The following is a 115343-nucleotide window of genomic DNA, read 5'->3' as shown; positions in this document are numbered from 1 at the left end:
ATGGTTCATTTATTCTTGGTGGAGGCTCTCAGTCATCAAATTCATTTGATATTACTGAAACAAATCACGGGCAAGGCGATATATGGGTAGTGAAATTAAACCCTGAAAATTTGGCTACAACCGGTTTTGAAGTGTTGCAAAATGCTAATTTATATCCTAATCCTACCTATGGAATTATAACGATTGATTTTGAATCATTAGTGGATAATTTTACTGTTACTGTGAGTAACCTTTTAGGACAGAACATCAGTAAAGATGATTTTTCTAATCTAAGCACTCTTCAGATACCTATCGTTGGTCAATCGGGGGTTTATTTTGTTACTATACAAACAAAATTAGGTGCAAGAAAAGTATTTAAAGTTATCAAAGATTAATTTTTTTAGACAAGACTATTTATCCCTAACTTGAGAAAGTTGGGGTTTTTGTTTCTATTTAGTTTCCAAAAGTTAAAACGGCTTTTCCTCTAGCCCCGATTTTAGCTAGCTACCGTGTAGCGCGGAAAGCGGGAATATGGATGGCAAAAATGCCCGAACCATTGCTTCGCCAATTCGCTATCGCTCGGGTCGCTCCTGATTAAAAACAGTAAATTATATTCACAAAAAAAGCCACCCGAAATAGGATGGCTCTCTTTAGAATTAATAGTCTTATAACCTAGTTGATCAAGATATCGTCAATTTGCATTGTCGTTGTGATACCAGTTCCGCTTCCTGAGTATTCGAATACAAAGAATCCGTTTCCGGTTAATGAACCCGGAATGGCGTAGTTACCACTATTGGTAAAGTTCGTTGGATAACCTGAAGACAATCCCGGAGAAATGGTGAAACTTGAAGTAATGTCAACATAAGTGGCATTAGTCGCATTGGTTCCCGGAGCATAATCGGTGGTGTAATATACTTTCAAACAGTTCCCGTTAGCGAAACCTGCTTTTGATTTGAAAGAGAAATTGCTAGCTGCTGCAAAATCAACCGGTACAAAGAACAAGGTTCTGTTGGTTTCCGGTGTTCCTCCGAATGACGTCATTTGGATGTAACGGTTACCACCAAACGTTTTGATTTGCCAATATCTTCCTCCAACTACAGCATCATTGATGTAAGCCGGGAATATTTGCTGATTGGTAGTAGTGTAAGTTGTAAAAGGCTCGTTTAATGAGGCTGTATAATTGATAGCTGTACCTCCGATTGGTGGGTAGAAGTCAATAGACAAACGATCATTAGTTAAGTTGATATCGCTTTCTGTTCTTACCATAAATTGGTAATCAGAGTTGTATTTTGTTAAAACACCTCTAACTTTTCCGCTTTTTGACGGTACGGCTTTAGACGCGAAAGTGGAATAAGAACTAACTCTAACGATAATTGTATTTCCGAATTCATTAGTGATTAAGTGATTGGTAGCACCGCCTAAATCATTTAAAGTAGCGTCAAAATAAGTTTTTCCTATTGAAGCATCTGTGAATTGTACGTTGTCAAACTCAATCAGTTTATTTAAATACGAATCGTTTAAAGCTTGGTTAATGGTGATATTATTGATGATAGCACTTTCTTCTACTTTAGTACATGAACGTGTTATAACGCTTTGGTATTCTACCGGAGAAATTCTACCTACTTCGTCATCAGTTGTGATGTCTGGTGTTCCGTTATTGTATAGGTTACCAATAACCGGTGAACCAAACTCTCTAACGATATATCTGTTTTTCATATCGACAAATACTTTTCTTCCCGGTTCGTATTTGGTATACAAGTTATAATCGTCAACAGGAATACTGAATCCTTGTTGGCCATCAACCGAAACCAAAGAAATTGATTTATAGAAGTTTCCACCTTCATCACTTGAGGTTACATAAGCTTCAATAATATCTTCACCTTCATATTTTACATAAGAAGCTGTTGCCAAAGCTGCGATTTCCTGAACGGTTTTGGTGGTTGTTAAGTCGGTACAATTACCGCTTAAATCCGGGTCTTTGAAATCATCATTTACACAACCTACAAAGGTGGCTGCTGTAAATGCTAATGCTAAAAATTTTAAGTTTTTCATAGTCTTTTTTTAGTTATTAGAATAAACTTTTACTTTATCCACTTGAAATAATCCGTCTAAAGTAGTTCCGTTACCGGTTACTTTGAAGGCGATATGTACTGTGCCTGAATAAGAAGACAAGTCAATTTCACCTGATGGTATATAAGTGTAGTTATTGGTAGTGTTATTGGCCACAACGGCTTCTAGTTCGGTCCAAGTTGCTGCTAAAACATTAGTTCCGTCATAATCAGTAGCAATAAATACTTCTAATTTATTTTCGGGATTGTCAACAAAGTTAGAGGCTGACGAAAAAGATAAAACAGCGTTCGCTCCTTCAGAAATATTGATGGCTGGAGTAATTGCCCAACCGATATTAGAAGCCTGGCTGCTTCCGAATGGACTAAACTGAATGTAACCGTCGTTGTTAAAATCTCTTTCAATCCAAAGTTTGGTTCCGGTTTCGGCGAAATTGGTCCAACCTTCAAAATCGAAAGTGGCATTGTAATCAATTTCAGGTTCCGGAAAATCTTCAGAGAAAATTAGGGGTTTGAATGGCGCAATCTCGGTGTCATCCGAACAACTTACGGCAATACTAACAGTTACTATTGCCAAAAATGATTTAAGTATATTTTTCATAGTTCTAATAGTATTAGAAGTTAATGTATAAGTTTAAGAAATAGGTTCTTCCGTAACCATAGAAATATTTCGGTCCGAATGATGGTGTTCCGTTAGCATTATCTGCTTGTAAATCAGGGAATGTTGCTTTTCTTGATTGTTCAAAACCTCCGGTTTTATATTCAAAATCTAAAACGTTATTGATAGAAGCAAAGAAACCGAAAGTGTCATTACCTACTTTCCAAGATTTACCACCAACTAAATTTAGTAATGTAATTGGGTCAAATTTTTCTTGTTTCAATAATTCTCTTACTGCTTCTTGTGTAGCACCTTCAAAACCTAAACCGTTTGCATCAGCCACGAAATTTTCGGTTCTTAAGATGTTTGAAATACTGATGTAACTGTCTGCTAAGTAATTGATATTGGCACCAATCCACCAGAATTTTGGATCTCTGTATTCTAATCCAAAAGAGTAAGCTTGTTGTGGCATTCCAGGTAATCTGTATCCTTTTAAATACGATTTACCAAAGTCAAATATTGGCGTTGAATTGGTTGAAGTTGCCAAAGCATCATCATTTACTTTTAGGTTAGGATTGTTATCATAAGTGTATTGACCGTATGATGCAGAACCTGTAGCTTTAATGGTAGAGGTAACTTGGTATTCAAAACCAAACTCAGCACCTACGTGTTTCTTATTGATTCCGGTTACAATTTCACTGATAAAAGAATCGGTGTCTGTATCTCCATCTTCACCTGCATCAAAAATGCCTTCTCCATAGAAGAATGAAATTTGAGTCGCATCAGAAATTTTGTTATAGAATCCTGTTAATCTTGCTTTGAATTTTGGTGCTTTAATGATGTAACTTATATCAGAACCCATCACTGACTCGCTTGTCAAATCAGGAGTAATGTTATTGTTTAAACGCGCATTTGAGAATGTGTTTCTAAGGTTTGGCGCTTTGGTCATATAAACACCATTCATATCTATGAAATGTTTACCGCTAATTTTATACGTCATTCCTCCTTTGAAACCGAAGTTTTCAAAAATAGCTTTAGCGCTTTTCCCATAGGAGTTGTTGGCGTAAATCCCGTTTCTGTAATTTCCTTCTCTTTGGTATTCTGATCTGGAGAATGTTTGTCCTAAATAGAAATCTACTTTCTTATAATTGAACTTGAATTGTGTAAATCCGTCAAAAGTAATAGCATTCAAATCATAGTTATAGCCGTAAGCATCGCCTTCTACTACTTGTCTGTCCGGATTATTCAAATCCGTTTGTGTTGCCTCACCGGTAAAAAACGGATCAACATCGTTGAAAAAAGTACCACCTAAAAGGTCAACCAATTTTTGGTAGTTTCTTGATTTTAACTTTTTGAAGTTAATCCCGGCATTCATAACGATGTTGTCGGCAATAGAGGAATTCAAATAAGAATTAGCACTCCATTGTTTATCGTCAACACGATCTTCATATAAAACATAAGAACTTCTTTGTCCTCCGTTAACAATAACATTGGCGTTATAAATCTCTCTCCAATTAATCTGTCCGTCATTTAAGAAATTGGCTTCGGCTTGAACCGCACTTGGATTGGTGTAACCAATAATGGTTACGTTATCCGGAGCATATGTCGGCACGTAGTAAGACTGGTCATTCAAATAATAACTTGGTAAGTTTTTGTAATACGTTGGATCAGGGTTATTGGCCAATTGGAAATCCAAACGACTGTTGCCTACAAATCCTACTTGGTACGCAACATTTGTGTTCAAGTTGGTTTTATTGCTGATTTTCCAAAAATGGCTCAACATATTAATTGGCTCTTCAATTTCTTTGTATCTTGAATTTCTTTTTTCTCCTTCTTGCCAACCCCAATAAGAGTTGTATTCAACGCCTTTTAAACGAGTTACCTCATCGGTATTCGGAGAACTTTTGCCTCTCTTGTTTTGTGCAAAAATAGAAGTGAAATTAATCGAGTGATTGTCATTGATTTTCTTTTCTACACTGGCAAATACTGAATTAGCAGCGTAGTTAGTTCCTTCAAAATAGCCTTCATCTGCCCATCTTCTGGAAGCAGAAACTACAAAGGCCCAACCGTCTTTACTCATCCCTGAAGCATGAGTTCCCATCATTCTCCAGCTGTAGTTGGTGTTGGTTCCTGAAAAAGAGATTCTCGAACCTTTACGGTAAACAGATGCTCTGGTGTTAATCTCTTGAGTTCCTAAAACACCCCCGAAAGTATAATCAGACGGCGCAGAACCCATGGTAAACTCTTGGTTTCTTGTGGCATCATTTAATCCACCCCAATTGCTCCATTGTGGTCTTCCGTCATAAATTTTATTCATTGAAATACCATTAATCATGGTAGTACTATACTCATTGTCTAAACCTCTGATTCTGAATCGTGCTTGTCCCCAGTTAAAGGCTGCCGCTTGTTGATAAACATCTCTGGAAGCTTGTAATAATCCCGAAGTACTTTCGGAACCACTATTGTCATCACCTAAGTCATTTTCAGTAATGGTAACTAAACTTAATTGTTGCTCTGAAGTTATATCTTCTTCAAAAACAATAACTCCTAAATCTGCCATTTTCCCGGTTTCGACTTCAACTACTAATAATTGATCTTTATAACCGGTGCTTTTGATTTGCAGTAATTGACTGCCTGTGGGTACTTCCTTGAAAATAAAAACACCACTTCCGTCAGACAAAGTTGTCAAAATAGTGTTTTGAATAGAAGCTACGACATTTTGTAATGGTTTTTGTGTTTTAGAATCTACTACTTTCCCTGTAATTCCGGTGGTAGTTTGTCCAAAAACAAAAAACACTTGCATTACAAATAAAGTACTAATAACAAGTTTTTTCATAAATAAAATTAAATTAATTTTTCCTTTGGTTAAGCCTTAATGAAAACTTAACAGCCGACAAATGTACATCATTTAATAATATTATCTACTTTTGGCCCAAAGTTTGTAAAAAACTTGACATTAAATTAATACACCCTTTATGAGAATTAAAACCTTTATATCGCTTTTCTTTGTTTTATTCGCAATTTCGACTGCCAATGCCCAAGGAAAAAAGTATAATATTCATACGGTAGCCTTCTACAATTTTGAAAATTTATTTGACACTATTAATGGTTCCAATAACGATGAAGAATGGTTGCCCAACGGAGCCCAAAATTGGACTTCCAGAAAATACAAACAAAAATTGCACAACTTGGCCAGAGTTCTTTCTGAAATTGGAACCGGTGAAAACCCTAATAACTCACCGACATTAATTGGCGGATGTGAAATTGAAAACAGAGGTGTTTTAGAAGATTTGGTCAAAGAACCACTCCTTATTAATAAGGACTATGGTGTGGTTCATTTCGATTCTCCTGACAAAAGAGGAATTGATGTAGCGCTTTTGTACCAAAAGAAGCATTTCAAACCAACCAGTTTTAAAAATATTCCTTTGCTGATTTACAGAAACCAAGAAGCAAAAGACGATAAAAAAGACAAAGAAGAAACTACAGACGACAAAAACGAAGTGACTACTGACAACAGGGTTTACACTCGTGACCAACTTTTGGTTACCGGTTTTCTCGATGGGGAAGAAGTAAACATAATTGTGAATCACTGGCCATCGCGTTCAGGTGGTGAAAAGAAAAGCTCTCCTTTCCGCGAAGCCGCAGGAAGATTGAACAGACAAATCATCGATTCTATCTACAAAATCAACCCTAATGCTAAAATCATTACCATGGGCGATTTAAACGATGGTTCTTATAATAAAAGTGTAAAAGAAGGCATTGGCGCCAAACGCAAAAAGGAAGAGGTAAAACAATTTGGCATCTACAATCCGTTTGAAGAAATGTTTTACAAAGGAAATGCCACTTTATTCTACAGAGATGCCGGTGATATTTTTGACCAAATTATGGTTTCAGAAGCCTTTATAAAATCCGATTATTCTTCTTTCCGCTACTGGAAAGCAGGGATTTATAACAAACCTTATATGATTACCACAACCGGACAATATAAAGGTTATCCGCTAAGACACGGTGCAAATGAAATAGGTTATAGCGACCACTTTCCAGTTTACATCTATCTGATAAAAGAAATGAAATAATTTTAAAAGTCTCGAGCACATCGGGACTTTTTTATTTTATAACTTTACAAAAAAAGCACTCATGGCTGTAGCAAAACCTTTCAACCTCAACCAATGGATAAACGACAACCGTCATTTGTTAAAACCACCCGTTGGGAACAAAAACTTATACGTTGATTCAGGCGATTATATCGTAATGATTGTTGCCGGACCCAACGCCCGAAAAGATTACCACTACAACGAGACCGAAGAGCTGTTCTACCAACTCGAAGGCGAAATCACCGTTTACATCCAAGAAGACGGTGAAAAAAAAGCCATGAAGCTTTCCGCCGGCGATATGTTTTTATTGCCCGCCAAAGTGCCACATTCTCCATCACGTTCAGAAAATTCCATAGGATTAGTCGTTGAACGAAAAAGAAACGGAAAAGACATACCCGACGGCTTACTGTGGTTTTGCGACCATTGTAACCACAAACTTTACGAGGTTTATTTCGAGTTAAACGACATCGAAAAAGACTTTTTACAACATTTCAATCATTTTTACAATTCAGAAAAACTCAGAACCTGTGACAAATGTGGTACAGTAATGGAAGCCGATTCAAGATTTACTTCAAAATAATTTTCAGGAGCTAATCCAGCTATCCACTATATCTTTTTATGATTAAAAAAATCATAAAAAGGATGTCGTTCCTATCCGGGCTAAAATTCAAAATAAACGATTACTTTTGCAATCACTAAAACAAATAAACTTATAATGTCAACAATTGCACAACAATTCGGCATGACCGAAGCCTTAGAAATATTAGGCATAAAAGCCATCAACGAAGGAACTTCTACCGGGAATAACCATTTTTCAAACGGTGAAATCTTAGCAAGTTATTCTCCCGTAGACGGACAATTAATCGGAAAAGTAAAAACCACTACGCCTGCAGATTACGAAAAAGTAATGCAAACCGCCAGCGAAGCATTCAAAACATTTCGTTTAATGCCGGCTCCAAAACGCGGTGAAATCGTGCGTCAGTTTGGGGAAAAATTAAGACTATACAAAGAACCACTTGGGAAATTAGTGTCCTATGAAATGGGGAAATCACTACAAGAAGGTTACGGAGAAGTTCAGGAAATGATTGACATCTGTGATTTTGCTGTTGGTTTATCTCGCCAACTTCACGGATTAACGATGCACTCAGAACGTCCGGGTCACAGAATGTACGAACAATACCATCCGCTAGGAATCGTTGGAATTATTTCGGCTTTTAATTTCCCTGTAGCCGTTTGGGCTTGGAACACTGCTTTGGCATGGATTTGCGGTGACGTTTGCGTTTGGAAACCTTCTGAAAAAACACCTTTGTGCGGAATCGCTTGTCAAAATATCATCGCCGAAGTATTGAAAGAAAACAACCTTCCGGAAGGAATCTCTTGTTTAATCAACGGTGATTATAAAGTCGGGGAATTAATGACACATGACAAACGCGTGCCTTTAGTTTCAGCTACCGGTTCAACTCGTATGGGTAAAATCGTGGCGCAAGCTTGTGCGGCTCGTTTAGGCAATTCCCTTTTAGAATTAGGTGGAAACAACGCCATCATCGTAACTCCGGATGCTGACATCAAAATGACGGTAATCGGCGCAGTTTTCGGTGCAGTTGGAACCGCAGGACAACGTTGTACTTCTACTCGAAGATTAATCATCCACGAAAGTATTTATGATAAAGTAAGAGATGCGATTGTTGGTGCTTATGGCCAGTTGAGAATTGGAAATCCCTTGGACCAAAACAACCACGTTGGACCACTAATCGATACGCATGCGGTTGAAATGTACAGCAAAGCTTTAGAAAAAGTAGTGGCTGAAGGTGGGAAAATATTAGTAGAAGGCGGCGTTCTTTCGGGCGAAGGTTACGAAAGCGGCTGTTATGTAAAACCAGCCATTGCTGAAGCAGACAATTCATTTGAAATTGTGCAACACGAAACTTTTGCTCCGGTTTTATACTTATTAAAATATTCGGGTGATGTTCATGATGCTATTGCGATTCAAAACGGTGTGGCACAAGGTTTATCTTCTGCGATTATGACCAACAACTTGCGTGAAGCAGAAGCTTTCTTGTCGGTTGCCGGTTCAGATTGCGGTATTGCCAACGTTAACATCGGAACTTCGGGTGCTGAAATCGGAGGTGCTTTTGGTGGTGAAAAAGAAACCGGTGGCGGCCGCGAATCGGGTTCAGACGCTTGGAAAGTGTATATGAGAAGACAAACGAATACGATTAATTACACGACTAGTTTGCCATTGGCACAAGGCATTAAATTTGATTTGTAGTCTTTTTTAAGTAATTGGTAATTAGTGATTGGTGATTAGAAAAATATTTTTCAAACGACTAATCACTAATTACTAGTCACTAATTACTATTTTGTTTTCTTCACATACTGCGTCAAAATCACTATATGTTGTCCTTCGACTCTTCCTTCTATTTGTTCGGCGTTGTCCCAAACTACTTTAATATTGTGAACGGCTGCGCCGCGTTTTGCAGTGAAATTCGCGCCTTTCACATCCAAATCTTTAATCAACACCACAGAATCGCCATCAAATAATAGATTGCCATTAGAATCTTTGTGAACGATTTTGCCTTCTTCGTCTTCACCTTCTCCCGTGGCTTTCGCCCATTCTAATGCCTCTTCATCCAAGTACATCATGTCGAGTAAATCGTGGTTTTTTAATCTTGCTAACATGCGCCAAGAAACAATCTGCACCGGAAGATTTTCATTCCACATACTATCGCTTAAACCACGCCAATCATTGGCATTAGTCGTGTCCGGATTTTCAATTTGGTCTTTTAAAGTTTTGTTGATTAAAATACAATTTTCAGGAATGTCTTCGGTTTTTGGTTCAACTAAATACACCACTAAATTTTCTTCGCTTCCACTGATTTCACATTTAGAATCGCTTCTGTCTTTTAATCTTTTCTCGGTAACAATACTCATTAGGTTTGGCTTAAATTATTATTATAGGTTGAACGAAGCACCAATAGTAAACACGAATTGGTTGTTGTAGTTCTCAAATCCGTTTACTTCGGTATCATATCTGGCTAATGGCACATTGGCTTCGGCAAACATTCCGAATCCATTGGTAAAAAAGTACCTTGCACCAAGATGCCCGCCAAAATTTCTCAACCCTAAATTCAATCCCGGATAAACATCCATCTTTGGATCTAGTTTTAAAACGTTGCCTATATTGGCATTGAAACGCACTTTCAAATCAGCTCTGTCTTCAAAACGAGGCTTAAATCCGGCTATTTCATTGGCGTTTAGCATATAACCTGCCACAATTCCAAAAGACATGTTTTCTCCCATTCCAAAATCTGCTGAAACCCCAATTCCGGTTCCGCCATCTTGAATGGTCATGCCTACTTGGCCTTTAATATCTCCTTTACCTTTAAACGCTTGTGCATTGGCTAAACTTACCATCACAATGGCTATTACTGTGATTATTTTTCTCATAATAAATTAAATTAAAGTACAAATATACGCTATTAGAAAATTCTTATTTGTAGAATTAATTTGAAATCAATTCCTGCCTTTTTCGTTAAAATACAATTCGTTCAAAGGTTCACTTTGCCAAAATTCTTTAGTGTTGACATCCATAATCGTCAATGGTCCTTTAAAAGCGGCGCCGGTATCCACATTCCAAACACAAGCTTTCCGCACCGGAATGGTTTCTCCGATTCGCGTGACCGGTGTGTGACCAATGTATACCTCGTCATACAATGTCAGCCTTCTTGGATACAACCAACTGTCTTTAGCAATAGTGGGATCTAATGCTAATGCCGATTCCCATAGCGTTCTGTCCCAATAAAACAATTTGGGGAAATGCTCATAATTAACGCCATTCATATTGGTAAATCCGGCGTGAATAAACAACCGGTTATCCTCATTAAGAAAATAATTATCCAATCCTATCAGAAAATCAATATGCAGTTTCTTTGTGGCTTCAGAGATTTTTTCATAAGCCAGAACCGTAGCTTCACCGCCGTGTTTGTACCACATTTTTTCGTCGAAATTCTTTGTATTGCCTTCTAACCAATCTAACAATAACTCATCATGATTGCCCCGCAGAAAAATGCAATGCTGTTTTTTACCCAAATCGATTAAATGATTAATGACTTGTGGCGATTCGCTCCAACCATCAACATAATCACCAAGGAAAATAAGTGTGTCATTCGTGGTTACCTTAGCCCTTTCCATGACTTGGTGAAGTGCTCTTAATCCGCCATGAATATCGCCGATTACTAATATTCTATCCATTAATTTCGTTGTATTTCATTTTTCTTAAAATGCGCATCGCCTCTTTAAAACTCAAATAAACATTGGCTTTCTTTTGGGCTTTCAAGAATGGCTTGGCTTCAATTAATTTTTGCTTTGCTTCTTCAAAACCGTTCAAATAACAAATCATCAAAGTGGAAGACAAATTCTCTAAGTCTTTTTCTTCGCGTTCGGAAATCGTGATTCCTTTTTGCAATTTATTAATTAAAGCAAAATTAGAATTATAAATGTGATGCAGCATTTTTTTATTGTAAGCCGGTGGTTCAAACAGCATTTTGGTTTCCATTTTGTAATAGCCATTGTCAAAAAAATGTATCGTCAATTGTTCCAATGGATAAAAACTGGTTTTGTCATTCAACCCAAGCGGAACATGTTCTACAATCGTAAAACTATGGTCGTCATACTGAATAGAAACCACATCGAGTGCCGAATAAAAAAGCTTTACTTGTTCGTTAATCAATTCAATATCGACACGGGATAGATAAGTCATGTCGCGAATTTTTTTGGGAATTCCGGCCCAACAAATCACAAACAACTCTTTGAAAACCTTGTATTTCGAAGGCATATCACCGTGTCGTACATTCATGAAATCCATCACTCCATCAAGCGTGTAAGCGATGCTGTTTCGCGAATTGTTTTCAATGCTAATCACCGTTTCGATATTCTGTTTCGAATACGGAATTTTATCTTCTGTTGGCATCGAATTACTGCCCACTCTAACAAAAACGGTATTCGCTAAAATCGTGTGAATGTTTTTCTTGAAAAAAGACGTTTTGTGTTTCGGTTTAATCGTTACCAAACCTACAACTCTGTCTTTCGGCAAATTGGGAAACGGCACATTTTCGTATTGTATCTTGGGCGGATTTTCCAAGTAAGCGTTGACTAAATTTTGTATTCGACTGTCGTCAAAAAAATCGTCGCCCATGATTTCGTTGTCCTGATCTTCGACACCAACCACGATATAAGAATTGTTCGAAGGGTTTGAGTTAGACAACGCGCAAATGTGCTTTAAAAACTTGGCTTTTCCTTCTTTGGTGTGCAAATTCAACTGACGTTTCTTGTCATAAAAACTGCACTCATCGTTGTGAGCTAATAGGTTTTTTATAAGAAGACGTTTATTTATCATAGTTTAAGTACGATTTACAAAGTACGATTTACAAAGTACAAAGTAGAATCACTTCAAACTTTGTACTTCAAACTTCGTATTTTTAAGGCACTTCATTCCCCATACTTTCCGTCCAAATGGCGAACCAATCTTCTTGCTCCAATTGCAATTCTGTCGCTTTCATTAAGGCTTGAATTCGGGCGACATTTACCGTTCCGGCTACCGGAAGCACTCTGGCCGGATGTTTTAAAATCCAAGCCAACAAAATCGTATCCGAACCAAAATGGTATTTTTTCACCAATTCTGCCAATAACTTTTTCAATCGACGCGTTTGCTCAATGTCTTCTCTAAATACGGTTCCCAACGGATTCCAACTCATCGGACGAATGTTGTGCATTTGCATATAATCAAAACTGCCGTCTAACATCGCTTCGTGATGTGTTGCTGAAAATTGGATTTGGTTATAACTGATTTCGGTTTTTTGACGAATCAATTCGGTTTGCCACGCGGTAAAATTGGACAAACCAAAATCAATAATCTTACCTTCTTTTTTGAGTTTTTCAACCGCTTCTGCAATTTCATCAGCCTCCATTAACGGACTTGGGCGATGCAAAAGGAACACATCCAAATAATCGGTTTGAAGATTTTTTAGGGATTGCTCTGCCGACCAAATAATATAGTCTTTGGAATAATTATAATGTTTGATTTTATTGTCTCTTCCATGGGTAAGTTGTATTCCGCATTTTGAAATCAATTGGATATCTTTTCGGTCAATTTTACTTTGGGCGAAAGCCTTTCCGAAATCGGCTTCGGTAGTGTAACCTCCATAAATATCGGCATGGTCAAAAGTGGTGATTTGGTTTTCAATACAAAGCTGTATGAGATGCGCCATTTCGGAAGTATTAAGCTTTTTATCCCAAATGCCCCAATTCATGGTTCCGGCAATTATGGGTGATAGTTTTGTTTGCATTTTTATGTTTTTTAAGTAATGTGTTGTAATTGTTTTTGTTTTTTGCGCTTTGGAAAAATTTCTTATTTTGCCGACGGAAAATCGGAAAACAGTTTAGGTCTTAAAATTATAAAAAGAAAATCATAAATCGTCCTTAAAATTGGGATGTTTTGCAAAGTTTTAACGCATTATTAACATCGCGTAACCTAATAAATTTTCACTTTTGAAATGTTAAAATTATAATGTACATACAGTAGAACAAATAGAACACTATGGAAGAAAATGGTACTGCTTTAGATATCAGAGCAATTAATGCAAAAATAGAACATGAAAGTGCTTTTATCGACTTGTTGACTATGGAAATGAACAAAGTCATCGTAGGTCAAAAGCACATGGTAGAACGATTGTTAATTGGGCTTTTAGGACAAGGGCATATTCTTTTGGAAGGTGTTCCCGGTTTGGCAAAAACCTTAGCCATCAATACTTTGTCCCAAGCTATTGACGGAAGTTTCAGCCGTATTCAGTTCACACCCGATTTATTACCTGCAGACGTTATCGGAACGATGATTTACAATATTAAAGCCAATGAGTTTTCGATTAAAAAAGGACCTATTTTCGCCAATTTCGTTTTAGCGGATGAGATCAACCGTGCACCGGCCAAAGTGCAATCGGCTTTGTTAGAAGCGATGCAGGAAAAACAAGTAACCATTGGTGATACGACTTTCAAATTAGACAAGCCGTTTTTAGTATTGGCTACGCAAAATCCAATTGAGCAAGAAGGAACTTATCCTTTACCGGAAGCGCAAGTTGACCGTTTTATGCTAAAAACTGTGATTGATTATCCAAAAATGGAAGAAGAAAGAATGGTTGTCCGTCAGAACTTAAAAGGCGCTTATGAAAAAGTAAACGCAGTGGTTTCGGTTGACCAAATTCTTCGCGCTCAAGAAGCCGTTCGTGAAGTTTATATGGACGAGAAGATTGAAAAATACATCTTAGACATCATTTTTGCTACTCGAACTCCTGAAAAATACAAATTAGAAAGTTTAAAACCATTAATCAGTTTCGGAGCTTCTCCTCGTGGAAGCATCAACTTGGCAACGGCTGCCAAATGTTACGCTTTTATCAAACGCCGTGGTTACGTAATTCCGGAAGACGTTCGCGCCGTAGTCCACGATGTATTGCGTCACAGAATCGGAGTAACTTACGAAGCCGAAGCTGAAAACATCACTTCCGTTGACATCATCAACAAAATCGTAAACGAAATTGAAGTTCCTTAATAGTCATAAAGTCAAAAGCCCAAAGTCGTAAAGTACCGACATTAAGACATTTTACATTAAGACATGCGACTAAATTATGGAAACCAAAGACCTTCTCAAAAAAGTTCGTAAAATCGAAATCAAAACCCGAAGATTGAGTGATCATATCTTTTCGGGAGAATACCACACGTCATTCAAAGGCCGCGGTATGACCTTTTCGGAAGTGCGTCAGTACCAGTTTGGCGATGATATTCGTGCCATCGATTGGAATGTGACCGCGCGTTACAACGAACCGTATGTAAAGGTTTTTGAAGAAGAACGCGAATTGACTATGATGCTGATGGTAGACATTTCGGGTTCGGAAAGTTTTGGAACCAAAAACCAACTGAAAAGTGAAATAGTAACCGAAATTGCCGCAACCATGGCGTTTTCGGCGACACAAAACAACGATAAAATAGGTTTGATTTTATTCTCAGACCAAATCGAATTGTACATTCCGCCAAAAAAAGGAAAGTCGCATGTACTAAGAATCATTCGTGAACTAATCGAATTCCAACCAAAAAGTAAACGAACCGATTTATCACAAGCTTTGAAGTTTTTATCAAGCACACAGAAGAAAAAAGCAATTGTGTTTGTCATTTCGGATTTTATGGTCGAAGATGATTACGAAAAAACACTTAAAATTGCCGGAAAGAAACACGATATCACGGGTGTCAGAGTGTACGACATTCGCGAAGAAAAAATGCCGAATATCGGTATGGTAGAAATGGAAGATGCAGAAACCGGAGAAGTTTTAGTAGTCAATACCGGTTCAAAAAAAACACGTCTGAGCTATGAAAAACAATACCAAGACAAAGTAAATTATTTCAAAGATATTTTCTCCAAATGTGGTTCAGGAACCGTGAATACGAGAGTGGATGAAAGTTATGTTACCAAATTATTGGGTTATTTTAAATCGAGGTAAGAAAAAAATGAAAAGGAAATTTGCACTGTTTTTAAGCTTATTATCGATGGCGCTTTGGTCACAACCCAAAGTGACGACTGCTGTTAATACCACTAAAAACAAAATCGGCGCCGAATTCAAACTCACTTTAAAAACCGATGTAGATACTTTATCCAAAGTAAAATTCCCGGAGAGTAAATTTTTCGGAGCTTTGGAGGTGATTCAATCCTATAAAATTGATACTGTTAGAAAAGGCGCACGCTATGAATTAATCAAAAAATATGGGTTAACCCAATTTGACAGCGGAAAGTACATCATTCCAAAAGTACCGGTTATCATCAATGGTAAAACCGTTTTCTCAGACAGTATTAAAGTCGAAGTGAATGATGTCAAAGTCGATACGCTAAAACAAAAAATGTACGACATCAAAGACATCGTTAAGGTAGAAAGTCCGATGGGCACTTGGTGGATTTATGTGTTGATTGCTTTAATCATTGCTCTTGCCGGATTTTTTATTTACAAATTCATTAAAAAAATTCAAACCAAAGATAAAGCCGAAGTTATTGTTTTCAAAACACCAATCGAAAAAGCAACGACTTTACTCCAACAATTGGAAAGCAAAGAGCTTTGGCAAAAAGGTGAAATCAAAAGTTATTATTCGGAACTGACTGATATTGCCCGTAATTACATTGAAGAAGAAATTCACATTCCTGCCATGGAAAGCACGACTTCGGAGCTCATTGAAGGATTGCGAAGAACGGCGAAACAACAAAAATTAAAGCTTTCAAACGAAACCGTTGAAAACCTGGAAAAAGTATTAAAACAAGCCGATTTAGTGAAATTTGCCAAAGTAAAACCGCTTGATTTTGAAATTGAAGAAGACAAAAAACGCATCTCCAATACCATAGTAACCATTCACAAATCGATTCCGGAAATTGTGGAAGAAGACGATGAATTGGCACTTTGGAATGAACAACAAAAAGAATTGGCGCGTTTGCAAAAGCTCAAAAAACAAAAACGCGTCAGAATCATTACAACTATCGGAATTGTATTGGGAATGATAGTGATTGCCCTTGGCAGCTTGATTTATTTCAAAGGATTTGATTATGTCAAAGACAATCTCATTGGTCACCCAACTAAAGATTTAGTGGAAGGCGAATGGGTTCTTAGTCAATATGGCAATCCCGGTGTAAAAATAGAAACGCCAAAAGTTTTGAAAAGAGTTGAGGTCGCAAAAGTGCTTCCAAAAGAAACTATGGCATTATTAAAAGAGATGCAAATCTTTATTTATGGCAGTATGATTGATAATTTCTACATTGGAGTATCAACAACGACCTTCAAACAGGAAACTAAAATCGATTTAGAACAAGCCGCCGAAGGAAGTCTAAAAGTATTTGAAAGCCAAGGTGCCAGAAATATTATTGTCAAAACCGAAGACTTCGATACCCAAAAAGGAATCAGCGGTAAAAAGGCATACGGAACATTGGTAATGATTGATAAAAACAATGGCAAATCGACCAAATTGTATTATGAAATTTTGGTTTTTGCTCAAAGCAACGGCTTACAACAAATTACCATTATGCATGAAGAAGGTGATAAATATGGCAAACAAATTACCGAAAGGGTTTTGAATTCGGTGGAATTAAAAATAGCAGAATGATGATGAAAGAAGTGAGTTTTTTAAATCCTGAATTTTTCTGGTTGTTTTTATTGCTTCCGGCTGCTGTTGCATGGCATTTCTGGAAAAGAAAACAATCGGCAACTTTGAAAATAAGTTCAGTCAGAGGTTTTAAAGCCGAAAAATCATTGTTGGCCAAACTAAAACCGTATTTGTTTGTATTGCGATTATTGGCATTGAGTGCTTTGATTGTTGCGATGGCACGACCACGAAAAGTAGATATCAGCAGCCAAACCAAATCGACCAAAGGTGTTGATATTGTAATGGCCATTGACGTTTCCGGGAGTATGTTGGCCAAAGATTTAAAGCCCAATCGCATGGAAGCTTTGAAAAAAGTAGCCGCCAACTTTGTAGATGGCAGACCCAATGACCGCATCGGAATAGTAGTTTATGCCGCCGAAGCTTACACCAAAACACCGGTCACCAGCGACAAAGGAATCGTTCAAGATGCTATCAGAGGCATCAGATACGACAACGTATTGCAAGACGGAACCGGAATAGGTATGGGATTGACCACCGCTGTGAATCGTTTGAAAGACAGTAAAGCCAAAAGCAAAGTGATTATTCTCTTGACGGATGGCGTTAACAATTCCGGATTTATTGAACCCGAAACCGCTTCCCAAATTGCCAAAGAATATGGAATCAAAGTATACACGGTCGGAATCGGAACGAATGGTGACGCGATGTCGCCTTATGCTTATGCCCCAAATGGCGGATTTTTATTCCGAATGATGCCGGTGGAAATTGATGTAAATCTGTTGCAAACCATCGCTAAAAACACTGGCGGAAAATATTTCAGAGCCAATAACAACAGTAAACTAGAATCCATTTATAACGAAATTAACAAACTGGAAACCACCGAAATTCAAGAGCTGAAATTTTACGATTACGATGAAAAGTTCAGACCTTTTGTTTGGATTGCCGGAATCTTGCTCTTGTTAGAATTCGGATTACGCAATACGGTTTATAGAAGTTTTATATAATTGTTTATGTACGAGTTAGAAGAAAAAAGCTATTTGTATTTCTTGATTGCCATTCCGGTATTGGCGATGCTGTTCTTGTATGTACAATACTGGAAACGAAAAAAGCAACGTGAGTTTGGCGATTTGGATTTGCTCAAAAAATTGAGTCCTGAGAAATCCATTTTTAAACCGGTTTTGAAATTTGTAGTATTTCTTTTGGCCTTAACTTGTTTAATCATTGGTTTGGTCAACCCAAAAATGGGTACCAAATTAGAAACCGTAAAACGAGAAGGCATCGACATTGTTTTTGCCATTGATGTTTCCAAAAGTATGTTAGCCGAAGACGTCGCACCAAGTCGGTTAGAAAAAAGCAAACAATTGGTTTCCCAAATCATCAACAATTTGGGCAATGACCGAATCGGAATTGTGGCATATTCCGGAAGTGCTTTCCCGGTTTTGCCGATTACAACCGATTATAGCGTGGCTAAAATGTTCTTGCAGGGCATGAATCCCGGAATTATTTCGGCCCAAGGAACTTCTATTGACCAAGCGATTAATTTGGCAACAACATTCATTGACAAGAAAGACAAAACCAACAAGCTTTTGATCATCATTAGCGACGGAGAAGATCATTCTCAAGACTCAACGGATGCTGCGGAAGAAGCTAAAAAATTAGGGTTAAAAATCATTACCATTGGTGTCGGAAGTGAAAAAGGCGGGCCCATTCCGTTGAAACGAAACGGTGTCGTGCAAAGTTTCCAAAGAGACCAAAATGATGAAGTAGTGATTACCAAAAGAAATCCTGAAGTGTTGAAAGAAATCGCTAAAGTAACCGGCGGCGGATATGTGGACGGAAATTCCACCAAAGCAGTTTTGGATTATGTAAAAAATGCCTTAGACAATATTCAAAGAACAGAGTTTGAAAGTACCCAAATGTCGGATTTCAAATCGCAGTTCCAATGGTTTTTAGGTTTTGGTTTTTTCCTTTTGTTTTTGGATGTTTTCTTATTAGAGAAAAAGACCAAATGGGTTGAGAAAATGAATCTATTTAATGAAAAAGAATAAATGAAAAAGATAGTTCTATACAGTTTTATCCTGATTTCCTTTTTGGCGAAAGCCCAAAACAAGGAAAAAGACAAAAACTTGCCCAAAGGTAATGAAGCTTTTCTCGAAAAAAAATACGCTGATGCCGAAGCGGAATACCGTATTTCAGAATCCAGAAGTCCTAAAAAAGCGATTGCACCTTATAACTTAGGCAATGCCGTTTACCGTCAAAACCAAAATAATGAAGCCAAGTATCATTATACCAAAGCCTTAAAAAATGCCAAAACACGAACAGAAAAACATTTGGCATTTCACAATATCGGCAACACTTTGATGAAAAACAAAGATTATTCCGGTGCGGTGCAAGCCTATGAAAATGCTTTGAGAAACAATCCGGCTGATGAGCAAACCCGTTACAATTATGCTTTGGCCAAAAAATTCCTAAAGGACAATCCGCCTAAAAAAGAAGACGACAAAAGCAAAGACAAGAAAAACCAGAAGGAAGACGAAAAGAAGAATAAGGACAACAAAGACGATAAAAATAAAGACAAAAACCAAGACCAAAAAGGTCAGAACGATAAAGATAAAAAAGACGGCAAAGACAAAAACCAAGGAAAACCACAACCACAACCGGGCGAAATGGGAAAACAACGATTACAAAATTTGTTGGATGCCGTGAACAACGAAGAGAAAAAAGTACAAGATAAAGTCAACAAACAAAAAGTCCACGCCAATCCTAAAAAAACAGAGAAAGACTGGTAATCAATTTGAAAATGATTTAATTTGAATATGAAAAGGATTCTAATAATATTGCTATTAATTACCAATGCGCTAATTGCTCAAGTCCAATTTGAAGCCAAAGTGAGTAAGAATACTTTGGGCATCAACGAAAGATTGCGCATAGAATTTACCATGAATGCTGATGGGGATAATTTTGTGCCGCCTGCTTTTGAATCTTCAGGATTCAGAGTCGTTGGCGGACCAAGTCAATCCGTAAGTCAGTCTTGGGTTAACGGAAAAAGTTCGTTCAACAAATCGTATATCTACATTTTATTGCCCACTCAAAAAGGCAATTTGACCATCAAACAAGCTTCTATTGAAATTAACGGGCAGATTTATAAAACTTCACCTGTAAAAATCAATGTAACCAATGCGGTACAGTTACCCAAAGATCCCAACGAAGCGCCGGCCATTACAGCCGATGAAAACATATACTTAGTCGCCGATATCTCTAAAGCCAATCCATACCTAAATGAACCGATCACTGTGGTTTACAAATTGTATTTCAGCTACAACATCGGGATTTCGAATTGGCGCGAATTAAACAAACCCAAATACAATGATTTTTGGTCACAAAATATCGACATCAAACAACTCAAAGCCGAAGACGGTATGTTCAAAGGCGAACGCTATCGCTATGTGGTTTTGAGAAAAACGGTGCTGTATCCTCAAAAATCAGGCAAATTGGAAATCGAACCGCTTTCCTTGGATATTGATTGCCAAGTGCCAACCAACAGAAGAAATTACTGGGGACAACCTTTGATGGTAGAAGACAGCAAACGCGTTTCGGCCGGAAGCAAAATTATTAATGTAAAACCGTTACCTGAATCCGGAAAACCTGAAGATTTTTCGGGTGCTGTGGGTCAGTTTGATTTCAAAGTAAAACCCTCCAAAACAACGCTTAAAAACGGAGAATCACTTGAATTAACGGTAAGCGTAGTTGGAAAAGGAAACTTAAAACTATTCTCGTTACCAAAACCCGTTTTGCCTTCAGCCTTAGAAATGTATGATCCGGTACACGATGAAAATGTATCTACACCACTAACCGGAATGACAGGAAGAATAACCGACAAATACACTATTATTCCGCAATTCAAAGGCAATTACCAAATCAAGCCGATTAAGTTTACTTATTTTGATTTGGCCTCAGGAAGATACAAAACCCTTTCGTCCCAACCTATAACCATTAATGTGATGGATGGACCAAGTGTGGCTTCGGGTGAAAAAACCAATGCCAATGAAGTCGCCAAAAATAAAGTAGAAGTCGCCAAAGCATTTGCCTTCAACAAGCAAAAAACGACTTTGAAATCAATGGAAAAAGAAGATTTCTTGGGTTCAGGATTGTTCTATTCTTTGGTGTTTTTACCTTTTTTAGCCATCCCATTATTGATTGTCGGCAAACGAAGAAAAGAAGCATCAGACAATGATGTAGTTGGCAACAAAATCAAGAAATCGAATGCATTGGCGAAGAAATATTTGGGCGATGCCAAAAAACATTTAGGCAATAAAGAACCGTTTTACATCGCTTTGGAAAAAGCCCTGCATAATTTCCTGAAAGCCAAATTGAACATAGAAACTTCGGATATGAGCAAAGAGAAAATCTCTGATATTTTACAATCAAGAAGTGCACAACCGGAAACCATTACCGACTTTATAGCCTTAACCGAAAACTGTGAATTTGCCAGATATGCGCCGTCTTCGGAAACTGCGATTCAATTGGATTATGACAAAGCTGTGAGTATTATTTCATCCTTAGAAAAGCAAATAAAATAATATGAAAAAATTACTCTTTATATTGCTATTCGTAACCCAAATCATTTGGGCACAATCGCCTTTTGAGCATGGCAATCAATACTACCAAAAAGAAAATTACCAAGCCGCAATTACCAGTTTTGAAAGCATTCTCAATTCGGGAAAAGAGTCGGCGGAAGTGTATTTTAATTTGGGCAATGCATACTACAAATTGCACCAAGTGGCACCGGCGATTTACAATTACGAAAAAGCGTTGTTACTAAGTCCGAATGACGAAGAAATCAAAACCAACTTAGACTTCGCACGAAAAATGACCATCGATGACATCAAAGTCATTCCGAAAGTTGGGTTCCAAAAACTACTTTCCGATTTTACTTCAAAATACTATTACGATACTTGGGCTTGGATTGCCGTGGCTTTCGCGTTCTTATTTTTAGCTTTTTTTGCCGGATATTATTTTTCGCAAAAAACCGTTTTGAAACGCATTTTCTTTTTTGGAATGTTTGTTTGGTTACTCGGAATTGGCCTGGCTGCCGCTTCCGGATTTTATGAAAGAAGCCGAATGGAGCATGAAAAACCCGCCATCATTTTTGCCGAATCTACGGCTTTAAAAAACGAACCAAAAGTGAGTAGTCCGGATGCGACCGTATTACACGAAGGAACGAAAGTCTATATCTTAGAAAGCATAGCCAACTGGAAAAAAGTGGAACTCACCGACGAAACTTCGGGTTGGATTGAGGATAGTGCGGTTAAGGAAATTAAATAGTGGTCAGTGGTCAGTAATTAGTGGTCAGTATGATTATCTTTGCCAACTTAATTATGATTTAAGTATTTATATCTGATATTTAAAATCTAAAATCTAATATTTCCGTGTCAAGAGACGAACAATTAAAAAACCGCTGGGACAAAGTCGTTTCCATTCTTTCCAATCAGTTTGCGGAAGGAGATATACTCGACTTAGATGCCATCATATACTTAATCGGAGTACAAGAACTCGGGAAAGTACACCAAACCTTCAAAAAAGACGAAAAACTCAACCTCATGCATATCGCCATTTGTCGTTTGCTGGAGCCTTATGGTTACTACGAATTTGACTATATCGACAAAGAAGGTTGGCCGCATTACAATGTCAAAGAAGAATTGCCTCCATTAAAAGCCGGAGAACAATCGGTTTTGATGAAAGAAGCGATTGTCAATTATTTTTTAGAACGAGAAGTAATAGAATAGCATTTGGTCTAGGTTTTTCATTAAAAACTTCCAACTTCCAACTCCTAACTTCCAACTTTTCCCTAAATTTGCACCTTCAAAGAACGACCGATGATAGACAAGATTAAAGAACATATAGAAGAAGCTAAAGCCTTCAATACCAAAAACAAGGAAGCTTTAGAAAATTTCCGCATCAAATATTTAGGCAGTAAAGGGCTTTTGAAAGAGCTTTTTACCGAGTTCAAAAATATCCCGAACGACCAGAAAAAAGACTTCGGACAAGTCATCAATACCCTGAAAACCGTTGCGGAAGAAAAAGTAAAAACCATTCAGGAAGAATTGGAAAGCAAAGAAGAAGTCAAAGGTTTCTATGGCGATTTAACGCGTCCGGCGGAACCGGCGATTATTGGTTCGCGTCATCCTATTTCCTTGGTAAAAAACCAAATCATCGATATTTTCTCTACCATAGGATTCAATGTTTCTGAAGGTCCGGAAATCGAAGACGATTGGCACAATTTTACCGCATTAAACCTTCCGGAATATCATCCGGCACGCGATATGCAAGACACATTTTTCATCCAAACCAATCCTGATGTATTGTTGAGAACGCATACCTCATCGGTTCAGGTGCGATACATGGAAAACAACAAACCGCCAATTCGTACCATTTCACCGGGAAGAGTTTTCCGTAATGAAGCGGTTTCATCGCGTTCGCACTGTATTTTCCACCAAGTCGAAGGTTTGTATATTGACAAAGATGTTTCGTTTGCCGACTTAAAGCAAACGCTTTTATATTTCACCAAAGAAATGTTTGGCAAGTCCAAAATCCGTTTAAGACCAAGTTATTTCCCGTTCACCGAGCCAAGCGCTGAGGTAGATATTTATTGGGGATTAAAAACAGAAACCGATTACCGCATCACCAAAGGAACCGGTTGGTTAGAAATCATGGGTTGCGGAATGGTAGATCCAAACGTTTTGAAAAACTGCGGCATCAACCCTGAAGAATACAATGGTTTTGCTTTTGGAATGGGTATTGAGCGCATCGCCATGTTGTTATACCAAATCGGCGACATTAGAATGTTTTATGAAAACGATGTTCGTTTCTTGGAGCAGTTTAAGTCGAGTATATAAAAAGAAAATAGATAATAGACGGATAGATGAGAGACTCTAGCCATCTATTATCTCTTAGTCTATCATCTCTTATCTAAAATGAAATCCGACATCACTATCCCAACAGTAGAAAACGTATTCCTAGCTGCCGTTCAGGAATGGAGCGATGATTTTATGGATAAGGTTTGGCACGTTTATTTGGTTAACGATTCTGACTACGATTTAGACAGCGTAATGGTCGTTTCCAAAGCTTTTGGCACCATTGATGGCGAAATGAAAAAAACGGCGCTCTTACGCCATGCTTTTATGCAAGTGCCTACGGTTTCTGTGGCCAAAATAGAAATGATTGAAAACAACGTGTTGCGTTTGAATAACGAGTTTATGGTGACTTACTTTATCGGAAGTACATTATATGACAAGAAATTCATCTTCAAGGCGCAATCTATCACACCGGATTACGTAGAAGAAGTGCCGATTTTGTTTGTAGATGGCGTTATTGCGAGGTAATTATTGGTTGCCCTTTTGCTTTACTTTTTGTCTCCAATTGACATAACCCAGAACAAAAATCCCCACCAAAATAAACACCAAAGCTCTGAAGTAAAAAACTGGAGAAGAAAGTTGGACCGCTAAAGGTTTCTCTTGAAGTTCAAACATAACATTAAAAACAGACATAAAAATTCCCCAAAAAGCACCTGTTTTGATTTGGTATTTCCATCTTTCGTTCATCTTAGTCTAATTTATCGGTTAGTTTTTTGAAAACCGCTTTGGCGTCTTTGCCATCGTATAAAATTTCATACACCGCATCAATGATAGGCGTTTTGGCTTTGTATTCTTGGTTTAGTTTGTAAGCACTTTTTACAGCATAATAGCCTTCGGCCACCATACTCATTTCCATTTGAGCCGCTTGAACGGTATAGCCTTTACCAATCATGTTTCCAAACATTCGGTTTCTGGAAAACACTGAATAACCAGTAACCAACAAATCGCCTAAATAAGCCGAGTTATTAATGTTGCGTTTCATCTTATGTACTTTGCGGATAAATTTTTTCATTTCGCGAATCGCATTACTCATAATCACCGATTGGAAGTTATCACCATAACCTAAACCATGGGCTATTCCGGCAGCGATGGCGTAAATGTTTTTTAACATCGCGGCGTATTCCGTACCGATAATATCATCTGATATTTTGGTTTTGATAAAATGGCAACTCAAATTATTGGCCACCACTTTGGCCTTTTTAGCATCCGCACAAGCGATAGTTAAATAAGAAAGTCTCTCTAAAGCTACTTCTTCTGCGTGACACGGACCTGTAATTACCCCAATGTTCTCGTAAGGAATATCAAAATGTTTATGGAAATGTTCCCCAACAATGAGGAAAGTTTCCGGTATGATTCCTTTAATGGCAGAAAAAATCACTTTGCCTTTCAAATCAACCGTTAGTTTCTCGAGTTCTTTACTCAAGAATGCCGACGGAATGGCAAAGATTAAATAATCAGCATAAGCTATGGCTTCGTTTATATCGTTGGTTAGTCTTAATTTTTTGATGTCAAACTCTACTGAGCTTAAGTAATTAGGATTGTGTCTTTCTGTTTTTAAATGGTCAATAGCCGATTGGCTTCTCATGTACCATGCAATTTCGTCAAGGTTTACACAAAGCATTTTGGCTATGGCTGTTGCCCAACTTCCACCACCAATGACCGCAAATTTTGGAGATTCATTCATGAATAGTAACTTTTATGATGCCCAAAAATACTCAATTTTAAATGATAAAAGCGGAACTATTTGTATTAGAAAAACAAACAAATAATTGACCCTATTTGCGATTTCCTTTTTTGCTTATAATATTATTCTTATCAAATAAATTATTTTGTGTTATTCATCGTTTTTATTGCGCACTTTAAAGACATTGTTCTAAATTAGTCTTCCCAAATCTTTTATACATATGAAAACAAAATTACTTTACCTTTTTGTTGGTGCCGTAGCACTGACTTTTGTAGCCTGTGAAAACGAAAATACCACAGAAGACCACCAATCAAAAAATGCAAACAGCAATCCTACAACAGTTAACACGATCGATTTAACTCCTTGTACTGTGGCCAATCTTATGGCGGGTCAAAATTATGACTCAGGTGACTTAAGCGTTTACTTTGATTTAAACAATGTATATGTTGAATACACCACTACCGGTAATTGGTTTATTAGAAAATCCCATTTGTATGTGGGCAGTTACCAATTAATTCCGAGAAACAATAGTGGCAATCCAATCCCGGGACAATTTCCAATAAACAACAATCATGCTAACGGAACACAAACTATAACTTATACCATTCCTAAAACAAGTTTACCGGAATGTTTTGCAGTAGTTGCCCATGCTGAAGTATATCGTGTGCAAAACGGCTTGGTGGTTCAAACTGAAACGGCTTGGGCATCAGGACAACGATTTACCCCAAGAAATTGGGCCACTTACTTCACTGTTTGTCAATCCGATTGCTTTGACATAGAAGATTATTACTTTGGCAACTAGCAGTAAAAACAAAAAAGCGAAGATAAGAACCGTCTGTTAGACGGTTTTTTTTGTGCCTTATTCTATTAAAGTTGGGTTTTTTTTGAAAAAACGATACGAAAATGAAATACATCGAAAGAAAAATCATCTTTTTGGGGCAACATTCTAGTAAATTTTGATTAAATCAGAGCCTATAATCTTGTTAAAAAGCAAGTCTGAAAAACAAGTTATTGTATTTTTTTTCTTATTTTTTATGTTAATTTGTGCATTTCATCGATTATTTTGTGCATTTTGAAGATAGCTTTCTACTTTAGCAGTCCCAAATCTACAAATTATGAAAACAAAAATTTTTTCCCTATTTCTTGGTGTAATCACCATTACTTTGACTTCATGTGAAACTGAAAACAGTTCAGAACAAAGTACAACTTCCAGACAAAATGTTCCGGTTGCAAACAGTGTTAATGTCAGCGAATTATCTCCGTGTACTTACACAGAGCTTATAGCAGACCAACGTTATGATGCCGGAGATATTAAAATCTATTTTGATCCCACAAATGTTTATGTGGAATACCAAGCCAGTACCAGTTGGCTTATCAGAGAAACCCATTTATTTGTGGGTAAACAAAGCATGATTCCTATTACTCGTAACGGGTCGCCTAATACAGCTTTGTTCCCGGTGAGTGAAACATTTCAAGGAGGTACTGAAGCCGCAATTTACTCTTTTCCAAGAGCCGGTTTGCCAAAATGTTTTACTATATCAGCCTATGCGGTTGTAAATCGTATGCAAAATGGTGTAGTTGTACAAACAGAATCTGCTTGGGCAGAAGGTGTTCGATTCAATCAAGCCGGTTGGGGAATGTTCTTCGACCTATGTCAATCAGACTGTAATAACTAATGAGTATTAAAAGATAATTATAAACCTCTAACTTTTTTAAAAGCCTTCCACTTCGGAAGGCTTTTTTATTAGTAACTCATTTCAACTATAGCTTTTACTTTTTCGAGGGTTATATTTTGCTTTTCTCCCAAGGCTTTCCAACCTCTTTCTTCAAAACGATTGACAATAAAATCGGCCGTATTTTCATAATCCGCTGTGTTTTCCGAAAGCTTGGTTTTCATACCCATAGTATGGAAAAAATCAACGGTTCTTTCGATGGCTTTTTCAGCCTTATCTTCCACTGAATTGCCTGTGATATTCCAAACTCTTTCTCCATATTGCGCCAATTTTTCTTTTTTGGTTTCAAATAAAACCCGGTATAAATTGGGCCCGATAATCGCCAAAGTTCTGGCATGATCAATTTCATATAAAGCGGTTAATTCGTGACCAATCATGTGCGTCGCCCAATCCGTTGGAACCCCTTTTTGAATCAAACCATTTAATGCCATCGTGGCACACCACATATAATTGGAAGCCAATTTATAATCAGAAGGATTATCAACAACACTTGGTCCGATTTCAATTAAAGTTTGCAAAATGCTTTCTGCTATTCGGTCTTGTAATAAGGCATCGTGCGGATAAGTTAAGTATTGTTCCATCACGTGGGTAAATGCATCAACTACACCATTTTGAATTTGTCTTTTCGGTAAAGAAGCAATCACTATTGGGTCGCAAATAGAAAACTTGGGAAACAAAGCACTACCGCCTATGGTTAATTTTTCTTGAGTAGCTTCAATCGTCACCACAGCACCCGAATTCATTTCACTTCCCGTAGCAGGTAAAGTCAGCACTGTTCCGAAAGGAATGACTTTAGTCACATCAGTAAACAGCACTTTATTCTTTAAAATCTCTATAGGATTGCCATTATAATTAACCGCGCCCGAGATGAATTTTACACCATCAATTACGCTTCCGCCACCAACGGCTAAAATAAAAGTGATTTTTTCTGCTCGAATAATTTCCACCGCTTTCATTAACGTTTCAAATCTTGGATTGGGTTCTATTCCGCCAAATTCTATAAATTCAAAACCGGTTAAGGCTGCTTTGACTTGGTCGTAAACACCATTTTTAAAGATGCTTCCACCACCGTAAGCCAGTAAAATTTTGGCTTCTTTTGGGACTAAAGTGGTTAATTTTTGAGTTTGGCCTTTCCCAAAAACGTATTGAGTTGGATTGTATAATTCGAAGTTTAACATTGTAATTTGTTTTAGAAGCACAAAGTTACAAAAGGGTCAAACGAACAAGTGGTAAAAGTATGTTAAGTTTACTTTCGGTAAAAATTGTTGTGATCCACATATTCCCATACATTGTGTGGCAATAATGGGCGAATATTTTTTTTGTTTTTGATGCTGTCTCGAATAAATGTAGAGGAAATCTCTACAATCGGTGCATCAATGATATGCACTCTTGGGTTATTTTTAAACTCCAAATTTTCTGGTTCTTCCGAAATTCTAGGGTAAATATAGATGTCGTGATGTTGTAAAATATACTCGTAGTTTTTCCACTTGTGGAATGATTTTAAATTGTCTTCGCCCATGATTAAAGAAAACTCATGCTGCGGATATTTCTCCATCAAATGCGCTAAAGTATTCACGGTATAATTCGGTTGCGGCAATTTAAATTCAATATCAGAAGGCTTGATTTTTGGATACTCTTCTGTAGCCAATCTGACCAAATGCAATCGCTGATAATCATCCAGCAAAGTATTTTTCTGTTTTAGCGGATTGTGTGGCGTTACAACCATCCAGATTTGTTCTAGATCCGAATGTTCAGCCAAATGATTCGCAATAATCAAATGCCCAACATGAATAGGGTTAAAGGTGCCGAAATACAATCCGATTTTCATTTTTAAAGGCATTTTATTCCGCTGCGCTCCATACAATTCGGCTACGCCTCGGGTGGCACTAGGCATTAGGCATTAGCTATTCACATTTGCCTTTTGGCTAATGGCTTATTTAACAAATTCTTTCACCAACTCATACGCTTCTGCTTTCGCCACATCCAAATCATAATTTTTGATGATAGTATCAAATTGTGGTGCGGTAGCCAATTCTACGTGGGCTTTAGCAATGCGCATATTGATTTTTTCATCAGTTTCTGTGGAACGTTCTTTTAAACGGCGTTTTAATTCATCCACACTTGGCGGTTTTACGAAAACGGCTAAAGTTTCTTCGGGAAATTTATGTTTGATACGCAATCCGCCGGCCACATCGATGTCGAAAATCACGTTCTTGCCTTTGGCCCAAATGCGTTCTACTTCGCTTTTCAATGTTCCGTAAAAATTATCGCGGTAGACTTCTTCCCATTCGATAAAATCTTCGGCTTTGATGTGCTTTTTGAACTCTTCAATGGTGATGAAATAGTAATCTTTACCATTTACTTCTTCACCTCGCGGTTCACGAGTCGCTGCCGAAATAGAGAACTCCAAATTCAACTCCGGTTGTGCTAATAAATGTCTGACTATGGTAGTTTTTCCGGAACCTGATGGCGCTGAGAATACTAATAATTTTCTTTTGTTCATTTCTTTCTAGTGATTAGTGAATAGTGATTAGTAATTAGCTATTCACTAATCACTAATTACCAATTACTTATAAAACATTAAGCACTTGTTCCTTAATCTTCTCCAATTCATCTTTCATCATCACGACCAATTTCTGCATTTCGGAATGATTAGATTTAGAACCCATAGTGTTGATTTCTCTTCCCATTTCTTGAGTGATAAAGCCTAGTTTTCTTCCGTTGGCTTCGGTTCCGGCTAAGGTTTCAATGAAATAGTTTAAGTGGTTTTCCAAACGCACTTTCTCTTCGGTGATGTCGTATTTTTCGAGGTAAAAAATCAATTCTTGCTCGAAACGATTTTCATCTACGTTTTCTTTTAATTCATCTAAAGCGGTTCTCAATCTCGTCTTAACCGTTTCAACGCGTTCGGCATCATACGCCACCGCATTGTTCATTAAAGTCATAATATTGGCAATGCGATGCAAAAATTCTTTTTCCAAAGAAACGCCTTCGTCCTTGCGAAACTGAGCAATATTTTCCAAAGCTTCGTCAATCACGATTTGAATTTTCTTCCATTCGTTTTCATCAATTTCATCGCGTTCTGTTTTTAACGCATCCGGCATTCTGACTGCCATTTTCATCAATTCGGTTTCATCCGCATTGGGAATCACGGCTTTCATTTGAGCGATATAACCTTTGACAATCGGCACATTGATTTTAGACGAAGTTTCTTCGCCGGTTACCTCAACATACAACGAAAAATCAATTTTTCCGCGTTCTAATCTTAGCGAAAGTTGGTTGCGCAAACCCAATTCCATTTCTCTGAAAACAGAAGGCATACGCGTGTTTAAATCCAAACCTTTGCTGTTAAGCGATTTGATTTCTACGGTAATTTTTTTGGTTGGTAATTGCAAAGTCGCTTTTCCAAAACCGGTCATTGATTGTATCATTCGTGTGTATTTCTAATATTTACAAATATATTCAAAATTGAGGAGTTGGGATTTAGGATTTAGGATTTCTTCTTGGTAACGAGAAAAACCCCAACAAATATTAAAACCGCCGAGAGCATTTTAACCCAAGTCAGTTGATCTTTGCCTAAACTCATGGCGAAGATTGTGGCGAAAAGTGGTTGCAGGTAAATAAAAACGGCTACAGTTGTCGGTTTCAATTCGCGCATAGAAACCAAGTTGAATAGATAAGTGAAGAATGTAGTAAACACAACCACAAAACCAATTTCCCATAGAATAATCGTCGGAATTGTTTGCCATTGAATTTCCTGATATTCGCTCCAACCAAACGGAATTACCATCAATAAACCAAAAGTATAAATCCATTTGACGAAAGTGAATGCGTTGTATTTGTCCATTAATTTCTTAACCACAATCAGGTAAAACCCATAGGAAACTGCGTTGATGAAAACCAGAAAATTACCCAACATCGCATTGGTGGCATTACCCATTGATTTGCCGTAAAGAATTAAAAATCCGGTACCGAAAAGTCCGAGCAGGATTCCGAAAATCTTTCGGGTTTCCATGCGCTCTTTCATAATGATGGCGGATAAAATCAGTACAATAATCGGCGTCGTTACCATAATCACGGCAGATGAAATGGGAGAAGTATAACTCAATCCTTTAAAGAATGTCAGCATATTCAAAGCTACACCAAAGAAAGCGGCGGCAATAATTCGTGGAAAGTCGTTGCGTTGGATTTTTTCTTTTGGCCCAAAAAAGGAAACCAGCCAAAACAAAATCGTGGCGCCTAAAACCCTAAGCAAAATAAAGCCAAATGGTTTGATGTAAGTCGGCATCACGTCTTTGGCAATCGTAAACGAAACACCATAAATCAATGATACCATTGTCGCTGCCAATAATGCCCATGTTCTTTTTGACATTAGCTCAAGACTTTTATAACTTCAATGATGTTTTTTTGGCCGTTGCCAATGTAAATTTTGTCATCAATGATAAAAACCGGACGGCTTAAAAAAGTATAATGTTCTAATAAATACTTCTTGTAATCGGCCTCAGTTAAGGCTTTGTTTTTCAAATCCATCGACTTGTACAACTGTGCTTTTTTACTGAACAACGCTTCATAACTGCCCGAAAGTTGGTACATTTCTTCCAATTCTTGTTCGGTGATTGGATTTTGACGGATGTCGTGAAACTTCAATCTGTCGGCATTGGGAAGTGATTTTATGATTTTGCGGCAAGTATCGCACGAAGCCAAATAGTATATTGTATCAGTCATAAAAATTCTTTTTGCAAAGGAAATTCATTTCCACTTATAATCTGTAATTTTATCAAAAATTTAAAAGAATCATGGACGCTACCTTCAAAATATGGGAAACCAATAGAAAACACTTTCTGAAACTCATTGAAAACTATTCTTTGGAACAATTGAACAAAATTCCGGAAGGTTTTAGCAACAATTTGGTTTGGAATTTGGGTCATATTATTGTGGCACAACAAGGTTTGGTTTATCGCCTTTCGGGATTGCCTATCAATGTTACTGATGAAATGAACGAAAAATACAGAAATGGTTCCAAACCTACAGGAACAACCACACAAGCTGAATTAGACGAGTTGAAAGTACTCCTTTTTTCGCTTCTGGGACAAACCAAAGAAGATTATGCGGTAGGAAAATTTATTACTTACAATGAATACACAACCGGAACCGGATTTCATTTGGCCAATATAAAAGACGCGATGGAATTCAATAATTATCACGAAGCGTTACACATGGGTTTCATGATGAATATTCGAAAGTTTATTTAGGAGCTAATCCGGCTATCCGCTTTATCTTTTTTAGTTTGGTCAAACTAAAAAAGGATGCCGCTTCTATCCGGGCTATAAAACAAAAAAGTACCTTTGTCAAAATTTAGATTAAATATGAAATTCAACACCAAAGTTATACATGGTAACCAACACCATGAAGAAGTAACCGGAGCGGTTATGCCACCGGTATTTCAAACCTCAACGTATGCACAAACATCACCCGGAAAACCCGTTGGTGATTACGAATATTCTCGTGCTGCCAATCCAACCCGACAAGCTTTAGAAGATGCTTTGGCGAGTATTGAAAACGGTGCTCGTGGTTTGGCTTTTGCCTCAGGATTAGCCGCAACCGATTGTTTGTTGCGTATGTTCAAAGCCGGTGACGAAATCATCGCGATGGACGATTTATATGGCGGAACTTACCGTTTGTTTACCCGTTTGTACAAAGATAGCGGCATCAAATTCCACTTTGTGGATATGAATGATTTCAATACATTCCAATCGTTGATTAATGAAAACACGAAGTTGGTTTGGGTAGAAACGCCTACGAATCCGTTGATGAAATTGGCAGACATTGCCGAGATTGCTAAAATCACTAAAAAGCACAACATCCTATTTGCGGTTGACAATACTTTTGCGACACCTTATTTGCAAAAACCTTTGGATTTAGGCGCTGATATTGTGATGCATTCAGCCACGAAATATTTGGGCGGACACTCTGATGTAATTGCCGGCGCTTTAATTATCAAAGACAAAGATTTAGGTGATGAATTGCATTTCAAACAATTTGCCACCGGCGGAACCTTAGGTCCAATGGACAGTTTCTTGGTTTTACGCGGTATCAAAACTTTGCATTTGCGTGTACAAAGACATTGTGAAAACGGAGAAAAAGTAGCGAACTTTTTAGCCAATCATCCCGAAGTAGCAACAGTGTATTATCCGGGATTGCCTGACCATCCGTTTCATGACATTGCTAAAAAGCAAATGAGTGGTTTTGGCGGTATGGTTTCTTTCACCTTCAAATCAGGGAAAAAAGAAGATGCGATTTCATTTTTGGAAAAACTAAAAGTATTCACTTTGGCCGAATCACTTGGCGGAGTGGAATCTTTGGCGAATCATCCGGCTTTAATGACTCATGCTTCGATTCCGGAAGACAAAAGAAAAGAAATTGGTATCACTGACGACTTGGTTCGACTAAGCGTTGGCGTGGAAGATATAACCGATTTGATTGCCGACATTGAACAAGCATTTAGATAAACCTCTTTATCAACTGTAGAAAACCGGAAGTTTTTCTTCCGGTTTTTTTATAAACACATCTTAAGTAAGATATAAAATATATAAGAAAAATTATGCTTTTATATTTTATTTATGTATTTCATCGATTATTTTTGTTATTTTAGCGATTATTTGATTTTAATTCAATAGATTTATCTTGTATAATTTAATATCTGACCCCATGAAAACACTTAACCTAAAAAATACTTTTAAAGTATTCCTTTTCTTGTCTTTGCTGTGTAGTGTAGAGGCTTTCTCATTCACAAAACTACCAACTGACGCAAGTTCGAGTGGCCGTGAATCAAGATTTGGTTGCGCAAGTAAAGCGTCAAAAAAATCTACTGTGGCTCATTCAACGGCCTCTAGAGGTATTGCGATGCAAGCTAAGAGTAAAAAATGCTTTAAGAAGTAATCACACCCAACAGTAATAATAAGTTTTGCTATTGGTAAATAGTAAATATCATCTTAAGATTATTGTAAAAAAAAGAGCCGATTCAACTCAATGAATCGGCTCTTTTTTTTTATATCAGCTTTTATCAGAATCCATAGTTTACGCCAATTCCAATCACCTGACGTGTTTGAAAACCTCTATAGGCGTTATCGTCATAAATGGTTTGGAAAGCAAAATTGGTTGTTAAGTATTTATTGACTTTCATCACGATATTTAATGTATAATCTATATCTACATTATAAACTTCTTCCAGATAATTAGTATAGGAGTTAAAAATGTTTTCGGCACTAACATTTTCCATAATGTTAAACTTGTAATATGCATTTATAGCAGCTCCAAATTCATATCGTGAAGATTCTCCCTGGCGAACACCAAAAGCCGGTCCGAGATCAGTGAAATGTTTGTGCACCATGATTACTTTGGAGGTTGCCGGTGCAACGTTGATTTTAAGATTGTCATTCTTTTTCCACATCATACCGGGACCAAACTGAGTGAAAGTTGGGGATAAGAAATGGGATATTTTAATAGTGTTATCGGCAGGATCAAAACCGGAATCAAATTGGGTTTTAAAATTAAAAAAGAAAGAGTAATACCATTCGCCCGATGCTTTTTTTCCCAAAAGCGAATTGAATTCGAATCGGTCGTCTGTTTTTCTTAGTTCTTGTCCATTGATTTTGGTCAAACCATAATTGGCGTTGAGTTTGTTGTCCCAAGTCCACGTATCGCTCTTGTAATTTAGGTCATATTTTATTCCTGCATTTCCGGAAATACTGCTTTGACCACCGGCCAACCAATTGTTAAAACTCGCCTGATTTAACAAAACAGTAGCCACTCCTTTTTTTTCCCAACCATTTGGTTTCTCTTCTTGAATTTTGGCTATGGTTTCTTCGGTTTTTTTCAACAATTCTTTTTCGCTAAGCTGTGAAAAGCCTTTGTTTATGGATAAAAGAAATAGTGTTGCTAATAAAACTCTTTTCATTTTTGGGTGTTTTTTAAATTTCGACGCAAAGGTAAGAATACATTCGATTTAAACAAATCCCAGCTAAAAGATAATTAACTGATTATCAGCCCTGAAACTATTTTGTTTTTTTAAATAAAGGAACTGCCGAACAAGCTTCCCCGTACATAATGCTTTTCGCGATGGGTTGTAGTTTTTGAACCGCCATGATATAAGCACTTTCCGGAACGGGTTTTTTAGAACAGCCTTTGATGATGACCGGTTTGTCTTGGTATGGAGAATAATCAAGAGTTGGCAAAATCTCTTGGTACAAAGCGGTTTCCAAGTCGGTTAGATTGCCGCTGACAACTTTTTGAGCGAAGGGCGCAACATAAGTTGTTACCAAAATTGTAGCCCAAGCCGGTACAATGGCATCGGTTGAACAATGAATGGCTACAAAATGATTTTGGTATTGTGCCCAATCATGATTCTTCAAAGCTTCGCGAAAGTCTTTTTCTTTCAATAAAAATCCTTCCAACAGCCATTGTGAAATGTCAATTTGTGTCCGAATGCCATTCGGATAATAGTCTTCCAAATCGAATACTTCAAGCACGGAATTGGCTACTCTGTTGATGATTTCGTCCATTGTTATAGTGTTCAGTGTTCAGTGTTCAGTATTCAGTGACATTGCTGCCTACTCTGCTACTGCTTACTGAATACTAATTTTAAAGCATTCCCAGTTCTAACTTGGCTTCTTCACTCATTAAATCTTTGCTCCAAGGCGGATCAAAAGTAATCTCTACTTCGCACGCTTTAACGGTGTCTATTTTTTTGATTTTTTCTTCTACTTCGCGAGGCAATGTTTCGGCAACCGGGCAGTTTGGTGAAGTCAAGGTCATCAAGACTTTTACCTCGTTGTCTTCGTTAATCATTACGTCGTAGATTAAGCCTAATTCGTAAATATCGACAGGGATTTCGGGGTCATAAATACCTTTTAAGGTTTTCACCACATTTTCGCCTAAATTGATATCGTCTTTAAATTCTTCCATAGTTATTTAATTTTTATTCGTAAGAAACTGATTTGAGTTGGTATGTCACATGAATTGTGCTTACTTTTTCTAATCCAAAATCATTATTGTCAAAAACATACCCAAGGGTAATATATTTAGAAAGGTTTTCATTTAAACTTACTACATTAGTAAGCATTAGTTCCCCACTTTTTTCGTAGAAATAAAACACATTTGCCGAGTTTTGTTTTAATGTTTTTTGTTCTTCATTAAAGGTTTTTTCATACGTTATTGAAGGAAACTCTAATCTTTTGAGCTTTCTTTTATAATCTATGTAAATCGTGTAACTAAATTTTGAATAGCCCTTATCAAAAACATCATTAAAGAGTTTTATTACTTCGGAATCATATCTTACTGCTTTAATTGTTGTAATGTTTTTTTTTAGATCATAAGTCCCGACATAACTTTCACAACTATGATAAATAATCCCCAATAATCTCTTTTGTGATTCTTCGTCTGCCTTTATGGTTGAAAAGGAAATGAAACCACATTGATAGCCTTCTTTAGGATGCTTAATTTTTATAAGTCTGACTTTGGGAAACTCAACTCTAAACAAGGTCGTATCGGCATAAATTCCTTTTTCATCAAAATAAAAGTTAGATTTCTTTTCATAAACAAAATGTATCTTCTTGTATTCTCTCGGTTCTAAAGAATAACTGTTTTGTGAAAAGCAATTCCAAAAGCTAACCAGAAACCATATGTTTATAAAATACTTCATCAATTAATTTTTAGCATTAAATGCCAAAGCATACATTTTAAGTTTTTTAATCATCGAAACCAAACCGTTGGCACGCGTTGGTGACAAGTGTTCTTTTAAGCCTATTTCATCAATAAAATCAGTGTTGGCGTCCAAAATATCAGAGGCTTTTTGATTGGAAAAGACACGAATAAGAATCGCAATAATACCTTTGGTCAAAATCGCATCGCTATCGGCGGTAAAGATTACTTTATCGCCTTGTTGCTCTGCGTGAACCCAAACTTTCGATTGACAACCGGTGATAATATTCTCTTCGGTTTTGTATTGTTCTTCGATTAACGGCAGACCTTTTCCGAGGTCGATGATGTATTCGTATCGTTGCATCCAATCGTCAAACATGGAAAATTCATCAACGATTTCGTCTTGTATTTCTTTTATGGTCATTATTCTTTTTCTTTGGCCAAAGCTACTATTTTATTGACTAATTTTTCTATTTCCTTTGGTGGAAAGCCGTGGTCAAAATCGGTGGTTTCGTAATCTTGATCTTGATAGCGTATTTTTACATTCGCAATCGCTGCGCCATCGTAAAAACGCTTTTGTGTTGGGTCTTTTAACTTTGGGATTTCCTCCAGATTGATTTTGGCAAAAGCCGACACTAACTCCTTCCAATCAGCATCAGAAATCCTGATTTCTTCCGGCAAAGCACCTTCATTTCGGTCTCTTGAAATGGTGGCTTTTTGATTGATGATGACAATCTTTTGGTAAAATCCTCGGGTATTCGCTGTGTATTGAATCGTGGTGTTGGTCAAATCGTTTTGCGCTTCATTGGTACAACTTTTTCCAAGGAAAATCGTTAGTAAAATCATAGTAATTGTTTTCATCTGTCTTTGTTTTTAAGATAACATCATTTGGGCTTTTTTTACCGCTTCCACCATGGCATCAATTTCTTCTTTGGTATTGTAAAAAGCGAAACTTGCTCTTATCGTTCCCGGTATTTTGAAATGATCCATAATCGGCTGGGCGCAATGATGTCCGGTGCGCACCGCTATACCCAGCTTATCGATAATTGTGCCAATGTCGTACGGGTGAATGCCATCGATGTTAAACGAAATTACGGAAGTTTTTTCTTTTGCGGTGCCGAAAATTTTCAACCCTTCGATTTCCAATAATTTTTCGGTGGCATATTCCAATAATTCGTGTTCGTATTTGGCGATGTTGTCAAAACCAATTGCATTCAAATAATCAATCGCGGTTCCGAGTACAATTCCGTCCGCAATATTTGGCGTTCCGGCTTCGAATTTGTGTGGTAAATCGGCATAAGTGGTTTTCTCGAAAGTCACCGTGGCAATCATTTCGCCGCCACCTTGGTATGGTGGTAATTTGCGCAGCCAATCTTCTTTTCCGTATAGAATTCCGATTCCTGTTGGCCCACAAATTTTATGTCCCGAAAACACATAAAAATCACAATCCAAGGCCTGAACGTCTGGTTTTAGATGCGGTGTTGCTTGTGCGCCGTCGATTAAAATCGCTGCCCCAACTTCGTGCGCTTTGTCAATCATATACTGAATCGGGTTTATCGTTCCCAAAGCGTTTGAAATATGATTTACCGTTACGATTTTGGTTTTGTTTGAAAGTAATTTATCGTATTCCGACATCATCAATTCGCCTTTTTCATTCATCGGAATGACTTTCAAAGTTGCACCGGTTCTTTCGCAAAGCATTTGCCAAGGCACAATGTTGCTATGGTGTTCCAAAGCAGAAACCAAAACCTCATCGCCTGCTTTTAAAAAGGCCGCAAAACCGTTGGCAATGGCGTTGATTCCATGCGTTGTTCCCGAAGTAAAAATCACTTCATGAGCGTGTTTGGCGTTGATATGTTTTTGAATTTTACCACGAGAAACTTCATACGCATCAGTCGCTAATTGGCTTAAGGTATGCACGCCACGGTGAATGTTGGCATTAATTTCTTGGTAATATTTAGATATCGCATCGATAACCACTTGTGGTTTTTGCGAAGTAGCGCCGTTATCAAAATAGACGAGTGGTTTGCCATTGACTTTTTGGGAAAGTATCGGAAAATCAGCTCTGATTTTTTGGATGTCTAACATGGTATTATTTAGAAAAATTCTAAATACAAAAGTAGAAAAATTGAAGTGGAAAAAGCCACGAATTCACGAATATTTATGATTTGTTATGGGATTAATTTTGAACCACAAAAGGCACAAGAATTTTCAAAAGACATTAAAGTTTTATGCCTTTGTTTTCTTTGTTTCTTTTGTGGTTAACTCTTCTTCAAACAATGTTTTATTTTTATAAATTGCTTCAAAATTATTTCCATGAAAAAGTTTCTTAAAATCTTTGTTGTTGTTCTACTGATTGTCTTCGTTTATCTGCGCATTGAAATTTATCCGCAACTCGATTTGATTTCGGGTTTTTCGGCTAAGAGCGTGGCTTCGGGTCATTTTATTGACGGCAGAAGTTTGGAAACCATTCAAAAAGGCGACAATGACATTGACAAAGTAGATTGGGCTACCAATGAAATTAATGAAAGTGAAAAATTGGCCGTAACAAAAGTATATGGTTTAAAAACCCGCGAAGCCATTTACCGCGAAGGTTTGGGCGCGACTTTGATCAACGATGATTTTGATAAAACTAAGCCATACAATGTTCCGAAACGAACTTTTTTGAAGAACAATTTGCCTTATCCATTTGGTAACAACAATCCTATAGATACTGTTTTTGGTGATATTGATTACGCCAAATTGCAGAAAGGTGTTGAAAGTGCATTTGATAAAGCAGGAGAAAAGAACAAACGAACCCGTTCGGTAGTTGTATTGTATAAAGACCATTTGATTGCCGAAAAATATGCGCCGGGTTTTACCGCCACTTCTAAAATTTTGGGTTGGTCAATGACCAAAAGTTTGACGGCCACTTATTTCGGAATTCTGCAAAAACAAGGCAAAATCGATATCATGAAATCGGCGCCAATTGCAGAATGGAAAAAGGACGAACGGAAAAACATTACTATAAACGATTTGCTGCACATGAATTCAGGTTTGGAATGGGAAGAAGATTACGGTAAAATTTCAGATGTGACTAAAATGCTTTTTATTGCAGAAGACATGACCAAACCCCAAATCGATAAACCTTTAGTAGGTAAACCGAATAATCGTTGGAATTACTCTTCCGGAACGACCAATTTATTGTCCGGGATTTTGAGAAAACAATTCAAAACACACCAGGAATATTTAGATTTTTGGTACAGTAGTTTGTTTGACAAAATCGGGATGGATTCTGCTTTAGTCGAAATAGATATGGCCGGGAATTTTGTGGGTTCGTCCTACGGTTGGGCTACAACTCGTGATTGGGCAAAGTTTGGATTGCTTTATTTGAATGAAGGCAATTGGAACGGCGAGCAAATTTTTGATGCGAGTTGGGCCAAATATGTAGCCACACCAACCAATGGTTCAAACGGACAATACGGTGCTCATTTTTGGTTAAACGCGAATGGAAAATATCCTGATGTGCCGAGAGATTTATACCATTGCAGTGGTTACCAAGGGCAAATGGTGTTTATCATTCCGTCACTGGATTTGGTTGTGGTTCGAATGGGATTAAGTGAAGACTTTGACAGTAATGCTTTTTTGAGAGATATTATTTTGAGTTTGAAGAAAGACAACAAGAACTCAAAAGGCTAATCCTTTAGCCCCGATTGTAATGAAAATAAAAAGGCTTCCTGATTGGGAAGCCTTTTTATTGTAGTGAAAGCGGGAAAAAGGACACCAAGAATGCCCAAGCCATTCGCTCCTAATTTTATAAATTGAACCCTAAATTCACGCCCAATTTCGTGGCGATAATTTTGGTAATGCGTTTTTTTAATTCCGGGATTTTGATGCTTTCAATCACTTCGTTGGAGAAGGCGTACATCAATAAAGCTTTGGCTTCTTTCTTCGGAATACCGCGGGATTGCATGTAGAACATTGCGGTTTCGTCTAATTGTCCAATCGTACAACCGTGGGAACATTTTACGTCATCAGCAAAAATTTCCAATTGCGGTTTGGCGTTGATGGTTGCTTTATCGCCTAACAAAATATTGTTGTTTTGTTGGAACGCATCGGTTTTTTGCGCTTCTTTTTCCACATAAATTTTACCGTTGAAGACACCGGTTGAACTTCCGGCCAAGATGGTTTTGTAGTTCTGGTGGCTTTCGCAGTTTGGCGTCGCGTGATTGACCAAAGTGTAATGGTCAACATGTTGCTTATCGCCAATGATGGTAATGCCTTTTAAAGTCGAATCGATTCTTTCGCCAAAATGGTAGAAATTCAGGTTGTTTCTCGTGATGTTGCCACCAAAAGAGAACGTGTGCACCGAAACTCGACTTTCCTGTTTTTGGGAAATATAAGTGTTGTCAATCAGGTTGGCTGATTGTAAGTCGTTTTGAATTTTATAATAGTCAACGATAGCGCGTTTTTGGGCGAAAATTTCCGTAACTGAGTTTGTCAGCACCGGATTTTCGTTTAAGCATTGATGTCTTTCGATGATTTGAACGTGTGCATTTTCTCCAATAATGACCAAATTTCTTGGTTGCACCATTAGTGCGTTTTCAACACCTGTAGAGAAATAAATAATTTCGATTGGCTTTTCCACCACTTTGCTTTTCGGGATGTTGATGTATGCGCCTTCATTGGCGAAAGCCGTATTTAAAGTGGTCAAACTCTCGTCTTTGCTGGCAATTTTGTTGAAATACTCATCGATAATCATTTTGTATTTCGGTTTGTTTAAGGCCGAAGACATTAAGCAAACATCCAAACCATCATGGGTCGTTGCCGATAAAAACGAAGAGAATTTTCCATCCACAAAAATTACTTTGTGCGTGTCGATTTCGTGCAAGAAGTATTTTTTTACCTCAGCAAATTCAATCGCATTTTCGTGTTTTGGGAATACTGAATAATCATTTTTTAAGATGGCATTCAGCGAAGTATATTTCCAAGCTTCCTCTTTTTTTGTGGGGAAACCTTTGTTTTCAAAGTTTTTGATGGCTGAAGTGCGCACGTCGTGCAATTCCGAATGAACATCAATATGTTCTTCGAAAGCCATAAAAGACGAGATTAATTTTTCTTTCAATTCCATTATGCTTCTTGCTCTTGTTTAATCCAATCGTATCCTTTTTCCTCAAGTTCAAGCGCTAAGGAAGCGTCGCCTGATTTTACAATTTTTCCGTCCATTAAAACGTGAACGAAATCAGGAATGATATAGTCTAACAAACGTTGGTAGTGCGTGATGACTAACACTGCGTTGTTTTCGTTTTTCAATTTGTTTACACCGTTGGCTACAATTCTCAACGCATCGATGTCTAATCCTGAATCGGTTTCGTCAAGGATGGCTAATTTTGGTTCCAACATCGCCATTTGGAAAATCTCGTTTCTTTTCTTTTCACCACCCGAAAAACCTTCGTTTAACGAACGCGATAAGAACTTACGGTCGATTTCTAATAATTCTGATTTCTCACGGATTAATTTCAACATTTCATTCGCGGGCATTTCTTCTTTTCCGTTGGCTTTACGACTTTCGTTGATGGCGGTTTTCATAAAATTCGTCACCGAAACACCCGGAATTTCTACCGGATATTGGAACGATAGGAAAACACCTTTGTGCGCTCTTTCTTCCGGCGCTAATTCTGAAATATCTTCGCCTTCCAAAAAGATTTCGCCTTCGGTTACTTCGTAATTTTCATTTCCGGCAATGATGGACGAAAGTGTACTTTTTCCGGCACCGTTTGGTCCCATAATCGCGTGTACTTCTCCGGCATTTATCGTTAGGTTGATTCCTTTTAAAATCTCTTTATCTTCAACACTTGCGTGTAAATTTGTTATTTGTAACATTTTGTAAATGTGTTTTATTCTGTTTTATGATTATCCTACTGAACCTTCAAGCGAAATCTCTAATAATTTTTGAGCTTCAACGGCAAATTCCATCGGCAACTTATTCAATACATCTTTACTGAAACCGTTTACGATTAACGCAATCGCTTTTTCGGTTGGGATGCCGCGTTGGTTACAATAGAAAACTTGGTCTTCTCCGATTTTGGAAGTTGTAGCTTCGTGCTCAATTTTGGCCGAAGAATTTTTGCTTTCAATGTAGGGGAAAGTATGCGCGCCACAATTGTTTCCCATCAATAACGAGTCACATTGAGAAAAATTTCGAGCGTTATCAGCTCTGGCGCCAATTTGCACCAAACCTCTATAACTATTTTGTGATTTTCCGGCTGAAATACCTTTGGAAATGATGGTTGATCGCGTGTTTTTACCCAAATGAATCATCTTCGTTCCGGTATCGGCTTGTTGGAAATTATTGGTTACGGCAATCGAATAAAATTCGCCTATAGAATTATCACCTTTCAAAATAACTGAAGGATATTTCCATGTAATCGCTGATCCGGTTTCTACTTGTGTCCACGAAATTTTTGCGTTTTTCTCGCAGAAACCTCTTTTGGTTACAAAGTTGAAAACACCGCCTTTGCCTTCTTTATTTCCGGGATACCAGTTTTGAACGGTCGAATATTTGATTTCGGCACCGTCTAAAGCAATGAGCTCGACAACCGCTGCGTGTAATTGATTTTCGTCCCGACTTGGCGCAGTACAACCTTCTAAGTACGAAACATAACTGTCTTCGTCGGCCACTAATAATGTTCTTTCAAACTGACCGGTTCCGGCTTGGTTGATACGGAAATAGGTTGATAATTCCATTGGACAACGAACGCCTTTTGGAATATAACAGAAACTTCCGTCTGAGAAAACAGCCGAGTTTAACGCCGCATAAAAATTATCTCTTTGGGGTACAACTGTACCTAAATATTTTTGAACCAACTCAGGATACTCGCGAATCGCTTCAGAAATACTCATGAAAATGATGCCTTTTTCGGCTAAAGTCTTTTTGAAAGTTGTGGCTACAGAAACTGAATCGACTACAATATCCATAGCGATATTGTTCATTTTTTTCTGTTCATCCAATGAAATTCCTAACTTTTTGTACATCGCCAAAAGTTCAGGATCTACATCGTCTAAAGTTTTATTTGGATCGGCTTTTTTGGGTGCCGAATAGTAAGATATCGCCTGAAAATCAGGTTTTTCGTAATTCACATTCGCCCAATCCGGTTCTATCATTTCCTGCCAAGCGCGAAACGCTTCGATGCGCCAATCGGTCATCCATTGCGGTTCTTCTTTTTTCAGAGAAATAGCGCGAACGATATCTTCATTGAGCCCAATAGGAAAAGTCTCCGAATCTAATTCAGTATAGAAGCCGTATTCGTATTCTTTATTTTCGAGTTCGACTTTTAAGTCGTCTTCGGTATATTTTGCCATTTTGTTTGTTTAAATTTTAAAGCGAAAAACTTTCGCCACATCCGCAAGTTCTTGATGCATTCGGATTGTTGAATACAAATCCTTTTCCGTTCAATCCGCCTGAAAACTCTAAAACAGTTCCGGCTAAGTATAAAAATGATTTCTTTTCTACGGCAATTTTCACGTGGTTGTCTTCAAAGACTTTGTCGTTTTCACCCAGTTCTTTGTCGAATTTTAATTCATACGATAAACCCGAGCAACCACCACTTTTTACGCCCACTCGCACGTAATCTTTGGCAGCATCGAAACCGTCATCTTTCATCATATCGATGATTTTTTTGCTGGCTGTATCTGAAACTTTAATCATGTCTATTTTGATTTTGTCTAAATAAAGGGCAAAGTTAACACAAATATCTTTTTTTTCGGCATCTCAACGCATTTTTATAACTAATTTAAGAATAGAAAAAAATGATTTTGGGGATTTAAAAGCGGCAGATTTTTAGTAATTTGCAAGCCATTTACAAGATTAATCGAAGAAAATTCAACAAATGAAGCTATATCCCATTGAAGCCGGAAATTTTAAACTTGATGGCGGCGCCATGTTTGGCGTGGTTCCTAAAACCATTTGGAGCAAAACCAATCCGGCGGACGATAATAATTTAATTGATATTGCCGCAAGATGTATGCTAATTGAAGACGGCAATCGGCTGATTTTGATTGATACCGGAATGGGCAACAAGCAATCAGAAAAATTTTTTGGGTATTATTCGCTTTGGGGAAATCATTCGCTTGATGGTTCTTTGGCCAAATACGGTTTTCATCGCGATGATGTGACTGATGTTTTTATGACGCATTTACACTTTGACCATTGTGGCGGCAGTGTGAATTGGAACAAAGACAAAACCGGTTATGAAGTCGCTTTCAAAAATGCTAAATTTTGGACGAATGACAACCATTGGGAATGGGCAACGAAACCTAATGCTCGTGAAAAAGCCTCTTTTCTTTCGGAAAATATTTTGCCGATGCAGGAAAGCGGGCAGTTGAACTTTATCAAAAGACCGGAAGGTGATTTTGGCGTTTCAGAAGAAATGGATTTTGGGATTTTCTACGTTGATGGTCACACTGAAAAAATGATGTTACCACATATTCAATACCAAAATAAAACCATTGTTTTTTGTGCCGATTTGATTCCGACAGCGGGACATTTGCCTTTGCCTTATGTAATGGGTTACGACACTCGACCGCTTTTGACCATGCCGGAAAAATCGAAATTCCTTCATGCTGCGGTAGAAAATAATTATTATTTGTGGTTGGAACACGATGCACATAACCAAATCATCACAGTAGAAAATACGGAAAGAGGCATTAGATTGAAAGAAGTTTTTAAAGTAGAGGACATCATGTAATTTTAAAAGAATCTGTATGGAAAATTTGAATTCGGTAATATTTTACAACATTGAGGAAGCCATCAAAACCTACAGAATGTATGCTCAAAATCAGTTAAAAATCAATCAGCTCAAGATTACTATTGACCAATGGTTGGTTTTAAAATGTTTGAAAGAAAATCCAAAATCAACCCAAATTGAATTAGCGGAAAAGGTATTCAAAGACAATGCTTCTATCACCCGGATTATAGATTTATTAGTTAAAGCCGATTTTTTACATCGGGAAATCAATCCCAAAGACCGCAGGAAAACAGTCTTAAAAATAACGCCATCAGGTCAAAAAACGCTTGATGAAGTTTATAAAATTGTGCTGAAAAACAGGGCAAAAGCATTAGAAAATATTTCTCCCGAGGAAATTGAAACGGTCAATACCATTCTCAAAAAAATCAGTTTTAATTGTAAAAAGTAATTCCTCTTGCCTCACTTTAAAATAGTCCGAAATACCCATAATGGTTTATTTTTTAATAGTCTTTTTGGCAAAAATGACCCCAAACGTCCTAGAAAAGTCTTGCTGATTTGCTTTAAAAACGGCGTTACTTTTCTCTCGTAAACCATTATCCATAATTCAAATGTTAGGATTCCTGAATCCCATAAAAATAGGGCTTCAAATAGTTTTAAGACAGTAGCCCAAATGGATAAATTGGTTGAGAAACAGTTGAGAAATTCACTAAAATCGAAAGTGTTAAATTATTTAGCCTGAGTACTTTTCATATTTTTGAGTAAATAAATGTACAATAACGGTTTTGACCCGTTCTCTAACCGTTACTAAATTATTGTTAACATCTTTATTTATTGTTGTAAAAGAAATTATTTTTACATCCATATAAATATTAAATAATTAAAAATGAGAGCTTTAGCTTATTCTTTTATACTGTTATGCGCTTTGTCAATGACGGCACAGCAAGCAACACAAACAAAAACCTATAAAAAAACTGCATTAACCGAACAACAACAACAGCGATGGAGTCATTTGGATTTAGAAAAAGATTCCATTCCGGGGATGAGTGTAGACAAGGCTTATGCCGAACTTTTGAAAAAGAAAAAAGGCAAAAAAGTGGTGGTTGGCGTTATCGATTCGGGTGTTGATATCAATCATCCCGATTTGAAAGCTGCAATTTGGACCAACAAAAAAGAAATCGCCAATAACGGCAAAGACGATGATAAAAACGGATACACTGATGATGTTCACGGTTGGAACTTTTTAGGCGATTCAAATAATGAAACTTTGGAATTGGTACGTTATTTAAGAAAAGGCGATGACGGTACCGAAATGTACAAAAGAGCCCAAAAAGAATACGAAACCGAATACCAAAAGGTTTTTCCGTACAAAGAAACTGTCGATTTGTTGGTGGATGCCGATAAAACCATTCGCGAGTATTTAAAAAAAGACAACTACACTGTTGAAGACTTAAATAATGTGGCTTCTGTGAAGTACGAATTATTTAAAAGTAAAAAAATAATGTTGGCTTACGCCGGAGATACCGGTGCAAATTTTAGAGAAGAATTGGAAGAATTCAAAGATTATGTTTATGACAAATTGAACTATAATTTGAACAAAGATTTTGACGGAAGAAAACCGGTTGGCGACAATCCCGAAGACATTAAAGATAAAAAGTACGGGAACAATGTGGTTTATTCAAAAGAAAGAAAAGATTCTTCCCACGGAACACACGTAGCCGGAATCATTGCCCAAGGCAGAAACAACGGGATTGGAGGAGATGGCGTTGCTACCGATGTAGAAATTATGCCAATTAGAGCCGTGCCTAATGGTGATGAATATGACAAAGATATTGCGTTAGCCATTCGTTACGCCGTTGACAATGGTGCCAAAATCATTAACGGAAGTTTCGGGAAGGATTATTCTCCTCACAAAGAATGGGTTTGGGATGCTATGAAATATGCCGAAAGCAAAGATGTATTAATTATTTTAGCCGCCGGAAATGATGGCAAAAATGTAGATGTCGAGCCCAATTATCCGGAAGATACCGCCGACAAGAAAAACGAATTGGTGAATAATGTTGTTAAAGTTGGTGCCATAAATTACAATTACGGTGAAAATATTGTGGCCGATTTCTCTAACTTTGGAACTGATAATGTGGATGTATTTGCTCCGGGTGTAAAGGTATATGCTACTGTTCCTGGGAACGATTTTAAGTACCAACAAGGAACTTCAATGGCTTCTCCAAACGTTGCCGGAGTAGCGGCTTTGATTCGTTCTTATTACCCTAATTTGAAAGCCAATCAAGTCAAACAAATTATAATGCAATCGGGAACGCCTATAGATTTTGAGGTGATTGTTGGAGAAAACGGAGAAAAAAGACCTTTCTCAAAAACCGGTGTTTCCGGCAAAATTGTAAATGCCTATAATGCCCTGAAAATGGCAGAAGAACTATCAAAAGAAACGCAAAAAGAACCAAAACTATAATTTTACGAGGAGGATTAAACCTTCTCTTTTTCTTAGAAAACATGATTAACAAACTCTTTTCTATTTCTATTTTACTGTTTACAACAGCAACCATGGCACAGTCTGATGGTTATTGGCAACAAAAGGCCGATTATAAAATGGAAATGTCGATGGATGTCAAAACCTATCAATACACTGGTAAACAAGAATTACTTTACACCAATAATTCCCAAGATACTTTAAGCCGAGTTTACTATCATTTGTACAACAATGCTTTCCAACCGGGAAGCGAAATGGATGCCCGAATTCAGTCAATTGCAGATCCGGATGCCCGAATGGTTGACAAAATCAAAGCTGACAACAATAACGAAATTAATGAAAGTCGGGTAGCCAAATTAAAACCGAATGAGATTGGTTTTCTGAGAATTTCAAATTTTAAACAAGACGGCGTTTCGGTCGAAATCAAAGAAGTCGGCACTATTTTAGAAGTCGATTTAGCCCAGCCGCTTTTCCCCGGAAAATCCACTTTACTCACTTTAGATTTCAATGGGCAAGTCCCTTTGCAAATTCGCCGCTCAGGCAGAAATAACAAAGAAGGTATAGAACTTTCTATGGCGCAATGGTATCCTAAAATGGCAGAATTTGATTTTGAAGGTTGGCATGCTGATCCATATATCTCCCGCGAATTTCATGGCGTTTGGGGCAATTTCGATGTCAAAATTACCATTGATAAAAATTATGTTTTGGGCGGAACAGGTTATTTACAAAACGCCAATGAAATTGGTCACGGTTATCAAGACGACGGAATATTAGTTACAATTCCCAAGAAACAAAAAACACTGACTTGGCATTTTTTAGCTCCCAATGTACATGATTTTACTTGGGCTGCCGATAAAGAATACCTCCATGATAAATTGGTTTCCGATGAAGGTGTAACACTTCATTTTCTATACAAAAACAATCCAAAAATCATTGATACTTGGAAAAAAGCCCAATCGTACACCGCTAAAATCCTAACTTATTACAATAACTTGGTTGGAAAATATCCTTACCAACAATACTCTGTTATTCAAGGGGGCGACGGCGGAATGGAATATGCCATGTGTACTTTGGTCTTAGGCGAAGGAGAATTGAATGGGTTTGTAGGTTTGATTGCCCACGAATTTGGGCACTCTTGGTTCCAACATGTTTTGGCCAACAATGAAAGTAAACACAGTTGGATGGACGAAGGATTCACTTCTTTTATTGAAGATTCGGTTATGAATGAATTGGCCGCTAAAAAATCATCCAATCCTTATTCCGGTGCTTATAAAAGTTATGTTGATTTAGCCAACTCCGGAAAAGAACAACCTTTATCTACTCATGCTGACCGTTTTGATTTCAACAAATGTTACAGCACTTCTTCCTATAGTAAAGGCGAAGTGTTTTTGGCCCAATTGATCTATTTAATCGGCAGAGAAAATTTATCAAAAACCTTAAAGCGTTATTACGCCGATTTTAAATTCAAACACCCAACACCCAACGATATTAAAAGAACTGCAGAAAGGGTTTCCGGAGCCAATTTGGATTGGTATTTAAATGATTGGACACAAACAACCAACACGATTGATTATGCGATTAAAGAGGTTAGTGCCAAAGAAAATTCAACCTCCATTACTTTAGAAAGAATCGGGAGAATTCCCATGCCTATTGATATGATAGTCGAATATACCGATGGTTCCCGAGAAAGTTTTTACATTCCGTTGCGCATGATGAGTTTTGAGAAAGAGAATCCCTATTCCAGTCTCCAAAGAACCGTTATCGCTGACTGGGCTTGGGCATTTCCTACCTACAGTTATTCGTTGCCAACAACAAAAACCATCAAAAAAGTTATCCTTGACCCAAGCGGTTTAATGGCCGATGTTAATAGAACAAATAATGTTTTTGAAGTGAAGTAAAAAAAGGCAACCCATTAGGTTGCCTTTTTTTATAACAGTTTAATACTCGTAATCTCGTTGTAAATTCGGTATTTGCTTTGTTTGGGGTCAAAAAATTCTTGTTGACGGTAATGAACTTCAAGTTTATCGCCTTTCACTATTTTGTTTTTTATAAACAAATTGTCCCCATCAAAAGAAAACAGCCAAATAAACTCTTGCATTACATTCTTATCGTCCAACAAGTGAATAGTGTTGAACTCAACTGTGGCTATACTTTCAAAAGTACCGGTATAAAACAAATCCAATTCGTCTTCTTCTGCCACAAAAGTTTCTTCCGTATCGCTTTCTTTAGCAATTTTAACAAACACTTCAGGGCAAATAACGGCCATTTCCAATCCAACGCTTTCGGCAATCTTTTCAATAGAAGCCATTTTATCATCAATGTCAACGTTAACCGTTTTGCGTTCTTTCTCCGTCAATTTGTTGATGGCCTCAAAAATGCAAATCCCTAAATTGATGTCGGTTACTTCTTTAGGCGTTATGCATTCGCAAGTTGCAGTGGCCAATTTTTTGTATACGATTTCTTTTTTTTGCGCCATTAGACCCAATGGCATCAAGAACAATAACAGTTTTAACTTCATTTCGGATGATTTTTTTTGAATAGAACACGAATGTAAAATAAACCTTTTTATAAAAAAAACATTTTTGTTTTATTTGACCATAGCCAAAAAGTAGTTCTACTGGGGAATTTTATTTTTGTGGAATAGAATTTGTAGATTTACAGCAAATATTTTTCATTATGAAGCACTTTAAAATTCTATTTCTTTTGCTTGCCTTTGGTTTTGGTTTTCAAAAAAGTGAAGCCCAACCCATTCGGTTCAAATCCAGCAGCGTTAGTCTTACAGAAAAAAAGAGTGACGGAAACTGGACTGAATGGTCTGATTTTGTTGATGCTAATGTATTAATCACCCTCGACGCCAAAAAAAATTTGATTGTCATTAATTCTGCCGAAGTGCAGTCGTTTAAAATCAAAGCTTATGGTGAAATTGAAGATAATGATGAAGTAAATATTGTTCCTTTTGAATGTGTTGACAATCGGTATTCCAATTGCAATATATTCATCATCACCAAGAAAAAGGAAAACAACCGCATGCAGATTTACATCAATTACAACGAAGTGAAATTTGTATACAACATCTACAACGACAATTAATTTACCTCCAAACAAAATGGATTTCTCCTATCCAAAGGCTGAAAAACTCAAAAGCAAAAACCTAATCGATTTATTGTTCTCCGAAGGCAAATCGGTGGGCAAATATCCTTTGCGATTGGTTTATGTGCCTTGCGATTTTGAAGAAGATGTTCCTCTGAAAATGGGTGTTTCTGTTTCCAAAAAATATTTTAAAAAAGCCGTTGACCGCAATTATTTCAAACGCGTTTTAAGAGAATGTTACCGCTTAAACAAAACCCAATTAATAGCCGTTTTGGATAAAAAATACTGCTTTATGTTCTTCTATCAAACGACTGAAAAATTACCCTATTCCGAAATAGAACAGAAGACCAAAGAGCTTTTTGAAAAGTTTGGAAAAACCATCCAAGAATAAAAAAATGTTAACAGATGACCTATCCTTTTTTGTTTCAAGTAATTTAGTATATTCGTTATCCCAATAAATCAAAGCGTTATGTTTTCAAGACTCAAAAAAAGATATATAATTCCATTTGTCCTTAGCGGATTCCTATTTGTGGGCGTTAGCTTTAAAGATGATTTTTTCGAGATTTCCAAGCAAATAGAAATCTTCACCACGCTGTTTAAAACCATCAATCAAAATTATGTTGATGAAACCAATCCGGCGGAATTGATGGACAAAGCTATCAAAAGCATGTTAGCCGATTTGGATCCGTATACCAATTATTTCAACGAAGCCGACGTCATTAAATTCAAAATCAACAATACCGGAGAATATACCGGCATTGGCGCGATGATTACCCGAAAAGAAGACAAACTGATTATCAAAGAACCGTACAAAGGATTTCCTGCAGACAAAGCCGGGTTAAAGGCCGGAGATGAAATAATTCAAATTGGCGACGTCTTGTTGGCCGATTTTAAAGACGATGCTTCGCAATTGCTGAAAGGTGCCAAAAACACCAAAATCGACATCAAATATTTACGACAGGGAAAACCTTTGACCGCCCAATTGATTTTGGATGAAGTCGAAGTAAAAGCAGTTCCGTTTTATGGCAAAATAGATGAAAAAACGGGCTACATCGTTTTATCACAATTCAACAAAAAAGCTTCCTCAGAAACCAAAGAAGCACTTGAAAAACTCAAAGCCGACGGTGCAACCCAAATCGTTTTAGATTTGCGTGGTAATCCGGGTGGATTATTGAATGAAGCGGTTAATATTTGCAATTTATTTGTGCCTAAAGGTGAAATCATCGTAACCACCAAATCCAAAAACGAGAAATACAACAACACTTATAAAACGACTCGCGAACCCATAGATACAGAAATTCCTTTGGTCGTAATTGTGGATGGAAAAAGTGCTTCAGCTTCGGAAATTGTTTCGGGTGCATTGCAAGATTTAGACCGTGCGGTGATTGTGGGCAGTAGAAGTTTCGGAAAAGGATTGGTGCAACGTCCGATTGACATGACTTATGGCACACAAGTGAAAGTAACAATTTCAAGATATTATACGCCATCGGGAAGATGTATTCAGGCAATGAATTACAACAAAAAAGACAAAAGCGGCAAAGCCACACGCACCGATGAAAAAAATTACAATGCGTTCAAAACCAAAAAAGGCAGACCTGTTTTTGATGGCGGCGGTGTTTTACCTGATGTAGAAATTGAAGAAACTAAAACAAGTACTATAGCGGAGGCTTTGCAAAAAAATGACGGGATTTTCAATTATGTTACTTACTATTATTATAAAAATCCGACCCTTGGCGAAAAAATTCCAACGATAACTGATTCGGATTTTGCGGATTTTAAAGCTTTTTTGAAACGCGAAAAAATTGAGTTCAATACTGAAACAGAAGTAGCGCTCAAAAACACTTTGGAAAAAGCCAAAAAAGAAAATGTTGATTCGGCCATCAATACTGAATACCAACAACTGTTAACCGCTTTGCAAAAAAGTGAGGAAACCTTAATTGACAAAAACCAAAAGGAAATCAAGAATTTGATTTTGGATGAAATCATCAAGCGTTACCAATACAAAGAAGGATTGTATCAGTATTATGCCAAAAGCAATTTGGAAATCAAAAAAGCCATCGGGCTGTTGAACAACACAACCGAATACAATAAGATTTTAAAAATTTAAGATGAAACTACTAAAATATTTGCCTTTCCTTTTCTTCGGTTTATTACACGCTCAAGAAGAAGTGGTTCATTCGGTTTATTTTGATTTTGACAAATTTGCATTGAATGAAATTCAGATCAAAGACGTAGTAGATTTTATCAAAAAAACAGATTCCACCCGAATTGAATCTATTCAGATTTTTGGGTACACAGACGACGTAGGAAAAGAAGCCTACAACTTTAAATTATCGACCAAAAGAGCTAACGAAATTCAGAATAAATTTATTGAAAACGGTATCAAAAGTAAAATCATTGTAACCATTGAGGGAAAAGGAAGAATTCTTATTGATGATGACATAGTCGAAAATCTGCCTGAAAAGCGCTCCAAAAACAGACGTGTTGACGTAGTACTGAATTTAAAACCTCTACCCAAAATAGAAATTCCGGGTTTCTACAGTACCATTCAAAAAAATCATATTGTTGGCGACCATGTTTATCTTGACAATGTTTTGTTTGAAAGAGGAAGCAGTAAGTTGACCTTCAAATCGAAAACAGAATTAGACAAAATTGCTAAGCTTATAATGAAGTACAAAAACCTGCAATTTGAAATTCAGGGCCATGTTTGTTGTACGCCGCCATACCAAAAAGAAGCAATCGACAAAGACACAAAAAAACGCCAATTATCCACCAATAGAGCGCAAACGGTTTACAAATATTTACTTTGGAAAAAAATCCCAAAAGAAAGGATGTCGTTCAAAGGTTACGGGAATACTGTTCCGTTAGGCAAAGGCGCCGAATATGACCGAAGAGTGGAATTGGTGATTTCCAAAGTGTAATTATTCTTTGCGCATTTCAATATGCGGAATATCATCTTCTAAATACATTTCGCTAGTTTGAATAAAGCCGTGACTTTCGTAGAATTTCTTTAAGTACAATTGGGCAGAAATCGTAATTTTTCTTTGGTCAAAATGCGACTTGATGACCTGAATTGCTTCCCGCATTAAAATGTGTCCCAATTTTTTGGAACGCGAATGTTCTTTAACCACAACCCGACCAATGGACGCTTGCTCAAAATAATCATGTGGTTTAAATAATCGGGCGTAAGCCACAATTTCACCATTGTCTTCTCCAATCAAGTGTAAAGCCTTCTCGTCTTTGCCGTCAATATCCTGATAAACGCAATTTTGCTCAACTATAAAGACTTCTGCGCGCAATTGCAACATAGCGTAAAGTTCGCTGGTAGAAAGTGTCTCAAATCGCTTTATTTTCCATTCTAAGTTCATGCCTTTTATTTTTTGATTTGGATGGATTTGATGATAGATTCCAATTCAAACATCAAATCTCGTTTTTCTTTAGAGGGTGCATAACAAAATCCTTCGAGCACCAATATTCTTTTGTGTTCTTTATCGAAAATAGCGTAATTGATAAATGGTCCCGACATGAAGTCGTTTTTCATTTGCCATGTGCCTTTGGTTTCGTAGGTTTTTCTTCCGGCCAAAGTGGTTTTAGAAAAATAAGGCGAATACGCTTCTTCGGTGACCATTCGGGTGTTGTAGGCCGAACCGTGGATGTATTTTCGGCCGATAGAATCTCTGGTTTTCACAATATTATTGACCGCATTGTCGGAACGAATGCCACTCCAAGGAATTTGGTAAATAATCACAGAGGTATTGCCGCTGGTGATTTCACTTTTGAGCCAAATAAAATTCTTTCTCCGCATCACATATTCATACTTGGATGGAATCAGCAAATCGATGTTGAATTTCTTTTGGATTTTTTTGGTGTCCAATAACGAGTCGGTGAAAATCTTTTGGTTTTGCCCAATTTCAATCGCCCGCATTTTTTGGATAATATCCGGTGCGTTTTCTTCTAAAATTTGGATAATTTCCGCAGTACTTCTTCCGGAAATATGAACAGCATTTTGTGGGGATGCAAATTCATTTTCCTTGATTTCAAACTTGTTTTCATTGTCTTTTTTAACAATGATAATGTTTCTGGAATCGGTTGAAAAACCTTCAAAAAGTTTTACGGGATATTGATTAATGGTAAAGAGCGGTTCTTCCTGTGGCAAACCCAATACCGGCGAGGCAAATTTATTCCGAATACTGTCACCTACTTCGCCATTCCAAAGTTGGTCATCAATAATTACGGCAATAGTGTTGATGGCAGCCGAAGAATCCCCGGGAAACTTGTCCTTTTTAAACGAACAAGAACTCGCAACAAACGCGACAAAAAGCCATAAAAAAAGGGTTTTATTCATAATTGAAATAAAACCCAAATTTATAGAAGATTTTCGGATTAACCGTTGTTAATTTTCAACTTCATCCCCGGTTTTAAGCTTTCGGTTTTAATCCCATTCCATTTTTTGATATCAGAAATGGTTACGCCCGGATATTTTTTGGCAATACTGAATAAAGAATCGCCTTTTTTCACGTAGTATGTTTTTACTTCATTTCTGTCGTTAGCGGCAATGATGTCTTTTTTAGAAGATTTTGCTTCGTTAACCGCAACCTCTTTTTTTGAAACGATTAAAGTTTGACCCAATTTTACATTGTTGTCTTCCATATCGTTCCATTCTTTGATTTCGGCCAAAGTGACATTGTATTTTTTGGCAATTGAACCCAAAAATTCTCCTTTTCTAACTTTGTGCTCAACGATTTTAATTTCTGTTTTTGGCTCTTCTGCTACGGCATTTTCATCTTTATTCGCCAAGGCTAATTTAGACCCTAATTGAACATTCAAATCATTCAAATTGTTCCATTTTTTTAGGTCTTCTAGACTAACATTGAATTTTTTAGCAATACTGAATAAGTTATCGCCTCTTTGCACTTCGTAATAATCACTTGGATTCTCGTTTGTGTCAACATTATTGTCATTAGAAGCTACTGCAGTTTCCGCTTTGTTTTCTAGGATAGCTTTATCGGTTTTCACTTCTTTTCTAACGGTCGTTACAACTCTTTCGTTTTTGATGATTTTTAAATTGGCACCCAAAGCGATATTGTTGCTTCTAAGTTTGTTCCATTTTTTAACTTCCGCAACTGATACGCCGTATTTACCTGAAATTTCTCCAAGATTATCGCCTTTTCTGACTTTGTGGTATTTCACAACGTCTTTATAGGTAACTACTTTTTCTTCTTTGAATACTTTGCTTGTATTTGAAGCTTCTGTATCGGTGTCATTGGTTGCTTTATTTTCATTCGAAGCGATATCAGTATTACTATTATCGCCTACATAAATTTTTAGGTTTCTGCCCATTGGCGCTTTGCTGCTTTTTAAGCGATTCCATTTTTTAAGATCTGAAATGGTAACACCATATCGATCTGAAATCTTACTCAAGCTTTCACCTCTTCTTACTTTGTGATATTTGATGTTACCAAAGTCTGTTGAAGCTACACTAGTTCTTTCAAACGGTTTTTCTCTTTGACTGGCTTCATAATCAGCATAAGCGTAAATTTTATCTTCATTGGAAGTAAACACGGCAATTTTATCAACCGGCAATCTCAAGAAGTGATTTTGGCCTGTGATGAACGGAACAACTTCTCTTTTGTAGGACGGATTTAAAAACTGCAATTCCGCAACAGAAACATCCATTAAATCAGCTATTTGTTTAAAAGTCATTGCTCTTTTAACCATCACTGTATCGGTGGCAAAATGGTGCGCAACTGCTCTGTCCGGTTTGATACCGTGTTCTTTGTGATACTCAAAAATATACATAGTAGCCAAGAAAGCCGGCACATAACCTTGGGTTTCTTTGTGTAAAAATGGTCTGATGTTCCAATAATTTTGTTTTCCGCCCGAACGACGAATCGCTTTCGCTACATTTCCCGGACCGGTATTATATGAGGCTAAAACCAAATCCCAATCGCCAAAAATAGCATACATGTTTTTCATGTATTGTGTTGCTGCGTTACTGGCTTTCAAAGGATCGCTTCTTTCATCTACATAAGTATCCACTTTTAAACCGTATTGTTTTCCGGTTTGGTACATGAACTGCCATAAACCTGTGGCACCAACTCTGGAAACCGCTCTCGGATTCAAAGCTGATTCTACAACCGATAAATACTTAATTTCTAGAGGAATATTTTGGGCTGCCAATGACTCTTCAAACATTGGGAAATAATACTGAGAAATGCCAATCAGTCTTTCGAAAGAACGTTTTCTGTTCTTTAAAAACGATTTGATTACATTCTCTAACCCTTGGTTGTATTCAATGTTGAATGGCGATTTCTCGTCTAATGCTTTTAATCGTTCTTTCAACAATTCTGTTGGCAATTCGTAGTCTACTTTTTGATCCACATCGATGTTTTTGATGTCGAAAGTCAACTCGTTATACAAATCCAAACTCGCCAATTCCTTCATCCACATACTGTCAATACACTTGGCAATGTTGTCGTGAACGAATGAAGCTTTGATTGAATCCAAAACTTCTCTTTTGGTTAATTCTCTTTTGGGCAGTTTGGTCTGAACCGGAATGGCTTTGATGGTATCTTGGGCAAAAATGGCCGAAGAAACCAAAAGGAGCGCCAGCGTTGTTGTTTTTCTAATATTCATATATAATATTATAAGTGGTATTTATTTCAGATTGTTAATTGTAGAATTAACAACGTAATTTATTGTCTTTTATTGTGTTACCTAATGTTAATTTAAAATCGCCGCAATTCCCGGCAAATCTCTTCCTTCTAACATTTCTAACATCGCGCCGCCGCCGGTAGAAACATAACTCATTTTATCTTCCAAGCCGAATTGTTTTACGGCCGCTACCGAATCTCCACCACCAACGAGCGAAAATGCACCGTTAGCTGTTGACTCTGCAATATAATTGCCTAACGTAATCGTTCCTTTGGCAAAATTTTCCATTTCAAAAACGCCCAATGGTCCGTTCCAAAGAATGGTTTTAGACTCCATGATGACTTGTTTGAAATTCTCTAATGATTTTGGTCCGGAATCTAAACCTTGCCATCCATCAGGAATTTCACGAACGTCAACTACTTTGGTGTTGGCATCGTTTGAAAAAGCATCGGCTGCAATTACATCAACAGGAATATGGATCTGAACGTTTTTTTCTTTGGCCAAACGCAAAATTTCCAAAGCCAATTCTTGTTTGTCATCTTCACAAATCGAATCTCCGATTTTTCCGCCCAAGGCTTTTACGAAAGTAAACGTCATTCCGCCACCGATAATCATATGGTCTACTTTGTCTAAAATATTTTCAATCACCGTAATTTTGGAAGAAACTTTTGATCCTCCAAGTACTGCGGTTACGGGTTTTACTGAATTGTTCAATACACGATTCAAACTCTCAATCTCTTTGGCCAAAAGCATGCCGAAACATTTGCTTGTTGGGAAAAACTGTGCAATAATTGTAGTTGAAGCGTGTGCTCTGTGTGCTGTTCCGAAAGCGTCATTCACATAAATATCACCTAATGAAGCTAATTCTTTGGCAAAATTTTCATCTCCTGCTTCTTCTTCAGCATAAAAACGAAGGTTTTCCAAAAGTAAAACTTCGCCCGGTTTTAAATTTTTTGCAGCATTTTGGGCAATTTCACCTCTACAATCTTCCGCAAAAAGAACATTAACTCCTAAAACTTCTGATGTTTTTGCTACAATATGTCTTAACGAATATTGGTCTTGTTTTCCTTTAGGTCTTCCTAAATGTGACATCAAAATTACACTTCCTCCATCGGCTAAAATCTTATCTATAGTTGGCTTTGCGGCTTCAATTCGGTTAGCATCAGTAACTTTAAAATTCTCGTCTAACGGCACATTAAAATCAACTCGGATAATCGCTTTTTTGGCATTGAAATTAAAATCTTGGAGTGTTTTCATCTAAAATTTAAGTGGTTATGATTAAATGCAAATATAATAAAATTTAATTTCATCGGTGAATTTTGTGCGTTTGTCGATGATTTTTAAGAAAAAATTAAGGTGTAAGCTATTTATTTTCAATTGAATAGTGAGTCATTCTCTTTAACCCTACAAGATTAATAGTAGTGTAAAATTTGAATTAGTTCCTTGTCGATTGCTTTTCTTTTAGCCAAAAATTTGCTCTATATTTGCTCATGCAGTTTTCAGAAATACTCGGTCAAGACTACTTAAAAAAACATCTTGTCACCAGCGCTTTGTCGGGAAGGATTCCGCATGCACAGTTGTTTGTTGGTCCGGAAGGCAGCGGCACTTTGGCTATGGCGATTGCTTATGCCCAATTTGTTTTGTGCAATAATATTGGCTCAGAAAACAGTGGCGGAAATGAAAGTTGCAATTTGAAATTCCAAACCCTTTCCCATCCCGATTTGCATTTTGTTTACCCGAATGTGGCAAATGAGGAAGTAAAGTCAAAACCGAAAAGTGCCGATTTTATTACCGATTGGCGAGAATTTGTCTTAAAAAACCCTTATGGCAGTTTGTTTGATTGGTACAAACATTTAGGTGTTGAAAAAAAGCAAGGAATGATTCGCGTAGAAGATGCTCAAGACATTCTGAAATCACTGGCTTTAAAATCCTATGAAGGCGGTTATAAAATTATGATTGTTTGGATGGTAGAAAAGATGAATCTTGAAGCCTCCAATAAGTTGTTGAAACTTTTAGAAGAACCACCGGAGAAAACACTTTTCATCCTGATTTCGGAGAATGAAGAAGACATCATTCAAACAATTCGTTCTCGTTGTCAGGCATTGCATTTTGGCGCTTTATCTGAAGCTTCAATAGTCAAGGCTATGAGAGAACGGTATTTTTTAGATGAATCTTCTGCCCTAAAGGTAGCGCATTTGTCTCAAGGAAATTACAACAAAGCCCTCCATATTTTGAACAATGACAACAAGGATTTTCCTTTTGAAGAATGGTTTGTAAATTGGGTAAGAGCAGCCTTTAGAGCTAAGGGAAATGCTTCAGCCATACACGATTTAATTTCCTGGAGTGAAGAATTGTCGAGCATTGGTAGAGAAGGTCAAAAACAGTTTTTGTCTTACTGTATTGATATGTTCCGTCAGGCACTGTTGTTAAACTATCAGACCGAAAAACTGGTGTATTTAGAGCCAGAGGTTGAGGGTTTCAAATTAGAAAAATTTGCTCCTTTTGTGACCGGAAATAACATTAACGAAATTTTCAAGGAACTCTCGGATGCTTCTTATCACATTGAACGAAATGGCAATGCCAAAATTATATTAACCGATTTATCTATAAAATTAACGCGATTAATCCATAATAAATAAACCTATGAACAATACAGCTTCTATTTTAGTTTTGCTTTTTTTAGCGGTTACTTTTGTACAATCTGCTTATGATAAAGTCTTTGAATGGAAAGGCAATGTCGAATGGCTTAAAGGTCATTTTGCCAAAACTATTCTAAAAAATAATGTACCGCTTGCCTTGTTTACGATTTTAGTTTTAGAATTAATTACCGGAATATTTACGCTGGTTGGTTGTGTTGAATTAATGGTTAATGGCGGAAAAACATTTGGCTTTTACGGTGGCGTTTTTTCTTCTATAACCTTGATTTTATTATTATTAGGACAACGATTAGCCAAAGACTATGACGGCGCGAGAACGATTGCTATTTATTTTGTGCCTTCAGTTTTAGCGGTTTGGTGGTTAAGTTAAACCACTTCTTTTGGCGGCTTGGAACATTTTTAGTTCATCCCAAGTAAATTGATCGCCATATTGTTCTTTCAAACTATTTAAAGATTCTTCTTTATAGCCTTTGAAAGCTTTCGCTAATTCTTGTATTTTATCTTCGGGTAAAACCGCTGAAATAGAGATGGTTTGTGTTTCGATTAATTTAGCCAAATGACCGCCAATGGTTTGAGGTGTTAACTTTCTGATGGCAGCGATTTCTTTAATGGAATTCTTTTGCAGCCACAATTCATAAGTTTCTTGAACGGTTGATTTCTTTGGTTCTTTCGCTGTTTTCTTTTTAGTATATCTTTCAATATCATCTTCATCTTCTACAAGTGTGACATTGACATTCTTGAACTCTTGTTTGATGGTTTCCAACTTATTGACTCTGTAATTCCGAATTTCTTCTGAAGACAGTTTTTCCTTTGAAATGGTTTCGCCTTTTACTACCGTTTCGATCAATAATTTAGCTTTCATCAAACGCAAAACAGCTTTTATTTGGAGTTCTTCCAAAACCAATAATTCTTCATAGTAAGCTTTTGCTTTTTTAACCCGTTGGATTTCTTCTAATTTCCAAAGAATTTCATAAACCAAGTTATCCATTGGTAACAAAAAATAGCTGAAAGCTGCTTGAATTCTTTCGTTTATAAATTGGAAATCAAGGTCTTCCGAAAATAATTTATTCAATTGTGAAATAAATTTTCTGGACGGATCAATTAGTTTTTCTATTTCTTCTGTTTGTTTTTTGGCCCAAATTGCGTATTTAGATTTTGCCGAAACAGTTGAGGCTTCATTATAACTGAATTGGTGATTGCGCCATTCCTGAGCCAAGTCGTTCCAATCAAAACTGTTACTCAAATACTGGTGAATAAAAGCTTTGGTATCTTTTTGTAAAGCACTTTGGAGAATTTCCTCGGTGGCTTTGTTTAACGAATAATCCATGACGTCTTGGTCATTTGAAATGCCATTCATTTGCAACGGAGAAAGCAAAATTAAACCGTTTAACGAGCGCAAACGCGAAAGTGCCACATAGGCTTGTCCGGGAAGAAAAACCTGCGAGACATCGAGTGCTGCTTTGTCAAAAGTTAAGCCTTGACTCTTATGAATTGTGATTGCCCAAGCCAATTTGATCGGATAATGTACAAACGTTCCCAAAACCTCTTCGTCTATTTCTTTGGTGTTCTCGTTTACGGTGTATCTTATATTTTGCCATTCATATTTCTCAATTTCAATGGTTTTATTTTCCTCGGGGAAATGCACAAGAATTTCTCTTTCGGAAAGTGATTTGATGATACCCATTTTTCCGTTAAAGAATTTTTTCTCGAAGGATAAATCGTTCTTGATGAACATAATTTGGGCACCTATTTTCAGTTCCAATTCTTGTTCCAATGGATAAATTTTATCCGGAAAATCTCCTATGATTTCTGCACTGTAATTTCTGGTATTTCCTTCCAAATCGATAAGCGATTGAGAATTGATGTTATCGGCTTTGGCATTGTGCGTGGTTAAAATGATGTACCCTTTGTTGGCTTTCAAATCAAAATCCGGCTTTACAAACCTATTCAGAATTTGAATATCATCCTTAGTAATTTTGTTGTTTCGAAGATTGTTTAAAACCGAAATAAAAGTATCATCGGTTTGCCGGAAAATGGTAGACAATTCAATGTATAACGGTGGATTTTTTTCGATTACATGCGCATGAAAAAAGAATTTTCCTTTGTAATAATTCCGAAGTGTTCGCCATTCATCATCCCTAATTACCGGAGGAAGTTGAAGCAAATCGCCAATAAATAAAACTTGAATTCCTCCAAAAGGGCTATTGTTTTTACGAACGGATTGCATCATAAAATCCATCGCGTCCAATAAATCGGCGCGCAACATGCTGACTTCATCAATGATAAGCAGTTCCATATTTCTAATAACTGCTTTCTTTAAACCGCTCATTTTAAAATGTCTTCTCAAAGTGGAGCGGCTTTCAAACTTAGAATTCTCGGTAAATTGTGGTGCTGAATTATCGGGTAGAAATCCACCAAAAGGCAGTTGAAACATGGAATGAATAGTAACGCCACCGGCATTCAAAGCGGCAATTCCTGTTGGCGCCACAACCACAGTGTTCTTATGAGTCGTTTGAATTATCTCTTTGAGCAATGTGGTCTTGCCCGTTCCTGCTTTTCCGGTTAAAAAAACAGATCGGTTAGTTTGGTTAATGAATTGCAGAACATAGTTCGCTTCGGCTGTTACTGATTTCATGGCTTGTAAGTTTTATAAGACACAAAGTTAAAGTATTGTATTTCAATATACAAAAAAAAACGCCTCTATTTTGAGGCGTTTTGTAGTCTATTAGATTGAAAATGAGATTATTTCTTTTCTTCTTTTTTGGTTTCCGGTTTTACTTCCTTCTTGTCAGAAGATTTGTATTTGTCGTTAACCAATTTGATGATTTCTTTGGTAATATCATAGCTGTCTTTAGCATATAAAACTGAGGCTACATCACCTGTTCCATAGATATAATCATATCCTTTTTCTTTACCGAAATCTTTGATTGCTTTTCTGTAATTGCTAACTAAAGAATCCATTTCAACACCACTTTCCTCTTGCAATTGTCTTAACATGGCTTGTTGAGCATAACTCAATTCTTGCTCTCTTTGTTGCAGTTCAGCCCCTTTTTGTTGTGCCCAAGCTTGACCGTTTGCCATAGCATTCTGCTTGAAATTGGCTGCTTCAGATTTGAAACGGTTGACTTCAACTTCTAGTTGGCTTCCCATTACTTTGGATTTGTCTTTGTATTTCGATTCGATATCTTTTGCCTCTGTTGATTCTTCCATTAATTTAGAAGTGTCAATATACGCCGTTTTGAATTCTTTTGTTTCGGTAGTTTTGTTGCAGGAAATTATTGAAATAGCCAATGCAAAAAGGAGAACTGTTTTCTTCATTATGAATTATGATTTGATAAATTATTTTTCGATTTCAAAAGTATAAAAATAAACTTCAACTATCTAACGTTAGAAAACGCTGTTTTTATAACAATTTCAGTATATAAGATTTAGTTATTATTTAAATGAAAGTGATAATCAAGCGCTATTGTTTTTGGTTTTAAATAAAGCGTTTTAAGCGCGTTTTGGTTTTTCGCCGGCCTATTCCGGGTTTCGGTTGTTTTTAGTTAAATAGCGTCCGTTTATTTAGTTTTTATTGGTTTTTTATGATGTAAATGTGCGATGAAAACTCTTTGGTCTTCTTTCCGCTGAGATTTGACTTCCATCCGACAAAAAAGGCTCTAACAAAATTCATTTTCCCTGATTTGTATTTTTCGGAAAGTAAGCTCACATAAAAGCTGTCAAATTTCATTGGCAACACTTCTACCAATTTTAGCTCTTTTTCTGCAAATAATTTTTCAATAGCTGTTTTTGAAAAATGCCAGATGTGTCTTGGTACATCAAAAGCGGCCCAATGTCTTCCATAGAAATTAGCATCAAAGGATTTAAAATTTGGAACAGCAATAATTATTGTTCCTGATGGTTTTATTAATCTTTTCAATTCTACAATGTATTCATCAAGATTTGGAACATGTTCTAAAACGTGCCACATGGTTATTACATCAAATGAATTGCTTTCTAAAGCGGCTAAACTTTCAGCAAAAGTCACTCCTTTGTTGATAGCAATTCCTTTGGCTTTTGCGCTTGGTTCGATTCCGGTTGTTTGCCAACCATCATTTTTGGCTACGACTAAAAAATCTCCAGTTCCGGCACCAATGTCTAAAAGTTTTCCTTTTGGAGATTGTGCGTTAATTAATTTTAATTTGTTTTTAAGGGCAATTCCTTTAATAAAATGATACGCTTTTTCAAACAAAGATCGCTTTCCGTCGGTGTGTGAAATGTAGTCGTCACTTTCGTAATAACTTGGTAGTTTTTCTAAACTTGGTTTTGGAAACGTAATTAAAATGTCATATTCGGGATTGTGATGCAATTCGAAAATTTCTTTAGAAACCGAATAATCTTTGACTTTTTGGAAAAAAATATTATTTTGAAAACTCATATAAACGCTTTATTGATAGGACTTGGCAAAGTTAGTTTCACGTGGAACGTTATTAATATTAGATTTTAAATATTTAATATTAGATATCTAAAATTTAAAATTTATCTACCCATATAAATTAATAAAACCGAAATATCGGCCGGTGAAACACCACTGATTCTGGAAGCTTGTGAAATGGTCACGGGACGAATGTTGCTTAGCTTTTGCTTGGCTTCTGTTGACATCGATTTAATTTTATGATAATCAAAATTCTCCGGAATCTTAATGTCTTCCAGACGAATCAATTTCTCGGCATTGTTTCTCTCTTTATCGATATAACCGGAATACTTGACTTGAATTTCGGCTTGTTCGATTATCTCTTTGTCTAGGTCATTTTCTTGAATGTACTTTTGAACTTTATCAAATTTCAAAATATCTTCCAATTCAATTTGTGGACGAGAAAACACTTTAAACATTTTATCAGATTGCAGCATTGGCGAACTTTCTTTTTCTACTAAAATTGGATTAGCCTCTTCTTGGGTAACACTCGTTTCCTTGAAAAAATTAACCATTTTTTCGCTTTCGTTGAACTTGTGTTCCATTCTTCTCATTCTTTTTTCAGAGGCTAAACCAATTTCAAATGCTTTTGGTGTCAATCTGAAATCGGCATTGTCTTGGCGTAATAGCGTTCGATACTCTGCACGAGAAGTAAACATACGATAAGGTTCTTCAGTTCCTTTTGTGATTAAATCGTCTATTAAAACACCAATATAAGCTTCGTCGCGACGAAGAATCATTGGCTCCATTTCTTTTACTTTTAATGCTGCATTCATTCCTGCCATCATTCCTTGAGATGCTGCTTCTTCATACCCAGTAGTTCCGTTGATTTGTCCTGCAAAATATAAGCCTTCAACTAACTTGGTTTCAAGCGTGTGCTTCAATTGTGTTGGCGGAAAATAATCGTATTCAATGGCGTATCCAGGACGGAAAAACTTAACCTCTTCAAATCCTTCTACGGAACGCAAAGCTTTAAATTGAATGTCTTCCGGCAAAGAAGTGGAAAAGCCATTTACATAAACTTCAACGGTATTCCAGCCTTCCGGTTCTATGAAAAGTTGGTGTCTTTCTTTGTCTGCAAAACGGTTAATTTTATCTTCAATGGACGGACAATATCTAGGTCCGATACTTTTAATTCTTCCGTTGAACATTGGCGAACGATCAAAACCTTCGCGCAAAATATTATGTACTTCATTTGAAGTATAAGTCATGTGACACAATTTTTGATGTGTCAAAGGTTTTGTTTCGTCAGAATAAGAAAATTTATCCGGAATCAAATCTCCTGGTTCTTCACGCATTTTAGAATAATCTAAAGAACGCCCATCTACACGAGGCGGGGTTCCGGTTTTCATTCTACCGGATTGAAAGCCTGCATTGATTAAGTCTTCAGTAATTCCGTAAGCGGCACTTTCGCCGGCTCTTCCTCCTCCAAATTGTTTGTCTCCAATATGAATCAATCCGTTTAGAAAAGTTCCATTGGTTAACACAACTGATTTGGCTTTGATTTCGATGCCAAGCGAAGTAACTATCCCTTCTATTTTATTATTCTTAATCAAAAGCCCTTTGACCATTTCCTGGTAGAAATCGAGATTCTCTGTTCGTTCCAGCATCAATCGCCACTCTTCCGCGAAACGCATTCTGTCACTTTGGACTCTTGGCGACCACATAGCAGGTCCTTTTGATTTGTTCAACATTTTAAATTGCACCGCCGTTTTATCCGAAACAATTCCGGAATAGCCGCCAAGGGCATCTATCTCACGAACAATTTGTCCCTTAGCAATTCCACCCATCGCAGGATTACATGACATTTGTGCAATGTTTTGCAAACTCATCGTCACCAATAAAGTTTTGCAACCCAAATTGGCTGATGCTGCAGCCGCTTCGCAACCCGCATGTCCTGCTCCTACTACAATGGTATCGTATTTTTCTAAAAACATTTTAATTTTGTTTCACGTGGAACATCTTCATTTTTTCTTCTTCCTTTTCACGCATTAATTTTTCATCTGATTCAGACTTGTCTTTGTATCCGCAATAATGTAAAACTCCGTGAACCATCACTCTTTTCAATTCGTCTTCAAAAGAAACATTAAAATCAGAAGCGTTTTCACGAACTCTTTCAATGGAAATAAAAATATCCCCATGTAGTTCGTTTCCTATAGAATAATCAAAGCTAATGACGTCTGTTAACGTGTCGTGATTGAGGTATTGTTGGTTTATTTCCAACAAGTAATCATCGTCGCAGAAGATGTAATTGATTTCCCCTTCGTTCTTTATTTCGGAGCTAATGACTTTGGAAAGCCAATCAGCATAAACCGTTTCGTTGTCTAAATTGAAATCTGACTCGTAATTAAAACTAATCATTCTTTATAAAATATTCTTGAACCTTTTGGTTAAAATTGGAGCGCAAAGGTAAGCTTTGTCTATTTAAAATTTCAATACTATTTAAATATTCTTGAAGCTTGCTCGGAAGCGCATTAGCTTGATTGCTAAATTCTTTCTTATTGGTTTCCGATTGTCGCTTTTTGTCTTCACCTTGTTGCTGTAATGCTTTTTCCAATTTTAACAATTCATACTTTACATTTAAAATCTTTTGAAGGGTTTCGTTATTAAAGCCTTTATTTAGCAATTGCTTCTCAATTTGTTTCATTTGGTTTAAGGTATTTTGACCATTTCCACCAAGACCTTGCTTCTTTAATTCCTTTTCTAAAGCTTCGCGCAATTGTTGTTGCGCTTTGTAAATTTCCATTATGGCTTTGGCATCACCTTCTCCGTCTTGACCTTCTTCGCCACCTTTTTCATTCCCTTGTCCTTGTCCGGATTTACCATCTTGTTGACCTTTGCCTCCTTTACTTCCTTGTTGGCCTTGTCCTGGTTTTTCGCCTTCTTTTCCCTCTTGTCCTTCACCTGGTTTTTCTCCTTTCTTCATGCCTTTTTTCATCTTTTCACCAAGTCCGTCTTGCTTTTTAATAATATCCGGCAATTGCATCCCGGCACCTTGTCCTTTCCCGGGTTTTGGTTTACCTTGGCCTTGACCTTCCATTTGCATCTGCATTTGCATGCCGTTTAGAATATCACTTAACATATCGGCTAATTTATTAGCAGAAGAAACAGCGTATTGTTGGTGAGAATTTCCTTTTGGTACATTGGCTTCAGCCAAATTTTCTAATGCTTTATCAACATTGTATTGAACGTTACCGATTTCCTTAGTAACATCTTCTGCGATTTTTGGATTACGCAAGGACATCGCAAACAAACTATCATCCACATGTTTGAATTGTTGCTTCAAATCCTGTTGAATCTTTAAGTTTTTATTAAATGATGGCGCACCGCGTTTCAAGTTTTTAAACTGTTTCATCACATCTTCCTGAGAGAAAGAGTAAGCTAAAAGATTGTCCAAAATCTGACGCAACATCGCCACATCTTCTTCCATCTGTTCCATGTCGCCCGATTGCATTTGTTCCGCCATTTTCTGGCTCATTTGCTTCATTTTTTTTGAAGCGCTTTTTTGTTTTGGCTTTGCTTTGTCTTTTTGTTGCTTTTGCAATTGGTCTTTGGCATTCTTTAAATCTTCATCGATACTCTTCTCCTGTTCCTCAGTTTTTGGCAAATCCATAGGAGATTTCAATTCTTTGTTGTCTTTGTCTAATTCGTTGAGTTCTTCCTGAAGTTTGTCAAATTCCTTATTGATGTCTTCTTGCTTTTCAGCATTATTCTCATCCGTTTTGTCTGCCAATTTATCTTGCTTTTCGGCAAGCTTGTCTAGTTTGTCCGCAATTTGTTCTGCTTTTTTTTCTACGTAATAACGCTTGGTTAGTTCTACCAATTGTTCCAAACTTTTGGTTTGATTCTTACTCGCTTGTTGGAATTTCTCCATCTTTTCAAACAATTCTTCTTTGCTGATTTTGTCGTTCAGTTTTTGAAGTTCGTCTAAAAGCTTTTGGTTTTTCTCTAATTCTTCTTTGGTTTTCTCCAAACGTTCTTGCAACAATTCTTTCTTCTCGTCCTTTTTCTCGGTTTTGAATTGCTCCAAATTGTCTTTCATCTTCTCCGAAAACTCTTTCATCAATTCGTCTTGTTGCTTCTGACGTTGGATAAAATCGTTGACTTTTTGCTGTTCTTTATAATCGAGATTGTCTTTCTCTTTGCCCATTTTTTGCAACTTCTCCATTTCGGATAATTGCTTGTCTTGCGCTTTTAAAGATTTAGCCAGAGAATTAATATTGTCATTTTGCTGTTGGAGCATTTCATCTTGCTTCTCAGTTTCAGTGGCAATTCGATTACTAAATACAGAGGACTTTGTGCTTTTGAAATTGTGAATCGCATCGTTGTCAAAAATTTCAAAATAATATTCATACGAAACGCCTTCTTCTACCGGAAGATTACTCGGGAATGAAAACACAAACTGGTCGTAAACATCTTTCTTAACGTTTATCAAAGCCTTTTTAGCGTTGTTCGGCGTGTCTTTAGGATAATAGACAATTTGTAGTTTTGATAGCCCGTAATCGTCGGAAACTTGTCCTAGTACGTAATTCTTATTGACTTTCAAACTATCCGGTGCATTGTTAACTGTTATCGTTGGGAATTGATCTTTGATAACCGAAATTTGATAGTTCAATTTCTCATAATTCTGAACTTTCTCATTGGAGGTCAAAATTTGATAATCGGTGTTTTGAAGAATACTTTTCGATAATGAAAACTGATTGTCTTGTTTGGCAAAAGCAAAACGATTGTTGGCATTCACCCAATCCACTTTTTGCGTAGCCAAAGTGTTCATTCTCCATGTAACTCGTGTTCCTTCAGGAATAATAGCGTTTCCGGTTCCTTTAATGACTTCTGATTTTTTATTCAAATAACCCGGAAAATTCAAGACCATTTCAAAGTTGGCAATCGATGGAACCGTTACAACTTTCAACTCATAATCACGAGAAGAAACGTCATTGGCTTCGATGTGAAATTCTAAATCTTCTGAAGGTTTCGGAATCACAAACTGGAATTCACCGGCTTTACTACTTTCCATAAAATAGCTTTCCTCACCTATGAAAATCATCGCATTCTCCGGAAAAACTTTACCGACGGTTTTCACTTTTAGTAAAAAGTCTTTGTTTTGTTCGGTTTGTAAATTATCATTTACGACAACAAATTCGAATGGTGCCGGTGGTAAAAACTGTTGTTTAAAATTGACAACGCGATTCAAACTTTGGGACAAAATATCACCTTTCCCCGAAATCAGGAAAAACAAAAAGAACAAAATCGGAATAACAGCCAATGGCAAATATTTCTTATTCTTACCTAAATTAATCGCGTTGCCGAAAGGAATCGGCTGTAAAGTATTGGCTTTTTGGTCAATAGACGCTAATAGTAATTCGGACTTATTTTGGTCTTGGGATAATTGTAAAAAGTTGGTCAGCTTGTCGCCTACTTCACTAAAATGGTTTCCGATAATATTTGACGCTTGGTTATAATCAATTCCTTTTTGGAGTTTGAAAAGTTTGAAAAGCGGAAATAAAATAAATCGCAAAAGGAGAAATAATTCAACTACAACGAATAAGGCAAACAAAATAGTTCTCGCCGTTGGTTTCAACCAAAGAAAATATTCCACAAAAAGCGTGAAGATAAAATACAACAAACCTAACCCGACGAAAAATATTGTTCCGCGTAGCAATTCATTGGTGTAAAACTTCCGAATAAAGTCTTCTAACTTTTGATAAATAAGGGTTGATTTTTCCACTTTTTAGCCAATCTTTTTTATAACCGATAAATGTACAATTTTTGGCGAATAACCAACGTTAAAAATTTGCCAATGAAAATTCGACACAAACTGCCTAATTAAATTTTATCTTTGCACCAAAATTTAGAAACATGTCAAGACCTGTTAGAGTTCGTTTTGCCCCAAGTCCGACCGGACCATTGCACATTGGTGGTGTGAGAACAGCCTTATTCAATTATTTATTTGCCAAAAAACATAACGGTGTTTTCTATTTGAGAATTGAAGATACCGACCAAAATCGTTTCGTTCCCGGAGCTGAACAATACATCTTTGAAGCTTTGGAATGGCTGGGCATTGCGCCAAGTGAAACCGTTGGTAAGAATGAAAAATTCGGTCCTTACCGTCAAAGCGAAAGAAAACCGTTGTACAAACAATACGCTGATCAGTTAGTGAATTCGGGTTGGGCTTACTATGCTTTTGACACGGCTGAAGCTTTGGATGCGCATAGAAAACAACACGAAGCCGAAGGTAAAACCTTTATTTACAATTGGCATAATCGTGAAAAATTGGATACTTCTTTAGTAATTTCAAATGAAGAAACCGAGAAAAGAATTGCCAACGGCGAAGCTTATGTGATTCGTTTTAAAACTCCTGTGAATGAAACTTTGCATTTACATGACATCATTCGCGGCGATATTAATTTTGAAACTAATTTGTTAGACGACAAAGTTTTATTCAAATCAGACGGCATGCCAACTTATCATTTGGCGAATATTGTAGATGATCATTTAATGGAAACTTCGCATGTGATTCGTGGAGAAGAGTGGTTGCCATCAATGCCTTTGCATTGTTTATTGTACAAAGCCTTTGGTTGGGAAGCACCTGAATTTGCGCATTTACCATTGATTTTAAAACCAATTGGTAACGGAAAATTATCGAAACGCGATGGTGATAAAATGGGCTTTCCTGTATTTCCATTAGAATGGAAAAGCGAAGAAGGCATTTCCTCGGGTTATAGAGAGAAAGGATTTTTTCCGGAAGCTGTGGTTAACTTTTTGGCTTTATTAGGCTGGAATGACGGCACAGAACAAGAATTGTTTTCACTGGAAGAATTGGCTGAAAAGTTCGATTTAAACCGTGTACACAAAGCCGGAGCCAAATTTGACCCGGACAAAAACAAATGGTTCAACCACCAATATTTGCAAAAACAAAGTGATGAAAGTTTGGCGAGAGCCTTTGCTCCTATTTTAGCTGAAAAAGGGATTTCAATAGAAAACGATAAATTAGTTAGAATTGTTTCTTCTATTAAAGAACGTGCGAACTTCGTGGCTGAGTTTTGGGATTTAGCCGATTATTTCTTTATAGCACCGACTGCTTATGATGAAAAAGCCGCTAAGAATTGGAAAGAAGACACACCAAATTTAATGCAACAATTGATTTCTGTTTTAGAAAATGTGGGCGAATTTAGTTCCGAAAACATTGAAACGATTGTCAAAGATTGGATGACTAAAAACGAAATCGGAATGGGGAAAGTGATGCAGCCGTTTCGTTTGAGTTTGGTTGGCGCTTTAAAAGGGCCACATCTTTTTGACATCGTGGAATTGATTGGAAAAGAAGAAACCATCAAGCGATTAGAGAAAGCGATTGCTACTTTATAAAAAAGAAAAGTCCCGATTAACTCGGGACTTTTTTATTAGAAGTAAAAGATAATATTTCCGTTTACCACCGAAGCATTTCCTTTGAAATCACCATCAATCTTTCCGAACATATTATTGATTCCGTATTGATAAGTAACATTCAATCTAACGTTTCTGACGCCTGCGGTTAAACCCACAACAGGATAAATCGTGACATTGCTGATATCGGTCAAATCTTTAGCTAAAACCGTTGGATTTCCTTTTACGATATAGTCTTCTTCTGTTTCATCTATGGCTAATTTGCCATTGACTTGTACCATTGGGCCAAACTCAACGCTCAAATGGTTTTCGATAAACTTATAACTCAACTGAAAAGTAACATTGACACAAGACAATTTGTAATTGGTTTCTCTTTCAATAAAAGCCTGGCTTAAAGTCGCTACTGTGAAATTGTATTCGCTAAACTGTAATCCGTAAATCGCATCCCAATCGTTAAAGGCATTTCCTCTCATGGAAAGTCCAACATTCCAACCATCGCTGGGTTTGGTTTCAAAGTCTGAAGTATTGACATTAAATTGATTTAATCCTAAGGTTATTCCAATCATATTGGAGTCTCTGTAGCCGTATTGTGCTGACCCAATTGTTGTGGCAAACAACAAAAGGATGATAAGATTTTTGTTCATGAAATGATGACAGTTAATTTGTAACAAACATACATATATTTCGTATAAACACTGTATTAACAATTTAAATAATAAGAAATGGACATTTTTTTAATTGCCTTTTTGGTCTTCGGACTTTTTGTATTGCTCTCTTCTTTTTTTACTGTCAAGCAGCAAACCGCTGTAATTGTTGAACGTTTTGGGAAATTTTTGAGTATCCGACAATCCGGACTTCAATTAAAAATTCCGTTGATTGATAGAATTGCCGGTCGTGTGAATTTGAAAATTCAACAATTGGATGTGATTATTGAAACCAAAACTAAGGACAACGTATTCGTAAAACTAAAAGTTTCTGTCCAATTTATGGTCGTAAAAGATACCGTTTATGATGCCTTTTATAAATTAGAATATCCGCATGATCAAATTACTTCTTATGTATTTGACGTGGTTCGTGCCGAAGTGCCGAAATTGATTTTGGATGATGTATTCGAAAGAAAAGACGATATCGCCATCGCGGTAAAAAGAGAATTAAACGAAGCGATGACAACTTACGGTTACACGATTATCAATACTTTGGTTACCGATATTGATCCGGACATTCAAGTAAAAAATGCGATGAACAGAATCAACGCAGCCGATAGAGAAAAAACGGTTGCCGAATTTGAAGCAGAAGCGTCAAGAATCAGAATTGTAGCCAAAGCCAAAGCAGAAGCAGAAAGCAAACGTTTACAAGGACAAGGTATCGCCGACCAAAGAAGAGAAATCGCCAAAGGTTTAGTAGAAAGTGTGGATGTTTTGAACAAAGTGGGCATCAATTCACAAGAAGCTTCAGCTTTGATTGTAGTAACGCAACACTATGATACTCTACAAGCTATTGGTGCTGATACCAATTCGAATTTGATATTGTTGCCTAATTCTCCGCAAGCCGGAAGTGATATGTTGAACAATATGGTCGCCAGTTTTACGGCCAGTAATTTGGTTGGAGAATCTATGAAAACCGGAATGAGAAAAGTAGAACCTAAAAAAGGTAAAAATCTTCCGAGTGCCGGACATTCAGAAGAAGAAACTCCGGAATCAGAATCATAATTTTTGATTTATTATTATAAAAAAAAGAGGCTTAATCGCCTCTTTTTCTATTTATAAACCAACTAATAGCATACGGAATCAACAGCTTTAAAATCATGCCAAAAGTACCTGAAAACACGTTTTTATATATCTTGTATAAACCTTCTAAAGGTTCAGCCGGAAGGATGCTTTCTTTGGTTTTGTCGAAACTCAATTTCATTTTCTGATAATAGATTTCCTTTTCCAATTTCAGGATTTCTAAATCGTGTTCAATTTCGGCGTATGATGAATATTTTTTTGTTCCCATAATTTATTCGTCAAAAAATATTTCTGAGAATTTCTCTAAAATCGGTCCTTCAACAACTTTGTCTTTTACTAAGAATAAAAGCGCCGCTAAAATTGAATAGACTCCGGCCACAGCCAAAAAACCTAATGGATAACTATCGAACATTTTGCCTAAAGCCAAAGCTCCTGCAATTGATACAAAAAGCAAAACAATAGTTAAGCAAAGTGCAATCAACATAAATTTTACCATTAAAGTCGTTGACTTCATGGCGACTTTAAAACCCCAAAGTTTATAGTAAGCAATACTGCTTTCCATATAAGCTTTGGCATTTTCCTGAATATCGCCTAGGTTTTCTTTGATTTCTTCAAAAGCCATTATTTCTGTAATTTGGCATTTTGTTTTTTTAGCTCTGCTAATTTCTCTTCCAAAAAGGAAATCGCTTCTTCGGCTTTATAACTCGATTTTGAAAGTAAATTTTCTACCGTTTCTTTTAGCTCGTCTTTTGACTGCGAAAATTTTTCTTTGGCTTCTTCTTCAAATGAACCAAACTTCGATTTGGCTTGGTCTTTTAAATCATCCAAACTGTCTTTGATTTTTTCTCGCGTTTTCGAACCTTTATCCGGAGCAAATAAAATTCCAATTCCAACTCCAATTGCGGCACCGGCCAAAAGAGCCAAAATGCTATCACCTGTCCTACTAGACATAACTTTGAATTTTTAATTTTATTAAAGTTACGAAAATTTTACTGAAAAGCTGTTAAGATGTCGTTAAACAGCCAATATTCATTTTAAAGCGATATAATCGTAGTTCGTTTACAGTAGCATAAATTGACATTCCGGAGTTTTAAAAATGGAATAAAATGAACTTATGAAGGTCAGTTTTTATTGCTTTAAATTATATGATTTTAAATTGCGATAGCTTTTGGTAATAATAGAAAAAGCCCGCTATTACACGGACTTTTCATTTATAAAATCTATTCTGAAATTATTCTTTGCTTTCCACTTTAGCCCAAGTATCTCTTAAGCCAACCGTTTTGTTAAAAACCAATTTTTCGGCAGAAGAATCTTTGTCGACACAAAAATAGCCCAAGCGTTGGAATTGGAATTGGTCTAAATTTTTAGCCGATAGCAAACTTGGTTCTACATAACCGGTAATTACTTCCAAAGAATTTGGGTTGATGAATTCTTTAAAATCGATTTCCTTATTGCCATCCGGACTTTCATGTGAAAACAAACGGTCGTAAATACGCACTTCGGCAGGAATCGCATGATTAATAGAAACCCAATGAATCGTTCCTTTTACTTTTCTTTGAGAAGCTTCTGTGCCACTTCCGCTGCGGGAATCTGTGTCGTAAGTACAGTGAATTTCTGTAATATTTCCGTCAGCATCTTTAACAACACTTTCACCTTTAATGATATAGGCATTTTTCAAACGCACTTCGGTTCCTAAAGTCAGGCGGAAAAACTTCTTATTCGCTTCTTCCTGGAAATCTTCTCTTTCGATATACAATTCCTTTGAAAACGGGACTTTTCTATAAGTCATCACTGCTTCTTCCGGATTGTTTTCGGCTTCTAACCATTCCTCTTGACCCTCAGGATAATTGGTTATGACCAACTTCACAGGATTTAAAACCGCCATTACACGAGGTGTGGTTTTATTCAATTCTTCGCGAACGCAAAACTCTAAAAGCGACACGTCAATCAAATTGGTACGCTTAGCAATTCCGATAGTTTTGGCAAAATTCCGAATCGCCATCGGCGGATAACCACGACGACGCATTCCGGAAATCGTACTCATTCTTGGATCATCCCAACCAGTAACGTGTTTTTCTTCCACTAATTGCAAAAGTTTTCTTTTAGAAACTACGGTATGAGAAAGGTTTCTACGCGCGAATTCTCTTTGCATTGGTCTTACTTTAGTTTCATCGTAAACTTGATCTAGAAACCAATCGTATAATTCACGGTGAGGCAAGAATTCAAGGGTACAAAACGAATGTGAAATTTGTTCCAAATAATCGCTTTCGCCGTGTGCCCAATCGTACATTGGATAAATACACCAATCATTTCCAGTACGGTGATGATGTGAATGCAGAATGCGATACATGATTGGATCGCGCATCAACATATTGTTGTGTGACATGTCTATTTTGGCACGAAGAATATGAGTTCCATTTGGAAATTCGCCATTTTTCATTCGTTCCAATAAGTCTAAATTCTCTTCAACTGAGCGATTTCTATAGGGAGAATCGGTTCCAACTTGTGTCGGAGTTCCTTTTTGCTTAGCCATTTCTTCCGAAGATTGGCTGTCAACATACGCTTTTCCTTTCTTGATAAATTCAACAGCCCAATCGTATAGTTGTTGGAAATAATCCGAAGCATAACACTCCGTATCCCATTTATAGCCTAACCATTCGATGTCTTTTTTAATCGCGTCAACGTATTCCTGCTCTTCTTTGGCGGGATTGGTATCATCAAAACGCAAATTTACAGGTGCTTGATAATCAATTCCTAAACCAAAATTTAAACAAATAGCACTGGCATGACCAACGTGCAAATAGCCGTTAGGTTCCGGCGGAAAACGAAAACGTAATTTGTTTTTGGACAAACCGTTTTTCAAATCTTCTTCTATAATTTGTTCGAGGAAATTAAGGGACTTCTCTTCTGTTGACATTATTTTTGTAATTTTAGCAAAGATAAAAATTTAGATGATAGATAAGAGATGAATAGATAATAGAACCTATATTATTTATTTGAAGCAAACTGAATACTAATTACTGAACACTGAATACTGCTTAATATGGGAACTATTAAATTACAAAACATAAGAACCTTTTCCTTTCACGGTTGTTTGGAAGAAGAAGGCAGAATTGGTTCAGATTACCGAGTTGACTTGGAAATCAAGACCGATTTGAGAAAATCTTCATTAACGGATGACCTGAAAGATACCGTTGATTATGTGCTTTTGAATAAAATTGTAGAAGAAGAAATGGCCATTCGTTCCAAATTATTAGAACACGTTGCCCATAGAATAATCACCAGAATCTTTGGTGAAATACCATCAGTTTCCCGTATTTTATTAGGCGTTTCCAAACTCAATCCTCCTATTGGCGGTGATGTTGAAGCGGTTACCATAGAAATGGAAGAATACCGTAGCTAAGTACGATTTACGAAGTTGTAAGTACAAAGTGCTAAAACAAAACTTTTTGCCTTTTGCCTTTTGCCTTTTAACTTTTTTAGTATATTTGCCGTCCAACTGGCATCGTGGCCGAGCGGCTAGGCACCGGTCTGCAAAACCGACTACTCCGGTTCGAACCCGGACGATGCCTCAAAAAAACCTCAGAATTAATTCTGAGGTTTTTTAATTTATAAACTTTAAGATTACTTCTCTCCTTCCAACTTCTCAAAAGCGGAATTCACGATTTTTTGTTCTTTGGGAAACCAAGCTTGAGAGAGTAAAACCACACCGCAAATAATCAAAACGATACTGATGAATTTTTTGATTAAAAGGATGTTTTTTGGGTTGAGTTTGTTGCGCAATTGTTTGGCTAATAGTATTTTGAAAATATCTGTGATAAAATAACTGATGATTAGTGTGGAGAAAAAAGTAATCATTCTCGCCGGTTGTAATTCGAGTTGCGGTCCGATAGTAATTAAAATGGCTAACCAAAAACCCAGCACGCCAATATTGATAAAATTGAGAAAGAAACCTTTAACGAATAAAGAAAAATAGTTGGTTTTAGCTAATTCTTTTGGGTCAATTTCATCGATGCTTTTTTTGGATTCTTTTTTGTTTTTGACAAACGAAATGATACCGTAAGTCAACATTACCAATCCACCAAAAATGAATAATGCCGGATCATTTTTGATGCTTTGAATCAAGCGATAACTACTAAAAAAAGCAATCAGGATAAAAATTACATCGGCTAAAACTACGCCCAAATCAAAGACAATGGCAGCTCTGAATCCTTTAACTACACTGGTTTCGAGTAGCACAAAAAAAACAGGTCCAATCATAAAACTCAGAAAGAAACCAAGCGGAATGGCAGATAAAATATCGTTAAGGGTAATCATGGTTTGAATTTTGACAATGCAAGTTAGAATTAAATTTTAACAATTTAAAACTATTTCTCTTTTGCTTCTTCTATGCTTCCGCCGGCAATAACTTTTTGGTTGATTTGTTTAGGTTTACCGTAAATGGTGATGTCGCCACCGGCACGAACTTTGGCTTCAACCAAATTGGTAGCAAAAATATCTGCTTGTCCGCCGGCATTGGCGGTAATGGTTGTTTGTTCAGTCTTTAATTTTTCCGCTTCATAAATTCCACCCGAATTCACTAAAACATCTTGATTTTCAGCCGTTCCCTCTAAAGTAATTTTGGAACCATTGGCTACGCGAACGTTTAATTTTTCGGTTGCTAAAATCAATTTTATTATTGATCCTTCTTTGGCATTAATATCAAAACTAATTGATTCTAATAAGTCACCACAACCAATTCTGGAACCTTCATTGGCTTCAACAGCTGAAATATTTTCGAAATAAACCGTTACCGAAATATGATCGCCACCCAATAATTTATCCAATGGCATTCTGATTTTCAATTCGCCGTTTTTATTCACTAATTCAACTTCATTGCCTTCTTTTCCATCAATAACTACTTTGTTTTCATTGCTTTTTACCAAGAAAACATCAATCTGGTCAAAGGAAGTTACTTTGGTAAAATCACCTACTTTTTTTTCTACTTGTCCGAAGGCTATCGAACTGAATACTAATAAACTGTAAACTAAATTTTTCATTTTTACTCGTTTCTTCTTATGAAATGGAAATCTAATTGTTTCTTAACCAAATCGGCATTTTTTACTTTGACATAAACTTCATCACCGAGTTGTAAAATACTATTCGTCGCTTGACCAACCAAAGCATATTGTTTCTCATCAAACGTATAATAATCTTCTTTGATTTCTCGGATTCTGACCATGCCTTCGCATTTGTTTTCGATGATCTCTACATAAATTCCCCATTCGGTTACACCTGAAATTACCCCTAAAAACTCTTGGTCTTTGTGATCTTGCATGTATTTCACTTGCATGTATTTCACAGAATCTCTTTCTGCTTGTGCGGCCAAACCTTCCATATCACTGGAATGGGCACATTTTTCTTCGTATTCTTCTTGGCTCACACTTTTGCCACCATCGAGATAATATTGTAATAAACGATGCGCCATTACATCAGGATAACGTCGAATTGGAGAAGTAAAATGACTGTAAAAATCGAAAGCTAATCCATAATGGCCAATGTTTTCCGTAGAATATTTGGCTTTGCTCATGCTTCGAATGGTTAATGTATCTACTAAATTCTGTTCTTTTTTACCATTGACTTCATTCAATAAATTATTCAATGATTTAGAAATATCCTGTTTGGATTTCATGTTAATCGAATACCCAAATTTTGAAATCACCGTTTGAAGGTTAATTAACTTGTCTTCGTTGGGTTCATCGTGGATTCTATAGATAAAAGTTTTCTTTTGTTTTCCAATAAATTCGGCTACTTTTCTGTTGGCCAACAACATAAATTCTTCAATCAAATGATTGGCATCTTTCGAAATTTTGAAGAAAACACCAACCGGCTCTGATTCTTCATTTAAGTTGAATTTTACTTCTACTTTATCGAAGGAAATCGCTCCATCAGCCATTCTTTTTTTCCGAAGAATTTTAGCTAAATCTTGCATTTTTAAAGTCGCTTCAACTATTTCCTTTGGTACTCTGTATTCTTTTCCGATCAATGAAATTTCAGCCGGAATTACATCTGATCTGGTTTCAATAATTTGCTGCGCTTCTTCATAAGCAAAACGTTGGTCTGAGTAAATCACGGTTCTTCCAAACCAAGAATCTAAAACTTCCGCTTTGTTATTCAATTGAAATATAGCGGAGAACGTATATTTTTCTTCATTTGGTCGAAGTGAACAAGCAAAATTAGATAATACTTCAGGCAACATTGGTACCACTCTGTCAACCAAATAAACCGAAGTAGCTCTTTTATAAGCTTCATCATCTAAGATTGTTCCTTCTTTTAAATAATGCGAAACATCGGCAATATGAACGCCAATTTCGTAATTTCCATTGTCTAAAACTTGAAAAGAAAGTGCATCATCAAAATCTTTTGCATCTTTAGGATCTATAGTAAACGTCAACACTTTTCGCATATCACGACGCTTGGCAATTTCTTCTGCTGTGATTGAAGTATCTAATTTATTTGCAAAAGCATCCACTTCAATAGGGAAATCATATGGTAAACCATATTCGGCTAAAATCGCATGAATTTCGGTATTGTGTTCGCCAGGTTTTCCTAAAACTTTAATCACGGAACCAAAAGGCGAATCCGCTTTTGCCGGCCAATCTTCTAATTTGACTAAAACAACATCACCGTGTTCGGCATCGCCTAATTTGTTTTTTGGAATAAAAATATCTGTGTACATTTTAGCATTTGCTGTAGTAACAAAGCCAAAATTCTTTTGAATATCAACAACTCCAACGAATTCTTCTTTGTGTCTTTCTAAAATTTCTAATACTTCCGCTTCCGGTTTTCTCGAACTTCTTCGGTCATAAACATAAGCTTTTACTTTATCACCATCTAAAGCATGATTCAAATTAACAAACGGAACAAAAACGTCGTGTTCTAATTCCTCACAAACAAAATAACCGGCTTTTCGGCTGGTCATGTCAATGGTTCCTTCGTAATATTTTTGGCTGGTAGCTTTGACTAAATACTTTCCCGGTTCTGATTCTATAATCAGTTTTTGAGCAGCTAGAATCTTTAAATCTTTGATGATTTCGTTTCTGCTTTTGGTATCATCCAACTCAAGGATAGCAGCTATTTGTTTGTAGTTGAATGGTTTATTGGCATTCTTGGATAATATTTTAAAAATCTTCTCGGAAAATGTCTTTTCGTTTTTCCCGAACTTTTTGGGTTTCTTACTCATTGTATTTCTTCTATTAATGCTGAAAATTACGAAATAGTAATTAGTAAATAGTAATTAGTGATTAGTTTTAATTAAAAAATAACAATTTGTATCTTTATAAAAACTACAAAAAATGACCGAATTTATAACAATTGCTACTTTTAATTTCGCTCATGAAGTGATGGTTTTAAAAACCATTTTAGACCGAGAAAGTATTCCGTATTTGTTTCAAAATGAAAACCTGGTTTCGATAGATCCACTCGCAAGTTTGGCTTATGGCGGCATCCAATTAAAAATTCATCCGAATGATATCGAAGCCGTTCAAACTATTTTAGATGACCTAAATAATAATTTAAAAATCGTTTAAAATTTCAAAGTTGTCAACACATATTAAAAACAACAAAACGATTTTTAAAATTATTTAAAATTTATGATGGTTATTATAGTGTGTTAATAGATGTAATAACTTTTTTGAATTGACAGTGTTTTAAAAGTTATGTAAACTTATACAGAGAAATTAACATCGTTTACCAAATCTAAAGTTCTTAAAATGAGCCAAATTTTGATTTTTATCAACAGTTGTTAACATGTAAAAAACAAGGTAAATTTTTAATAAGTTTAATAGCTGATTTTTGTTGAAAACCATGTTTTTAATATTGATAAGTATTCTAAAAAAAGCCCAAACTAAATTTGATTTTCTCGTTTCAATTTTTGATTAGAAAAAAAAGCCATACAACCTTAAAAAACTTCTAATTTTCTATCCAAAGTTGTTAACAATCTGTGTTAATTTAAAGTTAACTGATTATCAAGGATTTGCGAAACACTATCAACATTCTAAAATTTTAACATTTGCCTTGATATTTATGCAATGATTTTCAAATAGTTATAGAAATATCTCAACCTACAGAAAAACTTAAGTTTTTAAAATCAAGTAGTTACAATAAAGTAGGCATCCAACCGATAGTTTGCTTAAATTTGTGCTTATAACTGCAAAAAATTTACCATGAAAATCTCTATCGGAAACGATCACGCCGGACCGGATTACAAAAAAGCCATCGTCGCATTTTTAGAACAAAAAGGCTATCAAATATTTAACCACGGTACAGACACTTTTGACAGTGTGGATTATCCTGATTTTGGTCATCCTGTAGCGATTGATGTAGAATCAAAAAGAGCCGATTTTGGGATTGTAATTTGTGGTTCAGGAAATGGCATAGCTATGTCGGCCAACAAACACCAAGGAATACGTGCTGCACTTTGTTGGACCAAAGAAATTGCCGCACTGGCTCGCCAACACAATGATGCTAATGTGATTAGTATTCCGGCAAGATATACTTCAATCCAACAAGCGGTTGAAATGGTCGATACTTTTTTAAATACAGCTTTCGAAGGCGGAAGACACGCAACAAGAGTGGATAAAATAAGTTGTAATTAACTCTAATGATATCCGACTTAAATAATTTCAATGAAGTTAATGCGGCAAGTAGAAAAGTTGCTTTACTATCCTTTTTATTAGGGACATTAATTCTTGCGCTCTATTTTATTACTCATTATCACGGTATTATTTATTTAGGTTTGTTTTTCATAACCGCTGCTTTTATGTTAAATAGCTTTTTTACCGTCCTATTGCTCTATTTTTACATTAAAGAAAAAAAGCATAGAAAAATTATCTTATTTTCTATTCTATTAATCTTCATTAACATACCGATTGGATTTTTTTATCTTGATTTAGGATTTGAAATTTACAATCATATCGAGATAATCAATGAGTGAAATACACATCCACAAACACGAAGTACAAGGGAAAAACTTGGTTATTTCCATTATTCTAAACCTGATTATCACCATTGCACAAGTAGTTGGCGGAATCATTTCGGGAAGTTTGGCGCTGATATCCGATGCTTTACACAATTTTTCTGATGTGCTTTCATTGGTTTTTAGCTTAATTGCACACAAATTATCCAGAAGAAAAGCATCTATAAACAACACATTTGGTTACAAAAGAGCCGAATTGATTGCGGCTTTTGTTAATGCGTCAACCTTAGTAATTGTAGCATTTATTTTGATTTATGGCGCCATAGGAAGATTTATTGATCCGCATCCGATTGAGTCCGGTTTGGTAATTTGGTTGGCTTTGTTAGGCATTGTGGTTAATGGGCTTTCGGTCATTTTTCTCCGAAAAGATGCGGAACACAATATCAATATGAAATCGGCTTATTTGCATTTGCTAACCGATATGATGGCTTCTGTGGCGGTTTTGGTTGGCGGTTTGTTAATGAAATTCTACGATTGGTATTGGGTTGATAGCGTTATGACCATTGCCATTGCTATTTATTTAATCGTGGTTGGAGTCAAATTATTAATTACTTCTACCAAAATGCTGATGCTTTTCACGCCTGATTTTATCGACATCAAAGAATTGGTTCGCGAAGTACATAAAATTCCCGGCGTGAATAAATTGCACCATATTCATGTTTGGCATCTCAACGACGAAGAATTGCACCTCGAAGCGCATTTAGATTGTTCAAATGATATTAAAATGAGCGAATTCAATGAATTGTTGCATAAAGTAGAACAGGTTTTATTTCTTAAATTTAACATCAATCACATCAATATCCAACCCGAATTTAAAAAAGAAGATCCAAAAGATTTTATAGTTCAGGACTAAAAAGGTTTCAAAATGATTATCATTGACCAAAATCTTATCCGAAAAATTTTCAAAAAAAGGCTGCCAGATTCACACAAAGGCAATCACGGCCATACATTGATTATCGCCGGAAGCAAAGCCAAAATGGGCGCAGCCATTATTTCGGCTAAAGCTTGTTTAAGAAGTGGTGTTGGTTTGTTAACGGTTAATATTCCCAAAAAAGAAAGGCCAGCCATTTTCACTTCCATTCCCGAAGCGATGATTGAATTTCGGGAAGACAATAACGATTGGGAAAAATACAACGCTTTTGCCATCGGACCGGGTTTTGGAACCGACAAACAAGCTGAAAGAAAAGTTGAATTTGTAATGAAAACAGCAAAATTTCCCATAGTTTTTGATGCGGATTCGCTCAATATTTTGGCCAAAAACCAAAAGTTGTTCTCTAAACTCCCTGCAAAATCAATCTTAACGCCGCATGTCAAAGAGTTCGACCGATTGTTTGGCATTCATTTTTCAATTGAAAAAAGACAACAAAAAGCCAATGAAAAGGCCGCAGAACTAAACTGCATTATAGTCTTAAAAGGACACAAAACTTTTATCACCAACGGACACCAAAGTTTTCAAAACACCAACGGAAATTCGGGCTTAGCCAAAGGCGGTTCTGGCGATGCATTAACCGGAATGATTACGGCATTTCTGGCCCAAGGTTACGAACCGATAAACGCAGCAACTCTAGGCGTTTACCTTCACGGGTTGGCTGCCGATATTACGCTAGAAACCCAAAGCGAGGAAAGCATGTTAATCACCGACGTAATCGATAATTTAGGCAAGGCTTTTCAAAAAATTTAGCATAAAACAATGTATTAGCTGTGAAGCGCTTTCCAAAATAGGATAAAGCTGACGACTATAAACAGGAAAATTGGTATACCGGCTAAGAGGTTAAAATTTCGTTTAAGTTTTAAAGACTTTTTGTGAAAAAAATAGCTTTCCACCAATAAAAAAACTGACCAAAAAAATAAACCTGTGTAAATACTCAACGCATAGGCAAGATAAAACTCTTCAAAATCAAGGAAGAAAATAATACTTCCCAAACAAAGTAGCACCAACAATAGAATCCGCAGGAAAAAATATTTTATCATTGCATTTATTTAGCCCAAATATACAAAAATGACTAGCATACAATTCATTCAAAACCAAGTCGCAGCTTCACCAAAAAGTATCGAAGCCACTTTAAAATTATTATCCGAAGATTGCACAATCCCTTTTATTTCGCGTTACCGAAAAGACCAAACCGGAAACTTGGACGAAGTCGTTATTGAAAACATTGCTAAATTAACTAAACAGTACGACGAAATTGTAAAACGCAAAGACAGTGTTTTGAAATCGATTGAAGAACAAGGCCAACTGACCTCGGAATTGAAAAGCAAAATAGAAAACAGTTTCGATTTACAAGAGATTGAAGATTTGTATTTGCCTTATAAAAAGAAGAAGAAAACACGAGCTGATGTCGCTCGCGAAAACGGATTGGAACCTTTAGCTAAAATTATCATGGCGCAAAATTCTGATGATATTGAATTTATCGCTTCCAAATATTTGAATGCAAAAGTGCCAAATGAAGACGATGCTTTACAAGGCGCGCGTGACATTATCGCCGAATGGATTAATGAAAATATTTTTATCCGGAAAAATCTCCGTCGTTTGTTTCAAAGAAAAGCGATTGTTGAAACTAAGGTTGTGAAAACCAAAAAAGACGACGAAGCCGCTCAAAAATTCTCCCAATATTTCGAATGGGCCGAACCCATTTCCAAAGCGCCATCGCATAGACTGTTAGCGATGTTGCGAGCCGAAGCCGAAGGTTTTGTCAAGTTAAACGTCGAAATCGAGAAAGAAGAAGCCATCGAATTTATCGAAAACAATACCATAAAAAACAATCGCGAGACGGCCGACCAATTGCGTTTAGCCATCAAAGACAGTTATAAAAGATTGTTAGAACCGGCCATTTCCAACGAAACGTTACAAGAAGCCAAAGCCAAAGCGGATGCCAAAGCGATAGAAGTTTTTGCCGGGAATTTGGGCCAACTTTTATTAGCGCCGCCGTTAGGGGAAAAACGAATTTTAGCCATTGATCCCGGATTCAGAAGCGGTTGTAAAATTGTTTGTCTGGATGAAAAAGGAGATTTGCTCTACAACGAAACCATTTATCCTCATCAGCCGCAGAATGAAACTACGATGGCGATGAAGAAAATCAAATCGATGGTGAATGCTTATAATATTGAAGCGATTTCCATCGGTAACGGAACGGCATCGCGTGAAACAGAATTCTTTATCAAAAAAATTGCTTTTGACAAACAGGTTCAGGTTTTTGTGGTTTCAGAAGCCGGCGCATCGGTTTATTCCGCGAGTAAAATCGCGAGAGATGAATTCCCGAATTATGACGTAACGGTTCGTGGCTCAGTTTCCATAGGAAGACGACTTTCTGATCCTTTGGCGGAATTGGTTAAAATTGATGCTAAATCTATAGGCGTTGGGCAATACCAACATGACGTTGACCAAACCAAACTCAAAGAAGAATTAGATACCGTCGTAGTTCGTTGCGTGAATTCGGTTGGCATCAATATCAATACGGCGAGTAAATCATTGCTGAGTTATGTCTCAGGAATTGGGGAAAAAATGGCAGAAAACATAGTCGCTTTCCGAAGTGAAAATGGTCCGTTTGAAGACAGAAAGCAACTGAAAAAAGTGCCGCGTTTGGGCGACAAAGCTTACCAACAAGCCGCAGCTTTTATCCGAATCAAAGATGGAAAAAATCCTTTAGATAATTCGGCCGTTCATCCCGAAGCTTATTCCGTGGTTGAAAAAATGGCAAAAGATTTAGGCTTAAAAACGGCAGAATTAATCGGGAAAAAAGATAAAATCAGTTTAATAAAGCCGGAATCTTATATCACTTCAGATATCGGAATTTTAGGGATTAAAGACATTTTAAAAGAACTCGAAAAACCCGGATTAGACCCAAGAAAAGCGGCCAAAGTTTTCGAATTTGACCCTAATGTAAAATCCATAAAAGACGTTCGCTCCGGCATGATTTTACCCGGAATTGTCAATAATATTACTGCTTTCGGTTGCTTTGTCGATATCGGAATCAAAGAAAGCGGCTTGGTGCACATTTCCCAACTCAAAGAAGGCTTTATTTCCGATGTGAATGAAGTGGTCAAATTACACCAACACGTTCAAGTCAAAATCGTTGAGGTAGATGAAGAACGAAAGAGAATTCAGTTGACGATGGTATTCTAAAAAATAAAAATCCCAAACACCAATAATTAGTTGGAATTTGGGATTTTTTAATATTGGAATTTAAAGAAGTTACTCTTTAGTGGCAGTTGTTTCTTCTTCCTTTTTTGGCTCTGTTGTATCGTCTTTAGCTGCTTTTTTGAATTCTTTCACGCCGCTACCCAAACCTTTCATCAATTCCGGAATTTTTTTACCTCCAAAAAGTAATAAAATAACGGCTAAAATCAACATCATTTGCGGGAATTCAATTGCGCCAAGAAATATGGTTAAAAAGGTCATGATAATATGAATTAGATTAAATATTTGGCAAATGTAGAAAATAAATTAATAGATGTCTCTGTTTTGCCATTAAAGAACGTTAAACTTTATAAAATCTTAAGCAGATATAATTTCTATATTTGTGGTATAATCAAATACCAATGTCCGAAAAACGGCTCAAGCGCAAAATCATCAAGAAAAAACTATTCACGAAAAACCGTTTGGTTATCCTGAATGAAGAAACTTTTGAAGAAGTATTTTCTTTGCGTTTAACGTTGATGAATGTGTTTGTTGTGGCGAGTATTGGTGCATTGTTGATTATTTTTATTACCACTTATATCATTGCTTTTACACCTTTACGCGAATATATTCCGGGCTACGCTTCCACTAAATTAAAAAGAGATGCGACCGAATTAGCCCTCAAATCCGATTCCTTAAGCAATGCCTTAAAGAAAAATGAAGCTTATATTGCTTCCATCAAAAAGATTTTGACCGGCGATTTAGATTTTGCCAAATTCAGCAAAGATTCAATTACCGCGACTAATTTAGAACCTGTTTCTGAGGAAGATTTACAACCTACTGAAGCCGATTTATTACTTAGAGAACAAGTCGCCCGAGAAGACAAATACAATCTTTTTGAAAAGGCAAAACCCAAAGTAAGCGTGGTGTTTTTTCCACCGGCAAAAGGGATGATAACCGAGAAGTTTAACCCAAAAGATAAACACTATGCCGTTGATGTAGCATTAGCCAAAGACACGCCAATCAAGTCGGTTTTAAGCGGAACGGTAATCTTTGCCGATTGGACACCAACGACCGGAAACGTAGTCATCATAAGACACAACAACGGATTTATTTCCGCTTATAAACACGCCGCATCGTTAACCAAAGAACAAGGCGATACCGTAAGAACCGGCGAAGTCATTGCCTTAGCAGGCTCAACCGGACAAGAATCAACCGGTGTGCATTTGCACTTTGAATTGTGGAAAGACGGTTATCCAATTGATCCAAGTATTTTTATTGCCTTTGAATAATATGGAAGAAATTTTGAATAATATTAGTGAGCAAACCTTGTTTATTCCTTTTACAACAGGAACTATTTTTGTCTTAGCCGCATTGATAACATTAGTGTTTCCACCCAAAAAAATAAACTATTTATACGGTTACAGAACTAGAGCATCTATGAAAAACCAACAGGTTTGGGATTTTGCACAACGGTATTCCGGTATAAAAATGGTGCAATCCGGATTGGTTTTGATTGCTTTATCTCCCTTGAATGTTTTGGTTAATTTGAATGAAAGTTTTCAATTAAGCTTAGGCTTCTCATCCGTAATTATTGCTTGTGCGTATTTGTTTTTTGCCACCGAAAGAGCCATTAGAAAAAAATTCCCAAACGATTAACGATGTCAATCAAATCAATAGCAGCCAAATTATTGGCTAAAAGCATTTACAAAAAGACCCAAGCGTGGGCCTCAAAACCTGTTGAAACCCAACAAAAAGTTTTGAATCATTTAATCAGTCAAGCCAAATTCACCTTGTTTGGTAACGACCACGATTTCCTAAACATCAAAACCTTTGAAGATTTCGCCGCTAAAGTTCCGATAAGAGATTATGAGGAATTACGGCCTTATGTAGACAAAGTGGTCAAAGGCGAAGAAAACATCCTTTGGAAAGGCAAACCGATTTATTTTGCCAAAACTTCGGGCACAACATCGGGCGCAAAATACATTCCACTCACTAAAGAATCCATGCCGTTTCATATCGAAGCCGCACGAAATGCTATTCTAAGTTATATCCACGAAACCGGTAAAGCGGATTTCGTTGATGGTAAAATGATTTTCCTGCAAGGCAGTCCTATTTTAGAGGAAAAAAACGGAATCAAACTGGGAAGGCTTTCCGGAATTGTAGCGCATTTTGTGCCAAAATATTTGCAAAAAAACCGCATGCCGAGTTGGAAAACCAATTGCATAGAAGATTGGGAAACCAAAGTGGATGCGATTGTTCAAGAAACTTTTAATAAAGACATGACCGTCATTTCCGGCATTCCTTCTTGGGTGCAAATGTATTTTGAAAAACTGCATCAAAAAGGAGGAAAACCCGTTGGCGACATCTTCAAAAACTTCAATTTATTCATTTACGGCGGCGTAAATTATGAACCATATCGCGCCAAATTTGAAAACCTAATCGGAAGAAAAGTCGATTCTATCGAGTTATTTCCGGCTTCCGAGGGCTTTTTTGCTTACCAAGATTCTCAAAAAGAAAAAGGGATGTTATTGCTTTTGAACTCAGGTATTTTCTACGAATTTGTCAAAGCAGAGGAATTTTTCACCGAGAAACCAAGGCGTTATACGATAGGCGAAGTCGAATTGGGAACCAATTACGTTTTAATCATTTCTACCAATGCCGGACTTTGGGCCTACAATATAGGCGACACCATTCAGTTCACGAGTTTGAAACCATATCGTGTTATCGTTTCAGGAAGAATTAAACATTATATTTCGGCTTTTGGCGAACATGTGATTGGTAAAGAAGTCGAAAGCGCTTTGCAAGAAGCCATGCAAGGAACAACTGTTCGGGTCAATGAATTTACCGTCGCGCCACAAATCACGCCAAGCGATGGATTGCCTTATCACGAATGGTTCATCGAATTTGAAAACGAACCGGAAAACATAGAAGATTTTGCCCTAAGAATTGACCATGCCATGCGCAAACAAAACACCTACTATGACGATTTGATTGTAGGCAACGTATTGCGAACGCTTGTCATTACCAAAGTCGCCAAAAATGGTTTCCAAGACTATATGAAATCCATCGGAAAACTCGGTGGACAAAACAAATTGCCAAGATTGGCTAACGATAGAAAGATTGCTGATTTCTTTAATCATTAGGAGCGAACCTGCCTGCCGGCAGGCAGGAGGCTCGGGCATTTTTGTAATCCATTTTCCTGCTACCGAAACTCGCTGTAACTGCGTTACGAGCTCAAACAATTTCGGCATCAGGGCTAAAAAGCAAACTAAAGGAATGAAATTAACGGTTTTAATTATTGTCTTATTTTTAAAAACATTTTGGGTTTCCGCCCAAATCAAAGGCGTCGTTAAAGACAGTCTTACCGGCAAACCGATTTCGTATGTCAATATTTGGGTCGAAAATGAAAATATTGCCACCACTTCTGAGGAAGATGGCACTTTTTCGTTCAATATTTCCGCCAATAAAAACCTTATTTTTTCAGCATTAGGCTATGAAAAGAAAACGATAAAAGCTTCACAATCCGCTCAAGTTTTGCTCTCTTCAAAAGCATTTGATTTAGAGGAAGTCGTTATATCAAACAGTATTGAAACTAAACGGATTGTCATTGGCCAAACCGAGAACACCGTTGCTCAGGCTTTTGATAACGGACCAAGAATAGACGTTAAATATTTTCCGTACAATTTGGCCTATCAAAAAACAAAATACATCAAAAAAATAATGCTTAATACCGACAGCAGAATTGAGGACGCGACGGTTAAAATTCGGTTTTACCGAGTTGATGCTAATGGTTTTCCCGGTGAAGAAATGCTCAAAAAAGATTTAATCGTTTCGGTAAAAAATGGCACAAGAAGTAATAAAATTGACTTGTCCGACTATAATTTGGTCATGCCAAAAAATGGTCTTTTCGTTGGTTTTGAAAAGTTAATGATAGAAAAAAACAAAAAAGAAAAAACCATTACAGACCAGAATACCAAAACCACACAAATTCTAAAAACCTATTATCCCTTTATCCTTTATAACTATGTAGAAAGAGAAGCGCTTTTTACCTTTTCGGGCGGAAAATGGAATAAACAAGTAAAAGAGACCAACGGCATAGCGGAAAAAGTGAAAGGTTATGAACCGGCAATCAACCTAATTCTAACCAACTAAACGACAAAAACCCTATATTTGCGGGTTAGAAAACAAAATTTAATGAAGGAAATTAAAAACATTTCGCGCTCACGAGCGCAAGAATCGTCGGCAGCTATCGAACGATTGTACATTACCATGAGACATTTATTCAACAGAGGTTTTTATAAACCAATGGGTGTTTCAGGGGAAACTTTAAGAGAGGCATTATTGTCTCTAAGACCCGAAATTTACGGCAGCATCGCCGAAGAAAAAGTAGAGCTCAACGGTTTGCTTTATGTAATTGAAAGACTTCCCGTAGGCATTGAAGAATGTCGTTTTATCAACCTAACTTCAGACGAAGGTTATTCTAAATCGCATTTTCAAGCGATTGTTCCACCTAAAAGAAGAAGAAATTGTTACCGCATAGATGAAGAACAAATGAACGTTGAAATCACACGTGGTCGTTCGGACATTTATGATATTTTAACGCATTTGACTTTTATTTTTATCGAATCGCATAAAATCAAAGACCGAGTTTTGTTAGATGAAGCCAATTTAGAACTTACCCGAGACTGGCAAAAATTAGAGCAAGCGGTTTTACAAAATAAAAAATTCACACAGTCAGAAAAGGAAGTGGCGATTTCACATGCCGCCAATGTTTTGGGCAGAAGTTTTTCGGAAGTGTTAGACATTTATGATGCTTTTGGCACCAAAGAAAAACCGGATAGATTTTTACACGTAATCTATTGGTTAGGAAAATTAGCGATTCAAGAAATCGTCGACAACAACAAAAGAACGATTACGTTCAGTCCGATTTTAAGAGAAAGATTAGGCCATCATATCCACGGTGAAATTTGGGCAACAACCATCAAAGAAACCTTAAAAGCCAATAATTTATTGGAAAGACCAATCCACATTATCAGTGCTAACATGCACAGTGTAATGAATTCACTCTTTGCTACGACGGTTTTGAAAACCAAATTCAAAGACAAATCGGATTTCTTTATCTATGAAGAATTAAGCAAATCAGGTGCTGATCCGGTTAGGAATAAAGTAGAGGAGTTTGCTATAAAACATGGGATGATTTCTTTACCGGACCAATCAGGAACCAATATTGATGTTCAGATTTTTGATACCGCCAAAATTGATTGGGCCAAATCAAGTTTCCCGAAAGCTAAGATTGGAAAAGAAAGCCCTGTTTTAATCGTTATGGATTATGCTTTTGGCGAACAAGCTTTTGAAACGATTGACGAGTTATTGAAACCATACAAAGACGGCAAAATCAAAACTTTCCTCAATGTAGAATCCGTTTCCATCATGGGAAAAGCCGGCATTTTACAAGGCGGTAAAGGTGATATTATGATTCCGTCAGCGCACATCAATGAAGGAACGGCAGATAATTATCCGTTCGAAAATGAATTGACCGCCAAAATGTTTGACGGGAATGATATTCCGGTATTTTCGGGACCAATGGTTACCGTGCTTGGAACATCGCTTCAGAATAAGGATTTATTAAAATTCTTCCACGAATCAACCTGGGAAGTGATTGGTCTTGAGATGGAAGGCGCTTATTATCAAAAAGCGATACAATCGGCCTCCAAAATCAGAAAGAGCATTCACCCGAATGTAAAAGTCCGATACGCTTATTATGCTTCAGATAATCCTTTAGAAACCGGAAGCACTTTAGCTTCTGGCGGATTAGGAACAACAGGCGTAAAGCCAACGTATTTGATTACTATTAAAATATTAGAACAAATTTTTAACGTTAAATAAATTTTTATGAGCGCAACACCTCAAAATAATGACAACCAAGAAATAGATTTATCGTTGGTTTCTAAAAAAATAGGGAGCATTTTTGAAAACATTTTTACGCAAATTTTCAAAGGCTTTTTATTCTTCAAAAGAAATATTCTTTGGGTCGGAATACTATTCGTACTAGGCGCCGGATTAGGGTTTTATTTAGACAAAACTTCTAAATCTTATGACAATCAGGTAATAGTAATGCCCAATTTTGGTTCAACCGATTATTTGTATGCCAAAATAGACCTGATTAACTCTAAAATTGAAGAAGGCGATACTGTTTTTTTGAAGAACGTGTTGCAATTAAAAGAACCGAGAACAATTAAAAAAATTGAAATAAAACCCATAACGGACGTTTATAAATTTATTGACAACAAAACACAGAATTTTGAGTTGATAAAATTAATGGCTGAAGATGGCGATATCAAGAAGATAGTAGAAGAAAGTATTACCAGTAAAAATTACCCTTTTCACTCTATTTCCTTTGTAACCGACAAGAAAATCAGCAATGAAAACATGGTGTCACCATTGCTCAAGTACCTTAATGACTCTGAATATTTTGCCAAAATTCAAAAGGAATATTTGAACAACATCAAAGTGAAAATGGTTGAAAATGACTCCATTATTTCCCAAATCAATGGATTCTTAAACACTTTTAACAACACATTGAACGGTACACAAAAAAGTGATAAACTGGTTTATTACAACGAAAACTCCCAATTGGATGAGGTTATCAAAACCAAAGACAATTTGATAACAGAACAGGGAAATCATCGTTTAGAACTAATTAGCTTGGATAAAATAGTAAAAGAAAACAGTACGGCATTAAACATTAAAAACAATAAAGCCACCAACGGGAAAATGAAATTAATTTTACCGGTTTTATTCATCGGTCTTTTTGTTTTGGTTGGACTTTTAAAATCCTTTTACCAATACCAAATGGCTAAACTGAACAGTTAATTTATGAAATAGCAATAGCTAAAGGGTAAAAACATATACGATTAAGGACTATTACATTTGACAAATTAATACAATAATAAAGACAAATGAAAGGAATTATATTAGCGGGCGGTTCAGGAACAAGATTACATCCCTTAACGTTGGCCGTGAGCAAGCAACTAATGCCCATTTATGACAAACCGATGATTTATTATCCGTTGTCAACTTTAATGTGGGCAGGAATACGAGAAATATTAATTATTTCAACACCTCATGACTTGCCGCTTTTCAGACAGTTATTGGGCGATGGCAACAGTTTGGGCTGTCGGTTTGAATATGCCGTTCAGGAAAAACCCAATGGTTTGGCCGAGGCCTTTATCATCGGGAAAGAATTTATAGGCAATGATAAAGTAGCTTTGGTTTTGGGCGATAATATATTTTACGGCACCGGACTTTCCGAATTGCTTTTGGCCAATAACAATCCCGATGGCGGTGTCATTTATGCTTATCATGTTCACGATCCGGAACGTTATGGCGTGGTAGATTTTGATGCCAATGGTAACGTTTTGTCCATTGAAGAAAAACCCGAAAAACCCAAGTCTAATTATGCCGTGCCGGGCATTTATTTTTATGACAATGATGTGGTTAAAATTGCAGCCAATATCAAACCAAGTCACCGCGGAGAATTAGAAATTACCGATGTCAATAAAGAATATTTAAACAGAGGAAAACTCAAAGTAAGCATACTCGACAGAGGAACGGCTTGGTTAGATACCGGAACGTTCAATTCTTTGATGCAAGCCAGCCAGTTTGTTCAGGTTATAGAAGAAAGACAAGGTTTAAAAATCGGTGCCATTGAAGAAGCGGCTTACAGAATGGGTTTTATCGACGATGAGCAGTTAAAAAAATTAGCCCAGCCGTTATTAAAAAGCGGATATGGCAATCATTTATTAAGTTTGATATAAATGAATTTTATTCCAACAAAACTCGAAGGATGTTTTATCATTGAGCCCAAAATAATTCTCGATGAAAGGGGTTATTTTATGGAAAGTTTCAACGAAAAAACCTTTCAAAAAGGCATCGGTCAAGAAATTCATTTTGTTCAAGACAACCAATCGTATTCTTCCAAAGGCGTTTTGCGCGGTTTGCATTACCAAACCGGAGCGTATGCTCAAGCTAAACTAGTAAGGGTTTTGCAAGGCGAAGTGTTGGATGTAGCAGTAGATTTGAGACCGAATTCTCTAACGTATGGTCAATATGAATCGGTGATTTTAACCGGTGAAAACCAGAGACAGTTTTTTGTGCCGAGAGGTTTTGCCCACGGATTTTTGGTGACAAGCAACACGGCCGTTTTTTTCTATAAATGTGATAATTTTTATAACAAAGAAAGTGAAGCCGGAGTTATCTATAATGACAAAACCATTAATATTGACTGGAATTTCCCTTCCGAAAAGTTAATCATTTCCGAGAAAGACAGAATACAACCTAATTTGGAAAATGCCAAAACAGCATGGTAGTTTTAGTGACAGGAAGCGCCGGACAATTGGGTCAAAGTTTGCAATTTATTGCACCCAAACATCCTGAGATTGACTTTGTATTCTGCCCATCAAGTGAGTTAGACATCACCAATTTGGAGCAATGCAGAGCGGCATTTTCAAAACACAAACCCCATTATTGTATTAATACAGCGGCTTATACCGCAGTTGACAAGACAGAAAACGAACCTCAAAAAGCACATTCAATCAATGTCATTGGTGCTAAAAATTTAGCTGAGGCTTGCAAAGAGTTCAATACTATTTTGCTTCATATTTCCACTGATTTTGTTTTTGACGGAAACAAAAAAACGCCTTATACTGAAGAAGATTTACCTAATCCGACTGGCGTTTACGGTCAAACTAAATTGGAGGGAGAAATCGCTATTCAACAAACTTGGGAAAAGCATTTCATCGTTAGAACTTCATGGGTTTATTCTCGGTTTGGGCATAATTTTATGAAAACCATGTTGCGCTTGGCTTCGGAAAGAGATAGTCTTTCTGTGGTTAATGACCAAATCGGAACGCCAACGAATGCAGTTGATTTAGCATCGGTTTTGATAAAAATCATTTTAACCGACAACCAACAACCAACAACCAACAACTTCGGCATTTACAACTACAGCAACGAAGGACAATGTTCTTGGTACGAATTTGCCCAAAAAATATTTGAAATCAATAATATTCGAATAAATTTACAACCTATTCCTACTTCAAGTTTTCCAACACCGGCAAAACGACCAAAGTTTAGTGTTTTGGATAAACAAAAAATCAAAGAAGTTTTCGGGATTAACATTCAGGATTGGATAACAAGTTTAAAAGAACACCAAGCTTTATCATGACAAGATTTGATATCTCAATTATAGTTCCGCTTTATAACGAGGAAAAAGTATTTGAACAGTTAGTCCAAAGAATTACCGATGTCATTAATGCCGCCCAATTCTCCTGTGAAGTTATTTTAATAAATGACGGAAGCACTGATGATACAGAGAGATTAATTGAAAAAACTTGTAAAGCGGATTCTCGTTTTACCGGGATTATATTGTCAAGAAATCATGGCCATCAGCTAGCCGTAAGCGCCGGTTTGATGAACGTCAGAGGGAAAAAAGGCGCGATGATTATTGATGGAGATTTGCAAGATCCGCCGGAATTAGTGAACGAATTTTACACTCTTTTAACGGACGGCTATGACGTGATTTACGCCATTAGAAAAAACAGAAAAGAAGGGTTTTTGAAAAAATTGGCTTATTCCACCTATTATAGATTGCAAAAAAAGATATCGAGTTTTAATATCCCTATTGACAGCGGTGATTTTTCAATGCTAAGCCGACGAGTGGTTGACACTATGAATCAAATGCCGGAGCAAAGCCGTTATTTAAGAGGCATGCGCGCTTGGGTTGGATTTAAACAAATTGGTTACGAATATAACCGTGATGAAAGACAAGCCGGCGAAACCAAATACAGCTGGACAAAATTGTTTGAATTGGCGTTCAACGGGATTTTTAACTTTAGTGATTTCCCGGTGAAAATCATCACCAGACTTGGATTTATAACAGTCGTTTTTTCCTTGATTTATTTTGCCTACAACCTGTACCGAAAGTTTTATTACAATGACGTGCCACAAGGGTTCACAGCAACCATTTTGGCTATCATTTTATTTAGCGGTGTGCAGATGATATCTTTAGGATTGATAGGAGAATACGTGTTGAGAATTTACAATCAAGTTAGAAACAGACCGTTATTTGTCATTGATAAATTGATTCAGGACCAAGAAGAAAAACCTTTGGGCAAGTAAAAAAAACAGACTATGAAATTCATTGAAATATTAAAAGAGAATAAAGCCTATTTTACACTAATCCCCAATTAATCAATTAATGAAAATCAAAGCCTTTTTTGAAGATAAACACACAATAATTTACCTGCTTTCTTTTGTAATCGTACTGATATTTTTTCAAATCTCTTATGGCTTGGATGTCGTGTTACCAACCAACATCGCTTGGTTGCTTGACGCTCATCACGATTGGGGAACTCATTATTTGGGCTGGGCTTTTTACCGAAATGAACCTTGGACATTTCCCCTTGGTCATATGGAGAATCTCTGTTATCCGGTTGGAACCAATGTTGGTTATTTTGACTCAATACCATTATTGGCCTTGTTTTTTAAAATTTTCTCAGGCATACTTTCAGATGATTTTCAGTTTTTAGGCGCTTGGTTGTTGTTTTGTCAATTGATGTTGGCAGTATTTGTTGTCAAAATTGCCAAACTATACAATTTAAAAGGAATTTACATATTGGCAGGCGTAATCTTAATCGCTTGTAATCCGGTGCTTATTTACAGAGGAATGCATCCATCGTTGTGTTGCCATTTTTTTATTTTAGGCTCACTTTATTATTATCTGAAACCGCTTGACAAAACAAATGTAATCGGGGTAAATAACAAGCAAGTATACTTGCTACTACTGAGTTCCTTGATAAGTCCATATGTTTGTTTTATGATTATCGGATTTAACTTTATTTTGCCTTTCAAAAGCTATTTTTACGATAAACTTATATCCCTTAAAAGAGCTCTTGTTTATCCAATTGTAAGCTTGTTTTTAGTACTTATTCTCTGGTCAGTTTTTGGGATGGTTGATTTTTCAGATTCTGTGAATTTGGAAGTACAAAACAGTTATGGTTTATATGGATTTAACTTGAATTCCTTTTTCAACTCCAGTGGATTTTCCTCCATTTTTCCTGCCTTACCGCAAGTAACGCCTTTTCAATATGAAGGCTTTATGTACTTGGGATTGGGAATGATGATTTTGATAGGAATGTCTTTAATCGTGTTATTTACTAAGAAGAAAAGTTGGGCAGTTCTTGAACTTAAGACAACTAATTTACCCTTGTTGATTTTAGTTATTATACTGTCATTATTTGCCGTTTCCAATAAAGTAACCTATGGAAGCAATACCCTTTTTGAATATCCACTTCCTTCATTGATAATGAAAGCGGGTGGAGTTTTTAGGGCTAGCGGAAGATTCGTTTGGGTAGCATATTATTTGATAATGCTCTTAACATTGATGCTTTTCGTAAAATCAAAATACAATGAAAAACTGAAAATCACTGTTATAGCCATTATCGTTTTCATTCAACTATATGATATAAAAACAATTTATTTGTATCGTGATTTGAAATCAGGAACATATACTTCGCCATTGTCTAATGAGAAATGGTCAAATCTATTACAGCATTTCGATAGGGTTATTACTTATCCACCATTCAATAATAATTTGCTCAGACCGTGGGATTATCAAGACTTATGTTTTTTAGCTTTGAAATCAAACAAGGCTATTTCTGCGGGTTATGCTGCCCGAGAAAATTTAGAGAAAAACCATGGTTTTATTGATTCATTGAACACCAATTTAAATCAAGGTATTATTTTCGAGAACGAGTTAATGGTAACTGCACCAAAATATTTAGATGCATTTAGTGTTGCTTTACACAATAAGACAGCTAACATAACTTATTTGGACGGTTATTATCTTTTGTATTCAAAAAAGAATAAAGGTGTTTCACCAATTGTTTTGGATAAAAAAGACCAGTCCAAAATCGATTCTGTTTACAACCAATATAATAAATCAAATGTTTTAGAGCCAATTGACAAACCCGGTTTTAAAGATGACTTCCAATTCAATATTGAAGAGTTAAACGCCACCCAAACCGTTATTAATATTAGCGGCTGGGTTTTCCGAAAAGGGATAAATAACAACCAAAAAGATTCGATTTTTGTTGCGGTTTCAAACAATTCTAAGACCTATTTAATGAAGGCAAAGCCAATAAAAAGACCGGATATTAACGAAATATTCAATAAAGGAAATCTCGATAATGCGGGCTTTAGCGCTACAGTATTTGCCGGGAACTTTAAAAAAGGGAAATATGATTTAGGATTGGCAATAAAAAGTGGAGACGGGAAATGGTTTTTCTCAACGACAGGTAACATTGTTGATATTGGCAGAGAAGACTTTGTTAAGCCAGTACCATTAAAAAAGCTACCTAAATCTGAAGGAACCATTGGAAATGTTGATTTTTTTGAAGTCAAAAAAGATTATGTTTCAATTAGCGGTTGGGCGGCATTCCAAAATCAAGATTCAAAAGATAACGGAATTAGTATTGTATTTATTGGTTCCAAAGGCAATTTCTGTATACCGACGCAAAAAAGCCAGCGCAAGGATGTAACCGCTTTTTTCAAGAGCAAATACAATTACGACAACTCAGGATTTTCCTCAAAAATGAAATTAAAAGACCTTCCAAAAGGGGAATATAAAGTGGCTTTGCTGATAAAAAACAAAGCAGCTAATGTAGAAGCACTATATACTTCTAAACAAATTCTGGAAGTAAAGTAGCTTTTGTAAATTGGCTTTAGCGAACCATTTATCGAAAGTAATTTTTATATAAACTCAATAAAATTATATATTTGCATCAAAATATTTTAAAAAATGAAATCAACTATTTTATCATTAGCCACAATTTTAGTGCTGTTTACATCTTGTAAAGATGACAAAAAGAGTGAAACCGAAGTTGTAGCACCTACAGATTTACCGTTTACAATTACAGTTAATGCTATTGTTGAAAAAGACGATACTTTTCAGATTTTTTTTAATGAAGACGGCAAAGAATCCTATGCTCCTGAAGATGCAATTACTGTAAATGTTACAGGAAAACCTCAAGCACAAGACATTGTATTTGTTTTACCAGAGGAAATAACACCAATGTCTTTAAGATTTGATGTTGGAGCAAATAAAGAATTGGGACAAGTGAAAGTAAACGGATTTACCTTAAATTATTTAGACGCTACTTTTAACGGAACGAGTGCACAATTCTTCAAATCATTTTACCCAAATGATAATGCAGAGTTTGATGTAGTGAACAACACTATTAAATTAAAAAGCGCTGAAGGAAAACCATACGATCCTATTTTAGGAGCAACAGTCGATTTGAAAACAGAAATGACAAAATTGTACAATAAAGCACAAGGGAAATAAAAAAATAGGAGCAATTTGCTCCTATTTTTTTTTCGTCAATTTATTGTAGTGACATTTTAAAAAGATGGTAGTGAAATCGAAATACGCTACCAATGCCGAAGAACTTTTGTGTTTTAACTTTACATCCAATGCCTCTTTTAGCGCTTTGTAAATTTGGTTGCTCACGCCTTCATTGAGCATCTTGGCGGTTATTTCTTCAAAGTAGGCCGGTTTGATATGGGTTTTACAGCGGATATAAAATTCTAAATCGCCCACAATTTTATAATGGTCGTTGAATAGACCAACATTCTCAAAAAGCTGTTTGTGATGAAAAGAACCTACTTGCGCGATTTCCATGTTGCGGACCACTTTTTCCCACACAAAAGCCTTTCCGATGACATTTAAAACTTCTTTTTTGGTATTGATTAATTCCACTTGGGAAGAAATATAATTGCAATCATGAGCTTGTTTTAAGTGGAAAAAGTAACGCTCTAATGCGTTGGGCAAATACTCATCATCCGAACCTAAAAAACTGATCCAAGTGCCTTGGCTGAGTTTAATTCCCTTGTTCCAGGCATCGTAAATGCCACGATCTTTCTCAGAGACATATTTAAACGTGATGTTTTTTTCCTGAAAATGAGGCGCGAAGCTTTTCACTATTTCCATAGTGTTGTCTGTCGATTTTCCGTCTACAATGATGAATTCAAAATCAGTTAAACTTTGGTTTAATACTGACGAGATGGTGTCTGCAATCGTTTTTCCGCTGTTATAGGAAGCCGTAATTACCGTGAAAAACGGAGTATTATTTTCCATTTAAAATGGTTTTAGATTGTAAAAATAAAAATACTGAACTAATCAGTAAAAATAAACAAGTGCTTAGCAATACCGAAGCAATCCCAAAGTTATTTTCAAATAGAAATACCGACAACGGAATCTTAATCAGCGCCGCGATTCCCATTAATATGATCTGACTGTTAAGTTTGCCCAATCCATTAAAGAAGTTGGCGTAAAAGGTAAATAACACCCTAAAAACAGTCATAAACACTACCGAAGCGATAACCAAAACCGGGACATAATCTATTTTGCGAATCCATAAAAACAAGATTTGGTTGCTCAACAGTCCCAAAACAATAATGCCTAACGTTATCAGAAGAAAAACAAGGTGGAATTTCGCAAATAATTTTTTGATGCCTTCAAAATCATGTTCGTGAAACTTTTTTGAAAAAAGCGGCCAAAATGGTGCCAGAGCAGATAAAATTATGAGCAACGGAAATTGAAATAATTTGGTGATGACGTCGTATTTTGCCGTTTCTTCCGGTAACAGGTAATGCGATATCAAATAAGGATCTGAGAAAAAAACAATTACCATAAAGCATTGGATCAGCATGAATTTCAGCCCCATTTTTAACAGCTCTTTGTTTTTGGCGATAAAATCATTTTTTTCAAACAAAACGACCTTGTAGCTGGTCTTCTTAAAGAAAAGATAAGTATAATAGGCGTTGATGGCAATGGTGGTAAAGCCATTTAAAAAAGTAATCAGGTATAATTTACGAATGCCGTCTTCTTGGTCAAAAAGAGATATAGATAAGATTAGAAAAAGGAAAAACGAAAACTGGCTCACCGTAGAAGATTGCTCAGCGATATGGTTTTTATTGATACCAATGAATAAAGATTTGTTCATTGACAGCACTAAATTAAGACAAAAGAAAGCGCCGTTGATAAGAATTAAATAGTTGACCGGTTTTTCTTCAAAAGGCAAATTAAAAAACTGCGAAAGATTAACTGAGAAGACCACAAATAACAACGCCAAAAACATCAGTAAGGCCAAAATACCTGTTGAAATATAGGACGCGGTTATGTATTCATTAGTGTTTTTGGTTTCATTTTTCACAACAAACTCCGGTATTTTGGTCTTCAATACGTTGGAAATGCCAAAGTCGAAAAACAGACTCCATTGAAACATGGATAAAATCAACACCCATACGCCATAAGTTTTATCTCCGAAAAAAGCAATTAAAAAGGAAACCGATAAAAACATGATTACACCGGTTAAGCCTTTAAAAAAAGCGCTTAGCAGAAACTGGCTCTTGAGTAGGGTTGAAATTTTCAAATTATGATAAAATGTTGTACAAATGCTTAATCTCTGCAACTAAAGGAACCTGATGATTCCCCACAAAAAAACCGTTTTTGTCCAAGTATTGGGCGTTTTTCATTTCACCGAATATCTCGTAATCAAAAAAGCGCAGGACTTCATTTTTTGTAAAATCCCCGGTTACTATCGGACGACAATCAATGCCGTTAGCTTCCAGTTTTGCTACAATATCACTGCGTTTCAAAGTAGATTCGGGCTTAATGATAAAACTAAAACCAAACCAACTGCTCGAATCTATGTCCTGTTGAATGTAAAAGTCTTTGTGATTGGCAAAAAGCGACGTAAACAAGACGGCATTTTCCCTTCTTTTCTCTATGAAATCAGGCAGTTTTTTTAATTGTTCAATCCCGACGGCACCGCTCATTTCTACCGGCCTGAAATTGTAACCCGGCAATACAAAACGGAACGATTCTTCAAACGAGTTGTCGCTTTTATTGGAAACTTTGTTCTCTTTGGGCAAATGTCTGGTCCAGCCATGCGCTCTGATACAAACCAAAACATGGAAAAGTTCTTCGTCATCGGTTACCACAAGTCCGCCTTCCATGGTGGCCATATGGTGAGAATAGAAGGTAGAAAAGGTGCCCATAATCCCGAAAGTTCCGGTTTGTTTCCCTTTATATTCAGCGCCCATCGATTCGCAATTGTCTTCCAGTAAAAGAATATCGCGTCCGGCAATGATTTTATTAATGGCGTCAAAATCATTGGGGTTTCCCAACAAATTTACGGCAAAAATCATTTTGGTATTATCGGTTACGGCTTTTTCAAGTTGTTCCAAATCAAAATTTAAAGTATGCAAATCCACATCGACAAACTTTAATTTCAAACCGTATTGGTATAACGGATAATAAGTAGTTGACCACGAAACCGCCGGGACAATAACTTCGTCACCTCTTTTAAGTTTGGGGTTCTTAGTATAGAATAAAGCTGCAACCGCCAACAAATTAGCCGAAGAACCGGAGTTGACCATTACCGCGTATTTTGCACCGCAAAACGCAGCAAAATTTTCTTCAAATTGTTTTACACTTTCACCCATAGTGTAAATGTCTTTGGCGATTACGGATTGGATTGCATTGATTTCTTTTTCATCCCAAGTGGAAGATGCTAATGGATATTTAATCATGTAAAACGTGTTTTTTAAAATAGTCAAAAGTTTTTTCGATACCTGATTTTAAAGAGGTAGAATGTTTCCAACCAAAGGCTGTCAGTTTTGTATCGTCTATCAATTTTTGTTTCATTCCGGTTGGTTTGGTCAGGTCGTGAACAAAAGTTCCTTCATAGCCTATAACCGAGGCAATGGTCTGATAGTATTCGTTTATGGTGTAGTCAAAACCGAGTCCGGCATTGATGTTTTGAGGCATGGTATCAAAATATTCAATAGCATAAAAAACAAAATCGGCTAAATCCTCGGCATACATGAATTCTCTTCTGGATAAACCGTCGCCCCAAATGTCAATTTCACTTTTATTTGAAATTTTGGCCTCATACACTTTTCTTATCACGGCCGGAACCATGTGTGAATGCTCGGGTGAAAACTTATCAAATTTCCCGTATAAATTACATGGGATTATGGTTTTGTATAAAAAACTTGGATCTTCTTTGTTGATGTATTCACAAAGTCGGGTTGCCATGATTTTGGCTATGGCATAACCTTCATTGGTTGGTTCCAATTCACCTTGCAAAATAAGCTCTTCCTTTAAAGGATTTTCAGCATTTCTCGGATACATGCAGGAACTGGCCAAGTTGATAAAGCGCTTCACGTTGTTTTCACGGGAAGCCATTATGATGTTTCTCCCCATGTCAATATTATCCGTTAAAAACTTTACCGGATTTGCAATATTAGCATGAATACCACCAACAATACCGGCGGCATGAATGACAAAGTCGGGTTGGTGAAGCTTGATGTATTTAGTAACCGCTTGGTAGTCTTTTAAATCAAGTTCCTTACTCGTTGGGTGCAGAAAAGTATAATTTTTTGCTTTTGAGAAATGCAAAATGTTTTTGCCGACCAATCCATTTCCTCCGGTTAAAAAAATCTTCATAGGATTTAGGTAAAAGTTTTGGATTTATTCAAAAAGCTTCAATGAATCGCGGTCTTTAAACCGTACGACATATTCCAAATCGTGTTTCATCATGATTTTGACAAGCGCTTCCAGTGACGTTTGGTTCGGATTCCAACCCAGGATTGTTTTGGCTTTGGTTGGATCGCCCAATAGACTTTCTACTTCAGCCGGTCTGTAATAATTGGGATCAACTTCAATTAAAATACGTCCGGTTTTTTTGCAAACACCTAATTCATCTTCATTTTTGCCTTTCCATTCTAATTCGATGCCGGCTTCTCGGAAAGCCAATTCACAAAAGGTTCTTACCGAATGTTGTATTCCGGTTGCAATAACAAAATCTTCCGGAGTTTGCTGTTGGAGCATTAGCCACATACACTCTACATAGTCTTTGGCGTAACCCCAATCTCTTAAAGCATCGAGGTTTCCCAAATATAATTTTTCCTGAATTCCGTGGGCAATTCTTGAGGCCGAAAGCGTGATTTTTCGGGTCACAAAGGTTTCGCCGCGGCGTTCGGATTCGTGGTTAAATAAAATCCCGTTAACGGCAAAAATCCCATAAGATTCTCGGTAATTTTTCGAAATCCAAAAGGCATATAATTTGGCCACACCATAAGGAGAACGAGGATAAAACGGAGTAGTTTCTTTTTGAGGCACTTCCTGTACTTTACCAAAAAGTTCAGAGGTTGACGCCTGATAAATTTTAGTTTTCTCGACCAAGTTACAGATTCGAACGGCTTCAAGCAATCGAAGTGTTCCTACGCCATCAGTTTCAGCGGTATACTCGGGCATGTCAAAAGAAACTTTAACATGCGATTGCGCGGCTAAATTATAGATTTCATCCGGTTGAATTTGTTGTACAAGCCTGATAAGATTGGTAGAGTCGGTCATGTCACCGTAGTGCAATTGAATTCGCTTTTTTTGGTGTAAATCTCGAATCAAAGACTCGATATATAAATGTTCAATTCTTTCGGTGTTAAAAGTGGAACTTCGTCTGATTATTCCATGAACTTCATAACCTTTTTTAAGTAAAAATTCTGCAAGATAGGAGCCGTCTTGACCATTAATACCCGTTATTAACGCTTTCTTCATTTCAATTTTGAATATAATCACAAATATAGGGTTTATTATAGAAATACATTTATCCGACTTTATGAATTCAAATAAAAATTATCTGTTATATTTGAACCAAAAAAGAAATTGAAGGCCAAAGTAAACATTTCATTACTCTTTACACTGGTTGTTTTATGTGAGATTTACATAGTTTCATTTAGAATAAATTTATTGATTCAGTTTGCCTTTCTTTCTTTGTTACTCTTCTCGGGTAAAACCCAATTCTCTAAATCTTTTTTAAGAACTATACTGCCGGTTATTATTCTGGTTTTTCTAGGCTTTTTAGGCACTTTTCTGGACAGCTATAATCGGGTCGACATTATAAAAGATATTTCCCATTTCATAAAACCGGTTTTTGTTTTGTGCATTGGTTTTTTGGTTTTTAAAACCATTAATGATCAAAGGGTTTTTCTTCGAACCATAATCCATATAGCAGCGGTTACCGCGGTAATTCATGTTGGCGGAATAGTATTGTTTTCTAATTTTTTATCGCGCTCTATTTCAGACATCAGAGGTGAGTATGGGTTGGACAACTTCATTGAAATTTTTGCGATGTTCTTTTTGATTTTGGCACCCAAAACCGCTATTCAACCGTTATATAAAAAAGACATTTATCGAAAAATGCTTATAGCCATTTTTGCCGTTTCGATTATGTTTTATTTTTCCAGAACCATGTTTGGGATGATATTTTTCTTGGGATTGTCATTTTATGGTTATGCTAAGTTAAATAGAAAAACACTCAAAGTATTAGGCGTTTTTATTGCATCGATTGTTTTGTTTTATATGTATTTGGAGACGTTAAAACCAGAGAGAAATTCGAAAGGAATTGAAGCATTACTGTATAAAATAAAAATAGCGCCGGGAGAGGTTTTTAATGCCAAATTAGACCGAAGTAATCACACTAAGCTTTGGGACCATTGGAGAGCTTATGAAGCCAAAAGAGCCTTAATTTTGATGAATGAAAATCCTAAAAGTTATGTTTTTGGGAACGGACACGGCTCGTTGGTTAATCTAAAATTTAAAGCACCTTTAAGCGAAGAAGGAATGCGTTACATTTCTGTTTTACACAACGGCTATATTTTTGTGCTTTATAAAACCGGATTTGTTGGTTTGCTTTTATACCTGTTTTTTTTGGTCAGCCTTTATGGGAGAAACTACCATAATCAGACCCAATCCGATAAGGTCTTTTTTAAGATTATCGTAGCCACTATCGGGGCTTATTTTCTTTTTACGTCGCTCATTATTACCGGAATTTATATCCCGCAAGATGCTATTTTATTCATCTTAGGCGGCGCTTTGTTTCATGAAAATAAATCATGATGAAGAACCTACTTTTCATACACCAATCGGCTGATTTATATGGTTCAGACAGGACTTTGCTTTTATTGCTCACAAAGCTCGATAAAACTAAATTCAATCCAGTTGTGGTATTGCCATTGAGTGGACCGTTACAAAATGAATTAGAAAAAGAAAACATAAAAGTTGTAATTGCACCGGTGCTCAAACTGTACCGTTCAATGTTTACCCTAAAAAACATGGCGCTTTTTTTTAAACAAATTAAAAGCGCATTGAGCACTCTTGAAAAGTTGGATAAAGAACACCATTTTGATTTAATCTATTCCAACACTTTAGCGGTTTTGTTAGGGATGATGTATGCCAAAAAAACCGGGAAGCCGCATATTTGGCATGTTCACGAAATCATAGTACATCCTAAAGTAATCGCTTATATTTTTCCCAAACTGCTAAAAAAATATGCAGACGTAGTGGTGTGTAATTCTAATACCACCAAAAATAATTTGGTGTCAAGGATAAAAAAATTGACTGATAAAACCTTAGTTATTTATAACGGCTTGTCACCGAAGGCAAATAATTTTGTAAAAATAGAGAAGACGGATATCGGATTTAAACCTGATGATATCATAATAACACTAATAGGAAGAATCAGTCGCCTAAAAGGGCATAAGCTATTGCTTGATACTTACCTCAATCATCTTGATAAAAAAGAAAATATTAAATTGTTGTTTGTAGGTTCGCCTGTAGTTGGACAAGAATATTATCTTGAAGAGGTGGAAGAAATTATTAGGGTAAATCAGCTTGGCAATGATGTTAAAATTCTTCCTTTTACCAAAGAATTGGCACCAATTTTTGATGTTTCAGACATAGTCGTTGTGCCTTCTACAGAGGCGGAATCCTTTGGCCTAGTAGCTTTAGAGGCCATGTTGGCTCAAAAACCGGTCATTGGCTCAAACCATGGTGGATTAACCGAAATGATTATAGACGGCGAAACCGGATTTTTGGTAAAACCTAACCACGCTGAAGAACTTTCACAAGCCATACAAAAACTGACAGACAGTGAAGAGTTGAGAAAAGAGTTTGGAAAGAAAGGGTTTCAAAGGGCTACAGCAGAATTTTCTGAAGATAATTATATCAATCGTTTTGTAGCGTTATTTGAAAAAATGACGCAAATCAGATAGAAACTATTCTTTTTTTTCAAACAGTTTTTATTTCCCTATTTTTGACACCTGAAAAACAAACCCAATGAAAATAGCCATATTAGGAACTCGTGGTGTGCCCAATTATTACGGGGGTTTTGAGCAGTTTGCTGAATTTTTTTCGGTATTTCTTGTCGAGCAGGGACATGAAGTATATTGCTATAATTCACATGATCATCCTTTTCAAGAGAAATCTTTTCATGGCGTAAACATCATTCACCAATATGATCCTGAACACAAACTGGGAACTTTTGGACAGTTTATTTATGATTTCAATTGTATTATGGATTCTCGAAAAAGAGATTTTGACATCATTTTGCAATTGGGGTATACTAGTAATTCTATTTGGTGTTTTCTTTTGCCCCAAAAATCTATAATCATAAGCAATATGGATGGGCTGGAGTGGAAGCGAACAAAGTATTCTAAACCGGTACAGCAATTTTTAAGATTTGCCGAGAGACTAGCGACAAAAAGTAGCGATTTTTTGATTTCAGATTCGTTGGGAATTCAAAAGTTTTTAAAGAATAAATACAACAAAGAGTCAACTTACATAGCCTATGGCGCTTACCCTTTTACCAATCCAAACGAATCGGTGCTAAAAGAATATGGGGTAGAAAAAGAGATGTACAACATGATTATGGCTCGTTTTGAACCTGAAAACAACCTCGATATGGTGCTCGAAGGTGTCGCATTGAATGAAGATAAAACAACCATTTTGGTTATTGGTAAGCACGAAACCAAATATGGAGAATACCTGAAGAATAAATACAAAGCCTATTCTAATATTCGCTTTATAGGCGGACTTTATAATTTGGAACACTTAAACAACCTGCGCTATTTTTCAAATTTGTATTTTCACGGTCATTCAGTAGGCGGAACCAATCCTTCTTTGCTTGAAGCAATGGCTTCAAAAGCCCTTGTTATTGCGCATGATAACGATTTTAACAAAGGAATTTTAAAAGACAATAGTTATTATTTTTCCAGTTCGCAAGAGGTGAAAAATATTCTGAATACTATCAAAAAAAATGATAACTTGCAATTAGTTCAAAACAATTTTGACGCCATTGTCAATGAATTTAATTGGGAGAAAATAAATGGGGAATACTTACAGCTCTTTGAAGAGTGTTTTTCTAAATCTGATAAAAGAAAACAAGGAAAATAATTCTTTTATCCCTTTACTTTTAGTCTTAGTAACCATTCCGCTTAGCTATGCTTTTAACAACATAGCGATGGGATTGTTTTTTGTAGTGACGGTTGTTTCTTTTCGAAAAGCCCATTTTAAAATCGAATCCGTCTTAATTTGGCCGATCTTATTGTATTTGTTAATGGCGCTGTCCTACTTATGGTCTATAGACAAAGAGAATACTTTATCGGCATTGTCTAAAGAGATTCCGTTACTTTTAATTCCCGTGGGATTTTTGTTGCTTAAAGATTTTACCAAAGTACAAAAAGAGAAAATCATAGCATGTTTTAGCTACTCCATGGTTGTTTTAGCGATGTATTTCGTAATCAAAGCCGTAATTCGATATCTCTTATTTGGGGACATCAGAGCATTCTTTTATCATGGAGATAACGACAATGATTTTGGCTTAGTTCCTAAATTGTTAAATGCCATACACGTATCAGTCTTTGTTTCGGTTGCCTTTTTTTATTTTTTCACTAAGCCTGTAAAGGCCAAAGCAGATTGGTTATTTTCATTATTTCTTTTTGGTTTTGTGCTGTTGCTGTCTTCAAAAAACATCATTTTGGTACTTATCTTATTAGTATTAATTCATGTTTTCTTTTTTTCTAAATTATCACACCAACTTCGGTTAAGAAACTTGATTGTTTTTGGTTTAATTGTAGGGCTTATTTTTTCATTTGGCCGAATAAAAAATAGATTTCAACAAGAGTTTCAAACCAATTCTGACAAAAGTTTAAGCGCCAACGTGGTTGAAGGTGCTTCTCCGGAAGTACATTATGTGAGCCTGAAAGAAGCTTGGTCGAATGAATCATTTACACCCAACGATTATTTTCCGGGTACCGCATTCCGGGTTTATCAATTCAGAATTTTTATCGAGTTGTTTAAAGAAAATGAAGTCTTTTTTACAGGATTCGGACTCAATGCTTCGTATCCCAAAATTGAAGAAAAAGCAAAACAGCACAACCTTTATTTAGGCGATGATGGTCAAGACGGTTACCAAACAAAGAATTTTCACAATCAATATGTTCAGAATTTCGCAGAGTTAGGCATACTCGGATTTGTATTATTGTTAGTAATGCTTATCATTAACATCAATAAAGCTTATAAATCTAAAGATTTTGTCCATTTTGCTTTCGCAATTCTAATGATAAGTTTATTTTTGACCGAATCATTTTTATGGAGGCAAAGAGGAGTGGTGTTTTTTACGATAATGTATTGCCTTTTTAATTCCGGAGTTGTTACCAATAATTCCAAAGCAGAATAAATTATATGAAAAGAATATTAATTACCGGAGCAGCGGGTTTTTTAGGCTCTCATCTTTGTGATAGGTTTATAGCGGAAGGTTATTTCGTTATCGGAATGGACAACCTCATTACGGGAGATTTAAAAAACATTGAGCATCTGTTTAAAGATAAGAATTTCGAGTTTTATCATCATGACGTTACAAAATTTGTACACGTTCCGGGAAAAATAGACTACATCCTTCATTTCGCCTCACCGGCAAGTCCAATTGATTATTTAAAAATTCCGATACAAACCCTAAAAGTAGGTTCATTAGGTACTCACAATCTCTTGGGATTGGCCAGGGTTAAAAAAGCCCGAATTTTAATTGCTTCAACTTCTGAAGTTTACGGTGATCCGTTAGTTCATCCACAAACTGAAGAATACTATGGAAACGTAAACACCATCGGACCAAGAGGTGTTTATGACGAAGCAAAGCGCTTTCAAGAGTCGATTACCATGGCCTACCATACATTTCACGGAGTAGAAACCAGAATCGTTAGAATTTTTAATACTTACGGTCCGAGAATGCGACTCAATGACGGTCGTGTTATTCCGGCTTTTATCGGACAGGCATTAAGAGGTGAAGATTTAACTATTTTTGGAGACGGTATGCAAACCCGCTCATTTTGTTATGTAACTGATCAAGTGGAAGGAATTTTCCGTTTGCTTCATTCAGATTATGTCTATCCAGTGAACATTGGAAATCCGGACGAAATTACCATCAAAGATTTTGCCGAAGAAATTATAAAATTAACCGGGACCAATCAAAAAGTAGTCTATCATCCACTACCAATAAACGATCCCTTACAACGCCAACCCGATACTACTAAAGCCAAAGAAATATTAGGATGGGAGGCAAAAGTAAAGAGAGCTGAAGGAATGAAGTTAACCTACGAGTACTTCAAATCGCTTTCGAATGAAGAGCTTTTAAAAGAAGAGCACAAAGATTTTAAAGGATATATTCATTAGTATTTTATGGTTGCACAGCAAACAGGAAGATATTCAAAATACATCAGACCGATAAGCATTTTATTCGATCTGGTTGTGGTAACAACTTTAAGTTTGTTTTTCTTTAGAGATTTAAAACTTAATACGTTATACTATTTGCTGTATCAAACGTTTACCTGGTTTCTAATCGCCATCATTGTCAAATATTACGAAGTTTTCAGGTTTACCACTCCGGTAGAGATTATCACCAAGTTAGTCAAACAATTCAGTCTGTTCTTACTCGTTGTTATTGCTTTTTTCCCCTTTGCCAAAACGGCTATTTTCAGCGGCAGAGCGATAGCAATCTTTATTACTTTGAGCTTTGTCATTATCCTGTCTTTCAAATATTTTTTGTTTTTCTATTTAAAGAAATACCGAATTGTAACCGGAAGTAATTTCAGAAATGCCGTGATTATCGGTTACACACCCGAAGCCATTCGATTAAAAGAAGTTTTTGAAAACAGAAAAGATTACGGCTACAGGTTTTACGGCTACTTTTCAGATAAAAAACAAAACCCGGAAATTTTAGGCAAAATTGAAGAATTAAAAAAATTCACTCTTGACAACAAAATCGACGAAATTTATTGTTCTCTAAACGAAATATCTAACGAGAAACTCAAAGAATTGGTCGAATTTGCCGATGACAATCGAAAAGTAATCAAATTCATTCCGGATACCAAAGAGATTTTTTCGAAAAACTTAAAAGTTGATTATTACGAGTTGTTTCCGGTTTTATCCCTTCAAAAAACACAACTCCACAACCCAATTATCAAAGGTGTCAAAAGAGCTTTTGATGTGGTGTTCTCTCTTTTTGTAATCTTGTTTATCCTTTCATGGTTAATTCCTGTGTTGGCAGTATTAATTAAATTAGAATCCAAAGGACCGGTTTTTTTCAAACAAGGAAGACCGGGACTTGACGAAGAAGAATTCTTTTGTTACAAATTCCGCTCGATGCAAGTCAACGGATTTACCGAAAAAGAAGCCTCAAAAAATGACCCTAGAGTAACCAAAATGGGTAAGTTAATGAGGAAAACCAGCATGGACGAATTGCCACAATTTTTCAATGTTTTGTTAGGCGATATGTCAGTAGTTGGACCAAGACCTCACTTGTGGTCGCAAAATAAAGCCTATGCCAGCAAAATCAAAAAATACATGGTGCGTCATTATGTAAAACCCGGAATTACAGGCTTAGCTCAGGTGAAAGGTTTCAGAGGAGAAATCGAAACTGAAGAAGACATGGTAAACCGTATTAAACTAGACGTTTTTTACATTGAAAACTGGTCGATGATCATGGATTTTAAAATCATTTTCCAAACAGTAATCAATATCTTCAAAGGAGAAGACAAGGCTTATTAAAAAACCTTTTTTGCAATCAAATCTTTTATCTGATTGTCTAAATGAAAAGTCGTTTGAGTTGCGGTGAAAATCCGCTTTTTCATGGCGTCTAAATCCGCTTTGTTCAATTTAGCTATTTCGACAAGTTTTTCGTTTAAATCAGCAAAGCTTTCTACTTTGGCGACCCAACCCAACTCATTTTCTGACACAATGGTTTCTCCTTCGCCACCACCAAAATAAAGTATGGGAAAACCCAACGCGCCATATTCAAAAATTTTAGAGGGAACCGAGCCGTAAATTCTTGTTTTTAAAGGTACAATAGCAATGTCAAAGGTTTTTAAAGTATCATGCAAAGCTTTTCGTTCTAGCATGCCGTGAAAGAAGATTTTCGACTCTTTTTGGGCTAAAATCAAAGCTTCAATTTGATTTTTCTCCGCGCCGTCACCAAACAGGTGCAACTCAATATTTAAACCGCTTAAATCGATTTTTTCACAGAGTTCCAAGACGCCTTGAGCAACACCCAAAAGACCGGCATAAAAGATTTTTATCGGCTGGTTTTCGGCGGTTTTCAATTCCATTACAGTTACTTGATGATCGGGGAAATTCCTGTAGAGATGACATTCCTTATGAGGTGCAATAGTTTTTACATGGGTGATAATCTCATTGGATTGTCCCAAAACCAAGCTGGCTTTTTTGTAGATATAGCGTTCAAAAAACAAAGAAATTTTATGCGAAAACGAACCTTCTTTCAAAGCCTCTAATTCGATGGCTGCTAATGGCCACAAATCGGAAACATTGAGAATTATTTTTTTGTTTTTTAGCGAAAGCACCAAAACTGCGATAAAGGAAAGCAATAATGGAGGCGATTGAACCACTACTTTTTTAGGTGTTTTTTTGAATAACAAATAGAAGAACAAACTCAATGAAAAAGACAAAATCGAAACAATCCTAACCAAAATATTTTTGCTCACACTCGGATAAATCCATAGCCTTTTTACGGTAATGTTGTCTCTGTTTTCGGTAACCGAGAATTTGCCTTTGTACTCCGGAAACAATTCGCCTTTGGGATAATTCCCTAGCGGACAAACCACACCAACCTTATAATCATGTTGGTCCAACTTCAAAGCCAACTGCTCAATTCTATTCGCAGCAGCGCCTTTTTCCGGCGGATAATAATTGGATATGATGAGAATTTCTTCCATTATTTTTTTAAAAGAATCGCAATGATACGCTCAGAAGCTTTTCCGTCCCAAAGTTCAGGAATCCCTGATTTTCTAGGGCCATTTTGTAGAAATTTGGCAAATATTTTTTCCAAATTTTCTATCGAAGTACCGACTAGTGTATTGGTGCCAATCGTTTGCGTTTCGGGTCTTTCCGTATTGTTGCGCATAGTAAAACACGGAATGTTCAAAACGGTAGTTTCTTCAGAAATGCCGCCCGAATCGGTAATCACGGCAAAGCTGTTTTGAATCAGAAACATAAAATTCAAATAGCCTTGTGGCTCCACGAAAAGTATGTTTTTTAAGGCCAAATCAGTTTCGCCTAAAATAGCTTTTGTTCGCGGATGAATAGGAAAAATTATTTTTTTATCACCAACCATTTTATCAATACCTTGAAGCAATTCTACCAGCGATTTTTCTTCATCCACATTGGCCGGACGATGCAAAGTCAGGATGATATAATTTCCGGTTTCCAATCCATATTCGCTCCAAAAGCCCGGAGCTGAAATTCTGCTTAGATTTTGGTATAAAGTGTCAATCATCACATTGCCTACAAAGTGAATATTGGAGGATTCGGCACCATATTTTAACAAATTATCCGAAGCGGTGGTTGAAGTAGTAAAGAAATAATCGGTGATGCTGTCGGTAACAATTCTATTGATTTCTTCAGGCATGGTCATGTCTCCCGAACGGATTCCGGCTTCAACATGCGTCACTTTTACATTTAATTTTTTGGCCACAATCGCACAAGCCATAGTCGAATTGACATCGCCAACGACTAAAACCAAATCACAAGGGTTTTGGATTAATTCCTTTTCAAAAGCAATCATAATCGCCGCAGTTTGCTCAGCTTGTGAACCGCTTTTGACTTCCAAATTGGCA

General features: G+C 36.6%; 111 protein-coding genes and 1 tRNA gene (2 of these 112 only partly in view). 58 read left to right on the top strand and 54 right to left on the bottom strand.

The annotated features are described in order from the left end of the window. Positions 1 to 374, top strand: partial view of a T9SS type A sorting domain-containing protein gene (locus tag ACK4HO_RS01145; RefSeq protein ID WP_409661367.1) — the final stretch only. The gene continues 1234 nt to the left of window position 1, outside the view; 374 of the gene's 1608 nt are visible here — the last part of the coding sequence; the start codon falls outside the window, past its left edge; the stop codon is at positions 372 to 374. Between the two features lie 277 nt (positions 375 to 651). On the opposite strand, the gene ACK4HO_RS01140 is transcribed toward ACK4HO_RS01145, so the two are convergent. The 3 genes from ACK4HO_RS01140 to ACK4HO_RS01130 are packed head-to-tail and all read right to left on the bottom strand — an operon-like array spanning position 652 to position 5479. Then, on the bottom strand, positions 652 to 2031 hold the full coding sequence (locus tag ACK4HO_RS01140; protein ID WP_409661364.1) for a DUF5689 domain-containing protein: 1380 nt from the start codon (positions 2029 to 2031) through the stop codon (positions 652 to 654). 9 nt (positions 2032 to 2040) lie between these two features. After that, the gene (locus ACK4HO_RS01135) at positions 2041 to 2646 is read right to left on the bottom strand and encodes a DUF5017 domain-containing protein (RefSeq protein ID WP_409661361.1); all 606 of its coding nucleotides are present in this window, start codon (positions 2644 to 2646) and stop codon (positions 2041 to 2043) included. A gap of 13 nt (positions 2647 to 2659) precedes the next feature. Further along, positions 2660 to 5479, bottom strand: a complete 2820-nt coding sequence (locus ACK4HO_RS01130; RefSeq protein WP_409661359.1) for a carboxypeptidase-like regulatory domain-containing protein — start codon at positions 5477 to 5479, stop codon at positions 2660 to 2662. A 139-nt stretch (positions 5480 to 5618) separates the two neighbouring features. Between ACK4HO_RS01130 and ACK4HO_RS01125 the strand changes: the two genes are divergently transcribed. The 3 genes from ACK4HO_RS01125 (at position 5619) to ACK4HO_RS01115 (ending at position 9006) form a co-directional block, all read left to right on the top strand. Continuing rightward, on the top strand, positions 5619 to 6719 hold the full coding sequence (locus tag ACK4HO_RS01125) for an endonuclease/exonuclease/phosphatase family protein (protein WP_409661356.1): 1101 nt from the start codon (positions 5619 to 5621) through the stop codon (positions 6717 to 6719). 61 nt (positions 6720 to 6780) lie between these two features. Continuing rightward, positions 6781 to 7317: a 3-hydroxyanthranilate 3,4-dioxygenase gene (locus tag ACK4HO_RS01120; RefSeq protein ID WP_409661353.1), complete on the top strand. Its 537-nt coding sequence runs from the start codon at positions 6781 to 6783 to the stop codon at positions 7315 to 7317. A 135-nt stretch (positions 7318 to 7452) separates the two neighbouring features. Continuing rightward, complete coding sequence (locus tag ACK4HO_RS01115; RefSeq protein WP_409661350.1) at positions 7453 to 9006, top strand: aldehyde dehydrogenase family protein; 1554 nt, start codon at positions 7453 to 7455, stop codon at positions 9004 to 9006. A gap of 86 nt (positions 9007 to 9092) precedes the next feature. Here ACK4HO_RS01115 and ACK4HO_RS01110 read toward each other — a convergent pair whose 3' ends face one another. The 5 genes from ACK4HO_RS01110 to ACK4HO_RS01090 form a co-directional block, all read right to left on the bottom strand. After that, positions 9093 to 9668, bottom strand: coding sequence for a PhnA domain-containing protein (locus ACK4HO_RS01110; protein ID WP_409661347.1), 576 nt, complete (start codon positions 9666 to 9668; stop codon positions 9093 to 9095). 21 nt (positions 9669 to 9689) lie between these two features. Then, the gene (locus ACK4HO_RS01105; RefSeq protein ID WP_409661344.1) at positions 9690 to 10184 is read right to left on the bottom strand and encodes a DUF6646 family protein; all 495 of its coding nucleotides are present in this window, start codon (positions 10182 to 10184) and stop codon (positions 9690 to 9692) included. Positions 10185 to 10250: 66 nt separating this feature from the next. Beyond that, positions 10251 to 10988 (bottom strand): metallophosphoesterase, encoded by a 738-nt coding sequence (locus ACK4HO_RS01100; protein WP_409661341.1) that lies wholly within the window; start codon positions 10986 to 10988, stop codon positions 10251 to 10253. Then, positions 10981 to 12132, bottom strand: coding sequence for an ATP-binding protein (locus tag ACK4HO_RS01095; RefSeq protein WP_409661338.1), 1152 nt, complete (start codon positions 12130 to 12132; stop codon positions 10981 to 10983). The genes ACK4HO_RS01100 and ACK4HO_RS01095 overlap by 8 nt, the downstream gene beginning before the upstream one ends. 82 nt (positions 12133 to 12214) lie before the next feature. Beyond that, positions 12215 to 13081, bottom strand: a complete 867-nt coding sequence (locus ACK4HO_RS01090) for an aldo/keto reductase family oxidoreductase (protein ID WP_409661335.1) — start codon at positions 13079 to 13081, stop codon at positions 12215 to 12217. A gap of 251 nt (positions 13082 to 13332) precedes the next feature. On the opposite strand from ACK4HO_RS01090, the gene ACK4HO_RS01085 reads away from it, so the two are divergent. From ACK4HO_RS01085 to ACK4HO_RS01035, 11 genes are all read left to right on the top strand, one after another. Then, positions 13333 to 14337: an AAA family ATPase gene (locus ACK4HO_RS01085; protein ID WP_409661332.1), complete on the top strand. Its 1005-nt coding sequence runs from the start codon at positions 13333 to 13335 to the stop codon at positions 14335 to 14337. Between the two features lie 76 nt (positions 14338 to 14413). Continuing rightward, complete coding sequence (locus tag ACK4HO_RS01080; protein ID WP_409661329.1) at positions 14414 to 15280, top strand: DUF58 domain-containing protein; 867 nt, start codon at positions 14414 to 14416, stop codon at positions 15278 to 15280. 7 nt (positions 15281 to 15287) lie between these two features. Continuing rightward, on the top strand, positions 15288 to 16919 hold the full coding sequence (locus tag ACK4HO_RS01075; protein ID WP_409661327.1) for a hypothetical protein: 1632 nt from the start codon (positions 15288 to 15290) through the stop codon (positions 16917 to 16919). 2 nt (positions 16920 to 16921) lie between these two features. Next, positions 16922 to 17920 carry a vWA domain-containing protein gene (locus ACK4HO_RS01070; protein WP_409661836.1) on the top strand — a complete coding sequence of 333 codons (999 nt, stop codon included), beginning with the start codon at positions 16922 to 16924 and terminating at the stop codon, positions 17918 to 17920. Between the two features lie 6 nt (positions 17921 to 17926). Beyond that, a complete protein-coding gene (locus ACK4HO_RS01065; protein ID WP_409661324.1) occupies positions 17927 to 18964 on the top strand; it encodes a vWA domain-containing protein in 1038 nt (345 codons plus the stop codon). Then, entirely contained in the window at positions 18965 to 19705 is a 741-nt protein-coding gene (locus ACK4HO_RS01060; protein ID WP_409661321.1) for a tetratricopeptide repeat protein, read from the top strand. A 27-nt stretch (positions 19706 to 19732) separates the two neighbouring features. Beyond that, on the top strand, positions 19733 to 21496 hold the full coding sequence (locus ACK4HO_RS01055; protein ID WP_409661318.1) for a BatD family protein: 1764 nt from the start codon (positions 19733 to 19735) through the stop codon (positions 21494 to 21496). 1 nt (position 21497) lies between these two features. Continuing rightward, positions 21498 to 22241: a tetratricopeptide repeat protein gene (locus ACK4HO_RS01050; protein ID WP_409661315.1), complete on the top strand. Its 744-nt coding sequence runs from the start codon at positions 21498 to 21500 to the stop codon at positions 22239 to 22241. A 104-nt stretch (positions 22242 to 22345) separates the two neighbouring features. Continuing rightward, a complete protein-coding gene (locus ACK4HO_RS01045; RefSeq protein ID WP_409661311.1) occupies positions 22346 to 22702 on the top strand; it encodes a hypothetical protein in 357 nt (118 codons plus the stop codon). Between the two features lie 90 nt (positions 22703 to 22792). Further along, positions 22793 to 23812, top strand: a complete 1020-nt coding sequence (locus tag ACK4HO_RS01040) for a phenylalanine--tRNA ligase subunit alpha (RefSeq protein ID WP_409661309.1) — start codon at positions 22793 to 22795, stop codon at positions 23810 to 23812. 78 nt (positions 23813 to 23890) lie between these two features. Then, entirely contained in the window at positions 23891 to 24298 is a 408-nt protein-coding gene (locus ACK4HO_RS01035; protein WP_409661307.1) for a hypothetical protein, read from the top strand. Here ACK4HO_RS01035 and ACK4HO_RS01030 read toward each other — a convergent pair whose 3' ends face one another. Together ACK4HO_RS01030 and ACK4HO_RS01025 are read right to left on the bottom strand one after the other, a co-directional pair. After that, the gene (locus ACK4HO_RS01030; RefSeq protein WP_409661304.1) at positions 24299 to 24517 is read right to left on the bottom strand and encodes a hypothetical protein; all 219 of its coding nucleotides are present in this window, start codon (positions 24515 to 24517) and stop codon (positions 24299 to 24301) included. 1 nt (position 24518) lies between these two features. Further along, positions 24519 to 25514, bottom strand: coding sequence for an NAD(P)H-dependent glycerol-3-phosphate dehydrogenase (locus ACK4HO_RS01025; RefSeq protein ID WP_409661302.1), 996 nt, complete (start codon positions 25512 to 25514; stop codon positions 24519 to 24521). Between the two features lie 220 nt (positions 25515 to 25734). Here ACK4HO_RS01025 and ACK4HO_RS01020 point away from each other — a divergent pair, with 220 nt between their 5' ends. Beyond that, the gene (locus tag ACK4HO_RS01020) at positions 25735 to 26316 is read left to right on the top strand and encodes a hypothetical protein (protein ID WP_409661299.1); all 582 of its coding nucleotides are present in this window, start codon (positions 25735 to 25737) and stop codon (positions 26314 to 26316) included. Positions 26317 to 26629: 313 nt separating this feature from the next. Further along, positions 26630 to 27190, top strand: coding sequence for a hypothetical protein (locus ACK4HO_RS01015; protein ID WP_409661296.1), 561 nt, complete (start codon positions 26630 to 26632; stop codon positions 27188 to 27190). A 68-nt stretch (positions 27191 to 27258) separates the two neighbouring features. Here the strand turns inward: ACK4HO_RS01015 and ACK4HO_RS01010 are convergent, their stop codons facing one another. The 6 genes from ACK4HO_RS01010 to ACK4HO_RS00985 form a co-directional block, all read right to left on the bottom strand. Beyond that, positions 27259 to 28425: an iron-containing alcohol dehydrogenase gene (locus ACK4HO_RS01010; protein WP_409661293.1), complete on the bottom strand. Its 1167-nt coding sequence runs from the start codon at positions 28423 to 28425 to the stop codon at positions 27259 to 27261. Positions 28426 to 28493: 68 nt separating this feature from the next. Continuing rightward, complete coding sequence (gene nadD, locus ACK4HO_RS01005; protein ID WP_409661834.1) at positions 28494 to 29075, bottom strand: nicotinate (nicotinamide) nucleotide adenylyltransferase; 582 nt, start codon at positions 29073 to 29075, stop codon at positions 28494 to 28496. Positions 29076 to 29180: 105 nt separating this feature from the next. Then, entirely contained in the window at positions 29181 to 29750 is a 570-nt protein-coding gene (gene gmk / locus ACK4HO_RS01000) for a guanylate kinase (RefSeq protein ID WP_409661290.1), read from the bottom strand. Positions 29751 to 29817: 67 nt separating this feature from the next. Further along, on the bottom strand, positions 29818 to 30678 hold the full coding sequence (locus tag ACK4HO_RS00995; RefSeq protein WP_409661287.1) for a YicC/YloC family endoribonuclease: 861 nt from the start codon (positions 30676 to 30678) through the stop codon (positions 29818 to 29820). A gap of 59 nt (positions 30679 to 30737) precedes the next feature. Further along, a complete protein-coding gene (locus ACK4HO_RS00990) occupies positions 30738 to 31619 on the bottom strand; it encodes a DMT family transporter (RefSeq protein WP_409661284.1) in 882 nt (293 codons plus the stop codon). Beyond that, positions 31619 to 31972, bottom strand: coding sequence for an arsenate reductase family protein (locus ACK4HO_RS00985; RefSeq protein WP_409661281.1), 354 nt, complete (start codon positions 31970 to 31972; stop codon positions 31619 to 31621). The genes ACK4HO_RS00990 and ACK4HO_RS00985 overlap by 1 nt, the downstream gene beginning before the upstream one ends. Before the next feature lie 71 nt (positions 31973 to 32043). On the opposite strand from ACK4HO_RS00985, the gene ACK4HO_RS00980 reads away from it, so the two are divergent. The 3 genes from ACK4HO_RS00980 to ACK4HO_RS00970 all read left to right on the top strand — a co-directional run bounded on the left by ACK4HO_RS00980 (position 32044) and on the right by ACK4HO_RS00970 (position 34186). Beyond that, the gene (locus ACK4HO_RS00980) at positions 32044 to 32499 is read left to right on the top strand and encodes a DinB family protein (protein WP_409661278.1); all 456 of its coding nucleotides are present in this window, start codon (positions 32044 to 32046) and stop codon (positions 32497 to 32499) included. Positions 32500 to 32613: 114 nt separating this feature from the next. Next, positions 32614 to 33756 carry a cystathionine gamma-synthase gene (locus ACK4HO_RS00975; protein WP_409661275.1) on the top strand — a complete coding sequence of 381 codons (1143 nt, stop codon included), beginning with the start codon at positions 32614 to 32616 and terminating at the stop codon, positions 33754 to 33756. Positions 33757 to 33955: 199 nt separating this feature from the next. Beyond that, positions 33956 to 34186, top strand: coding sequence for a hypothetical protein (locus tag ACK4HO_RS00970; RefSeq protein WP_409661272.1), 231 nt, complete (start codon positions 33956 to 33958; stop codon positions 34184 to 34186). A gap of 124 nt (positions 34187 to 34310) precedes the next feature. Here ACK4HO_RS00970 and ACK4HO_RS00965 read toward each other — a convergent pair whose 3' ends face one another. From ACK4HO_RS00965 to ACK4HO_RS00935, 7 genes are all read right to left on the bottom strand, one after another. Beyond that, entirely contained in the window at positions 34311 to 35204 is an 894-nt protein-coding gene (locus ACK4HO_RS00965; RefSeq protein ID WP_409661269.1) for a DUF3078 domain-containing protein, read from the bottom strand. A 97-nt stretch (positions 35205 to 35301) separates the two neighbouring features. Then, on the bottom strand, positions 35302 to 35808 hold the full coding sequence (locus tag ACK4HO_RS00960; RefSeq protein WP_409661266.1) for a DUF2480 family protein: 507 nt from the start codon (positions 35806 to 35808) through the stop codon (positions 35302 to 35304). A gap of 79 nt (positions 35809 to 35887) precedes the next feature. After that, positions 35888 to 36211, bottom strand: a complete 324-nt coding sequence (locus ACK4HO_RS00955; protein ID WP_136151040.1) for an SUF system Fe-S cluster assembly protein — start codon at positions 36209 to 36211, stop codon at positions 35888 to 35890. A 13-nt stretch (positions 36212 to 36224) separates the two neighbouring features. Then, positions 36225 to 36947 carry a hypothetical protein gene (locus ACK4HO_RS00950; RefSeq protein ID WP_409661263.1) on the bottom strand — a complete coding sequence of 241 codons (723 nt, stop codon included), beginning with the start codon at positions 36945 to 36947 and terminating at the stop codon, positions 36225 to 36227. 3 nt (positions 36948 to 36950) lie between these two features. Then, positions 36951 to 37370: a SufE family protein gene (locus ACK4HO_RS00945; protein ID WP_409661260.1), complete on the bottom strand. Its 420-nt coding sequence runs from the start codon at positions 37368 to 37370 to the stop codon at positions 36951 to 36953. Then, positions 37370 to 37807, bottom strand: a complete 438-nt coding sequence (locus ACK4HO_RS00940) for a hypothetical protein (protein ID WP_409661257.1) — start codon at positions 37805 to 37807, stop codon at positions 37370 to 37372. Before ACK4HO_RS00940 ends, ACK4HO_RS00945 begins: the two co-directional genes overlap by 1 nt. Before the next feature lie 12 nt (positions 37808 to 37819). Beyond that, complete coding sequence (locus ACK4HO_RS00935) at positions 37820 to 39034, bottom strand: aminotransferase class V-fold PLP-dependent enzyme (protein WP_409661254.1); 1215 nt, start codon at positions 39032 to 39034, stop codon at positions 37820 to 37822. 228 nt (positions 39035 to 39262) lie between these two features. Between ACK4HO_RS00935 and ACK4HO_RS00930 the strand changes: the two genes are divergently transcribed. Continuing rightward, the gene (locus ACK4HO_RS00930) at positions 39263 to 40624 is read left to right on the top strand and encodes a serine hydrolase domain-containing protein (RefSeq protein ID WP_409661251.1); all 1362 of its coding nucleotides are present in this window, start codon (positions 39263 to 39265) and stop codon (positions 40622 to 40624) included. Positions 40625 to 40739: 115 nt separating this feature from the next. On the opposite strand, the gene sufD is transcribed toward ACK4HO_RS00930, so the two are convergent. From sufD to ACK4HO_RS00910, 4 genes are read right to left on the bottom strand one after another with little or no spacing between them, the layout of a single operon-like run. Continuing rightward, positions 40740 to 42056 carry a Fe-S cluster assembly protein SufD gene (sufD, locus tag ACK4HO_RS00925; RefSeq protein ID WP_409661248.1) on the bottom strand — a complete coding sequence of 439 codons (1317 nt, stop codon included), beginning with the start codon at positions 42054 to 42056 and terminating at the stop codon, positions 40740 to 40742. After that, a complete protein-coding gene (gene sufC / locus ACK4HO_RS00920; RefSeq protein ID WP_409661246.1) occupies positions 42056 to 42808 on the bottom strand; it encodes a Fe-S cluster assembly ATPase SufC in 753 nt (250 codons plus the stop codon). Before sufC ends, sufD begins: the two co-directional genes overlap by 1 nt. Before the next feature lie 30 nt (positions 42809 to 42838). After that, entirely contained in the window at positions 42839 to 44287 is a 1449-nt protein-coding gene (gene sufB / locus ACK4HO_RS00915; RefSeq protein WP_409661243.1) for a Fe-S cluster assembly protein SufB, read from the bottom strand. Between the two features lie 16 nt (positions 44288 to 44303). Next, on the bottom strand, positions 44304 to 44633 hold the full coding sequence (locus ACK4HO_RS00910; protein WP_409661241.1) for a HesB/IscA family protein: 330 nt from the start codon (positions 44631 to 44633) through the stop codon (positions 44304 to 44306). Positions 44634 to 44814: 181 nt separating this feature from the next. Between ACK4HO_RS00910 and ACK4HO_RS00905 the strand changes: the two genes are divergently transcribed. The 4 genes from ACK4HO_RS00905 to ACK4HO_RS00890 all read left to right on the top strand — a co-directional run bounded on the left by ACK4HO_RS00905 (position 44815) and on the right by ACK4HO_RS00890 (position 50052). After that, the gene (locus tag ACK4HO_RS00905; protein WP_409661238.1) at positions 44815 to 45672 is read left to right on the top strand and encodes an MBL fold metallo-hydrolase; all 858 of its coding nucleotides are present in this window, start codon (positions 44815 to 44817) and stop codon (positions 45670 to 45672) included. A gap of 16 nt (positions 45673 to 45688) precedes the next feature. Continuing rightward, positions 45689 to 46120 (top strand): MarR family winged helix-turn-helix transcriptional regulator, encoded by a 432-nt coding sequence (locus ACK4HO_RS00900; protein WP_409661235.1) that lies wholly within the window; start codon positions 45689 to 45691, stop codon positions 46118 to 46120. A gap of 435 nt (positions 46121 to 46555) precedes the next feature. After that, a complete protein-coding gene (locus ACK4HO_RS00895) occupies positions 46556 to 48136 on the top strand; it encodes a S8 family peptidase (protein WP_409661233.1) in 1581 nt (526 codons plus the stop codon). A gap of 41 nt (positions 48137 to 48177) precedes the next feature. Next, positions 48178 to 50052 carry a M1 family metallopeptidase gene (locus tag ACK4HO_RS00890; protein ID WP_409661231.1) on the top strand — a complete coding sequence of 625 codons (1875 nt, stop codon included), beginning with the start codon at positions 48178 to 48180 and terminating at the stop codon, positions 50050 to 50052. Between the two features lie 29 nt (positions 50053 to 50081). Here the strand turns inward: ACK4HO_RS00890 and ACK4HO_RS00885 are convergent, their stop codons facing one another. Further along, positions 50082 to 50672, bottom strand: a complete 591-nt coding sequence (locus ACK4HO_RS00885; protein WP_409661229.1) for a hypothetical protein — start codon at positions 50670 to 50672, stop codon at positions 50082 to 50084. Positions 50673 to 50830: 158 nt separating this feature from the next. Between ACK4HO_RS00885 and ACK4HO_RS00880 the strand changes: the two genes are divergently transcribed. The 4 genes from ACK4HO_RS00880 (at position 50831) to ACK4HO_RS00865 (ending at position 54165) form a co-directional block, all read left to right on the top strand. Next, entirely contained in the window at positions 50831 to 51244 is a 414-nt protein-coding gene (locus tag ACK4HO_RS00880) for a hypothetical protein (protein ID WP_409661227.1), read from the top strand. 16 nt (positions 51245 to 51260) lie between these two features. After that, positions 51261 to 51635, top strand: coding sequence for a ribonuclease P protein component (gene rnpA / locus ACK4HO_RS00875; protein ID WP_409661224.1), 375 nt, complete (start codon positions 51261 to 51263; stop codon positions 51633 to 51635). Positions 51636 to 51713: 78 nt separating this feature from the next. Beyond that, positions 51714 to 53351 (top strand): S41 family peptidase, encoded by a 1638-nt coding sequence (locus ACK4HO_RS00870; protein WP_409661221.1) that lies wholly within the window; start codon positions 51714 to 51716, stop codon positions 53349 to 53351. A 1-nt stretch (position 53352) separates the two neighbouring features. Next, entirely contained in the window at positions 53353 to 54165 is an 813-nt protein-coding gene (locus ACK4HO_RS00865) for an OmpA family protein (RefSeq protein ID WP_409661218.1), read from the top strand. Here ACK4HO_RS00865 and ACK4HO_RS00860 read toward each other — a convergent pair whose 3' ends face one another. The 4 genes from ACK4HO_RS00860 to ACK4HO_RS00845 all read right to left on the bottom strand — a co-directional run bounded on the left by ACK4HO_RS00860 (position 54166) and on the right by ACK4HO_RS00845 (position 59155). Next, positions 54166 to 54612: a GNAT family N-acetyltransferase gene (locus ACK4HO_RS00860; RefSeq protein ID WP_409661215.1), complete on the bottom strand. Its 447-nt coding sequence runs from the start codon at positions 54610 to 54612 to the stop codon at positions 54166 to 54168. It abuts the gene before it with no gap. 5 nt (positions 54613 to 54617) lie between these two features. After that, positions 54618 to 55589: a DUF4837 family protein gene (locus tag ACK4HO_RS00855; protein WP_409661212.1), complete on the bottom strand. Its 972-nt coding sequence runs from the start codon at positions 55587 to 55589 to the stop codon at positions 54618 to 54620. A gap of 38 nt (positions 55590 to 55627) precedes the next feature. Continuing rightward, positions 55628 to 57880: a LysM peptidoglycan-binding domain-containing protein gene (locus tag ACK4HO_RS00850; RefSeq protein WP_409661209.1), complete on the bottom strand. Its 2253-nt coding sequence runs from the start codon at positions 57878 to 57880 to the stop codon at positions 55628 to 55630. An 87-nt stretch (positions 57881 to 57967) separates the two neighbouring features. After that, a complete protein-coding gene (locus tag ACK4HO_RS00845; RefSeq protein ID WP_409661206.1) occupies positions 57968 to 59155 on the bottom strand; it encodes a phosphoglycerate kinase in 1188 nt (395 codons plus the stop codon). Positions 59156 to 59388: 233 nt separating this feature from the next. Between ACK4HO_RS00845 and ACK4HO_RS00840 the strand changes: the two genes are divergently transcribed. Both ACK4HO_RS00840 and ACK4HO_RS00835 read left to right on the top strand, forming a co-directional pair. Next, the gene (locus ACK4HO_RS00840) at positions 59389 to 60537 is read left to right on the top strand and encodes an ATP-binding protein (RefSeq protein WP_409661203.1); all 1149 of its coding nucleotides are present in this window, start codon (positions 59389 to 59391) and stop codon (positions 60535 to 60537) included. 4 nt (positions 60538 to 60541) lie between these two features. Continuing rightward, positions 60542 to 60925 (top strand): DoxX family protein, encoded by a 384-nt coding sequence (locus tag ACK4HO_RS00835; protein WP_409661201.1) that lies wholly within the window; start codon positions 60542 to 60544, stop codon positions 60923 to 60925. Here the strand turns inward: ACK4HO_RS00835 and ACK4HO_RS00830 are convergent. From ACK4HO_RS00830 to ACK4HO_RS00805, 6 genes are all read right to left on the bottom strand, one after another. Next, complete coding sequence (locus ACK4HO_RS00830) at positions 60917 to 63190, bottom strand: helix-turn-helix domain-containing protein (protein ID WP_409661199.1); 2274 nt, start codon at positions 63188 to 63190, stop codon at positions 60917 to 60919. The genes ACK4HO_RS00835 and ACK4HO_RS00830 overlap by 9 nt on opposite strands. Before the next feature lie 107 nt (positions 63191 to 63297). Further along, on the bottom strand, positions 63298 to 63873 hold the full coding sequence (locus ACK4HO_RS00825; RefSeq protein WP_409661196.1) for an OmpH family outer membrane protein: 576 nt from the start codon (positions 63871 to 63873) through the stop codon (positions 63298 to 63300). Positions 63874 to 64126: 253 nt separating this feature from the next. Beyond that, positions 64127 to 64972 (bottom strand): class I SAM-dependent methyltransferase, encoded by an 846-nt coding sequence (locus ACK4HO_RS00820; RefSeq protein ID WP_409661193.1) that lies wholly within the window; start codon positions 64970 to 64972, stop codon positions 64127 to 64129. A gap of 101 nt (positions 64973 to 65073) precedes the next feature. Next, a complete protein-coding gene (gene mnmG / locus ACK4HO_RS00815) occupies positions 65074 to 66945 on the bottom strand; it encodes a tRNA uridine-5-carboxymethylaminomethyl(34) synthesis enzyme MnmG (RefSeq protein WP_409661191.1) in 1872 nt (623 codons plus the stop codon). Position 66946: 1 nt separating this feature from the next. Continuing rightward, positions 66947 to 67369 (bottom strand): rRNA maturation RNase YbeY, encoded by a 423-nt coding sequence (gene ybeY / locus ACK4HO_RS00810; protein WP_409661188.1) that lies wholly within the window; start codon positions 67367 to 67369, stop codon positions 66947 to 66949. Further along, the gene (locus tag ACK4HO_RS00805) at positions 67362 to 70736 is read right to left on the bottom strand and encodes a DUF4175 family protein (RefSeq protein ID WP_409661185.1); all 3375 of its coding nucleotides are present in this window, start codon (positions 70734 to 70736) and stop codon (positions 67362 to 67364) included. The genes ybeY and ACK4HO_RS00805 overlap by 8 nt, the downstream gene beginning before the upstream one ends. 131 nt (positions 70737 to 70867) lie before the next feature. Between ACK4HO_RS00805 and gltX the strand changes: the two genes are divergently transcribed. Continuing rightward, entirely contained in the window at positions 70868 to 72373 is a 1506-nt protein-coding gene (gene gltX / locus ACK4HO_RS00800; RefSeq protein WP_409661182.1) for a glutamate--tRNA ligase, read from the top strand. Positions 72374 to 72408: 35 nt separating this feature from the next. Here gltX and ACK4HO_RS00795 read toward each other — a convergent pair whose 3' ends face one another. Then, positions 72409 to 73035 (bottom strand): PorT family protein, encoded by a 627-nt coding sequence (locus ACK4HO_RS00795; RefSeq protein ID WP_409661179.1) that lies wholly within the window; start codon positions 73033 to 73035, stop codon positions 72409 to 72411. A 78-nt stretch (positions 73036 to 73113) separates the two neighbouring features. On the opposite strand from ACK4HO_RS00795, the gene ACK4HO_RS00790 reads away from it, so the two are divergent. Next, the gene (locus ACK4HO_RS00790) at positions 73114 to 74100 is read left to right on the top strand and encodes an SPFH domain-containing protein (protein ID WP_409661175.1); all 987 of its coding nucleotides are present in this window, start codon (positions 73114 to 73116) and stop codon (positions 74098 to 74100) included. Between the two features lie 31 nt (positions 74101 to 74131). Here ACK4HO_RS00790 and ACK4HO_RS00785 read toward each other — a convergent pair whose 3' ends face one another. From ACK4HO_RS00785 to ACK4HO_RS00770, 4 genes are all read right to left on the bottom strand, one after another. Then, positions 74132 to 74386 carry a DUF6327 family protein gene (locus ACK4HO_RS00785; protein WP_409661172.1) on the bottom strand — a complete coding sequence of 85 codons (255 nt, stop codon included), beginning with the start codon at positions 74384 to 74386 and terminating at the stop codon, positions 74132 to 74134. Positions 74387 to 74389: 3 nt separating this feature from the next. Further along, positions 74390 to 74740, bottom strand: a complete 351-nt coding sequence (locus ACK4HO_RS00780; protein ID WP_409661169.1) for a competence protein — start codon at positions 74738 to 74740, stop codon at positions 74390 to 74392. Then, complete coding sequence (locus ACK4HO_RS00775) at positions 74740 to 75069, bottom strand: YtxH domain-containing protein (protein ID WP_409661166.1); 330 nt, start codon at positions 75067 to 75069, stop codon at positions 74740 to 74742. The genes ACK4HO_RS00780 and ACK4HO_RS00775 overlap by 1 nt, the downstream gene beginning before the upstream one ends. Positions 75070 to 75349: 280 nt before the next feature. Continuing rightward, complete coding sequence (locus tag ACK4HO_RS00770) at positions 75350 to 77035, bottom strand: glutamine--tRNA ligase/YqeY domain fusion protein (RefSeq protein ID WP_409661163.1); 1686 nt, start codon at positions 77033 to 77035, stop codon at positions 75350 to 75352. A 126-nt stretch (positions 77036 to 77161) separates the two neighbouring features. On the opposite strand from ACK4HO_RS00770, the gene folB reads away from it, so the two are divergent. Further along, positions 77162 to 77521, top strand: coding sequence for a dihydroneopterin aldolase (gene folB / locus ACK4HO_RS00765; protein ID WP_409661159.1), 360 nt, complete (start codon positions 77162 to 77164; stop codon positions 77519 to 77521). A gap of 98 nt (positions 77522 to 77619) precedes the next feature. Further along, positions 77620 to 77690, top strand: a tRNA-Cys gene (locus ACK4HO_RS00760). Between the two features lie 52 nt (positions 77691 to 77742). Here the strand turns inward: ACK4HO_RS00760 and ACK4HO_RS00755 are convergent. Genes ACK4HO_RS00755 through rnr form a run of 3 tightly spaced genes read right to left on the bottom strand, consistent with a single transcriptional unit; the run spans position 77743 to position 81340 of the window. Next, positions 77743 to 78435: a LysE family translocator gene (locus ACK4HO_RS00755; protein WP_409661155.1), complete on the bottom strand. Its 693-nt coding sequence runs from the start codon at positions 78433 to 78435 to the stop codon at positions 77743 to 77745. A 50-nt stretch (positions 78436 to 78485) separates the two neighbouring features. Then, a complete protein-coding gene (locus ACK4HO_RS00750; protein ID WP_409661152.1) occupies positions 78486 to 79157 on the bottom strand; it encodes a head GIN domain-containing protein in 672 nt (223 codons plus the stop codon). Between the two features lie 2 nt (positions 79158 to 79159). Beyond that, the gene (rnr, locus tag ACK4HO_RS00745) at positions 79160 to 81340 is read right to left on the bottom strand and encodes a ribonuclease R (protein WP_409661150.1); all 2181 of its coding nucleotides are present in this window, start codon (positions 81338 to 81340) and stop codon (positions 79160 to 79162) included. A 112-nt stretch (positions 81341 to 81452) separates the two neighbouring features. Between rnr and ACK4HO_RS00740 the strand changes: the two genes are divergently transcribed. The 5 genes from ACK4HO_RS00740 to ACK4HO_RS00720 all read left to right on the top strand — a co-directional run bounded on the left by ACK4HO_RS00740 (position 81453) and on the right by ACK4HO_RS00720 (position 87257). Continuing rightward, positions 81453 to 81686, top strand: coding sequence for a DUF2007 domain-containing protein (locus ACK4HO_RS00740; RefSeq protein WP_409661147.1), 234 nt, complete (start codon positions 81453 to 81455; stop codon positions 81684 to 81686). Between the two features lie 636 nt (positions 81687 to 82322). Then, a complete protein-coding gene (rpiB, locus tag ACK4HO_RS00735) occupies positions 82323 to 82754 on the top strand; it encodes a ribose 5-phosphate isomerase B (RefSeq protein ID WP_409661144.1) in 432 nt (143 codons plus the stop codon). Between the two features lie 330 nt (positions 82755 to 83084). Further along, positions 83085 to 83987 carry a cation diffusion facilitator family transporter gene (locus tag ACK4HO_RS00730; protein WP_409661141.1) on the top strand — a complete coding sequence of 301 codons (903 nt, stop codon included), beginning with the start codon at positions 83085 to 83087 and terminating at the stop codon, positions 83985 to 83987. Positions 83988 to 83999: 12 nt separating this feature from the next. Beyond that, positions 84000 to 84815, top strand: a complete 816-nt coding sequence (locus tag ACK4HO_RS00725; protein ID WP_409661138.1) for an NAD(P)H-hydrate dehydratase — start codon at positions 84000 to 84002, stop codon at positions 84813 to 84815. Between the two features lie 318 nt (positions 84816 to 85133). After that, positions 85134 to 87257 carry a Tex family protein gene (locus ACK4HO_RS00720; protein ID WP_409661135.1) on the top strand — a complete coding sequence of 708 codons (2124 nt, stop codon included), beginning with the start codon at positions 85134 to 85136 and terminating at the stop codon, positions 87255 to 87257. 69 nt (positions 87258 to 87326) lie between these two features. On the opposite strand, the gene ACK4HO_RS00715 is transcribed toward ACK4HO_RS00720, so the two are convergent. Continuing rightward, positions 87327 to 87533, bottom strand: a complete 207-nt coding sequence (locus ACK4HO_RS00715) for a twin-arginine translocase TatA/TatE family subunit (protein WP_409661132.1) — start codon at positions 87531 to 87533, stop codon at positions 87327 to 87329. Between the two features lie 140 nt (positions 87534 to 87673). On the opposite strand from ACK4HO_RS00715, the gene ACK4HO_RS00710 reads away from it, so the two are divergent. From ACK4HO_RS00710 to ACK4HO_RS00655, 12 genes are all read left to right on the top strand, one after another. After that, the gene (locus ACK4HO_RS00710; protein WP_409661129.1) at positions 87674 to 88543 is read left to right on the top strand and encodes a M23 family metallopeptidase; all 870 of its coding nucleotides are present in this window, start codon (positions 87674 to 87676) and stop codon (positions 88541 to 88543) included. Between the two features lies 1 nt (position 88544). Continuing rightward, complete coding sequence (locus tag ACK4HO_RS00705; RefSeq protein WP_409661126.1) at positions 88545 to 88910, top strand: SdpI family protein; 366 nt, start codon at positions 88545 to 88547, stop codon at positions 88908 to 88910. A 2-nt stretch (positions 88911 to 88912) separates the two neighbouring features. Next, a complete protein-coding gene (locus ACK4HO_RS00700; RefSeq protein WP_409661123.1) occupies positions 88913 to 90397 on the top strand; it encodes a GH3 auxin-responsive promoter family protein in 1485 nt (494 codons plus the stop codon). A gap of 133 nt (positions 90398 to 90530) precedes the next feature. Next, positions 90531 to 91406 (top strand): carboxypeptidase-like regulatory domain-containing protein, encoded by an 876-nt coding sequence (locus tag ACK4HO_RS00695; protein WP_409661121.1) that lies wholly within the window; start codon positions 90531 to 90533, stop codon positions 91404 to 91406. A 42-nt stretch (positions 91407 to 91448) separates the two neighbouring features. Beyond that, the gene (locus ACK4HO_RS00690; protein ID WP_409661118.1) at positions 91449 to 93140 is read left to right on the top strand and encodes a DUF6909 family protein; all 1692 of its coding nucleotides are present in this window, start codon (positions 91449 to 91451) and stop codon (positions 93138 to 93140) included. Positions 93141 to 93146: 6 nt separating this feature from the next. Next, positions 93147 to 94127 (top strand): hypothetical protein, encoded by a 981-nt coding sequence (locus ACK4HO_RS00685; RefSeq protein ID WP_409661115.1) that lies wholly within the window; start codon positions 93147 to 93149, stop codon positions 94125 to 94127. Between the two features lie 86 nt (positions 94128 to 94213). Further along, positions 94214 to 95071 (top strand): glucose-1-phosphate thymidylyltransferase RfbA, encoded by an 858-nt coding sequence (rfbA, locus tag ACK4HO_RS00680; protein ID WP_409661112.1) that lies wholly within the window; start codon positions 94214 to 94216, stop codon positions 95069 to 95071. After that, positions 95072 to 95623: a dTDP-4-dehydrorhamnose 3,5-epimerase gene (gene rfbC / locus ACK4HO_RS00675; protein ID WP_409661110.1), complete on the top strand. Its 552-nt coding sequence runs from the start codon at positions 95072 to 95074 to the stop codon at positions 95621 to 95623. Next, positions 95617 to 96480, top strand: coding sequence for a dTDP-4-dehydrorhamnose reductase (rfbD, locus tag ACK4HO_RS00670; RefSeq protein ID WP_409661107.1), 864 nt, complete (start codon positions 95617 to 95619; stop codon positions 96478 to 96480). The genes rfbC and rfbD overlap by 7 nt, the downstream gene beginning before the upstream one ends. Further along, positions 96477 to 97433, top strand: coding sequence for a glycosyltransferase family 2 protein (locus ACK4HO_RS00665; protein WP_409661104.1), 957 nt, complete (start codon positions 96477 to 96479; stop codon positions 97431 to 97433). Before rfbD ends, ACK4HO_RS00665 begins: the two co-directional genes overlap by 4 nt. Before the next feature lie 79 nt (positions 97434 to 97512). Next, entirely contained in the window at positions 97513 to 100020 is a 2508-nt protein-coding gene (locus tag ACK4HO_RS00660) for a DUF6311 domain-containing protein (protein ID WP_409661102.1), read from the top strand. A gap of 93 nt (positions 100021 to 100113) precedes the next feature. Further along, positions 100114 to 100659, top strand: coding sequence for a hypothetical protein (locus ACK4HO_RS00655; protein WP_409661099.1), 546 nt, complete (start codon positions 100114 to 100116; stop codon positions 100657 to 100659). 21 nt (positions 100660 to 100680) lie between these two features. On the opposite strand, the gene ACK4HO_RS00650 is transcribed toward ACK4HO_RS00655, so the two are convergent. The 5 genes from ACK4HO_RS00650 to gmd form a co-directional block, all read right to left on the bottom strand. Beyond that, positions 100681 to 101451 (bottom strand): glycosyltransferase family 2 protein, encoded by a 771-nt coding sequence (locus ACK4HO_RS00650; protein WP_409661096.1) that lies wholly within the window; start codon positions 101449 to 101451, stop codon positions 100681 to 100683. Then, positions 101441 to 102676: an MATE family efflux transporter gene (locus tag ACK4HO_RS00645; protein WP_409661093.1), complete on the bottom strand. Its 1236-nt coding sequence runs from the start codon at positions 102674 to 102676 to the stop codon at positions 101441 to 101443. The genes ACK4HO_RS00650 and ACK4HO_RS00645 overlap by 11 nt, the downstream gene beginning before the upstream one ends. A 73-nt stretch (positions 102677 to 102749) precedes the next feature. Further along, positions 102750 to 103910 (bottom strand): DegT/DnrJ/EryC1/StrS family aminotransferase, encoded by a 1161-nt coding sequence (locus ACK4HO_RS00640; protein WP_409661090.1) that lies wholly within the window; start codon positions 103908 to 103910, stop codon positions 102750 to 102752. Then, positions 103903 to 104829, bottom strand: a complete 927-nt coding sequence (locus tag ACK4HO_RS00635; RefSeq protein WP_409661087.1) for a GDP-L-fucose synthase family protein — start codon at positions 104827 to 104829, stop codon at positions 103903 to 103905. Before ACK4HO_RS00635 ends, ACK4HO_RS00640 begins: the two co-directional genes overlap by 8 nt. A 24-nt stretch (positions 104830 to 104853) precedes the next feature. Beyond that, complete coding sequence (gene gmd, locus ACK4HO_RS00630) at positions 104854 to 105939, bottom strand: GDP-mannose 4,6-dehydratase (RefSeq protein WP_409661084.1); 1086 nt, start codon at positions 105937 to 105939, stop codon at positions 104854 to 104856. 108 nt (positions 105940 to 106047) lie between these two features. Here gmd and ACK4HO_RS00625 point away from each other — a divergent pair, with 108 nt between their 5' ends. The 6 genes from ACK4HO_RS00625 to ACK4HO_RS00600 all read left to right on the top strand — a co-directional run bounded on the left by ACK4HO_RS00625 (position 106048) and on the right by ACK4HO_RS00600 (position 113262). Next, positions 106048 to 107280, top strand: a complete 1233-nt coding sequence (locus ACK4HO_RS00625; RefSeq protein ID WP_409661082.1) for an O-antigen ligase family protein — start codon at positions 106048 to 106050, stop codon at positions 107278 to 107280. Then, positions 107277 to 108434, top strand: a complete 1158-nt coding sequence (locus ACK4HO_RS00620; protein WP_409661079.1) for a glycosyltransferase family 4 protein — start codon at positions 107277 to 107279, stop codon at positions 108432 to 108434. The genes ACK4HO_RS00625 and ACK4HO_RS00620 overlap by 4 nt, the downstream gene beginning before the upstream one ends. Positions 108435 to 108498: 64 nt before the next feature. Continuing rightward, positions 108499 to 109614: a DUF1972 domain-containing protein gene (locus tag ACK4HO_RS00615; protein ID WP_409661076.1), complete on the top strand. Its 1116-nt coding sequence runs from the start codon at positions 108499 to 108501 to the stop codon at positions 109612 to 109614. Then, on the top strand, positions 109547 to 110899 hold the full coding sequence (locus ACK4HO_RS00610) for an O-antigen ligase family protein (protein WP_409661074.1): 1353 nt from the start codon (positions 109547 to 109549) through the stop codon (positions 110897 to 110899). The genes ACK4HO_RS00615 and ACK4HO_RS00610 overlap by 68 nt, the downstream gene beginning before the upstream one ends. Before the next feature lie 5 nt (positions 110900 to 110904). Further along, positions 110905 to 111888, top strand: a complete 984-nt coding sequence (locus ACK4HO_RS00605) for a UDP-glucuronic acid decarboxylase family protein (protein ID WP_409661071.1) — start codon at positions 110905 to 110907, stop codon at positions 111886 to 111888. A gap of 6 nt (positions 111889 to 111894) precedes the next feature. Continuing rightward, positions 111895 to 113262: an undecaprenyl-phosphate glucose phosphotransferase gene (locus ACK4HO_RS00600; protein WP_409661068.1), complete on the top strand. Its 1368-nt coding sequence runs from the start codon at positions 111895 to 111897 to the stop codon at positions 113260 to 113262. Here ACK4HO_RS00600 and ACK4HO_RS00595 read toward each other — a convergent pair. Together ACK4HO_RS00595 and wecB are read right to left on the bottom strand one after the other, a co-directional pair. Further along, positions 113259 to 114443: a glycosyltransferase family 4 protein gene (locus ACK4HO_RS00595; protein WP_409661064.1), complete on the bottom strand. Its 1185-nt coding sequence runs from the start codon at positions 114441 to 114443 to the stop codon at positions 113259 to 113261. The genes ACK4HO_RS00600 and ACK4HO_RS00595 overlap by 4 nt on opposite strands. Next, on the bottom strand, positions 114443 to 115343 hold the 3' portion of the coding sequence (gene wecB / locus ACK4HO_RS00590) for a non-hydrolyzing UDP-N-acetylglucosamine 2-epimerase (RefSeq protein WP_409661062.1). It continues 185 nt past the right edge of the window; 901 of the gene's 1086 nt are visible here — the last part of the coding sequence; its start codon lies beyond the right edge, outside the window; the stop codon is at positions 114443 to 114445. Before wecB ends, ACK4HO_RS00595 begins: the two co-directional genes overlap by 1 nt.

The organism is Flavobacterium sp. (assembly GCF_046296355.1).
GTDB lineage: Bacteria > Bacteroidota > Bacteroidia > Flavobacteriales > Flavobacteriaceae > Flavobacterium.
The sequence above is the reverse complement of the archived record's forward strand: the minus strand, read 5'-3'. Positions and strand labels throughout refer to the sequence as shown.

Excerpts from the sequence above, each read along its gene's own strand:
- ACK4HO_RS00990 (WP_409661284.1), bottom strand. The coding sequence starts at position 31,619 with ATGTCAAAAAGAACATGGGCATTATTGGCAGCGACAATGGTATCATTG.
- ACK4HO_RS00740 (WP_409661147.1), top strand. The coding sequence starts at position 81,453 with ATGACCGAATTTATAACAATTGCTACTTTTAATTTCGCTCATGAAGTG.
- ACK4HO_RS00640 (WP_409661090.1), bottom strand. The coding sequence starts at position 103,910 with ATGATTAAATATCCATTAGCATCTTCCACTTGGGATGAAAAAGAAATC.
- ACK4HO_RS01105 (WP_409661344.1), bottom strand. The coding sequence starts at position 10,184 with ATGAGAAAAATAATCACAGTAATAGCCATTGTGATGGTAAGTTTAGCC.
- ACK4HO_RS00775 (WP_409661166.1), bottom strand. The coding sequence starts at position 75,069 with ATGTCTAGTAGGACAGGTGATAGCATTTTGGCTCTTTTGGCCGGTGCC.
- ACK4HO_RS00985 (WP_409661281.1), bottom strand. The coding sequence starts at position 31,972 with ATGACTGATACAATATACTATTTGGCTTCGTGCGATACTTGCCGCAAA.
- ACK4HO_RS00825 (WP_409661196.1), bottom strand. The coding sequence starts at position 63,873 with ATGAAGAAAACAGTTCTCCTTTTTGCATTGGCTATTTCAATAATTTCC.
- ACK4HO_RS00665 (WP_409661104.1), top strand. The coding sequence starts at position 96,477 with ATGACAAGATTTGATATCTCAATTATAGTTCCGCTTTATAACGAGGAA.
- ACK4HO_RS01010 (WP_409661293.1), bottom strand. The coding sequence starts at position 28,425 with ATGTTAAACTTCGAATTATACAATCCAACTCAATACGTTTTTGGGAAA.
- gltX (WP_409661182.1), top strand. The coding sequence starts at position 70,868 with ATGTCAAGACCTGTTAGAGTTCGTTTTGCCCCAAGTCCGACCGGACCA.
- ACK4HO_RS00725 (WP_409661138.1), top strand. The coding sequence starts at position 84,000 with ATGATTATCATTGACCAAAATCTTATCCGAAAAATTTTCAAAAAAAGG.
- rfbC (WP_409661110.1), top strand. The coding sequence starts at position 95,072 with ATGAATTTTATTCCAACAAAACTCGAAGGATGTTTTATCATTGAGCCC.
- ACK4HO_RS01040 (WP_409661309.1), top strand. The coding sequence starts at position 22,793 with ATGATAGACAAGATTAAAGAACATATAGAAGAAGCTAAAGCCTTCAAT.
- ybeY (WP_409661188.1), bottom strand. The coding sequence starts at position 67,369 with ATGATTAGTTTTAATTACGAGTCAGATTTCAATTTAGACAACGAAACG.
- ACK4HO_RS00855 (WP_409661212.1), bottom strand. The coding sequence starts at position 55,589 with ATGAATAAAACCCTTTTTTTATGGCTTTTTGTCGCGTTTGTTGCGAGT.
- ACK4HO_RS00975 (WP_409661275.1), top strand. The coding sequence starts at position 32,614 with ATGAAATTCAACACCAAAGTTATACATGGTAACCAACACCATGAAGAA.
- rnpA (WP_409661224.1), top strand. The coding sequence starts at position 51,261 with ATGGATTTCTCCTATCCAAAGGCTGAAAAACTCAAAAGCAAAAACCTA.
- gmd (WP_409661084.1), bottom strand. The coding sequence starts at position 105,939 with ATGAAGAAAGCGTTAATAACGGGTATTAATGGTCAAGACGGCTCCTAT.
- ACK4HO_RS00785 (WP_409661172.1), bottom strand. The coding sequence starts at position 74,386 with ATGGGAACAAAAAAATATTCATCATACGCCGAAATTGAACACGATTTA.
- ACK4HO_RS00715 (WP_409661132.1), bottom strand. The coding sequence starts at position 87,533 with ATGACCTTTTTAACCATATTTCTTGGCGCAATTGAATTCCCGCAAATG.
- gmk (WP_409661290.1), bottom strand. The coding sequence starts at position 29,750 with ATGAACAAAAGAAAATTATTAGTATTCTCAGCGCCATCAGGTTCCGGA.
- ACK4HO_RS01055 (WP_409661318.1), top strand. The coding sequence starts at position 19,733 with ATGAAAAGGATTCTAATAATATTGCTATTAATTACCAATGCGCTAATT.
- sufC (WP_409661246.1), bottom strand. The coding sequence starts at position 42,808 with ATGTTACAAATAACAAATTTACACGCAAGTGTTGAAGATAAAGAGATT.
- ACK4HO_RS00850 (WP_409661209.1), bottom strand. The coding sequence starts at position 57,880 with ATGAATATTAGAAAAACAACAACGCTGGCGCTCCTTTTGGTTTCTTCG.
- sufD (WP_409661248.1), bottom strand. The coding sequence starts at position 42,056 with ATGGAATTGAAAGAAAAATTAATCTCGTCTTTTATGGCTTTCGAAGAA.
- ACK4HO_RS00935 (WP_409661254.1), bottom strand. The coding sequence starts at position 39,034 with ATGTTAGACATCCAAAAAATCAGAGCTGATTTTCCGATACTTTCCCAA.
- ACK4HO_RS01085 (WP_409661332.1), top strand. The coding sequence starts at position 13,333 with ATGGAAGAAAATGGTACTGCTTTAGATATCAGAGCAATTAATGCAAAA.
- ACK4HO_RS00695 (WP_409661121.1), top strand. The coding sequence starts at position 90,531 with ATGAAATTAACGGTTTTAATTATTGTCTTATTTTTAAAAACATTTTGG.
- ACK4HO_RS00910 (WP_409661241.1), bottom strand. The coding sequence starts at position 44,633 with ATGATTAAAGTTTCAGATACAGCCAGCAAAAAAATCATCGATATGATG.
- ACK4HO_RS00900 (WP_409661235.1), top strand. The coding sequence starts at position 45,689 with ATGGAAAATTTGAATTCGGTAATATTTTACAACATTGAGGAAGCCATC.
- ACK4HO_RS00685 (WP_409661115.1), top strand. The coding sequence starts at position 93,147 with ATGAGCGCAACACCTCAAAATAATGACAACCAAGAAATAGATTTATCG.
- ACK4HO_RS00965 (WP_409661269.1), bottom strand. The coding sequence starts at position 35,204 with ATGAAAAGAGTTTTATTAGCAACACTATTTCTTTTATCCATAAACAAA.
- ACK4HO_RS00595 (WP_409661064.1), bottom strand. The coding sequence starts at position 114,443 with ATGGAAGAAATTCTCATCATATCCAATTATTATCCGCCGGAAAAAGGC.
- ACK4HO_RS00700 (WP_409661123.1), top strand. The coding sequence starts at position 88,913 with ATGTCAATCAAATCAATAGCAGCCAAATTATTGGCTAAAAGCATTTAC.
- ACK4HO_RS01100 (WP_409661341.1), bottom strand. The coding sequence starts at position 10,988 with ATGGATAGAATATTAGTAATCGGCGATATTCATGGCGGATTAAGAGCA.
- ACK4HO_RS00885 (WP_409661229.1), bottom strand. The coding sequence starts at position 50,672 with ATGAAGTTAAAACTGTTATTGTTCTTGATGCCATTGGGTCTAATGGCG.
- ACK4HO_RS00615 (WP_409661076.1), top strand. The coding sequence starts at position 108,499 with ATGAAAATAGCCATATTAGGAACTCGTGGTGTGCCCAATTATTACGGG.
- ACK4HO_RS00880 (WP_409661227.1), top strand. The coding sequence starts at position 50,831 with ATGAAGCACTTTAAAATTCTATTTCTTTTGCTTGCCTTTGGTTTTGGT.
- ACK4HO_RS00705 (WP_409661126.1), top strand. The coding sequence starts at position 88,545 with ATGGAAGAAATTTTGAATAATATTAGTGAGCAAACCTTGTTTATTCCT.
- ACK4HO_RS00980 (WP_409661278.1), top strand. The coding sequence starts at position 32,044 with ATGGACGCTACCTTCAAAATATGGGAAACCAATAGAAAACACTTTCTG.
- ACK4HO_RS01095 (WP_409661338.1), bottom strand. The coding sequence starts at position 12,132 with ATGATAAATAAACGTCTTCTTATAAAAAACCTATTAGCTCACAACGAT.
- ACK4HO_RS01125 (WP_409661356.1), top strand. The coding sequence starts at position 5,619 with ATGAGAATTAAAACCTTTATATCGCTTTTCTTTGTTTTATTCGCAATT.
- ACK4HO_RS00600 (WP_409661068.1), top strand. The coding sequence starts at position 111,895 with ATGGTTGCACAGCAAACAGGAAGATATTCAAAATACATCAGACCGATA.
- ACK4HO_RS00830 (WP_409661199.1), bottom strand. The coding sequence starts at position 63,190 with ATGAAATCAGTAACAGCCGAAGCGAACTATGTTCTGCAATTCATTAAC.
- ACK4HO_RS00660 (WP_409661102.1), top strand. The coding sequence starts at position 97,513 with ATGAAAATCAAAGCCTTTTTTGAAGATAAACACACAATAATTTACCTG.
- ACK4HO_RS00845 (WP_409661206.1), bottom strand. The coding sequence starts at position 59,155 with ATGAAAACACTCCAAGATTTTAATTTCAATGCCAAAAAAGCGATTATC.
- ACK4HO_RS01015 (WP_409661296.1), top strand. The coding sequence starts at position 26,630 with ATGAAAACAAAAATTTTTTCCCTATTTCTTGGTGTAATCACCATTACT.
- ACK4HO_RS01080 (WP_409661329.1), top strand. The coding sequence starts at position 14,414 with ATGGAAACCAAAGACCTTCTCAAAAAAGTTCGTAAAATCGAAATCAAA.
- ACK4HO_RS01070 (WP_409661836.1), top strand. The coding sequence starts at position 16,922 with ATGAAAGAAGTGAGTTTTTTAAATCCTGAATTTTTCTGGTTGTTTTTA.
- ACK4HO_RS00655 (WP_409661099.1), top strand. The coding sequence starts at position 100,114 with ATGAAATCAACTATTTTATCATTAGCCACAATTTTAGTGCTGTTTACA.
- ACK4HO_RS00790 (WP_409661175.1), top strand. The coding sequence starts at position 73,114 with ATGGACATTTTTTTAATTGCCTTTTTGGTCTTCGGACTTTTTGTATTG.
- sufB (WP_409661243.1), bottom strand. The coding sequence starts at position 44,287 with ATGGCAAAATATACCGAAGACGACTTAAAAGTCGAACTCGAAAATAAA.
- ACK4HO_RS00610 (WP_409661074.1), top strand. The coding sequence starts at position 109,547 with ATGGGGAATACTTACAGCTCTTTGAAGAGTGTTTTTCTAAATCTGATA.
- ACK4HO_RS01060 (WP_409661321.1), top strand. The coding sequence starts at position 18,965 with ATGAAAAAGATAGTTCTATACAGTTTTATCCTGATTTCCTTTTTGGCG.
- mnmG (WP_409661191.1), bottom strand. The coding sequence starts at position 66,945 with ATGTTTTTAGAAAAATACGATACCATTGTAGTAGGAGCAGGACATGCG.
- ACK4HO_RS00620 (WP_409661079.1), top strand. The coding sequence starts at position 107,277 with ATGATGAAGAACCTACTTTTCATACACCAATCGGCTGATTTATATGGT.
- ACK4HO_RS00635 (WP_409661087.1), bottom strand. The coding sequence starts at position 104,829 with ATGAAGATTTTTTTAACCGGAGGAAATGGATTGGTCGGCAAAAACATT.
- ACK4HO_RS01110 (WP_409661347.1), bottom strand. The coding sequence starts at position 9,668 with ATGAGTATTGTTACCGAGAAAAGATTAAAAGACAGAAGCGATTCTAAA.
- ACK4HO_RS00940 (WP_409661257.1), bottom strand. The coding sequence starts at position 37,807 with ATGAAAACAATTACTATGATTTTACTAACGATTTTCCTTGGAAAAAGT.
- ACK4HO_RS00895 (WP_409661233.1), top strand. The coding sequence starts at position 46,556 with ATGAGAGCTTTAGCTTATTCTTTTATACTGTTATGCGCTTTGTCAATG.
- ACK4HO_RS00860 (WP_409661215.1), bottom strand. The coding sequence starts at position 54,612 with ATGAACTTAGAATGGAAAATAAAGCGATTTGAGACACTTTCTACCAGC.
- ACK4HO_RS00945 (WP_409661260.1), bottom strand. The coding sequence starts at position 37,370 with ATGACCATAAAAGAAATACAAGACGAAATCGTTGATGAATTTTCCATG.
- ACK4HO_RS01035 (WP_409661307.1), top strand. The coding sequence starts at position 23,891 with ATGAAATCCGACATCACTATCCCAACAGTAGAAAACGTATTCCTAGCT.
- ACK4HO_RS01030 (WP_409661304.1), bottom strand. The coding sequence starts at position 24,517 with ATGAACGAAAGATGGAAATACCAAATCAAAACAGGTGCTTTTTGGGGA.
- ACK4HO_RS00645 (WP_409661093.1), bottom strand. The coding sequence starts at position 102,676 with ATGTTTTTATCGGTTTCCTTTTTAATTGCTTTTTTCGGAGATAAAACT.
- ACK4HO_RS01130 (WP_409661359.1), bottom strand. The coding sequence starts at position 5,479 with ATGAAAAAACTTGTTATTAGTACTTTATTTGTAATGCAAGTGTTTTTT.
- ACK4HO_RS00995 (WP_409661287.1), bottom strand. The coding sequence starts at position 30,678 with ATGATACAATCAATGACCGGTTTTGGAAAAGCGACTTTGCAATTACCA.
- ACK4HO_RS00955 (WP_136151040.1), bottom strand. The coding sequence starts at position 36,211 with ATGGAAGAATTTAAAGACGATATCAATTTAGGCGAAAATGTGGTGAAA.
- ACK4HO_RS00950 (WP_409661263.1), bottom strand. The coding sequence starts at position 36,947 with ATGAAGTATTTTATAAACATATGGTTTCTGGTTAGCTTTTGGAATTGC.
- ACK4HO_RS00730 (WP_409661141.1), top strand. The coding sequence starts at position 83,085 with ATGAGTGAAATACACATCCACAAACACGAAGTACAAGGGAAAAACTTG.
- folB (WP_409661159.1), top strand. The coding sequence starts at position 77,162 with ATGGGAACTATTAAATTACAAAACATAAGAACCTTTTCCTTTCACGGT.
- ACK4HO_RS00835 (WP_409661201.1), top strand. The coding sequence starts at position 60,542 with ATGAACAATACAGCTTCTATTTTAGTTTTGCTTTTTTTAGCGGTTACT.
- ACK4HO_RS01115 (WP_409661350.1), top strand. The coding sequence starts at position 7,453 with ATGTCAACAATTGCACAACAATTCGGCATGACCGAAGCCTTAGAAATA.
- ACK4HO_RS00870 (WP_409661221.1), top strand. The coding sequence starts at position 51,714 with ATGTTTTCAAGACTCAAAAAAAGATATATAATTCCATTTGTCCTTAGC.
- ACK4HO_RS00970 (WP_409661272.1), top strand. The coding sequence starts at position 33,956 with ATGAAAACACTTAACCTAAAAAATACTTTTAAAGTATTCCTTTTCTTG.
- ACK4HO_RS00795 (WP_409661179.1), bottom strand. The coding sequence starts at position 73,035 with ATGAACAAAAATCTTATCATCCTTTTGTTGTTTGCCACAACAATTGGG.
- ACK4HO_RS00820 (WP_409661193.1), bottom strand. The coding sequence starts at position 64,972 with ATGAGTTTTCAAAATAATATTTTTTTCCAAAAAGTCAAAGATTATTCG.
- ACK4HO_RS00905 (WP_409661238.1), top strand. The coding sequence starts at position 44,815 with ATGAAGCTATATCCCATTGAAGCCGGAAATTTTAAACTTGATGGCGGC.
- ACK4HO_RS00720 (WP_409661135.1), top strand. The coding sequence starts at position 85,134 with ATGACTAGCATACAATTCATTCAAAACCAAGTCGCAGCTTCACCAAAA.
- rnr (WP_409661150.1), bottom strand. The coding sequence starts at position 81,340 with ATGAGTAAGAAACCCAAAAAGTTCGGGAAAAACGAAAAGACATTTTCC.
- ACK4HO_RS01140 (WP_409661364.1), bottom strand. The coding sequence starts at position 2,031 with ATGAAAAACTTAAAATTTTTAGCATTAGCATTTACAGCAGCCACCTTT.
- ACK4HO_RS00780 (WP_409661169.1), bottom strand. The coding sequence starts at position 74,740 with ATGGCTTTTGAAGAAATCAAAGAAAACCTAGGCGATATTCAGGAAAAT.
- ACK4HO_RS00960 (WP_409661266.1), bottom strand. The coding sequence starts at position 35,808 with ATGGACGAAATCATCAACAGAGTAGCCAATTCCGTGCTTGAAGTATTC.
- rfbA (WP_409661112.1), top strand. The coding sequence starts at position 94,214 with ATGAAAGGAATTATATTAGCGGGCGGTTCAGGAACAAGATTACATCCC.
- ACK4HO_RS01090 (WP_409661335.1), bottom strand. The coding sequence starts at position 13,081 with ATGCAAACAAAACTATCACCCATAATTGCCGGAACCATGAATTGGGGC.
- ACK4HO_RS01075 (WP_409661327.1), top strand. The coding sequence starts at position 15,288 with ATGAAAAGGAAATTTGCACTGTTTTTAAGCTTATTATCGATGGCGCTT.
- ACK4HO_RS00690 (WP_409661118.1), top strand. The coding sequence starts at position 91,449 with ATGAAGGAAATTAAAAACATTTCGCGCTCACGAGCGCAAGAATCGTCG.
- nadD (WP_409661834.1), bottom strand. The coding sequence starts at position 29,075 with ATGAAAATCGGATTGTATTTCGGCACCTTTAACCCTATTCATGTTGGG.
- ACK4HO_RS00605 (WP_409661071.1), top strand. The coding sequence starts at position 110,905 with ATGAAAAGAATATTAATTACCGGAGCAGCGGGTTTTTTAGGCTCTCAT.
- ACK4HO_RS01120 (WP_409661353.1), top strand. The coding sequence starts at position 6,781 with ATGGCTGTAGCAAAACCTTTCAACCTCAACCAATGGATAAACGACAAC.
- ACK4HO_RS00890 (WP_409661231.1), top strand. The coding sequence starts at position 48,178 with ATGATTAACAAACTCTTTTCTATTTCTATTTTACTGTTTACAACAGCA.
- ACK4HO_RS00750 (WP_409661152.1), bottom strand. The coding sequence starts at position 79,157 with ATGAAAAATTTAGTTTACAGTTTATTAGTATTCAGTTCGATAGCCTTC.
- ACK4HO_RS01135 (WP_409661361.1), bottom strand. The coding sequence starts at position 2,646 with ATGAAAAATATACTTAAATCATTTTTGGCAATAGTAACTGTTAGTATT.
- rfbD (WP_409661107.1), top strand. The coding sequence starts at position 95,617 with ATGGTAGTTTTAGTGACAGGAAGCGCCGGACAATTGGGTCAAAGTTTG.
- ACK4HO_RS00755 (WP_409661155.1), bottom strand. The coding sequence starts at position 78,435 with ATGATTACCCTTAACGATATTTTATCTGCCATTCCGCTTGGTTTCTTT.
- ACK4HO_RS01025 (WP_409661302.1), bottom strand. The coding sequence starts at position 25,514 with ATGAATGAATCTCCAAAATTTGCGGTCATTGGTGGTGGAAGTTGGGCA.
- rpiB (WP_409661144.1), top strand. The coding sequence starts at position 82,323 with ATGAAAATCTCTATCGGAAACGATCACGCCGGACCGGATTACAAAAAA.
- ACK4HO_RS00770 (WP_409661163.1), bottom strand. The coding sequence starts at position 77,035 with ATGTCAACAGAAGAGAAGTCCCTTAATTTCCTCGAACAAATTATAGAA.
- ACK4HO_RS00710 (WP_409661129.1), top strand. The coding sequence starts at position 87,674 with ATGTCCGAAAAACGGCTCAAGCGCAAAATCATCAAGAAAAAACTATTC.
- ACK4HO_RS01020 (WP_409661299.1), top strand. The coding sequence starts at position 25,735 with ATGAAAACAAAATTACTTTACCTTTTTGTTGGTGCCGTAGCACTGACT.
- ACK4HO_RS01050 (WP_409661315.1), top strand. The coding sequence starts at position 21,498 with ATGAAAAAATTACTCTTTATATTGCTATTCGTAACCCAAATCATTTGG.
- ACK4HO_RS00865 (WP_409661218.1), top strand. The coding sequence starts at position 53,353 with ATGAAACTACTAAAATATTTGCCTTTCCTTTTCTTCGGTTTATTACAC.
- ACK4HO_RS00840 (WP_409661203.1), top strand. The coding sequence starts at position 59,389 with ATGCAGTTTTCAGAAATACTCGGTCAAGACTACTTAAAAAAACATCTT.
- ACK4HO_RS01065 (WP_409661324.1), top strand. The coding sequence starts at position 17,927 with ATGTACGAGTTAGAAGAAAAAAGCTATTTGTATTTCTTGATTGCCATT.
- ACK4HO_RS00650 (WP_409661096.1), bottom strand. The coding sequence starts at position 101,451 with ATGGAAAATAATACTCCGTTTTTCACGGTAATTACGGCTTCCTATAAC.
- ACK4HO_RS00930 (WP_409661251.1), top strand. The coding sequence starts at position 39,263 with ATGAAAAAGTTTCTTAAAATCTTTGTTGTTGTTCTACTGATTGTCTTC.